This is a genomic window from Ensifer sp. NPDC090286 (genome assembly GCF_044769565.1).
Classification (GTDB): Bacteria; Pseudomonadota; Alphaproteobacteria; order Rhizobiales; family Rhizobiaceae; genus Ensifer.
Window position 1 is genome coordinate 222,096 of the sequence record NZ_JBIVYF010000001.1, and the last position, 112,326, is coordinate 334,421.

General features: G+C 61.8%; 106 protein-coding genes and 7 tRNA genes (2 of these 113 running past the window's edge). 79 read left to right on the forward strand and 34 right to left on the reverse strand.

Annotated features, from left to right (window positions below):
• The 3 genes from ACIQUG_RS01065 to ACIQUG_RS01075 form a co-directional block, all read left to right on the forward strand.
• Positions 1–404 carry the final stretch of an exonuclease SbcCD subunit D gene (locus tag ACIQUG_RS01065; RefSeq protein ID WP_402316550.1) on the forward strand. Its footprint begins 877 nt before the window's first position, so only the last 404 of its 1,281 coding nucleotides appear in the window; its start codon lies beyond the left edge, outside the window; the stop codon is at positions 402–404.
• On the forward strand, positions 404–3,859 hold the full coding sequence (locus tag ACIQUG_RS01070; RefSeq protein ID WP_402316553.1) for an AAA family ATPase: 3,456 nt from the start codon (positions 404–406) through the stop codon (positions 3,857–3,859). The genes ACIQUG_RS01065 and ACIQUG_RS01070 overlap by 1 nt, the downstream gene beginning before the upstream one ends.
• A gap of 86 nt (positions 3,860–3,945) precedes the next feature.
• Positions 3,946–4,344 carry a cupin domain-containing protein gene (locus ACIQUG_RS01075; RefSeq protein WP_402316556.1) on the forward strand — a complete coding sequence of 133 codons (399 nt, stop codon included), beginning with the start codon at positions 3,946–3,948 and terminating at the stop codon, positions 4,342–4,344.
• A gap of 226 nt (positions 4,345–4,570) precedes the next feature.
• Here the strand turns inward: ACIQUG_RS01075 and ACIQUG_RS01080 are convergent.
• Positions 4,571–4,646: transfer RNA gene (locus tag ACIQUG_RS01080), tRNA-Val, on the reverse strand.
• Positions 4,647–5,105: 459 nt separating this feature from the next.
• On the opposite strand from ACIQUG_RS01080, the gene ACIQUG_RS01085 reads away from it, so the two are divergent.
• The 27 genes from ACIQUG_RS01085 to ACIQUG_RS01215 all read left to right on the forward strand — a co-directional run bounded on the left by ACIQUG_RS01085 (position 5,106) and on the right by ACIQUG_RS01215 (position 30,795).
• Positions 5,106–5,182, forward strand: a tRNA-Asp gene (locus tag ACIQUG_RS01085).
• Between the two features lie 75 nt (positions 5,183–5,257).
• Positions 5,258–5,334: transfer RNA gene (locus ACIQUG_RS01090), tRNA-Asp, on the forward strand.
• Between the two features lie 298 nt (positions 5,335–5,632).
• The gene (locus tag ACIQUG_RS01095; protein ID WP_034803593.1) at positions 5,633–5,998 is read left to right on the forward strand and encodes an NADH-quinone oxidoreductase subunit A; all 366 of its coding nucleotides are present in this window, start codon (positions 5,633–5,635) and stop codon (positions 5,996–5,998) included.
• On the forward strand, positions 5,989–6,567 hold the full coding sequence (locus ACIQUG_RS01100; protein ID WP_034803591.1) for an NADH-quinone oxidoreductase subunit B family protein: 579 nt from the start codon (positions 5,989–5,991) through the stop codon (positions 6,565–6,567). The genes ACIQUG_RS01095 and ACIQUG_RS01100 overlap by 10 nt, the downstream gene beginning before the upstream one ends.
• An 18-nt stretch (positions 6,568–6,585) precedes the next feature.
• Complete coding sequence (locus ACIQUG_RS01105) at positions 6,586–7,191, forward strand: NADH-quinone oxidoreductase subunit C (protein WP_043626158.1); 606 nt, start codon at positions 6,586–6,588, stop codon at positions 7,189–7,191.
• A gap of 57 nt (positions 7,192–7,248) precedes the next feature.
• The gene (locus tag ACIQUG_RS01110) at positions 7,249–8,439 is read left to right on the forward strand and encodes an NADH-quinone oxidoreductase subunit D (RefSeq protein ID WP_043626155.1); all 1,191 of its coding nucleotides are present in this window, start codon (positions 7,249–7,251) and stop codon (positions 8,437–8,439) included.
• A complete protein-coding gene (locus ACIQUG_RS01115) occupies positions 8,439–8,696 on the forward strand; it encodes a hypothetical protein (protein ID WP_402316561.1) in 258 nt (85 codons plus the stop codon). The genes ACIQUG_RS01110 and ACIQUG_RS01115 overlap by 1 nt, the downstream gene beginning before the upstream one ends.
• A 16-nt stretch (positions 8,697–8,712) precedes the next feature.
• A complete protein-coding gene (locus tag ACIQUG_RS01120; protein ID WP_402316564.1) occupies positions 8,713–9,834 on the forward strand; it encodes an NADH-quinone oxidoreductase subunit E in 1,122 nt (373 codons plus the stop codon).
• 11 nt (positions 9,835–9,845) lie between these two features.
• Positions 9,846–11,150, forward strand: a complete 1,305-nt coding sequence (nuoF, locus tag ACIQUG_RS01125; RefSeq protein WP_402316567.1) for an NADH-quinone oxidoreductase subunit NuoF — start codon at positions 9,846–9,848, stop codon at positions 11,148–11,150.
• Between the two features lie 6 nt (positions 11,151–11,156).
• Positions 11,157–11,807, forward strand: a complete 651-nt coding sequence (locus tag ACIQUG_RS01130) for an NADH:ubiquinone oxidoreductase (protein WP_402316570.1) — start codon at positions 11,157–11,159, stop codon at positions 11,805–11,807.
• Positions 11,808–11,918: 111 nt separating this feature from the next.
• Positions 11,919–14,000, forward strand: coding sequence for an NADH-quinone oxidoreductase subunit NuoG (gene nuoG, locus ACIQUG_RS01135; protein WP_402316573.1), 2,082 nt, complete (start codon positions 11,919–11,921; stop codon positions 13,998–14,000).
• Between the two features lie 20 nt (positions 14,001–14,020).
• Entirely contained in the window at positions 14,021–15,064 is a 1,044-nt protein-coding gene (gene nuoH / locus ACIQUG_RS01140; protein WP_034803570.1) for an NADH-quinone oxidoreductase subunit NuoH, read from the forward strand.
• Between the two features lie 64 nt (positions 15,065–15,128).
• Positions 15,129–15,620, forward strand: coding sequence for an NADH-quinone oxidoreductase subunit NuoI (gene nuoI, locus ACIQUG_RS01145; RefSeq protein WP_025426590.1), 492 nt, complete (start codon positions 15,129–15,131; stop codon positions 15,618–15,620).
• Positions 15,621–15,758: 138 nt separating this feature from the next.
• Positions 15,759–16,373, forward strand: coding sequence for an NADH-quinone oxidoreductase subunit J (locus tag ACIQUG_RS01150; protein WP_043626138.1), 615 nt, complete (start codon positions 15,759–15,761; stop codon positions 16,371–16,373).
• A gap of 28 nt (positions 16,374–16,401) precedes the next feature.
• Positions 16,402–16,710 (forward strand): NADH-quinone oxidoreductase subunit NuoK, encoded by a 309-nt coding sequence (gene nuoK, locus ACIQUG_RS01155; protein WP_034803568.1) that lies wholly within the window; start codon positions 16,402–16,404, stop codon positions 16,708–16,710.
• 7 nt (positions 16,711–16,717) lie between these two features.
• On the forward strand, positions 16,718–18,712 hold the full coding sequence (gene nuoL / locus ACIQUG_RS01160; RefSeq protein WP_402316580.1) for an NADH-quinone oxidoreductase subunit L: 1,995 nt from the start codon (positions 16,718–16,720) through the stop codon (positions 18,710–18,712).
• Positions 18,712–20,223 (forward strand): NADH-quinone oxidoreductase subunit M, encoded by a 1,512-nt coding sequence (locus tag ACIQUG_RS01165; protein ID WP_192447270.1) that lies wholly within the window; start codon positions 18,712–18,714, stop codon positions 20,221–20,223. Before nuoL ends, ACIQUG_RS01165 begins: the two co-directional genes overlap by 1 nt.
• A 19-nt stretch (positions 20,224–20,242) precedes the next feature.
• Positions 20,243–21,685, forward strand: a complete 1,443-nt coding sequence (gene nuoN, locus ACIQUG_RS01170) for an NADH-quinone oxidoreductase subunit NuoN (protein WP_192447269.1) — start codon at positions 20,243–20,245, stop codon at positions 21,683–21,685.
• Complete coding sequence (locus ACIQUG_RS01175; RefSeq protein WP_043626163.1) at positions 21,685–22,449, forward strand: biotin--[acetyl-CoA-carboxylase] ligase; 765 nt, start codon at positions 21,685–21,687, stop codon at positions 22,447–22,449. Before nuoN ends, ACIQUG_RS01175 begins: the two co-directional genes overlap by 1 nt.
• A gap of 26 nt (positions 22,450–22,475) precedes the next feature.
• Positions 22,476–24,143, forward strand: a complete 1,668-nt coding sequence (locus tag ACIQUG_RS01180; RefSeq protein WP_402316584.1) for a ribonuclease J — start codon at positions 22,476–22,478, stop codon at positions 24,141–24,143.
• A 57-nt stretch (positions 24,144–24,200) separates the two neighbouring features.
• Positions 24,201–24,605, forward strand: a complete 405-nt coding sequence (gene mce / locus ACIQUG_RS01185; RefSeq protein WP_402316587.1) for a methylmalonyl-CoA epimerase — start codon at positions 24,201–24,203, stop codon at positions 24,603–24,605.
• Positions 24,606–24,735: 130 nt separating this feature from the next.
• Entirely contained in the window at positions 24,736–25,005 is a 270-nt protein-coding gene (locus ACIQUG_RS01190) for a DUF1467 family protein (RefSeq protein WP_043626126.1), read from the forward strand.
• A gap of 749 nt (positions 25,006–25,754) precedes the next feature.
• Positions 25,755–27,083: a proline--tRNA ligase gene (proS, locus tag ACIQUG_RS01195; RefSeq protein ID WP_043626125.1), complete on the forward strand. Its 1,329-nt coding sequence runs from the start codon at positions 25,755–25,757 to the stop codon at positions 27,081–27,083.
• A gap of 19 nt (positions 27,084–27,102) precedes the next feature.
• Positions 27,103–28,413: a lipoprotein-releasing ABC transporter permease subunit gene (locus tag ACIQUG_RS01200; protein WP_402316589.1), complete on the forward strand. Its 1,311-nt coding sequence runs from the start codon at positions 27,103–27,105 to the stop codon at positions 28,411–28,413.
• Between the two features lie 16 nt (positions 28,414–28,429).
• Positions 28,430–29,116: an ABC transporter ATP-binding protein gene (locus tag ACIQUG_RS01205; protein WP_043627193.1), complete on the forward strand. Its 687-nt coding sequence runs from the start codon at positions 28,430–28,432 to the stop codon at positions 29,114–29,116.
• A 79-nt stretch (positions 29,117–29,195) separates the two neighbouring features.
• Complete coding sequence (locus ACIQUG_RS01210; RefSeq protein WP_402316592.1) at positions 29,196–29,465, forward strand: hypothetical protein; 270 nt, start codon at positions 29,196–29,198, stop codon at positions 29,463–29,465.
• 19 nt (positions 29,466–29,484) lie between these two features.
• A complete protein-coding gene (locus ACIQUG_RS01215) occupies positions 29,485–30,795 on the forward strand; it encodes a lipoprotein-releasing ABC transporter permease subunit (protein ID WP_402316595.1) in 1,311 nt (436 codons plus the stop codon).
• Positions 30,796–30,963: 168 nt separating this feature from the next.
• Here ACIQUG_RS01215 and ACIQUG_RS01220 read toward each other — a convergent pair whose 3' ends face one another.
• Together ACIQUG_RS01220 and ACIQUG_RS01225 are read right to left on the reverse strand one after the other, a co-directional pair.
• Positions 30,964–31,431 carry a DUF5680 domain-containing protein gene (locus tag ACIQUG_RS01220; protein ID WP_402316598.1) on the reverse strand — a complete coding sequence of 156 codons (468 nt, stop codon included), beginning with the start codon at positions 31,429–31,431 and terminating at the stop codon, positions 30,964–30,966.
• An 80-nt stretch (positions 31,432–31,511) separates the two neighbouring features.
• Positions 31,512–32,087 carry a hypothetical protein gene (locus tag ACIQUG_RS01225; protein WP_402316601.1) on the reverse strand — a complete coding sequence of 192 codons (576 nt, stop codon included), beginning with the start codon at positions 32,085–32,087 and terminating at the stop codon, positions 31,512–31,514.
• Between the two features lie 418 nt (positions 32,088–32,505).
• On the opposite strand from ACIQUG_RS01225, the gene dnaE reads away from it, so the two are divergent.
• Complete coding sequence (gene dnaE / locus ACIQUG_RS01230; protein WP_402316604.1) at positions 32,506–36,003, forward strand: DNA polymerase III subunit alpha; 3,498 nt, start codon at positions 32,506–32,508, stop codon at positions 36,001–36,003.
• 111 nt (positions 36,004–36,114) lie between these two features.
• Here dnaE and ACIQUG_RS01235 read toward each other — a convergent pair whose 3' ends face one another.
• The 4 genes from ACIQUG_RS01235 to ACIQUG_RS01250 all read right to left on the reverse strand — a co-directional run bounded on the left by ACIQUG_RS01235 (position 36,115) and on the right by ACIQUG_RS01250 (position 39,853).
• Complete coding sequence (locus ACIQUG_RS01235; protein ID WP_402316606.1) at positions 36,115–37,344, reverse strand: L,D-transpeptidase family protein; 1,230 nt, start codon at positions 37,342–37,344, stop codon at positions 36,115–36,117.
• Positions 37,345–37,479: 135 nt separating this feature from the next.
• Entirely contained in the window at positions 37,480–38,772 is a 1,293-nt protein-coding gene (locus tag ACIQUG_RS01240) for a DNA polymerase IV (RefSeq protein ID WP_402316609.1), read from the reverse strand.
• Between the two features lie 167 nt (positions 38,773–38,939).
• The gene (locus tag ACIQUG_RS01245; RefSeq protein WP_402316612.1) at positions 38,940–39,581 is read right to left on the reverse strand and encodes a hypothetical protein; all 642 of its coding nucleotides are present in this window, start codon (positions 39,579–39,581) and stop codon (positions 38,940–38,942) included.
• Between the two features lie 2 nt (positions 39,582–39,583).
• Positions 39,584–39,853 carry a DUF3572 domain-containing protein gene (locus ACIQUG_RS01250; RefSeq protein WP_043614086.1) on the reverse strand — a complete coding sequence of 90 codons (270 nt, stop codon included), beginning with the start codon at positions 39,851–39,853 and terminating at the stop codon, positions 39,584–39,586.
• Between the two features lie 156 nt (positions 39,854–40,009).
• Between ACIQUG_RS01250 and ACIQUG_RS01255 the strand changes: the two genes are divergently transcribed.
• Positions 40,010–40,381 carry a response regulator gene (locus tag ACIQUG_RS01255; RefSeq protein ID WP_003537642.1) on the forward strand — a complete coding sequence of 124 codons (372 nt, stop codon included), beginning with the start codon at positions 40,010–40,012 and terminating at the stop codon, positions 40,379–40,381.
• A 17-nt stretch (positions 40,382–40,398) separates the two neighbouring features.
• Positions 40,399–41,766 (forward strand): PleD family two-component system response regulator, encoded by a 1,368-nt coding sequence (locus ACIQUG_RS01260; protein WP_402316623.1) that lies wholly within the window; start codon positions 40,399–40,401, stop codon positions 41,764–41,766.
• 577 nt (positions 41,767–42,343) lie between these two features.
• Here ACIQUG_RS01260 and rpmG read toward each other — a convergent pair.
• The 10 genes from rpmG to ACIQUG_RS01310 all read right to left on the reverse strand — a co-directional run bounded on the left by rpmG (position 42,344) and on the right by ACIQUG_RS01310 (position 54,251).
• On the reverse strand, positions 42,344–42,511 hold the full coding sequence (rpmG, locus tag ACIQUG_RS01265; RefSeq protein ID WP_034795357.1) for a 50S ribosomal protein L33: 168 nt from the start codon (positions 42,509–42,511) through the stop codon (positions 42,344–42,346).
• Positions 42,512–42,604: 93 nt separating this feature from the next.
• On the reverse strand, positions 42,605–43,789 hold the full coding sequence (locus tag ACIQUG_RS01270; RefSeq protein ID WP_043614093.1) for an MFS transporter: 1,185 nt from the start codon (positions 43,787–43,789) through the stop codon (positions 42,605–42,607).
• Positions 43,790–43,802: 13 nt separating this feature from the next.
• Positions 43,803–44,507, reverse strand: a complete 705-nt coding sequence (locus tag ACIQUG_RS01275; RefSeq protein WP_402316628.1) for an NUDIX domain-containing protein — start codon at positions 44,505–44,507, stop codon at positions 43,803–43,805.
• Positions 44,504–44,959 carry a DUF983 domain-containing protein gene (locus ACIQUG_RS01280; protein WP_034795645.1) on the reverse strand — a complete coding sequence of 152 codons (456 nt, stop codon included), beginning with the start codon at positions 44,957–44,959 and terminating at the stop codon, positions 44,504–44,506. The genes ACIQUG_RS01275 and ACIQUG_RS01280 overlap by 4 nt, the downstream gene beginning before the upstream one ends.
• Before the next feature lie 27 nt (positions 44,960–44,986).
• Positions 44,987–47,359: a ribonuclease R gene (gene rnr / locus ACIQUG_RS01285; RefSeq protein WP_402316632.1), complete on the reverse strand. Its 2,373-nt coding sequence runs from the start codon at positions 47,357–47,359 to the stop codon at positions 44,987–44,989.
• Between the two features lie 2 nt (positions 47,360–47,361).
• Positions 47,362–50,028 (reverse strand): type I DNA topoisomerase, encoded by a 2,667-nt coding sequence (gene topA / locus ACIQUG_RS01290; RefSeq protein WP_402316635.1) that lies wholly within the window; start codon positions 50,026–50,028, stop codon positions 47,362–47,364.
• A 208-nt stretch (positions 50,029–50,236) separates the two neighbouring features.
• On the reverse strand, positions 50,237–51,379 hold the full coding sequence (gene dprA / locus ACIQUG_RS01295; RefSeq protein WP_402316638.1) for a DNA-processing protein DprA: 1,143 nt from the start codon (positions 51,377–51,379) through the stop codon (positions 50,237–50,239).
• A complete protein-coding gene (gene plsY / locus ACIQUG_RS01300) occupies positions 51,379–51,990 on the reverse strand; it encodes a glycerol-3-phosphate 1-O-acyltransferase PlsY (RefSeq protein WP_043614105.1) in 612 nt (203 codons plus the stop codon). The genes dprA and plsY overlap by 1 nt, the downstream gene beginning before the upstream one ends.
• A gap of 30 nt (positions 51,991–52,020) precedes the next feature.
• Positions 52,021–53,313: a dihydroorotase gene (locus ACIQUG_RS01305; RefSeq protein WP_043614106.1), complete on the reverse strand. Its 1,293-nt coding sequence runs from the start codon at positions 53,311–53,313 to the stop codon at positions 52,021–52,023.
• Positions 53,310–54,251, reverse strand: coding sequence for an aspartate carbamoyltransferase catalytic subunit (locus tag ACIQUG_RS01310; RefSeq protein ID WP_043614107.1), 942 nt, complete (start codon positions 54,249–54,251; stop codon positions 53,310–53,312). Before ACIQUG_RS01310 ends, ACIQUG_RS01305 begins: the two co-directional genes overlap by 4 nt.
• Before the next feature lie 157 nt (positions 54,252–54,408).
• On the opposite strand from ACIQUG_RS01310, the gene ACIQUG_RS01315 reads away from it, so the two are divergent.
• Positions 54,409–56,061 (forward strand): acyl-CoA dehydrogenase family protein, encoded by a 1,653-nt coding sequence (locus ACIQUG_RS01315; protein ID WP_402316644.1) that lies wholly within the window; start codon positions 54,409–54,411, stop codon positions 56,059–56,061.
• A gap of 23 nt (positions 56,062–56,084) precedes the next feature.
• On the opposite strand, the gene ACIQUG_RS01320 is transcribed toward ACIQUG_RS01315, so the two are convergent.
• Positions 56,085–57,020: an AEC family transporter gene (locus ACIQUG_RS01320; RefSeq protein ID WP_402316647.1), complete on the reverse strand. Its 936-nt coding sequence runs from the start codon at positions 57,018–57,020 to the stop codon at positions 56,085–56,087.
• A gap of 231 nt (positions 57,021–57,251) precedes the next feature.
• Here ACIQUG_RS01320 and ACIQUG_RS01325 point away from each other — a divergent pair, with 231 nt between their 5' ends.
• Positions 57,252–57,392: a hypothetical protein gene (locus tag ACIQUG_RS01325; RefSeq protein WP_089045732.1), complete on the forward strand. Its 141-nt coding sequence runs from the start codon at positions 57,252–57,254 to the stop codon at positions 57,390–57,392.
• Positions 57,389–57,730, forward strand: a complete 342-nt coding sequence (locus ACIQUG_RS01330; RefSeq protein WP_043614112.1) for a DUF6105 family protein — start codon at positions 57,389–57,391, stop codon at positions 57,728–57,730. The genes ACIQUG_RS01325 and ACIQUG_RS01330 overlap by 4 nt, the downstream gene beginning before the upstream one ends.
• Here ACIQUG_RS01330 and ruvX read toward each other — a convergent pair.
• On the reverse strand, positions 57,676–58,161 hold the full coding sequence (ruvX, locus tag ACIQUG_RS01335) for a Holliday junction resolvase RuvX (RefSeq protein ID WP_402316651.1): 486 nt from the start codon (positions 58,159–58,161) through the stop codon (positions 57,676–57,678). The genes ACIQUG_RS01330 and ruvX overlap by 55 nt on opposite strands.
• Before the next feature lie 81 nt (positions 58,162–58,242).
• Between ruvX and ACIQUG_RS01340 the strand changes: the two genes are divergently transcribed.
• From ACIQUG_RS01340 to ACIQUG_RS01360, 5 genes are all read left to right on the forward strand, one after another.
• Positions 58,243–58,947 (forward strand): metal-dependent hydrolase, encoded by a 705-nt coding sequence (locus ACIQUG_RS01340; protein ID WP_043614116.1) that lies wholly within the window; start codon positions 58,243–58,245, stop codon positions 58,945–58,947.
• A 109-nt stretch (positions 58,948–59,056) separates the two neighbouring features.
• Positions 59,057–59,344: an Asp-tRNA(Asn)/Glu-tRNA(Gln) amidotransferase subunit GatC gene (gene gatC, locus ACIQUG_RS01345; RefSeq protein ID WP_043614118.1), complete on the forward strand. Its 288-nt coding sequence runs from the start codon at positions 59,057–59,059 to the stop codon at positions 59,342–59,344.
• A gap of 50 nt (positions 59,345–59,394) precedes the next feature.
• On the forward strand, positions 59,395–60,876 hold the full coding sequence (gatA, locus tag ACIQUG_RS01350; protein WP_402316655.1) for an Asp-tRNA(Asn)/Glu-tRNA(Gln) amidotransferase subunit GatA: 1,482 nt from the start codon (positions 59,395–59,397) through the stop codon (positions 60,874–60,876).
• A 100-nt stretch (positions 60,877–60,976) separates the two neighbouring features.
• Positions 60,977–61,468 (forward strand): GNAT family N-acetyltransferase, encoded by a 492-nt coding sequence (locus ACIQUG_RS01355; RefSeq protein ID WP_402316658.1) that lies wholly within the window; start codon positions 60,977–60,979, stop codon positions 61,466–61,468.
• A 132-nt stretch (positions 61,469–61,600) separates the two neighbouring features.
• Positions 61,601–63,052, forward strand: a complete 1,452-nt coding sequence (locus ACIQUG_RS01360; RefSeq protein ID WP_402316661.1) for a diguanylate cyclase — start codon at positions 61,601–61,603, stop codon at positions 63,050–63,052.
• Positions 63,053–63,129: 77 nt separating this feature from the next.
• Here ACIQUG_RS01360 and ACIQUG_RS01365 read toward each other — a convergent pair whose 3' ends face one another.
• Together ACIQUG_RS01365 and ACIQUG_RS01370 are read right to left on the reverse strand one after the other, a co-directional pair.
• Positions 63,130–63,384, reverse strand: coding sequence for a YjhX family toxin (locus tag ACIQUG_RS01365; RefSeq protein WP_043614127.1), 255 nt, complete (start codon positions 63,382–63,384; stop codon positions 63,130–63,132).
• A 205-nt stretch (positions 63,385–63,589) separates the two neighbouring features.
• Positions 63,590–63,868, reverse strand: a complete 279-nt coding sequence (locus tag ACIQUG_RS01370) for a DUF1294 domain-containing protein (protein ID WP_402316664.1) — start codon at positions 63,866–63,868, stop codon at positions 63,590–63,592.
• 160 nt (positions 63,869–64,028) lie between these two features.
• On the opposite strand from ACIQUG_RS01370, the gene gatB reads away from it, so the two are divergent.
• From gatB to ACIQUG_RS01395, 5 genes are all read left to right on the forward strand, one after another.
• Complete coding sequence (gatB, locus tag ACIQUG_RS01375; protein ID WP_043614196.1) at positions 64,029–65,531, forward strand: Asp-tRNA(Asn)/Glu-tRNA(Gln) amidotransferase subunit GatB; 1,503 nt, start codon at positions 64,029–64,031, stop codon at positions 65,529–65,531.
• 3 nt (positions 65,532–65,534) lie between these two features.
• Entirely contained in the window at positions 65,535–66,029 is a 495-nt protein-coding gene (locus tag ACIQUG_RS01380) for a GNAT family N-acetyltransferase (protein WP_402316667.1), read from the forward strand.
• 125 nt (positions 66,030–66,154) lie between these two features.
• On the forward strand, positions 66,155–66,622 hold the full coding sequence (locus tag ACIQUG_RS01385; RefSeq protein WP_402316670.1) for a GNAT family N-acetyltransferase: 468 nt from the start codon (positions 66,155–66,157) through the stop codon (positions 66,620–66,622).
• 108 nt (positions 66,623–66,730) lie between these two features.
• Entirely contained in the window at positions 66,731–67,126 is a 396-nt protein-coding gene (locus tag ACIQUG_RS01390) for an NADH:ubiquinone oxidoreductase subunit NDUFA12 (RefSeq protein ID WP_043614139.1), read from the forward strand.
• 121 nt (positions 67,127–67,247) lie between these two features.
• Positions 67,248–67,700, forward strand: a complete 453-nt coding sequence (locus tag ACIQUG_RS01395; protein ID WP_043614142.1) for a DUF2155 domain-containing protein — start codon at positions 67,248–67,250, stop codon at positions 67,698–67,700.
• 39 nt (positions 67,701–67,739) lie between these two features.
• Here the strand turns inward: ACIQUG_RS01395 and aat are convergent, their stop codons facing one another.
• The 5 genes from aat to ACIQUG_RS01420 all read right to left on the reverse strand — a co-directional run bounded on the left by aat (position 67,740) and on the right by ACIQUG_RS01420 (position 71,546).
• Positions 67,740–68,354, reverse strand: a complete 615-nt coding sequence (aat, locus tag ACIQUG_RS01400; RefSeq protein ID WP_043614144.1) for a leucyl/phenylalanyl-tRNA--protein transferase — start codon at positions 68,352–68,354, stop codon at positions 67,740–67,742.
• Between the two features lie 10 nt (positions 68,355–68,364).
• A complete protein-coding gene (gene accC / locus ACIQUG_RS01405; protein ID WP_043614147.1) occupies positions 68,365–69,708 on the reverse strand; it encodes an acetyl-CoA carboxylase biotin carboxylase subunit in 1,344 nt (447 codons plus the stop codon).
• 12 nt (positions 69,709–69,720) lie between these two features.
• A complete protein-coding gene (gene accB, locus ACIQUG_RS01410) occupies positions 69,721–70,200 on the reverse strand; it encodes an acetyl-CoA carboxylase biotin carboxyl carrier protein (RefSeq protein WP_043614150.1) in 480 nt (159 codons plus the stop codon).
• 25 nt (positions 70,201–70,225) lie between these two features.
• The gene (gene aroQ / locus ACIQUG_RS01415; RefSeq protein WP_402316675.1) at positions 70,226–70,672 is read right to left on the reverse strand and encodes a type II 3-dehydroquinate dehydratase; all 447 of its coding nucleotides are present in this window, start codon (positions 70,670–70,672) and stop codon (positions 70,226–70,228) included.
• Positions 70,673–70,778: 106 nt separating this feature from the next.
• Positions 70,779–71,546, reverse strand: coding sequence for a DsbA family protein (locus ACIQUG_RS01420; protein ID WP_402316677.1), 768 nt, complete (start codon positions 71,544–71,546; stop codon positions 70,779–70,781).
• Positions 71,547–71,779: 233 nt separating this feature from the next.
• Here ACIQUG_RS01420 and ACIQUG_RS01425 point away from each other — a divergent pair, with 233 nt between their 5' ends.
• Positions 71,780–72,937, forward strand: coding sequence for a pyridoxal phosphate-dependent aminotransferase (locus ACIQUG_RS01425; protein ID WP_402316680.1), 1,158 nt, complete (start codon positions 71,780–71,782; stop codon positions 72,935–72,937).
• Between the two features lie 112 nt (positions 72,938–73,049).
• Here ACIQUG_RS01425 and ACIQUG_RS01430 read toward each other — a convergent pair whose 3' ends face one another.
• Positions 73,050–75,848, reverse strand: coding sequence for a ribonuclease E/G (locus tag ACIQUG_RS01430; protein WP_402316683.1), 2,799 nt, complete (start codon positions 75,846–75,848; stop codon positions 73,050–73,052).
• A gap of 748 nt (positions 75,849–76,596) precedes the next feature.
• Between ACIQUG_RS01430 and ACIQUG_RS01435 the strand changes: the two genes are divergently transcribed.
• The 3 genes from ACIQUG_RS01435 (at position 76,597) to prfB (ending at position 81,862) form a co-directional block, all read left to right on the forward strand.
• On the forward strand, positions 76,597–77,841 hold the full coding sequence (locus ACIQUG_RS01435) for an N-acetylmuramoyl-L-alanine amidase (RefSeq protein ID WP_402316685.1): 1,245 nt from the start codon (positions 76,597–76,599) through the stop codon (positions 77,839–77,841).
• A 338-nt stretch (positions 77,842–78,179) separates the two neighbouring features.
• Positions 78,180–80,633, forward strand: coding sequence for a penicillin-binding protein 1A (locus ACIQUG_RS01440; protein ID WP_043614161.1), 2,454 nt, complete (start codon positions 78,180–78,182; stop codon positions 80,631–80,633).
• A gap of 97 nt (positions 80,634–80,730) precedes the next feature.
• Positions 80,731–81,862, forward strand: a protein-coding gene (prfB, locus tag ACIQUG_RS01445) for a peptide chain release factor 2 (RefSeq protein ID WP_156134014.1) whose coding sequence is annotated in 2 segments (ribosomal slippage) — positions 80,731–80,799 and positions 80,801–81,862 — 1,131 coding nt in all. Because the reading frame shifts where the segments join, the coding sequence is not laid out codon by codon here.
• A 68-nt stretch (positions 81,863–81,930) separates the two neighbouring features.
• Here prfB and ACIQUG_RS01450 read toward each other — a convergent pair.
• On the reverse strand, positions 81,931–82,419 hold the full coding sequence (locus tag ACIQUG_RS01450; protein ID WP_043614167.1) for a hypothetical protein: 489 nt from the start codon (positions 82,417–82,419) through the stop codon (positions 81,931–81,933).
• A 102-nt stretch (positions 82,420–82,521) separates the two neighbouring features.
• Positions 82,522–83,295 carry an NAD kinase gene (locus ACIQUG_RS01455; RefSeq protein ID WP_402316688.1) on the reverse strand — a complete coding sequence of 258 codons (774 nt, stop codon included), beginning with the start codon at positions 83,293–83,295 and terminating at the stop codon, positions 82,522–82,524.
• Between the two features lie 157 nt (positions 83,296–83,452).
• Here ACIQUG_RS01455 and ACIQUG_RS01460 point away from each other — a divergent pair.
• Positions 83,453–83,528, forward strand: a tRNA-Thr gene (locus ACIQUG_RS01460).
• Positions 83,529–83,636: 108 nt separating this feature from the next.
• On the opposite strand, the gene ACIQUG_RS01465 is transcribed toward ACIQUG_RS01460, so the two are convergent.
• Complete coding sequence (locus tag ACIQUG_RS01465; RefSeq protein WP_402316690.1) at positions 83,637–83,885, reverse strand: hypothetical protein; 249 nt, start codon at positions 83,883–83,885, stop codon at positions 83,637–83,639.
• Positions 83,886–84,141: 256 nt separating this feature from the next.
• Between ACIQUG_RS01465 and ACIQUG_RS01470 the strand changes: the two genes are divergently transcribed.
• Complete coding sequence (locus ACIQUG_RS01470; RefSeq protein ID WP_402316693.1) at positions 84,142–84,462, forward strand: hypothetical protein; 321 nt, start codon at positions 84,142–84,144, stop codon at positions 84,460–84,462.
• 40 nt (positions 84,463–84,502) lie between these two features.
• Positions 84,503–84,664 (forward strand): VOC family protein, encoded by a 162-nt coding sequence (locus ACIQUG_RS01475; protein WP_402316696.1) that lies wholly within the window; start codon positions 84,503–84,505, stop codon positions 84,662–84,664.
• A 24-nt stretch (positions 84,665–84,688) separates the two neighbouring features.
• On the opposite strand, the gene ACIQUG_RS01480 is transcribed toward ACIQUG_RS01475, so the two are convergent.
• Positions 84,689–85,630: a LysR family transcriptional regulator gene (locus tag ACIQUG_RS01480; protein ID WP_192447229.1), complete on the reverse strand. Its 942-nt coding sequence runs from the start codon at positions 85,628–85,630 to the stop codon at positions 84,689–84,691.
• Between the two features lie 137 nt (positions 85,631–85,767).
• Here ACIQUG_RS01480 and ACIQUG_RS01485 point away from each other — a divergent pair, with 137 nt between their 5' ends.
• Both ACIQUG_RS01485 and ACIQUG_RS01490 read left to right on the forward strand, forming a co-directional pair.
• Entirely contained in the window at positions 85,768–86,388 is a 621-nt protein-coding gene (locus tag ACIQUG_RS01485) for an FMN-dependent NADH-azoreductase (RefSeq protein WP_205239094.1), read from the forward strand.
• Between the two features lie 131 nt (positions 86,389–86,519).
• On the forward strand, positions 86,520–86,810 hold the full coding sequence (locus ACIQUG_RS01490; protein WP_402316700.1) for a hypothetical protein: 291 nt from the start codon (positions 86,520–86,522) through the stop codon (positions 86,808–86,810).
• A 183-nt stretch (positions 86,811–86,993) separates the two neighbouring features.
• Here the strand turns inward: ACIQUG_RS01490 and ACIQUG_RS01495 are convergent, their stop codons facing one another.
• Positions 86,994–87,869 carry an RNA methyltransferase gene (locus tag ACIQUG_RS01495; RefSeq protein WP_043614183.1) on the reverse strand — a complete coding sequence of 292 codons (876 nt, stop codon included), beginning with the start codon at positions 87,867–87,869 and terminating at the stop codon, positions 86,994–86,996.
• Positions 87,870–88,086: 217 nt separating this feature from the next.
• On the opposite strand from ACIQUG_RS01495, the gene ACIQUG_RS01500 reads away from it, so the two are divergent.
• The 3 genes from ACIQUG_RS01500 (at position 88,087) to tuf (ACIQUG_RS01510) (ending at position 89,721) form a co-directional block, all read left to right on the forward strand.
• Positions 88,087–88,171: transfer RNA gene (locus tag ACIQUG_RS01500), tRNA-Tyr, on the forward strand.
• A 23-nt stretch (positions 88,172–88,194) separates the two neighbouring features.
• Positions 88,195–88,268, forward strand: a tRNA-Gly gene (locus ACIQUG_RS01505).
• 277 nt (positions 88,269–88,545) lie between these two features.
• On the forward strand, positions 88,546–89,721 hold the full coding sequence (tuf, locus tag ACIQUG_RS01510; protein ID WP_034795467.1) for an elongation factor Tu: 1,176 nt from the start codon (positions 88,546–88,548) through the stop codon (positions 89,719–89,721).
• 125 nt (positions 89,722–89,846) lie between these two features.
• On the opposite strand, the gene ACIQUG_RS01515 is transcribed toward tuf (ACIQUG_RS01510), so the two are convergent.
• Positions 89,847–90,383 (reverse strand): GrpB family protein, encoded by a 537-nt coding sequence (locus ACIQUG_RS01515; RefSeq protein ID WP_402316703.1) that lies wholly within the window; start codon positions 90,381–90,383, stop codon positions 89,847–89,849.
• 254 nt (positions 90,384–90,637) lie between these two features.
• Here ACIQUG_RS01515 and ACIQUG_RS01520 point away from each other — a divergent pair.
• From ACIQUG_RS01520 to rpoC, 9 genes are all read left to right on the forward strand, one after another.
• A tRNA-Trp gene (locus ACIQUG_RS01520) sits at positions 90,638–90,713 on the forward strand.
• A gap of 197 nt (positions 90,714–90,910) precedes the next feature.
• Positions 90,911–91,111, forward strand: coding sequence for a preprotein translocase subunit SecE (secE, locus tag ACIQUG_RS01525; RefSeq protein WP_034795473.1), 201 nt, complete (start codon positions 90,911–90,913; stop codon positions 91,109–91,111).
• Positions 91,112–91,127: 16 nt separating this feature from the next.
• Positions 91,128–91,658: a transcription termination/antitermination protein NusG gene (nusG, locus tag ACIQUG_RS01530; protein ID WP_034795476.1), complete on the forward strand. Its 531-nt coding sequence runs from the start codon at positions 91,128–91,130 to the stop codon at positions 91,656–91,658.
• 208 nt (positions 91,659–91,866) lie between these two features.
• Entirely contained in the window at positions 91,867–92,298 is a 432-nt protein-coding gene (gene rplK, locus ACIQUG_RS01535) for a 50S ribosomal protein L11 (protein ID WP_043626293.1), read from the forward strand.
• Between the two features lie 4 nt (positions 92,299–92,302).
• On the forward strand, positions 92,303–93,001 hold the full coding sequence (rplA, locus tag ACIQUG_RS01540) for a 50S ribosomal protein L1 (protein WP_043626296.1): 699 nt from the start codon (positions 92,303–92,305) through the stop codon (positions 92,999–93,001).
• A 329-nt stretch (positions 93,002–93,330) separates the two neighbouring features.
• Complete coding sequence (rplJ, locus tag ACIQUG_RS01545) at positions 93,331–93,849, forward strand: 50S ribosomal protein L10 (RefSeq protein WP_034795485.1); 519 nt, start codon at positions 93,331–93,333, stop codon at positions 93,847–93,849.
• Positions 93,850–93,907: 58 nt separating this feature from the next.
• On the forward strand, positions 93,908–94,285 hold the full coding sequence (gene rplL / locus ACIQUG_RS01550; RefSeq protein ID WP_034795489.1) for a 50S ribosomal protein L7/L12: 378 nt from the start codon (positions 93,908–93,910) through the stop codon (positions 94,283–94,285).
• Between the two features lie 267 nt (positions 94,286–94,552).
• Positions 94,553–98,692, forward strand: coding sequence for a DNA-directed RNA polymerase subunit beta (gene rpoB, locus ACIQUG_RS01555; protein WP_192447226.1), 4,140 nt, complete (start codon positions 94,553–94,555; stop codon positions 98,690–98,692).
• A 184-nt stretch (positions 98,693–98,876) separates the two neighbouring features.
• Positions 98,877–103,082 (forward strand): DNA-directed RNA polymerase subunit beta', encoded by a 4,206-nt coding sequence (rpoC, locus tag ACIQUG_RS01560; protein ID WP_043626302.1) that lies wholly within the window; start codon positions 98,877–98,879, stop codon positions 103,080–103,082.
• Between the two features lie 116 nt (positions 103,083–103,198).
• On the opposite strand, the gene ACIQUG_RS01565 is transcribed toward rpoC, so the two are convergent.
• Positions 103,199–103,495 (reverse strand): hypothetical protein, encoded by a 297-nt coding sequence (locus ACIQUG_RS01565; protein WP_034795498.1) that lies wholly within the window; start codon positions 103,493–103,495, stop codon positions 103,199–103,201.
• Between the two features lie 568 nt (positions 103,496–104,063).
• On the opposite strand from ACIQUG_RS01565, the gene rpsL reads away from it, so the two are divergent.
• The 12 genes from rpsL to rpsC form a co-directional block, all read left to right on the forward strand.
• Entirely contained in the window at positions 104,064–104,435 is a 372-nt protein-coding gene (gene rpsL / locus ACIQUG_RS01570; RefSeq protein WP_003507760.1) for a 30S ribosomal protein S12, read from the forward strand.
• Positions 104,436–104,512: 77 nt separating this feature from the next.
• Complete coding sequence (gene rpsG / locus ACIQUG_RS01575) at positions 104,513–104,983, forward strand: 30S ribosomal protein S7 (protein WP_043626305.1); 471 nt, start codon at positions 104,513–104,515, stop codon at positions 104,981–104,983.
• Between the two features lie 33 nt (positions 104,984–105,016).
• Complete coding sequence (gene fusA / locus ACIQUG_RS01580; protein WP_043626308.1) at positions 105,017–107,116, forward strand: elongation factor G; 2,100 nt, start codon at positions 105,017–105,019, stop codon at positions 107,114–107,116.
• 70 nt (positions 107,117–107,186) lie between these two features.
• The gene (gene tuf / locus ACIQUG_RS01585; protein WP_034795467.1) at positions 107,187–108,362 is read left to right on the forward strand and encodes an elongation factor Tu; all 1,176 of its coding nucleotides are present in this window, start codon (positions 107,187–107,189) and stop codon (positions 108,360–108,362) included.
• Positions 108,363–108,682: 320 nt separating this feature from the next.
• Entirely contained in the window at positions 108,683–108,991 is a 309-nt protein-coding gene (rpsJ, locus tag ACIQUG_RS01590) for a 30S ribosomal protein S10 (RefSeq protein WP_003507767.1), read from the forward strand.
• 139 nt (positions 108,992–109,130) lie between these two features.
• Positions 109,131–109,817 carry a 50S ribosomal protein L3 gene (rplC, locus tag ACIQUG_RS01595; RefSeq protein WP_034795518.1) on the forward strand — a complete coding sequence of 229 codons (687 nt, stop codon included), beginning with the start codon at positions 109,131–109,133 and terminating at the stop codon, positions 109,815–109,817.
• Positions 109,818–109,829: 12 nt separating this feature from the next.
• Positions 109,830–110,450 (forward strand): 50S ribosomal protein L4, encoded by a 621-nt coding sequence (rplD, locus tag ACIQUG_RS01600; RefSeq protein ID WP_034795521.1) that lies wholly within the window; start codon positions 109,830–109,832, stop codon positions 110,448–110,450.
• Positions 110,447–110,740 carry a 50S ribosomal protein L23 gene (locus tag ACIQUG_RS01605; protein ID WP_034795524.1) on the forward strand — a complete coding sequence of 98 codons (294 nt, stop codon included), beginning with the start codon at positions 110,447–110,449 and terminating at the stop codon, positions 110,738–110,740. Before rplD ends, ACIQUG_RS01605 begins: the two co-directional genes overlap by 4 nt.
• A gap of 43 nt (positions 110,741–110,783) precedes the next feature.
• Positions 110,784–111,620 (forward strand): 50S ribosomal protein L2, encoded by an 837-nt coding sequence (gene rplB, locus ACIQUG_RS01610; protein WP_043623402.1) that lies wholly within the window; start codon positions 110,784–110,786, stop codon positions 111,618–111,620.
• A 15-nt stretch (positions 111,621–111,635) separates the two neighbouring features.
• Positions 111,636–111,914 carry a 30S ribosomal protein S19 gene (gene rpsS, locus ACIQUG_RS01615; RefSeq protein ID WP_018239488.1) on the forward strand — a complete coding sequence of 93 codons (279 nt, stop codon included), beginning with the start codon at positions 111,636–111,638 and terminating at the stop codon, positions 111,912–111,914.
• 2 nt (positions 111,915–111,916) lie between these two features.
• Positions 111,917–112,306: a 50S ribosomal protein L22 gene (gene rplV / locus ACIQUG_RS01620; RefSeq protein ID WP_034795534.1), complete on the forward strand. Its 390-nt coding sequence runs from the start codon at positions 111,917–111,919 to the stop codon at positions 112,304–112,306.
• Positions 112,306–112,326: the start of a 30S ribosomal protein S3 gene (gene rpsC, locus ACIQUG_RS01625; RefSeq protein ID WP_034795537.1), read on the forward strand. Its footprint extends 714 nt past the window's final position; 21 of the gene's 735 nt are visible here — the first part of the coding sequence; the start codon lies at positions 112,306–112,308; the stop codon falls past the right edge of the window. The genes rplV and rpsC overlap by 1 nt, the downstream gene beginning before the upstream one ends.

Sequence of the window (112,326 nt, forward strand, 5' to 3'; positions counted from 1 at the left end):
TGGCGCTCGCCGGCGCGACGCCCTTGGCTTGGCGCCTTCGCCGCGACGCCGACCTGCTGCGGGCGGAGATCGACAACATCGCCGCCGGCATCGTCGGATGTTGGATCGAGAAGGTCGAGCTCACCTGTGGCAATGCCCGGACCGAAAAACCGGGCACCATGCTCGATCCCGTCGAAGAGTTGGCCGCACTCGTCGAAACGGACGTCCTGCCGGCGCACGGGTTTCGCCAGGACGTGCTGGCAGCCGTGGAAGATGTTTTGCAACAGCTTCCGCCCGAGCTTCGCCAATCGCTGGCGCCGGACGAAGAGGCGGTCGCGCGGCTGGCGTTTGAAGCCGGCGTGTCGGGAACCGCCGAGGTGCTCGCCCATCTGCATGGCGGCGGCGCCGGCGAGGGTGGCCACTGATGCGGCTCAGCGCGCTCGATCTCGTCCGCTACGGCAAATTCACCGATCGCCGCCTCGACTTCGGCGACAGCGTGCCCGGCACGCCCGACCTCCACATCGTCTACGGCCCGAACGAGGCTGGAAAGTCGACCCTGTTCTCAGGCTTCCTCGACCTGCTCTTCGGCATCGAGCATTCCAGCCCCTACGGCTTCCTGCACCCATACCAGACGATGCGCGTGGGCGGCACGATCGAAGCGGCTGGCCGCAGCGATCGCGTCTTCCGGATCAAGCGAAAGACGAACTCGCTGGTCGGCCTCGACGAGCAGCCCTTGCCCGACAACCTGTTTTCCGGAGCGCTCGGCGCGATCGATCGCGACACCTACCAGATGATGTTCTCGCTGGACGACGAGAGCATTGAGAAGGGCGGCGAAGCGATCCTGAAAAACGAGGGCGAACTCGGGTCGCTCTTGTTTTCCGCAAGCTCCGGCTTGCCGGACAGTGCCGCCATTCTTTCAGCCCTGCGAGTGAGGGCCGACGCCTTCTACCGGCCGCAGGCACGCAAGCATCAACTTGCGGAGCTGAAGGCCGAGCTGGACGCGCTCAGGACCGAACGCAATGCACTCGATATCAATGCGCGGGAGTATGCAGCCCTGCGCAAGACGCTGACGCAGGCACGCGAACGTCACGACGAGGCGAACACGCGTCGCACCGAGCTGAGACTGGCGCGCGCGCGCCATAAAGCCGAGATCGAGGCGCTGCCGTATTTCGGCCGGCTGCAGACGCTTCGTGCGGAGCTGGCGAGTGCTCCGCCGTTGCCTGTACCGCCCGCGGCTTGGGTGAGCGAGCTGCCGGTGCTCCAGCGTCAGGAGACGGAGATTGCGATCAGGCTGCAGCAGAACAGCAGTGAAACGCAGCATCGCCGCGATGCGCTGGAAGCGGTGCAGGTGGACAAGGCGGATCTTCTCCTGATCGAGCGCCTTGCAGCCCTTCAGGAGACCGCTCTCGATGCGCGCTATGTGACTGCGGCGCGGGATATGCCATCCAGGCAGGACGATCTGGCAAGGGCTGAGGCAGAAATACTTGGCTGCCTGCTGCGGCTTGGCGAGCCCGCTGACCGCGACCCCGCAGCTCTTCTGTTGCCAGCGGGTACGGTAGCCGACCTTCAGGATCTTGCCCGCCGGCACTCTGCGCTCGTCGAGCGCCTGGCCTCGGCTCGACAGGAACTGCAGATCACCGTCGAAGCAAGCCGGGATGCCGAGCACAAGCTGGCGACGCTCGAGGAGCAGGGGGCAGTGGACGTCTCCGCTCTTGCCGCGCAGGTGTCACACGCGCGACGCAGGGATTGTGTCGTGCGCAGGCAGGTGGCCGAGGCGTCGAAGGCTCGGCTGGCTGCGGAACTTGCTGACAAGCTCGTGCTGCTGAAGCCATTTGCCGGAAGCGTCGACGATCTGCACGCACTCGGTGTTCCGGCACCCGCGACACTGGATGGGTGGCGCAGGTTGATGGCGGCCCAGCAGGAGCGTCAAGAACGTCTCGCCGACCGCATGGCCGGCGAGCGGGAGCTGCTTGCAGGCGACGAGGCGCGGCTTGCCGGGATTTCTGCGACCGGCAGCGCCCTGGACGACGGTTCGGCCGCAGCATTGCGTCGCCGCCGTGACGAGGCTTGGCGCGCGCACACGGCCCGGCTTGTCGTTGAGACGGCAGCAGCCTTCGAACGCGTCATGGCCGAGGACGACGAAGCCACGGCGATGCGTCTCTCCGAGACGAGCAGGCTTGCCGACATGCGCGGCCTGGCGCTGTCGATTGCCGAACGACGGGTGCGAGTAGACGTCTTGCGTGAGCAGGAGAGGCAAGCTCGGACGGATGCGGCTATGCAGGCGGAGCTGTTGGCATCAGGTGTCGCTGACTGTGGCTTACCGCGCGGCATGAGCCTGCCGCAACTGGAGGCCTGGTTGGTGGTCCGCCATGGGGCACTCGAATTACGGGCACAATTGCGCTCCGCGCAAATGGAGATCGATCGCGCCCATGCCGAAGAGGGCGAGGCAATCGCTGGGCTACGCGATGAACTCCTGGCAATCGACATGACGGGACGCCTGCCGGAACGGCTCGACGGCCTTCTGCTGGTTGCCGAACAGGCGGTATCGCAGGCACAGGCGCTCGCCGGTAGCCTCGGTGCGGCCCGCGACATGGCAAAGCGCGCCAAAATGGTCCTTGAGGCCCGGCAATCGGCCCTTGCTCTTGCGGAGGGCGAGATGACCGACTGGCAGGAGCAATGGGCGGCGCTTCTCTCGAGGAACTGGCTGGGCGCGCGCGACGAACCGCTCGTGCCGGCTCAGGTCGGCCCTATGCTTGCGATCCTGCAGGAACTCGACAAGCTTACGCAGCGTCAGGCCGACCTCGAATATCGCATCGCCGGCATGCGCAAGGACCAGCTTGCCTTCCAGAGTGTCATTGCCGAGCTCGCCGGAGAGCCAAGCGTGGACGATACGCTCGTGACCTACATGGCGCTCAAGGCGCGCGCAGCGGAGGCGCAGCGGCTTTCCGATCGCAGAGCGACCTTTGTATTGGAGCTCGCCCGCCTTGAGGATGAACGGCGTGGTGTGAGGTCGGAGCAGGAATTTCATGTCGGGCGCACACGGCTTGTCCTTGAATTTTTCGATTGTGAGACGCTCGACGAGGCAGGTCAGTTTCTTGATGCCGCCCGAGAACAACAACGGCTACGCCAGCGCATCGTCGAATCGGAAGCGGATCTCGCGCAGCGCCTTGGCGTTGCCGAATGCGCTGAGGCCGAGGCGCTACTCTCCGAACTCGATGATGCGGCCGTGCGGCTGGAATTGGTGCGGCTCGACGGGGCGCTCGAAGAAGCCGACCGCGACGTCAGCGAATTGCACACGGACATGCGGGAGAAGGAAAAGGCGCTCTCCGCCGTAGAGGGTGGAGATACGGTCGCTGAGCTCGACCAAAAACGGCGGACGCTGCTGCTCGAGATCGAAAGCAAGGCGCTTGCCTACCTGCGGCTTCGGGCCGGCGTTATCGCGGCCGAGACTGCACTTCGACTTTTCCGCGAGAAGCATCGCAGCGCCATGATGCGCCGTGCGTCGGAAACCTTCAGCCGCATCAGCGGTGGCGAATATTCCGGCCTGTCGGCACAATCTGACAAGGGGCAGGAGTTTCTGATCGCCAACGCCGCTGGCGGCGGATCGAAGCTTGCAAAGGACCTTTCCAAGGGCACGCGCTTTCAGCTCTATCTGGCACTCAGGATCGCCGGCTATCACGAAATTGCCGCCGCCCGCGAATCGCTGCCCTTCATCGCCGACGACATCATGGAGACCTTTGACGACGGGCGCGCAGGCCGCGCCTTCGAGCAAATGGCCGAAATGGCGCGTGTCGGCCAGGTGATCTATCTGACGCACCACGAACATCTTTGCGAGATCGCCCGTGAGGCCTGTCCGACTGTGACAATTCACAGGTTATGATAGGTTCGCGGATGAGGTCGGGCCTGCTGGCCGTGGCGCATTTCTGCTGAGGACGAGCGCACATACGAAAATCGGAGGAACGAGAGATGGACATCATACCCGGTGGATCGAGACCTTCGATGCGCGCTCCGGCGGAATACTTCACCGGCACGGTGCGCCAGGACCCGGTAATCGAGGCCGCTGAACCGGCGCGCGTCCGCGCCATCAGCGTCACCTTCGAGCCCGGCGCGCGCACGGCCTGGCATACGCATCCGCTCGGCCAGACCCTGGTTGTCACCGCCGGCCGTGGCCTCGTGCAAAGCTGGGGTGGCCCGGTGCAGGAGATTCGCATGGGCGATGTCGTCTGGTTCCCGCCGGGCGAAAAGCACTGGCACGGTGCAGCGCCCGATACGGCGATGGTCCACCTTGCGATTCAGGAGGCGCTCGACGGCAAGGCTGTGGATTGGCTGGAGCATGTCAGCGACGAGCAGTATCGCGGCGGCTAGCGCCGCTGCGCCTACCGATACATTGGGATTTGGCGGTCTTGCTGCTTCAGGCGCGGGTGACGGCGGCGGGTATCGCGATCGGGGCCGTCGAATCCCTGATTCCCGGCCGCTGACGGCCGAGATCCAAAGCGAAAGCAACTCAGAACGAAAGGCAGATCGCAAACGTCACGCGATAACGTGAGCGACAAATACGGCGGGTTCGGTGATGTTTTTCTTTGGGAGAAAATGGTGGGCGATGAGAGACTCGAACTCCCGACATCCTCGGTGTAAACGAGGCGCTCTACCAACTGAGCTAATCGCCCTTCCGCGTTTGGACCGGATCAGTCCGCCGCGTCGGTGGCCGTGATCTAGGCGTAACCGAAAAAAACCGCAAGAGCATTTGTATCGTTTTTTTGATTTTTTTTGTTGGCGATTGCGCGACCCCCTGAAACTGCGGGCTTCGTGCTTGTGGACAAAATACGCGTATGGCGCCCCGGCAACGACGCGCGGGGGGAGGGAGGGAAGAAGGATCCGGAATCAGCCTCCCTGTACGCGCATGGACGAATGCATGATCGGGTAGGGGCGATGGGTCGGTGGCGGCAGGCGTCATTGGTCCGTTCTGATTTCGATCGTTTTATTGCCCTGTGGATCAATTTTCATTCCGTCACGGATTTGTCTTCAAACACGCTTGACACCCCAATCCGAACCGCTTAGTTAGCCGCTCATCGAACGGCGCTGCTGCTCGATGCGGGGCGGAAACGCCTCAACCAAGTCAAGATGATGCGGGTGTAGCTCAGTCGGTTAGAGTGCCGGCCTGTCACGCCGGAGGTCGCGGGTTCGAGCCCCGTCACTCGCGCCACTCTTGATCTGGAATTGCCTTAGGTTCTCATCGAGGGCCGATGGTGGTACTAATGATCGTTCGCGGTCATCATGCGCGGGTGTAGCTCAGTCGGTTAGAGTGCCGGCCTGTCACGCCGGAGGTCGCGGGTTCGAGCCCCGTCACTCGCGCCATTTCTTCTCTCCTCCTTATTGCAAATCGCGTCGGCCTTAGGGCCGGATTGTGCGCTGCGGCAATCTGTCTCGTCTCGCTTTGTTTTACCGTAAAGTTTGCGTCAGCCCGCAAATCCGCGCTTTGTCGGTATCACCCGTCTGATCCTGTGGTGCGAAGCGGTTTAAATGGCCCCTCAAGGCTTGCGCGACGGCGCGGGCTGCGCTAACCACTCCGGCGTTGCAACATATTTTTCGGCCTGCGAGATTTGTTGTTCTGGCGCTCTCCCATGCGCCCTCCCGCAGGCAGGGACGGATAACAATGACTGAACTTCTCGGTTCCTACGTTCCGATCGCGATTTTCATTGGAATCGCATTGGTGATCGGTGTGGCGCTTCTGATTGCTCCCTTCGCCGTCGCCTTCAAGGCTCCTGATTCGGAAAAGCTGTCGGCCTACGAGTGCGGCTTCAATGCGTTCGACGACGCCCGCATGAAGTTCGACATCCGCTTCTACCTCGTGTCGATCCTCTTCATCATCTTCGACCTTGAGGTCGCCTTCCTCTTCCCCTGGGCGGTATCGTTCCACGAGCTCGGCTGGTTCGGGTTCTGGTCGATGATGGTCTTCCTCGGTGTGCTGACGATCGGCTTTATCTATGAATGGAAGAAGGGAGCGCTGGAATGGAACTGACCTCCGGCACCACGCTCGTTGCGCCCAAGCCGAAAGGGATCATCGATCCCTCCACCGGCAAGCCGATTGGCAGCAATGACGCATTCTTCGGCGAGATCAACAATGAGCTCGCCGACAAGGGTTTTCTGGTCACCTCGACCGACGAGCTCATCAACTGGGCCCGTACCGGTTCGCTGATGTGGATGACCTTCGGTCTCGCCTGCTGCGCGGTCGAGATGATGCAGATGTCGATGCCGCGTTACGACGCAGAGCGCTTCGGTTTTGCGCCGCGCGCCTCGCCGCGCCAGTCCGACGTCATGATCGTCGCCGGCACGCTGACCAACAAGATGGCGCCCGCGCTCCGCAAGGTCTATGACCAGATGCCGGAGCCGCGTTACGTCATCTCGATGGGCTCGTGCGCCAATGGCGGCGGCTACTACCACTATTCCTATTCGGTTGTTCGCGGCTGCGACCGCGTCGTTCCCGTCGACATCTACGTGCCAGGCTGTCCTCCCACGGCAGAAGCGCTGCTTTACGGCGTGCTCCTGCTGCAGAAGAAGATCCGCCGGACCGGCACGATCGAGCGCTAAGGGCAGGGGGTCTTTGATATGAGTGAAGCCCTGAATGAGCTTGCGTCCTACCTGCGCGAAACGCGCGGCGCGCTGATCTCCGACGCATCGCTCGCCTATGGCGAGCTGACGCTGACGACGACATCAGCGAACCTGATTGCGCTGCTGACGTTCCTTCGTGACGATGTGCAGTGCGCATTCGTCAATTTCGTCGACGTCTGCGGCGTCGACTGGCCGCAGCGGCCGGACCGTTTCGACGTTGTCTATCATCTCTTGTCGCCGCGCCAGAACCTGCGCGTGCGCATCAAGGTCGCAACCGGCGAGAACGAGCCGGTTCCGTCGGCCACGCCGGTCTATCCCGGTGCCGACTGGTTCGAGCGCGAAGCCTACGACATGTACGGCATCCTGTTTACCGGCCACCCTGACCTGCGTCGCATCCTGACGGACTACGGTTTCGAAGGACACCCGCTGCGCAAGGACTTCCCGGTCACCGGTTTTGTCGAAGTGCGTTACGACGACGAAGCAAAGCGCGTCGTCTACGAACCCGTCGAACTGAAGCAGGAATTCCGCAACTTCGACTTCCTCTCTCCCTGGGAAGGCACGGACTACGTGCTGCCCGGCGACGAGAAGGCGAAAGCACGGTGAGACTAAATGGTCCGCGGTAGCCGGTGAACGGCTGCCGTCCGGCCTGGAGCAATCGGTATGACCGAACATAACGTCCGCAACTTCAACATCAACTTTGGCCCGCAGCATCCGGCGGCCCACGGCGTTCTTCGTCTGGTGCTCGAGCTTGATGGCGAAATCGTCGAGCGCGTCGATCCGCATATCGGCCTGCTGCATCGCGGCACCGAGAAGCTGATCGAGACCAAGACCTATCTGCAGGCCGTGCCCTATTTCGACCGCCTCGATTACGTGGCGCCGATGAACCAGGAGCACGCTTTCGCTCTGGCTGTTGAGAAGCTGACGGGCACGGAAGTTCCGATCCGTGGCCAGCTCATCCGCGTTCTCTATTCGGAAATCGGCCGTATCCTGTCGCATCTTCTGAACGTCACGACGCAGGCGATGGACGTCGGTGCGCTGACGCCTCCGCTCTGGGGCTTCGAAGAGCGCGAAAAGCTGATGGTGTTTTATGAGCGTGCCTGTGGCGCGCGCATGCACTCGGCCTATTTCCGTCCGGGCGGCGTCCACCAGGACCTGCCGCACGAACTCGTCGAAGACATCGGCAAGTGGATCGATCCGTTCCTGAAGACCGTCGACGATATCGACGAACTCTTGACCGGCAACCGCATCTTCAAGCAGCGCAACGTCGACATCGGCGTCGTCAAGCTCGACGATGCCTGGGCCTGGGGCTTCTCGGGCGTGATGGTACGTGGCTCGGGCGCTGCCTGGGACCTTCGCCGTTCGCAGCCCTACGAATGCTATTCGGACATGGAGTTCGATATCCCGATCGGCAAGAACGGCGACTGCTTCGACCGCTACCTGATCCGCATGATCGAAATGCGCCAGTCGGCGCGCATCATGCGCCAGTGCGTCGATCGCCTGCTCGGCGACGCCAAGGTCGGCCCGGTTTCGTCGCTCGACGGCAAGATCGTTCCGCCGAAGCGCGGCGAGATGAAGCGTTCGATGGAAGCGCTCATCCACCACTTCAAGCTCTACACCGAAGGCTACCACGTGCCGGCCGGCGACGTTTACGCCGCCGTCGAAGCGCCGAAGGGCGAATTCGGCGTCTATCTCGTCTCCGACGGCACTAACAAGCCCTATCGCTGCAAGATCCGCGCTCCGGGTTATGCGCATCTCCAGGCGATGGATTTCCTCTGTCGGGGACACCAGCTTGCCGACGTTTCGGCCGTGCTGGGCTCCCTCGATATCGTGTTCGGTGAGGTGGACCGCTGATGCGTCTCGCGCCCCTGGCCACGCTCGCTCTTCTCGCACTCGCATCGACCGCTTCCGCGCAGGAGCAGGTCGATAGCGGTGCGTCGTCGGGCGGCATGCGCGGGGGCTCGATGGCCGATCTCGTTGCCAAGGGCTACGAGATCAAGGCCGCGGTCGCCAATGGCACACGCTACATCGTATTTTTGCAGAAAGACCAGTCAGCCTATGCCTGCGAATTCGTCTCGGTGACGAAATCGCGGTGCGGTTCGATTAACTGATAAGGTGTCCACTAGAATGTCCGTTCGTCGACTAGCCGAAGACACCGTCCAGCCAGCGAGCTTTGCCTTCAGCAAGGAGAACGCCGCCTGGGCGAAGGAAACGATCAACAAATACCCCAAGGGTCGTGAGCAGTCTGCCGTCATCCCGTTGTTGATGCGCGCTCAGGACCAGGACGGTTGGGTTACGAAGGCTGCCATCGAGTCGATCGCGGACATGCTCGGCATGCCGTATATACGCGCGCTCGAAGTTGCGACCTTCTACACCCAGTTCCAGTTGAAGCCGGTCGGCACGCGTGCCCACGTTCAGGTTTGCGGCACGACGCCCTGCATGCTGCGTGGCGCCGAAGACCTGATCAAGGTCTGCAAGAGCAAGATTGCCCATGATCCCTTCACCCTGAACGAGAGCGGCACGCTCTCCTGGGAAGAAGTCGAATGTCAGGGCGCCTGCGTCAACGCGCCGATGGTCATGATCTTCAAGGACACCTTCGAAGACCTGACGCCCGAGCAACTCGAGCAGATCATCGACCGGTTTGAGGCAGGCAAGGGTGCTGAAGTTACCCCCGGTCCGCAGATCGATCGCATCTATTCCGCACCCGAGGGTGGCCCGACCACGCTGATGGCGGCAGGCTCCAAGGCTGCGCCCGGCGCTGCCAAGAAGGCAAGCGATGCTCCGGCCGTTTCGGTTCCGCCGTCGAACGCCGGCCGTGTCAAGACCGCAGCGAGCGAGACCAATGCTTCGCTGAAGACGCCGGCAACGGCAAAGGCGGAAGCCGCTGCCAACGCCAAGGTCGAAGGCGACACCGTCGACAAGTCGACCCCGGTGAAGGCCGCCGCCGTGTCCGGCAAGCCGTCGCTGGAGGACAAGAACCGTCCGGCCGGCATCGAGAAGCCGGCAGCTGTCGACGACCTCAAGCTGATCTCGGGCGTCGGTCCGAAGATCGAAGGTACGCTCAACGAACTGGGCATCTACACCTACGCGCAAGTTGCTTCGTGGAAGAAGGCGGAGCGCGAGTGGGTTGACGGATACCTGAATTTCAAGGGCCGCATCGAACGCGACGACTGGGTCAAGCAGGCCAAGGCGCTCGCCAAGGGCGGCGAAGCCGAATACATCAAGGTCTTCGGCAAGAAGCCGCGGTAAAGAGGTGAATTATGCTCAGAGATGAAGACCGCATCTTTACCAACATCTACGGCCTCAAGGACAAGTCCCTGAAGGGCGCCATGGCGCGCGGCCACTGGGACGGCACCAAGCAGCTGCTCGAAAAGGGCCGTGACTGGATCGTCAACGAAGTGAAGGCTTCCGGCCTTCGCGGTCGTGGCGGCGCCGGCTTCCCGACGGGCCTCAAGTGGTCCTTCATGCCGAAGGAAAGCGACGGCCGTCCGCATTACCTCGTCGTCAACGCCGACGAGTCCGAGCCCGGCACCTGCAAGGACCGTGACATCATGCGTCACGATCCGCACACGCTGATCGAAGGCTGTGTCATTGCTTCCTTCGCGATGGGTGCGCATGTCGCTTACATCTACGTGCGCGGCGAATTCGTCCGCGAGCGCGAGGCGCTGCAGGCGGCGATCGACGAGTGCTACGCCTACGGCCTGCTCGGAAAGAACAACAAGCTCGGCTACGACATCGACATCTATGTGCACCATGGTGCCGGCGCCTATATCTGTGGCGAAGAAACCGCGCTGCTCGAAAGCCTCGAAGGCAAGAAGGGCCAGCCGCGCCTGAAGCCGCCATTCCCGGCCAACATGGGCCTCTACGGCTGCCCGACGACCGTCAACAACGTCGAGTCGATCGCGGTCACCCCGACGATCCTGCGTCGCGGCGCCGGCTGGTACACGAGCTTCGGCCGTCCGAACAACCACGGCACCAAGCTCTATTCGGTCTCCGGTCACGTCAACCGTCCGTGCACGGTCGAAGATGCGATGTCGATCCCGTTCCATGAGCTGATCGAAAAGCACTGTGGCGGCATTCGCGGCGGCTGGGACAACCTGCTTGCCGTCATCCCCGGCGGTTCGTCCGTTCCTTGCGTGCCTGGCGCGCAGATGAAGGACGCGATCATGGATTTCGACGGTCTGCGCGAGGTCGGCTCCAGCCTTGGAACCGCCGCCGTCATCGTCATGGACAAGTCGACCGACATCATCAAGGCGATCTGGCGTCTCTCGGCCTTCTACAAGCACGAGAGCTGCGGCCAGTGCACGCCGTGCCGCGAAGGTACCGGCTGGATGATGCGCGTCATGGAACGCATGGTTCAGGGTCGCGCTCAGAAGCGCGAGATCGACATGCTGTTCGACGTCACCAAGCAGGTGGAAGGCCACACGATCTGCGCGCTCGGCGACGCAGCCGCATGGCCGATCCAGGGCCTGATCAAGCACTTCCGTCCGGAAATGGAAGCGCGCATCGACCAGTACACGCGCAATGCGTCATCGCACGGCGCGGTTCTGGAAGCGGCGGAGTAAGGCACGATGGCCGGCGCACGCGGGGAGGGACAGATGAAGGGACAGGCCGAGGCAGGCATTCCATTCGCACGTCCGCTCGGCGGCGATCCGGCCGACCCGTTCGGCATGGGCGAATGGATGAAGGGCCTTTCACAGGTGCCGCTGCATCCGCTGATGGTCCATCCGGCAGCCGCAGTTGCTGCTGCAACCGCTATCGGCTTCGGTCTAACGACCCAGATTGCAGGCGCCATGATAGGCGCGATGCAAGGGGCCGTCGAGGCAGCGCAGAAGCGGGTAGAGCCCGCAGCGTCTGACGCGACGCCTGCCGTCGTCGCAAAGACGACGCAGGCCGAAGCAAGGCCGGAACCGGTCGCCAGGCCGTCCGCGCCCGCCGAGCGCGCAGCGGCAAAGCCGGCGGCCGAGAAGGTTGCCGCTGAAAAGGTGGTCAAGGCGCGCGCGACGCGTGCCAAGGCGAAAGCCGCCGACGACCTCAAGCGGATCTCCGGCATCGGCCCGAAGCTCGAGCAGGTGCTGAACGCCAAGGGCATCAGCGGCTTTGCCGACATCGCCGGCTGGAGCGAGGCGGATGTCGCCCGCTTCGACGACGAACTCGGTTTCGGCGGGCGGATCAAGCGGGACGATTGGGTTGGACAGGCCAAGGCGCTGAAAAGCGCGTGAGACAATAGGGGCGGGGGACCGGAGACGGCCATCGCCCGCAAGCAGCAAGGCTGTGTTGGAATTGTCCGTCGCCGATGGGCCGACGGACGGAAGACAGGATTGAGTACGAAGATGGCAAAGCTGAAAGTCGACGGAAAAGAGATCGAGGTACCGGATCATTTCACGCTGCTTCAGGCGTGCGAAGAGGCCGGGGCTGAAGTTCCGCGCTTCTGTTTCCACGAGCGGCTTTCGGTCGCCGGCAACTGCCGCATGTGTCTGATCGAGGTGAAGGGAGGGCCGCCCAAGCCCGCTGCCTCCTGCGCCATGGGCGTGCGCGACCTCCGTCCGGGCCCGAACGGCGAAGCGCCGGAAGTCTTCACGACCACGCCGATGGTCAAGAAGGCGCGCGAAGGCGTGATGGAATTCCTGCTGATCAACCATCCGCTCGACTGCCCGATCTGTGACCAGGGCGGCGAATGCGATCTGCAGGACCAGGCCATGGCCTTCGGTATCGACAGCTCGCGCTACCAGGAAAACAAGCGCGCCGTCGAAGACAAGTATATCGGCCCGCTCGTCAAGACCGTGATGAACCGCTGCATTCACTGCACGCGCTGCGTCCGCTTCACGACCGAAGTTGCCGGCATTGCCGAGCTTGGCCTGATCGGCCGCGGCGAAGACGCCGAGATCACCACCTATCTTGAGCAGGCGATGACGTCGGAACTGCAGGGCAACGTCGTTGACCTCTGCCCGGTCGGTGCGCTGACCTCGAAGCCGTTTGCCTTCACGGCGCGTCCGTGGGAACTGAACAAGACCGAATCCATCGACGTGATGGATGCGCTCGGCTCGGCGATCCGCGTCGACACCCGCGGCCGCGAAGTCATGCGCATCATGCCGCGCGTCAACGAGGACATCAACGAAGAGTGGATCTCCGACAAGAGCCGCTTCATCTGGGATGGCCTGAAGACGCAGCGTCTCGATCGTCCGTACGTCAAGAAGGACGGCCGTCTGCAGCCGGCGACCTGGGGCGAAGCCTTCCAGGCGGTCAAGGCTGCCGTTGCCCAGACCTCCGGCGACAAGATCGGCGCCATTGCCGGCGACCTCGCTTCGGTCGAAGAAATGTACGCGCTGAAGCAGCTGATTGCAGCGCTCGGTTCCGAGAGCGTTGACTGCCGCCAGGATGGTGCCGCACTCGACCCGTCCCTCGGCCGCGCCAGCTACCTCTTCAACCCGACGATCGCTGGCATCGAAAGCGCTGACGCGCTTCTGGTTATCGGCTCGAACCCGCGCTTCGAGGCGTCTGTTCTCAACGCCCGCATTCGCAAGCGTTACCGCATGGGCAACTTCCCGATCGCCGTGATCGGCGAGCCGGGTGAGCTGCGCTATGAATATGAATATCTCGGCGCCGGCACCGAAACGCTGGCCGAGCTCGTCTCGGGCAAGGGCAAGTTTGCCGCGACCTTGAAGAAGGCACAGCGCCCGATGATCCTCATCGGCCAGGGTGCTGTTGCAGGGGAGGGCGGTGCTGCCGTTCTTTCCGCTGCCGCCAAGCTCGCGAGCGCCGTCGGTGCGGTCACCGCCGAGTGGAACGGCTTTGCCGTTCTTCACACGGCCGCCTCCCGCGTCGGTGGTCTCGACCTCGGCTTCGTTCCGGGCGCGAACGGCAAGACGGCGGCCGAGATGGTCACCGCCTCCGACGTTCTCTTCCTGCTCGGCGCCGACGAAATCGATCTTGCGGAACGCAAGTCCGGCTTCACGGTCTATATCGGCTCGCACGGCGACAACGGCGCACATGCAGCCGACGTCATCCTGCCGGGCGCGACCTACACCGAAAAGTCCGGTACCTGGGTTAACACCGAAGGCCGCGTTCAGGTCGGCAACCGTGCCGGCTTCGCACCGGGCGACGCCCGCGAGGATTGGGCGATCATCCGCGCGCTTTCCGACGTGCTCGGCAAGAAGCTGCCCTTTGATTCGCTTGGCGAATTGCGCTCGAAGCTCTATGCGGCCCACCCGCATTTCGCCGATATCGACGCGATCGCGAGCGGCAACGGCGACGAAATTGCCGCACTTGGTCAAAAAGCCGGTGAGATGGGCAAATCCGTGTTTGCGTCTCCGGTCAAAGACTTCTATTTGACGAACCCGATAGCGCGCGCATCCGCCGTCATGGCCGAATGCTCGGCTTTGGCACGCAACAATTTCAAAGCTGCGGCGGAATGAGCGCGAGGGAATAGAGTATCATGGACGCTTTCGTTTCGACCTATGTCTGGCCCGCGATCATCATGGTCGCCCAGTCGCTGCTGCTCCTGGTCGCGCTGCTGCTTTTCATCGCCTACATCCTGCTCGCCGACCGTAAGATCTGGGCTGCAGTTCAGCTCCGTCGTGGTCCGAATGTGGTAGGCCCGTGGGGACTTTTCCAGTCCTTCGCCGACCTTTTGAAGTTCGTCTTCAAGGAGCCGGTGATTCCCGCCGGCGCCAACAAGGCGATCTTCCTGCTCGCCCCGCTCGTCTCCGTGACGCTGGCGCTTGCCGCCTGGGCGGTGATCCCGCTCAACGCCGGCTGGGTGATCGCGAACATCAACGTCGGTATCCTCTTCGTGTTCGCCATATCTTCGCTTGAAGTTTATGGCATCATCATGGGCGGTTGGGCGTCGAACTCCAAATATCCCTTCCTCGGCGCGCTTCGCTCCGCGGCACAGATGGTTTCCTATGAAGTCTCGATCGGCTTCGTCATCGTTACCGTTCTGCTCTGCGTCGGCTCGCTGAACCTGACGGACATCGTCAACGCGCAGTCGAGCGGCATTGGTACGAACCTCGGCCTGCCGGCGTCGTTCCTCGATTGGCATTGGCTGGCGCTGTTCCCGATGTTCATCGTCTTCTTCATTTCGGCGCTCGCCGAAACGAACCGCCCGCCCTTCGACCTTCCGGAAGCGGAATCCGAACTCGTCGCCGGCTTCATGGTCGAGTACGGCTCCACGCCTTACATGATGTTCATGCTCGGCGAATACGCCGCCATCTGCCTGATGTGCGCGCTGACGACGATCCTGTTCCTCGGCGGCTGGCTCCCCCCGGTCGACGTCTGGTTCCTCAACTGGGTTCCCGGCATCATCTGGTTCGTGCTGAAGGCATCCTTCGTGTTCTTCATGTTCGCGATGGTGAAGGCTTTCGTGCCGCGCTACCGCTACGACCAGCTGATGCGTCTTGGCTGGAAGGTCTTCCTGCCGATCTCTCTCGCAATGGTCGTGATCACTGCGTTCGTTCTCAAGCTGACGGGAGCCGCATGACGATGGCTCACGTTTGGCAGCATACCGCCGGCTGCTCCCAGGCCGGCAACTCTGGAGGTAAATGATGGCCGGTCTTTCGCAAGCCGTCAGCTCGCTGTTCCTGAAGGAATTCGTCGGCGCGTTCTTTCTGTCGATGCGCTATTTCTTCAAGCCGAAGGCGACGTTGAACTACCCCTTCGAAAAGGGGCCGGTCAGCCCGCGCTTCCGCGGCGAGCATGCGCTGCGCCGTTATCCGAACGGTGAAGAACGCTGCATCGCCTGCAAGCTGTGCGAGGCGATCTGTCCTGCACAGGCCATCACCATCGAAGCCGGCCCGCGCCGCAACGACGGCACCCGTCGTACGGTTCGCTACGACATCGACATGGTGAAGTGCATCTATTGCGGTTTCTGCCAGGAAGCCTGTCCGGTCGATGCCATCGTCGAGGGCCCGAACTTCGAGTTCGCCACCGAGACGCGCGAAGAGCTGTACTACGACAAGGACAAGCTCCTCGCCAACGGCGACCGTTGGGAACGGGAAATCGCACGCAACATCGCAATGGACTCGCCCTATCGCTGAGGCCAGAGCGTAGTGCCGCCCCGGGGAGGGCGGTGCATGTGACATAGGTTTGGGCAACGGCCGGACGCGTGTCCGGCTTTGCCTGTGGAGTGGGGCCAGAAGCGCCTCACACCGTGCAAGACGAAGAAGGCACCGATCATGGGTCTGCAGGTTCTTTTTTTCTATCTCTTTGCCTTCATCGCGGTGGCGTCGGCATTCATGGTCATTGCGGCCAGGAACCCGGTTTATTCGGTTCTGTTCCTGATCCTGACCTTCTTTAACTCGGCAGGTCTGTTCCTGCTGACCGGCGCCGAATTCCTCGCGATGATCCTGCTGGTCGTTTATGTCGGCGCGGTCGCGGTGCTGTTCCTGTTCGTGGTCATGATGCTCGACATCGACTTCGCGGAACTGCGGGCCGGTGTGCTCGAATACGCACCAGTCGGCGCGCTGATCGGTCTGATCCTTGCAGCCGAGCTCATCATCGTGGTTGGCGGTGCGACGTTCTCGCCGGAGATCGCCAAGTCGATTTCGATGCCGATCCCGGCGGTCGCCGACCGCACGAACACGGCAGCGCTCGGCGACGTGCTCTATACCCACTACGTCTACTTCTTCCAGATCGCCGGCCTGGTCCTGCTCGTCGCCATGATCGGCGCGATCGTGTTGACCCTGCGCCACCGCGACAACGTCAAGCGCCAGAACATCCCGCAGCAGGTTGCCCGCACGCCCGAGACCGCCGTCGAAGTGGTCTCGGTCAAGCCCGGCCAGGGCATATAAGTCGGACGCGAGATCGAGGAACAAAAAAATGGAAATCGGAATTTCCCACTATCTCACCGTCAGCGCCATCCTGTTCACGCTGGGCGTCTTCGGCATCTTCCTGAACCGGAAGAACGTCATCGTCATCCTGATGTCGGTCGAACTCATTCTTCTTGCGGTCAATATCAACATGGTCGCCTTCTCGGCGTTCCTGAACGATATCACTGGCCAGGTCTTTGCCCTGTTCATCCTGACCGTCGCGGCTGCGGAAGCGGCCATCGGACTTGCAATTCTCGTCGTCTTCTACCGCAACCGCGGCTCGATCGCTGTTGAAGACGTCAACATGATGAAGGGCTGATAGGGCTATGGATACCATCATCAAGGCTATCGTCTTCCTGCCTTTGATCGGCTTTCTGATCGCCGGCCTCTTCGGTAATTCGATCGGCGCCAAGGCATCGGAGTTTGTCACCAGCGGTCTGATGATCATCGCCGCTGCACTCTCCTGGTACGTCTTCTTCGACGTGGCCATGGGCCACCAGGAAATGATCAAGGTTTCGGTGCTGCGCTGGATCCAGTCCGGCAGCTTCGATGTCGAATGGTCGTTCCGCGTCGATACGCTGACATCGGTCATGTTCGTGGTCGTCAACACGGTGTCGACGCTCGTGCATGTCTATTCGATCGGCTACATGCACCATGATCCGCATCGTCCGCGCTTCTTTGCCTATCTGTCGCTCTTCACCTTCGCGATGCTCATGCTCATCACGTCGGACAACCTGCTGCAGATGTTCTTCGGCTGGGAAGGCGTGGGCCTGGCATCCTACCTGCTCATCGGTTTCTGGTACAAGAAGCCTTCGGCCAACGCTGCGGCGATGAAGGCCTTCATCGTCAACCGCGTCGGCGACTTCGGCTTCTCGCTTGGTATCTTCCTCGTCTTCGTGCTGTTCGGTTCGATCAGCTTCGAGACGATCTTCGCTGCTGCCAAGACCTATCTGCCGGCTGAAGGTGCAGCAGCAGGGGAGGCGGTCGTCACCCTGTTCGGCATGCATCTCGACAAGGCTGACGCCGTTACTGCCGCGTGCCTGCTGCTCTTCATGGGTGCCATGGGCAAGTCGGCGCAGTTCCTGCTGCACACCTGGCTTCCGGACGCCATGGAAGGCCCGACCCCGGTTTCGGCTCTTATCCATGCCGCAACCATGGTTACCGCCGGCGTGTTCCTCGTTGCCCGCATGTCGCCGCTGTTCGAACTGTCGCCGGATGCGTTGACCGTCGTCACCATCATCGGTGCGATCACCGCCTTCTTCGCGGCGACCGTCGGCCTCGTCCAGAACGACATCAAGCGCGTCATCGCCTATTCCACCTGCTCGCAGCTCGGCTACATGTTCGTGGCGCTCGGCGTCGGCGCCTATGGCGCGGCCATCTTCCACCTGTTCACGCACGCCTTCTTCAAGGCTCTCCTGTTCTTGGGTGCCGGTTCGGTCATCCACGCCGTCGATGGCGAGCAGGACATGCGTTACATGGGTGGCCTCAGGAAGCACATTCCGGTTACCTACTGGATGATGTTCATCGGCACCATCGCACTGACCGGCGTCGGCATCCCCGGCACGATCATCGGTACCGCGGGCTTCTTCTCGAAGGACGCGATCATCGAATCCGCCTATGCCGCGCATAGCTCGGTTTCCGGCTTTGCCTTCGCGCTGCTGGTCGTCGCTGCGCTCTTCACCAGCTTCTACTCCTGGCGTCTGGCCTTCATGACGTTCCACGGCAAGCCGCGCGCTTCCTCGGATGTCATGCATCACGTCCACGAATCGCCGCAGGTCATGCTGGTGCCGCTCTACATTCTCGGTGTTGGTGCGCTCGTCGCCGGCTTCCTCTTCCACGACTACTTCTTCGGCCATCACTATGCCGAGTTCTGGAAGGGCGCGCTGTTCACATCGGCCGAGAACGAAATCCTCGAGACCTACCACGATGTTCCGAAGTGGGTTAAGTGGAGCCCGTTCTGCGCCATGGCGCTCGGCCTCTTCACCGCCTGGTACATGTATATCCGCCGGCCGGAACTGCCGAAGTATCTGGCAGAACAGCATCGCGGCCTTTACCAGTTCCTCTTGAACAAGTGGTACTTCGACGAGCTCTACGACTTCCTGTTCGTGCGCTCGGCCAAGTGGCTCGGCACCTTCCTGTGGAAGGAAGGCGACGGTCGCGTGATCGATGGCTACGGCCCGAACGGCATTGCTGCTCGCGTGCTCAACGTCACTGACCGCGTTGTCCGCCTGCAGACTGGTTACCTCTATCACTACGCGTTCGCGATGCTCATCGGCATTGCCGCGCTTGTTACTTGGATGATGTTCAGGAGTTCCTTCTGATGACCGATTGGCCCGTACTTTCCGCGGTCACCTTCATGCCGCTCGTCGGCGTTCTGCTTCTCTTGCTTGTCAGGGAAGACAGCGCCTACGGCCGCCGGAATATCCTGAACGTATCGCTGCTGACGACGATCTTCACCTTCGCAGTTTCGGTCTACATCTGGTACCAGTTCGATGCCTCGAACCCCGGCTTCCAGATGATCGAAAAGCATGAGTGGCTCGGGACCGGCATTTCCTACCATCTGGGTATCGATGGCATCTCGATGCTGTTCGTCGTGCTCTCGGCCTTCCTCATGCCGTTCTGCGTGCTCGCAAGCTGGCTGTCGATCGAGAAACGGCTCAAGGAATACATGATCGCGTTCCTGGTCCTGGAAACGTTCATGATCGGCGTCTTCGTGTCGCTCGATATCGTGCTGTTCTACGTGTTCTTCGAAGCCGGCCTGATCCCGATGTTCCTCATCATCGGCGTCTGGGGCGGCAAGGACCGCGTTTACGCCAGCTACAAGTTTTTCCTCTATACGCTGCTCGGCTCGGTGCTGATGCTGCTTGCGATCATGGCGATGTACTGGCAGGCCGGTACGACCGACATCACGCAGTTGCTCGCCTATAACTTCCCGCGCCAGATGCAGACCTGGCTTTGGCTCGCCTTCTTCGCATCCTTTGCGGTGAAGATGCCGATGTGGCCGGTCCACACCTGGCTTCCCGACGCGCACGTTCAGGCGCCGACCGCAGGCTCGGTCATCCTGGCCGGCGTGCTCCTGAAGCTCGGTGGTTACGGCTTCCTGCGCTTCTCGCTGCCGATGTTCCCGTTGGCATCCGACTACTTCCAGCCGTTCGTCTTCACGCTCTCGGTCGTCGCCATCATCTACACCTCACTGGTGGCGCTGATGCAGACCGACATCAAGAAGCTGATCGCCTATTCGTCGGTGGCACACATGGGCTACGTGACAATGGGTATCTTTGCTGCCAACGTTCAGGGCGTTCAGGGTGCGATCTTCCAGATGCTGTCGCACGGCATCGTCTCGGGCGCGCTCTTCCTTTGCGTCGGCGTTGTCTACGATCGTCTGCACACCCGCGAAATCTCCGCCTATGGCGGTCTCGTCAACAACATGCCGAAATATGCCGTCGCCTTCATGGTGTTCACCATGGCGAACGTCGGCCTGCCGGGCACGTCCAGCTTCGTGGGTGAAGTGCTGACCCTGGTTGGCGCCTTCCGTGCCAATACCTGGGTTGCGCTCTTTGCCACCTCCGGCGTGATCCTGTCGGCGGCTTACGCGCTCTGGCTCTATCGCCGGGTCGTGTTCGGTGCCTTGGAAAAGGAAAGCCTGAAGGCGTTGCTCGACCTGTCGCCGCGCGAGAAGGCCATCCTTTATCCGCTGGTGATCCTGACGATCTTCTTCGGCGTCTACCCGGCACCGATCTTCGATGCGACCGCGGCCTCCGTGGATCTGCTCGTCAACAACTACTCCGCAGCCCTGCAGGCAGCGCAAAACGTTGCGCTTTCGGTGCAATGACCACAGGACGTGATTGGACATGACTGCTGAAACCCTCCTTGCAAGCCTGCAACTCTCGATCCCCGAGCTGATCCTCGCGGTCGGCGCGATGGCGTTGCTGATGATTGGCGTGTTTTCCGGCGAGAAGTCGGCGTCGACGGTCACCGGTCTTGCGGTTGCCGTTCTGATCATCGCCGGCCTCTGGCTCGTTCTGAAGACCGGTGAAGGCGAAGCCTATGGCGGCGCCTTCCTGTCGGATCCCTTCGCCAAGTTCATGAAGGTTCTTGCCCTGATCGGCTCCATCACCGCCCTGGTGATGACGGTCGGCCATGCGCGCTCTGCCCAGATCGACCGTTTCGAGTTTCCGGTGCTCCTGGTGCTGGCAACGCTCGGCATGCTCCTGATGATCTCGGCCAACGACCTGATGTCGCTCTACCTGTCGTTGGAGCTGCAGTCGCTGGCCCTTTATGTCGTCGCGGCCATCAACCGCGATAGCGTGCGTTCGACGGAAGCCGGCCTGAAGTACTTCGTCCTTGGTGCGCTTTCTTCGGGCATGCTGCTCTACGGCATGTCGCTGATCTACGGCTTCACCGGCCACACCGGCTTTACCCAGATCGCGGCTGCGCTGACGGCTGAAGGCCGCTCGCTTGGCCTGATCTTCGGTCTCGTCTTCGTGCTCGCCGGCCTTGCCTTCAAGATCTCGGCCGTGCCGTTCCACATGTGGACGCCGGACGTTTACGAAGGCGCGCCGACGCCGGTCACCGCATTCTTCGCGGCCGCACCGAAGGTCGCCGCCATGGCGATCCTCGTTCGCATCGTCATCAACGCCTTCGAGCCCGTCGTTGCCGACTGGCAGCAGATCATTGTCTTCATCTCGATCGCTTCGATGCTGCTCGGCGCCTTTGCGGCGATCGGTCAGAAGAACATCAAGCGCCTGATGGCCTATTCCTCGATCGGCCACATGGGCTACGCGCTGGTTGGCCTTGCCGCCGGCTCCATGGCCGGTGTTCGCGGCGTGCTGCTCTACATGCTCATCTACATGGTCATGACGCTCGGCACCTTCGCCTGCATCCTAGCGATGCGCCGCAAGGAAGGCGAAAACGTCGAGAACGTCGACGACCTCGCCGGTCTGTCGCAGACCAACCCCTTCATGGCGACCGTGCTGACGGTCCTGATGTTCTCGCTCGCCGGCATCCCGCCGATGGCAGGCTTCTTCGGGAAGTACTTCGTCTTCATGGCCGCCATCGAAGCTCAGCTCTATGCACTCGCCATCATCGGCGTTCTCGCATCGGTTGTCGGCGCCTACTACTACCTGCGCGTCATCAAGGTGATGTGGTTCGACGATGCCAAGGGCGAGTTCGCCCGTACCGCCGGCGAACTGCGGCTGGTCTTCGGTCTCTCGGGCCTGTTCGTTCTCGGATACGTCCTGATCGGCGGCCCGCTCGGAAACGCCGCTGAAGTCGCGGCGCGGACCTTCTTTTGATCGCCTTTGAAAGCGGCGGCCGGATCTCGCTCGACGATTTCCGGCACGTCGCTCTCGATGCGGTCGGGTCGACCAACAGCGAATGCCTGGCGCGTGCGCGCCAGGGTGACCCGGGCAATCTCTGGGTCACGGCCATCAGGCAGACCGGCGGGCGCGGACGTCGCGGCCGGGCATGGTTCTCCGAACCGGGCAATCTCTACGCTTCGCTTCTCCTCATCGAGCCGGCTCCGGTCGAGCAGCTGCATTCGCTGCCGCTTGCCGTTGCCGTCGCCGTTCACAGGGCAATCCGCCAGGTAATGCCGCCGGGTTCGGCGCCTGTCGAGATCAAGTGGCCGAACGACATCCTGATCGACGGCAAGAAGACCTGCGGTATCCTGCTTGAAGGCGAAAGCCTCCCGGATGGGCGCCGGGCGCTGGTCATTGGTTGCGGCATCAATATCGCTGTCCAGCCGGACGAAGGGCTCTATCCCGTGACGTCCCTGGCCAACGAAGGTGCGTCGGTTTCGCCCGACGAACTGTTTGCGCGCCTGTTCCTGACGATGGCGGAGACGCTGCAGGTTTGGGATCGGGGCGTCGGTATCGCCGCGACGATCGAACAATGGCGGGCGGCAGCTCGCGGCATTGGTGAAACGATAACCGTGAACCTGCCGGACCGGTCGCTTTCAGGGCGCTTTGCCGGTATTGATGAGGCCGGACGGCTGGTGCTCGACACCGGCAACGGCATGACGCAGGCGATTGCCGCCGGCGACGTATTTTTCGGATAAATTTGGAAACAGGGGCGCATCACGATATGGCGCAAGAAGAAGAACTGGTGTTCTTGCCGCTCGGCGGCGTCGGTGAAATCGGCATGAACCTCGGCCTTTATGGCTACGGGCGGCCGGGAAGCCGCCAGTGGATCATGGTCGATTGCGGTGTGACGTTTCCGGGGCCCGATCTTCCGGGCGTCGACCTCGTTCTCCCCGATATCGGCTTCCTTGCCGAGGAACGTCGCAATCTCAAGGGCATCATCATCACGCATGCCCACGAAGACCACTATGGTGGCCTGAACGACCTGTGGCCGGGGCTGAACGTTCCGGTCTACGCCTCGCCGTTCACGGCGGGCATGCTGGAAGCCAAGCGCGATTTCGAGAAGAGCCGGGGCGAAATCCCCGTCACCATCTTCAAGCAGGGTGACCGTATCAATGTCGGCCCCTTCGAGATCGAGGCCGTCGGCGTCAACCATTCGATCCCTGAGCCGATGTCGCTGATCATCCGCACGCCGGCGGGCACCGTGGTTCATACCGGCGACTGGAAGATCGATCTGCACCCGTCGCTTGGACCGCTGACCGACGAGGCACGTTTCCGCCAGATCGGCGATGAAGGTGTGCTTGCGCTCGTCTGCGATTCCACCAACGCGATGCGCGACGGCGTTTCGCCGTCGGAGCAGGAGGTTTCCGAAAGCCTGACGAAGATCATTGCCAGCGCCGAGGGCCGGGTGGCGATCACGACGTTCTCCTCAAATGTCGGGCGCATCCGCTCGATCGCTGAAGCGGCCGAAGAGGCGGGCAGGGATGTGCTCCTGCTCGGCAGTTCGATGAAGCGGGTTGTCGCCGTCGCTAAGGACCTTGGGCTGATGGAAGGCATCAAGCCCTTCCTCGCCGAAGACGAGTTCGGCTACGTGCCGCGCGATAAGGTCGTGGTGATCCTCACCGGCAGCCAGGGCGAGCCGCGGGCAGCCCTTGCCAAGATCGCCCGCGACGAGATGCGCAATGTCGCCTTCTCGGCTGGCGACACGGTCGTGTTTTCCTCACGCACGATCCCGGGCAACGAGAAGGCGATCAACGACATCAAGAACGGCCTCGTCGAACAGGGCATCCACATCATCACCGACAGCGAAGCGTTGGTACACGTGTCCGGCCACCCGCGTCGCACCGAGCTGCAGCAGATGTACCAGTGGCTGCGGCCGCAGATCCTTGTGCCTGTTCATGGCGAGGCGGCGCATCTGACGGCGCATGGCGAGCTGGGTCGCCAGTCCGGCATCGCCAGCGTTCCGCGTCTTCGGAACGGCGAAATGCTGCGTCTTGCGCCAGGTCCCGCTGAAGTGATCGACGAAGCGCCCCACGGCCGCATTTACAAGGATGGCAGCCTCATCGGCGACTTCGAGGAGATGGGCATCGGCGAACGCCGGAAGCTCTCTTTCGCCGGCCATGTCGCCGTCAACGTCGTTCTCGACAGCCGCTACGATTTTCTGGGCGACCCGGATATCGTCGCGATCGGCTTGCCGGAGTTCGACGACGAAGGTGAGGACATGGAGGACACGCTCTATGACGCCATTCTCGGCGCCGTCGAGAGCATCCCGCGGGCCAAGCGCAAGGATCTGGCGATGCTGCAGGAGGCGGTCCGTCGCGCCGTGCGCAGCACCGCCAACCAGATCTGGGGCAAGAAGCCGATCGTCACGGTGTTTGTCACCAAAGTCTGATTGGCCCGTCGCGCGCAACCTTGTAAGCGAAGCCGGACGTCAAAGCGGGAGATCGCCATGCTTGGAAGAGTGAACCACATAGCCATCGCCGTGCCGGACCTTCACGCCGCCGCCGAAAGCTATCGCTCGACGCTCGGCGCCTCCGTCACCGAGCCGCAGGCTTTGCCAGAACACGGCGTCACCGTCGTGTTCGTCACGCTTGCCAACACCAAGGTCGAACTGCTTGAGCCGATCGGCGAGGGCTCGCCGATCGCTGCTTTCCTGGCGAAGAATCCGTCGGGCGGGATGCATCACATCTGCTACGAGGTGGAGAACATCCTGTCGGCGCGCGACGCGTTGCGCGCCGGCGGAGCGCGGGTGCTGGGGGATGGAGAGCCGAAGATCGGCGCGCACGGCAAGCCGGTGCTCTTCCTGCATCCCAAGGATTTTCAGGGCACGCTGATCGAGCTCGAAGAGGTGTGACAGTTGATCGCGCGATGACGGTTTGTGCGATCGGGCCGGCGGCGCTATAAGGCGGACGGAATGTCGCGGAAGTCGCGGCGAATACGGGGTTGCCCACCGTCTTGCCGATCGCCTTCATCGGGAGCTTGAAATGCCGCTTTTTTCGACCTTTGCCATCTACTTCATCATCTGGTGGATTACGCTCTTCGCCGTGCTGCCCTTGGGCGTGCGCACCCAGGCGGAAGAAAACAGCGTCGTTCCGGGCAGTGTCGAGAGCGCGCCGGCGAAGTTCAACGCCAAGCGGGTCGTGCTTCTGACGACCATAATTGCGGCCGTCATTCAACTTGCCTGGTATATCCTGTCCGTCAGGCTGGGCTACGGCATCGATTCCATTCCGCGTTTCTACCCAAAATTCTATTGATAAGTTCATCGCTGCCGCCACCCGAGGGCGATCGTTCTCGTTGCGACAAATTCTCTGCAATCTGATGGGCACATCCATGCCTTGACGGCGCCTTCGCGCATGCCTGCGGAGAAGACCCCGGCAATTGTAGGATTGACCGCCGTGAAATTGACATAGTTCAATTTTGTAAGGTGCTTCGCAGGGATGTCGCTTGCTGAAAAGCAAAAAAAAACAAGGCTAAAAGCCTTGTTTTTCAAGTTTCGCGTGATCTTTAATCCGTTTCCGGCGGCAGCGACGAAGCGCGCCTAAGATCTTATCCTCCCAAGACTTGACCGCGAAAGTCGGCAAGAATTTAGTCTTCATGCCTGTTTTGTGAGCCGAAACTAGCCCAAACATTGGGCTCTGTCATCCTGTTTTTTTGCATTTTTGCTACAGTCGGGTAAAATATTCCCGTTGACAATTACTGTCGTAATCTTGTTACTAGCGTGCTCTTTTGACGCAGGATCGGCGTCGCATTCCCCCTGAAAATCCGTGGATGCTATCTCTGTCCGTGACAACGGAGAGCAGGGTTTTCTTCCGCCTGCGAAGCAGCTATGAACGCAAGGCTCGTAAAGGTTCCTGCCGGCTGCGCCGGTGATGGAAAATGGAGAGTCCGACCCGAGAAGCAGCGGTCGCCTTTATCAATCAAAAGGTGAAGCCGGCATCTCGCTCAACGTCATTTCGCCCGAATCCGCCGATAGTGCGACGTTCATCAAGTTCTGGAACCCGTCATGCGCCTGTCCCGCTTTTTCATGCCCATCCTCAAGGAAAATCCTAAGGAAGCGGAAATCGTTTCCCACCGCCTCATGCTCCGCACGGGCATGGTTCGGCAGCAATCCTCGGGCATCTATACCTGGCTGCCACTCGGCAAGCGGGTTCTCGACAAGGTCAATGCGGTCATCCGCGAAGAGCAGAACCGCTCCGGCGCGATCGAGCTTCTGATGCCGACCCTCCAGTCTGCCGAGCTGTGGCAGGAGAGCGGGCGCTACGACGCCTATGGCAAGGAGATGCTGCGCATCAAGGACCGCCAGGACCGGCCGATGCTTTACGGTCCGACGAACGAGGAAATGATCACGGACGTCTTCCGTTCCTACGTGAAGTCCTACCGCGATCTGCCGCTCAACCTCTACCATATCCAGCTGAAGTTCCGTGACGAGATCCGTCCGCGCTTCGGCACCATGCGCTCGCGCGAATTCCTGATGAAGGATGCCTATTCCTTCGATCTCGATCGGGAAGGGGCCGAGCACGCCTATAACCGCATGTTCGCCGCTTACCTGCGCACCTTCGCGCGCATGGGCCTTCGCGCCATTCCGATGCGTGCCGATACCGGCCCGATCGGCGGCAACCTCAGCCACGAATTCATCATTCTCGCCGACACCGGCGAATCCGAGGTGTTCTGCCATAAGGACTTCCTCGGCTTCGACATTCCGGGCGAAGACACGAATTTCGATGACGTCGCCGGCCTGAAGACGATCTTCGACAAGTGGACCTCGCGTTATGCGGCCACGTCGGAAATGCACGACGAGGCGGCCTTCAACGCTGTGGCCGAAGGCGACCGCTTGTCGGCCCGCGGCATCGAAGTCGGTCACATCTTCTATTTCGGCACCAAGTACTCCGAAGCCATGGGCGCCAAGGTGCTCGGCCCCGACGGTAAGGAGCATGCCGTGCACATGGGCTCCTACGGCATCGGCCCGACCCGTCTGGTGCCGGCGATCATCGAAGCTTCGCATGACGACAACGGCATCATCTGGCCGAAGTCGATCGCGCCGTTCGATGCCGTGATCATCAACATGAAAGCGGGCGACGCCGCTTGCGACGGCGCCTGCGAGACGCTCTACTCGAAACTCGGAAATGCCGGATTCGACGTGCTTCTCGACGACCGCGACGACCGCGCCGGTGCCAAGTTCGCAACGGCAGATCTGATCGGCGTGCCGGTTCAGGTGATCGTCGGACCGCGCTCGATCGCCAATGGTGAAATCGAGCTCAAGGATCGCAAGACCGGCGAGCGCGAGACGCTGACCGTCGAGGCTGCGATCAACAAGCTGATCGCAACGAAGTGATGAGGCAAGGGAAGGCAGGATGACCGCCGTGGTGCAAGATCAGGTGCAGGCCGCAACGCAGCCTGAAAAGTCCTCCAGCCGACCCTTTTCCGCCTTCGAGCGCATGGTGGCGTGGCGCTACCTGCGCTCCAGGCGCAAGGAAGCCTTCATCTCCGTCATCGCCGGCTTCTCCTTCATCGGCATTATGCTCGGCGTTGCGACGTTGATCATCGTCATGGCCGTGATGAACGGTTTCCGCACCGAGCTCATCTCCCGCATTCTCGGCATCAACGGCCACATGATTGTCCAGCCGATCGATGGCCCGCTCGACAACTACGCTGACCTCGCGACGAAGTTTTCGGGCGTCAAGGGCGTCACCATGGCGATCCCGATGGTCGAGGGGCAGGTTCTGGCGCAAGGTGTGGGCGACAGCTCGACCGGCGCACTCGTGCGTGGCATCCGCGCCGACGACCTGAGCAAGATGAAGTCGGTTTCCGACCATATCCAGTCCGGTGATCTCGTCGGCTTTGCTTCCGGGACAGGCGTCGCGATCGGTTCGCGCATGGCCGAACAGCTCGGCATTCAGGTCGGCGGAACGATCACGCTGACCTCGCCCAATGGCGACGTGACGCCGCTCGGCATGAACCCGCGCGTTAAGGCCTACACCGTCTCGGCGATCTACGAAATCGGCATGTCGGAGTATGACGCGACGATCCTCTTCATGCCGCTCGAGGAAGCGCAGCTGTTCTTCAACGCCGAAGGACTGGTCCAGTCGATCGAGATCTTCGTCGAACATCCTGATGTCGTCGATGAGCTGCGCCAGCCGATCGAGGATGCAGCCGGGCGGCAGATCTTCATCACCGACTGGCGCGACCGCAACAAGACCTTCTTCTCCGCGCTCCAGGTGGAACGCAACGTGATGTTCATGATCCTGACGCTGATCGTGCTGGTCGCGGCGCTCAACATCATCTCCGGCCTGATCATGCTGGTGAAGGACAAGGGCAGCGATATCGCGATCCTGAGAACAATGGGAGCGACGTCGGGCTCGGTGATGCGCATCTTCTTCATGACGGGTGCTGCAATCGGTGTTGCGGGAACGGTCGCGGGCGTGGCGCTCGGTGTCATCGTCTGCCTCAACATCGAATCCATCCGGCAGTTCTTTTCCTGGATTTCGGGAACGACGCTCTTCAGCCCCGAGCTTTATTTCCTCAGCCAGCTTCCGGCCGACATGAACGCGGACGAGACCGCACTCGTCATCGTCATGGCACTGACCCTTTCCTTCCTCGCCACGATCTTTCCGGCCTGGCGCGCCTCGCGCCTCGATCCGGTGCAGGCCCTGCGTTACGAATGACAAGGACGACACTTGAATGAATGCGCGTGTGGCACTGCAACTCTCCGGCGTCGAACGGCACTACGGGGAAGGCGAGACCTTTCTGTCCATCCTCAAGGGCGCGGATTTCACCCTGAGAAGCGGCGAGACCGTCGCGCTGGTCGCGCCTTCGGGAACCGGCAAGTCGACGCTGCTGCATGTCGCGGGCCTGTTGGAACGCCCCGATGCCGGCGAGGTTCTGGTCAACGGGGTATCCTGCGGCGGGCTTAACGACGACCGGCGCACGGCGATCCGTCGCAACGAGATCGGTTTCGTCTACCAGTTCCACCATCTGCTCCCTGAGTTCACGGCACTTGAAAACATCATGATGCCGCAGCTGATCGGGGGATTGCCAAAGAAGGAAGCCGCGGAACGGGCGAAGGCTCTGCTCGATTATATGCGCATCGGCCACCGCGCCGAACATCGTCCGGCGGAACTGTCGGGCGGCGAACAACAGCGCGTCGCAATCGCGCGTGCCGTCGCCAACGCGCCGCTCGTTCTGCTTGCCGATGAGCCGACGGGCAATCTCGACCCTGAGACTGCCGGCTACGTCTTCGAGGCGCTGGAAGCGCTCGCCCGCCAGTCAGGGCTCGCGGCCTTGATCGCCACGCACAATCATGAACTCGCCGGGCTGATGGATCGCCGCGTGACGATCGAGGACGGCAAGGTCGTCGAGATGGCCTGATGGTTTGGCGGCGTGTACGCCGCCTTTCGGGCCTGCCGCCAGTCACTTGCGGGAAGCCGCTGTTCCGTTGAAATGCCACGTGCGCTTTCCCGCTTGGCTGTTCCTCAGCCAGTCCGCTGCCAGCATGGTGCAGGCGGAAGAGGTGAAACCGTCCCTGATCCCGCTGCACATGGCGGGTCTCGACGTCATCGCCGCGCAATCTAGGTCGGCGATACCTCTTGCGAGCGGGCGCTGTGCCGGTGCTCGTGTCGTTGGTTCGCGTTCGATTGCCAATGGCGAGGTCGAAATAGAGGACCACGAGCCGCTGACCGTCGAGGCTGCGATCAACCACCTGATCGCGGTGAAGTGATGAGGCAAGGGAAGGCAGGATGACCGCTGTGGTGCAAGATCAGGTGCAGGCAGCAACGCAGCCTGAAAAGTCCTCCAGCCGACCCTTTTCCGCCTTCGAGCGCATGGTGGCGTGGCGCTATCTGCGCTCCAGGCGCAAGGAAGCCTTCATCTCCGTCATCGCCGGCTTTTCCTTCATCGGCATCATGCTCGGCGTTGCGACGCTGATCATCGTCATGGCCGTGATGAACGGCTTCCGCACGGAGCTCATCTCCCGCATCCTCGGCATCAACGGCCACATGATCGTCCAGCCGATCGACGGTCCGCTCGACAACTACGCTGACCTCGCGACGAAGTTTTCCGGCGTCAAGGGCGTCACCATGGCGATCCCGATGGTCGAGGGCCAGGTTCTGGCGCAGGGGGGTGGCGACAGCTCGACCGGCGCCCTCGTACGCGGCATCCGCGCCGACGACCTGAGCAAGATGAAGTCGGTTTCCGGCCATATCCAGTCCGGCGATCTCGTCGGCTTTGCCGCCGGCACAGGTGTCGCGATCGGTTCGCGCATGGCCGAGCAGCTCGGCATTCAGGTCGGCGGAACGATCACGCTGACCTCGCCCAATGGCGACGTGACGCCGCTCGGCATGAACCCGCGCGTCAAGGCTTATACCGTCTCGGCGATCTACGAGATCGGCATGTCGGAGTATGACGCGACGATCATCTTCATGCCGCTCGAGGAAGCGCAGCTGTTCTTCAACGCCGAGGGACTGGTCCAGTCGATCGAGATCTTCGTCGAGCGTCCTGAAGCCATCGACGAGCTGCGCCAGCCGATCGAGGATGCGGCCGGCCGGCAGATCTTCATCACCGACTGGCGCGACCGCAACAGGACCTTCCTCTCGACGCTTGAGGTCCAGAGCAACGTGATGTTCATGATCCTGTCGTTGATCGTTCTGGTCGCGGCGCTCAACATCATCTCCGGCCTGATCATGTTAGTGAAGGACAAGGGTAGCGACATCGCGATCCTGAGAACAATGGGCGCGACGTCGGGCTCGGTGATGCGCATCTTCTTCATGACGGGTGCTGCAATCGGTGTCACCGGAACGGTCGCGGGCGTGGCGCTCGGCGTCATCGTCTGCCTCAACATCGAATCCATCCGGCAGTTCTTTTCCTGGATTTCCGGGACGACGATATTCAGCCCGGAACTCTATTTCTTGAACCAGCTTCCGGCCGACATGAACGCCCATGAGACCGCGCTTGTCATCGTCATGGCGCTGACCCTTTCCTTCCTCGCCACGATCTTTCCGGCCTGGCGCGCCTCGCGCCTCGATCCGGTGCAGGCCCTGCGTTACGATTGACCCGACCCCACGACCGACAACGGTATTTCTTGAATAAACGCGCGCGTGCGACGAGCGACCGCCGCCGTCACAAGCGCTTCCACCGCACAGGGCGCCGAAAGCGCGCCGCGATCTTTCCGCGTCGCAGACCGTTGCTCGCTCCTGCGCCGCATGCTGTAGGGTCTTGCCCTATGGCCTGATCAGGCCGCCGCGATAGTCGAGCTCATAGGCTTCCTCGCCATCGACGAAGATGACCTCGTGCCCGGAAAAATGTGCGATGTCGCCGCGGCTGTTGTCGATATAGTAGCCATGGGCGTGCCGGAACTCCGTGCCGCCGAGGAAATGCCGCTTGTCGCGGTACATCGCCTGAAGTGCCGCCTTGATGATGACACCTGCCTTTTCGCCGTTGATGAGGTCAGGACGGATGATCCGGCCGAAGTAGTTCATCGCCCACTGCGGCTGATCATCCTGCCAGACGGTCTCCTGGCCTGCGAAATCGGTCCCGCCGAAATAGCTGTCGACGTAGCGCCAGCGACCCCGTTCGTAGCCGATATCGCGAGAACCCGGGCGTGACGACGAGCGCCGCCCGCCGCCGCCGACATAGGTGTTTGATTTCGCTTCGACGATGAATTCTTTGAGTGGTTCGAGCGCGGCCATGATTGTTCCTCATACGTTCGCGCAAAAGGATGCAGCGGTCCGTCGAGGTTGTAAAGAACAAATAGGGAACATTCACCCAATTATTGTAGGCCGCAAGCCTTCTGCCCGCGATCGTCGGTCCAGTCCTTGAGGAGGACGAGCTCGCCCTTGGCTTCGACTGGCTTGTCGTTGGATTTGCCCTTGCCAGTCAGCACATTGAGGTCGCATTGCGCGGTGTTGTCGGGATCGAGCGTATCGTAGGACGAGTAGGTGTAGCCCGCCACGACGAAGTCGAAGTTGCGATAGGCGACCGTCAGCTTCTGTTCCCAGCGGTCACGCCCGATGGCATCGTTGTGACTGGTGATGAGCAGCGAGCCGCTCGGCAGCGCTTCGATCGAGGGCGCTTGGCCGACGAGTTCGAACTGACCCCAGACCTTGTTCGCAATGGCCGATTTCAATGCCAGCGCGCCGTTGTCGCCGGTGAGGTAGAGAAGGACGCCGTTGTCCTCGTCGTTGCCTTCGGCCGGTCGCACGATCAGCGCGAGATCGGAAGAACCGTCCTTGTCCCAGTCGCCGGTCGCCGCAGAGACGATACGGGTGGGGTCGATTGCGTCGGCCGCCGAGGCAACGGCAGGAAGTAGCAGTAGCAGCGAGGGGAGAATCAGGCGTGCAAGCATGTCGGAGCGCTCCGCGTGGTTGTTCCCCTTGATATGCGGGCGCGGCACTTTCCTCAAGCGGCTTGCCCGCCGGTTAACCTGCATTCACGCGCCGTATTAACCATCGTGAACAGAACGCCTGTGCATTGCTTGACGCGTGAACAAAAATGGAACAAAGTAAAAACATAACGGAAAAGGAGCCATGTTATGACTGATTTTGTTCGTGACCTCGCCGCCTTCGCGTCGATGAGCCTGTTCATCGCAAGCATCTCTTTCATCGCGCTCGGCCTCTGAAGGCGGGCGTCGATATTTTCTCTCAAGCACCTCCGCAAAGCGCCTCATCCCCGTTGAATAAGGGGGACGACATGCCAGGGGAATCTGGACATGGCGGGTGATAAACGGGATATCCTTCCAAGTGGACAGGAATCAGGGTGCGACAATGGCAGACGACAGCAAGGCAGCATCGAGTGAGGCGCTCGGCACGGATCCGCAATTCGTGCATCTGCGCGTCCACTCTGCCTTCTCCTTGCTCGAAGGCGCCCTGCCGCTGAAGAAGGTCATCGGCAAGGCGGTTGCCGATAACCAGCCGGCGATCGGGATCGCCGACACCAACAATCTTTTCGCAGCGCTCGAATTTTCGCAGAAGGCAGCCGGTGACGGGCTGCAGCCGATCACCGGCTGCCAGCTGTCGATCGACATGGAAGACGAGACCGAGGGGGATCGACGCGGCCATGGGCACCAGCTTGCCAAGCTGCCGTCGATCGTGCTGATCGCGGCGACCGATGACGGCTATACCCGCCTCGTCGATCTCGTCAGCCGCGCCTATCTCAGCGGCGAGGGCAGCCAGGCGACGCGCATCACCCGCTCCTGGCTTGCCGAGTGCGGCACCGAAGGCCTGATTGCGCTGACCGGCGCATCCGGCGGACCGGTGGATGTCGCCATGAAGACGAGCTCGACGGCGCTCGCCGAAGCGCGCCTCGAAGCCCTGCATGATCTCTTCGGCGATCGGCTCTATATCGAGGTGCAGCGCCACGGTGGCTACGACCGGCGGCACGAAAGCCGGATGATCGAACTGGCCTACAAGTTCGACATTCCGCTTGTCGCCACCAACGAAGCCTTCTTCCCGTCGCCCTCCGACTACGAGGCGCATGACGCCCTCATGGCGGTCGCGCACAATGCCATGGTTTCGGACGACAGCCGCTTCCGATTGACGCCGGACCATTATCTCAAGAGCCGCAAGGAAATGGCGGCGCTGTTTGCCGATCTGCCCGAGGCGCTGGAAAACACGCTCGAGATCGCCCGGCGCTGCTCCTTCATGCTGAAGACCCGTGGGCCGATCCTGCCGCGCTTTACCGGCGCGACGGCGGATCCGGAGGAGGCCGAGCGGGCCGAGTCGGACGAGTTGCGTCGCCAGGCGGAGGAGGGCCTCGAAGATCGTCTCGCGAGGCTCGGCATGGCGCCCGGCTACACCGAAGAGGAATACCGCGAGCGCCTGGCCTTCGAACTCAGCGTCATCGAGCGCATGAAGTTTCCCGGTTACTTCCTGATCGTTGCCGACTTCATCAAATGGGCCAAGCAGCACGACATCCCTGTCGGGCCGGGCCGCGGTTCGGGTGCCGGCTCGCTCGTCGCCTATGCGCTGACGATCACCGACGTCGATCCGATGCGCTTCTCGCTGCTGTTCGAACGCTTCCTCAATCCCGAGCGCGTCTCGATGCCCGACTTCGACATCGACTTCTGCCAGGACCGGCGCGAAGAGGTGATCCGCTACGTGCAGCGCAAGTATGGCCGCGAGCAGGTGGCGCAGATCATCACCTTCGGTTCGCTGCAGGCACGCGCCGCCTTGCGCGACGTCGGCCGCGTGCTGGAAATGCCCTATGGCCAGGTCGACAAGATCTGCAAGCTGGTGCCCAACAACCCGGCCAACCCGACGCCGCTTTCCAAGGCGATCGAGGAAGAGCCGCGTCTGCAGGAAGAGGCCGAGAAGGAGCCGGTGGTCGCCCGCCTGCTCGATATCGCCCAGAAGATCGAGGGCCTCTACCGCCACGCCTCGACCCACGCCGCCGGCATCGTGATCGGCGACCGGCCGCTGTCGCAACTGGTTCCGATGTATCGCGATCCGCGTTCCGACATGCCGGTCACCCAGTTCAACATGAAGTGGGTCGAGCAGGCGGGTCTCGTCAAGTTCGACTTCCTCGGCCTGAAGACGCTGACCGTCCTGAAGGTCGCCGTCGATTTCGTGAAGCAGCGCGGCATCGAGGTCGATCTGGCGAGCATCCCGCTCGACGATCCGAAGACCTACGAGATGCTGTCGCGCGGCGAAACGGTCGGCGTGTTCCAGGTGGAAAGTGCCGGCATGCGCAAGGCGCTGATCGGCATGCGGCCCGACTGCATCGAAGACATCATCGCGCTGGTGGCGCTCTATCGCCCGGGCCCGATGGAGAACATCCCGGTCTATAACGCCCGCAAGCATGGTGAGGAGGAGGTCGAGTCGATCCATCCGAAGATCGACCACCTGCTCAAGGAAACCCAGGGCGTTATCGTTTACCAGGAGCAGGTGATGCAGATCGCCCAGGTGCTCTCTGGCTACTCGCTCGGCGAGGCCGACCTTCTGCGCCGCGCCATGGGTAAGAAGATCAAGGAGGAAATGGACAAGCAGCGCGCCCGTTTCGTCGACGGCGCCGTCAAGAACGAGGTGTCGAAGCCGCAGGCCGACCTCATTTTCGACCTGCTCGCCAAGTTCGCCAACTACGGCTTCAACAAGTCGCACGCGGCAGCCTACGCGATCGTGTCCTATCAGACCGCCTATATGAAGGCGCACTATCCGGTGGAGTTCCTGGCGGCGTCGATGACGCTGGACATGTCCAACACCGAAAAGGTCAACGACTTCCGCCAGGATGCCAAGCGTCTGGGCATCGAGGTGATCGCCCCGTCGGTGCAGACCTCGTTCCGGCATTTTCAGACGGGCGAGAGCCGCATCTACTACTCGCTTGCAGCGATCAAGGGCGTCGGCGAATCGGCCGTCGAGCACATCGTCGAGGTTCGCGGCGACAAGGCCTTTGCAAGCCTCGAAGACTTCTGCCTGCGGATCGACCCCAAGCTTCTCAACCGCCGCGTCTTTGAAAGCCTGATTGCCGCCGGCGCCTTCGATTGCTTCGGCTATGACCGGGCGGAGCTGGTCGGCGGGCTCGATCGCATTCTCGGATTTGCCCAGCGTGCCCAGGAAAACAAGACCAGCGGGCAGAGCGACATGTTCGGCGCAGGTGCTGCCACCGGGCCGGAGCGCATTGCGCTTCCGACCTACACGCCGTGGCTCGCCTCGGAAAAGCTGCACCGTGAGTTCCAGGTGCTTGGCTTCTATCTCTCAGCCCATCCGCTCGACACCTACAATGCGCTGCTCGCCAAGATGCGCGTACAAAACTTCGGTGATTTCGCAGGCTCGGTGAAGAAGGGGGCGACGGCCGGAAGGCTCGCCGGAACCGTGACCTCGAAGCAGGAGCGCAAGACACGCACCGGCAACAAGATGGGCATCATTGCCTTCTCGGATTCCTCCGGCCAGTTCGAAGCGGTTCTGTTCTCCGAGATGCTGCACCAGTATCGAGACCTGCTCGAGCCCGGCAAATCGTTGGTCATGACGGTGGCTGCCGAAGAGCGGCCGGAAGGCATCGGCCTGCGCATCCAGACGCTGCGCTCGCTCGAAGAAGAATCGCTGCAACTGCAGAAGGCGCTGCGCGTCTATGTGCGCGATTCCGGCCCGTTGAAATCGATCGCTTCGCACCTCAACACCAGGGGCGATGGTCTCGTCTCCTTCGTCGTCATCAAGGACAATGGCCAGCGCGAGATCGAAGTGGAGCTGAGCGAGAAGTTCCGGATTTCACCGGAGATCGCTGCAGCACTGCGCTCGGCGCCGGGCGTCATCGACGTCGAACTGGTGTAATCCGATAGGGCGCACCCGCTCGATCTCAGCGGAGCGGCGTCTGACCAGGTTTGGAACCTCGCGACCGGCGGCCGGACGCTGCTCGGGTGTCGTCTGCCGGTCTGGGGCGGATCAGTCGCCGGGACGTGTCCGGGTGATCGTGATGAAATCGGTGCCCTGACCGGTCTCCAGTCCGCTTTCCATATCGGCGATCGACAGCGATGAGCCTTCGGCGAGCAACGCTTCCACGCGCTTGCGCACATCGTCGGAGATCGTCATGCGCGCGAGCGTGCGCTGGATGCCATTATAGGCGAAGGGATCGGCCTCCATGGAGATGCCGAGGCGCTTCTTCGTCGAGGCGGGCAGGTGGTTCTCAAGCGAGACGCCGAACCATTTGCCTTCGGCACCTTGCTCCTCATTGTGGCGGAACTGGAGGAAATGGGTTCCGAGTGCCTCTTCCGGCTTGTCGATCGTAAGCCCTGCCTCAAAGAGCGGCTTGAAGCCTTGCCGCACGAGGATCTTGCCGTTCTGCGGCGGCGTACGGCCGGCCTTGCGCAGAAGCCTGTCGGTCAGTTCCGGCGTCAGCTTGCCGTCGCCGTCGAGGCCCTCGCTTGCCTGGAAGGCGCGCAGGGCCGCAATCGTCGCCGGCCCGGCATGGCCGTCGATCGCACCGGGTGCGTAGCCGAGGAAATCGAGGGACGACTGAACCTCGCGCATGGTGTCGCGTGCGTCGCTGCGGGTGATCAGGATCCGGATCGGCTCCTCGGTGGATCGCGCCGAATGGGCGCCGCCGGGCGGCTCCCGCATTGCCACTTCCACCGGCGTGTCGCCGGCCTGGCTGATCGCCGGTCTCAGTGGCACGTCGGAAAGCGGTGGCTGGAGGTCGATCGGAGCCGGGCGGAAGAGCAGGGCGCTCTTGACCTCCAGGGGCGTTATCTGCCGGTCGGAGATCAGCACGTGCACGCCGCGCTCGGTCATCTTGTAGAGCGAGGCGGCAAATTGGCTCGGCAACCGCACGCAGCCATGAGAGGCTGGATAGTCCGGCACATGGTTGGAGCCGTGCAGCGCAATGCCCGACCAAGTGAGCCGCTGCATGAAGGGCATCGGCGCGTTCGAATAGATGTTCGACTTGTGATGGCGCCGCTTTTCGAGGATCGAAAAGATTCCCGATGGCGTTGTGTGACCCGCCTTGCCGGTCGAGACCGGCGACGTCGCAATGACAGCGTCGCCGTCATAGACGACGAGCGATTGCTGGTCCTTCGAGACGATGATCTGCAGCGGCCCGCGACTGCCTGCAAAACCGGTGGCCGGCGACAAGAGCAGTGCGACGACGCTGGCGGTGAGAGCGAAACGCGATACCATACACTCAACCCAACACGTGACTTGGCGAACAAGCCTAGTCGCCAATCTTTAAGGAATTCATCCTGACGTGTGTGGGGTCGATCAAGGTTGCGTGATCGCTCTGCGAGGCGTGGCTGCTCGAGCGCGCCTGCGGCTCTACGGATCGCGTTTTCTGGTGCCGAACGTGTAGCCGGTTTCAACGCTCGCCTTGCCGAACTTGTCGCGCAGCCTGTTCATCGCGTCCTCGGCCGCAGCGCGTCTGGTGGCCGCGGGATCGACAAGATCCGGCGGATCGGCGAGATCGGGGGCGGAGAGATCGCTGACGCCGATGCCGATCAGCCGATACTTCGTTCCGTCCGCCTCTTTCTCGAGAAGCTGCAGGCCGATGCGGAAGATGCGGTCGGCCAGGCGGGTAGGGCTGTCCAGGCGCCTGTTGCGGGTGCGGATCTTGAAGTCGGCGGTTTTGAGCTTGAGAACGACCGTCTGGCCGGCGAGTTCGGACTTTCGCAGCCGGTGGGCCACCTGTTCGCTAAGGCGCCGCAGATGCGTGACAAGGTCGTCGTAGCGCGCGATATCGTCGTTGAACGTCGTCTCTGCGGATACGCTCTTGGCTTCGCCGTCGATTTCGACCGCTCTTTCGTCGAGCCCGCGCGACAGGCGGAAGAGCCGTTGCCCCATGGTGCCGTAGCGGCGCATGAGGTCGCCTTCCTCCATGGTCTGCAATTGCCCGATCGTGCGCACGCCGTCACGCTCCAGCGTCGCGGCAAAGGCCTTGCCGACGCCCCAGATCAGGGTCACCGGTTTTTCCCGCAGGAAGTCCAGCGCTTCGGCCTGGCCGATGACGGAAAAGCCGCGCGGCTTTTGCAGGTCGGAGGCCACCTTGGCGAGGAACTTGCAATAGGAGAGGCCGACCGAGACGGTGATGCCGATCTCCAACTCGATCCGGCGGGCAAGACGCGCAAGCGTGCGCGCCGGCGGATCGTGATGCAGCCGCTCCGTGCCGCTGAGTTCGAGGAAGGCCTCGTCGATCGACAGTGGCTGCACCAGCGGTGTCAGCTCCTGCATCAGCGTGCGCACCTCGCGGCCGACACGGGCGTATTTCTCCATATTGGGCTTGATGACGATGGCCTGCGGACAGGCTTCCAGCGCCTTGAACATCGGCATCGCCGAGCGCACGCCGTGAATGCGGGCGACGTAGCAGGCGGTAGAGACCACGCCGCGCTTGCCGCCACCGATGATCACAGGCTTGTCGGCGAGCTCCGGGTTGTCGCGCTTCTCGATCGAGGCATAGAAGGCGTCACAATCGATGTGCGCCAGCGTCAGGTCATAGAGCTCGGCATGCCGCAGAATGCGCGGGCTGCCGCAGGCTAGGCAGCGCCGCACCGACGCCGCCTGTTCCTTGAGGCAGTCGCGGCAGAAGCCTGGAGAGTGAGCAGCGCTGTCGGGCATATCGGGAACAAATATTGAACATTGCGACCTTAAGCTCTACTCTAGCGAGTCTCAAGGAGGCGCGATTGGAAATCACAATGCAATTGTCGCCGTTGAAAAGGATCGTCGGGCGCGTCTCGCGCAGCGCCGGCGTAGCTGAATTTGCGCCGACGGGCTGCCGGTCCGGGCTAGCGGCGGAAATGCGCGCGAATGGCGGCGGCTGCCTCCGGCCAATCGGCGACAGCACGAATGTCTGCGTCGAGCTTCGGCGCGAGCGCCTTGAATTCCGAGTCGGCCATCAGGTTGATCGGCAGGCAGGACGGCGCGTGATCCTTCACCGATCGCAAATTGCGAAGCATGTCGTCGATGAAGACCAGCGGGACGGTTCGACCGCCGTGAAGTTTTTGGACGATCGGGCCCTTGGGCTCTTCGGACGCAAGCAGCGGATAGGGAAGGCCGAGCTGATCGAGAAGCGCGCGGCGGACCGCGGCGTGTTGCGGCGGCATCGCGGTCAGAAAGACGATATCGGCTTCCTCCGACAATGCGGCGAGCGTCTCGACGGCGCTGGCGGCGGGCGTCTGCCAACGATCCTGCGAGCCGTAGAAGGCGTCGAGCAGGATTTTGACCTCCGGCTCCGCCACCGGCTGCTCGTCGGCATGCGTGATGATGTTGCCGGTCAGGCGGAACGACCGGGGCAGCAGCACATGGCCGCAGCTCCCGAGGAACGCTTTGAACGGATTGATGAATTCAAGCACGACATCGTCGATGTCACTGACGATCAGCGGGCGGTTGCCAAGCGTGATGCTGCGAACTGTCGGTGCGTTTGCCACCCTCAATCCTCGAAGCCTGCGTGGCCGGAAAGGACCGTATGGGCGCGCACAACGTCTTCGGGCGCCGTACCGGTCGCTGTACAGAATGCCATCAGGGTCGGCTCATGGTCCATCAGAAAGGCGACGAGCCCGCCCATGAAACCGGGTTCGGCGATAGCGTTGCGCAGCGCCGTCGGGTCCGTGCCGGTCAGCGCCAGGAAACGGGACAGGAGTTCCGGCTCGCCGGCAAGCCAGGCGAGAATGTCTACTGCAATTTCGTCGGCGCTCTTCAATGGTTTGTCCCCGTATGGTTTTTACGTGCGGAGTTACCTATTTTTCAACCAAATAGGCCTATCTCTGACGTTGAGGAAATGGGTCGAGTCGTCGGCTCCGCACGTTAATTGTCCTGAGGAGACTTGCAAGGTGACGATGGACAGCAAGGGATCGACATGCCCAAACAGGTGATGATTGTTGAGGACAACGAGCTGAACATGAAGCTCTTCCGCGACCTGATCGAGGCCTCCGGCTATGCGACGATCCAGACTCGCAACGGCATGGAAGCGCTCGAGCTTGCGCGCAAGCATCGGCCCGATCTTATCCTGATGGACATCCAGCTGCCGGAGGTTTCCGGGCTGGAAGTGACGAAGTGGCTGAAGGAAGACGACGAACTGCACGTCATCCCGGTCATCGCGGTTACCGCCTTTGCCATGAAGGGCGACGAGGAACGGATCCGCCAAGGCGGCTGCGAAGCCTATGTCTCCAAGCCGATCTCGGTACCAAAGTTCATTGAGACGATCAAAACCTACCTGGGCGATGCCTGAGCGGCGGGAAAATTGATATGACTGCGCGTATTCTTGTTGTCGATGATGTTCCGGCCAATGTGAAGCTGCTCGAGGCCCGGCTGGTTGCCGAGTACTTCGACGTGCTGACGGCCAGTGACGGTTATGCCGCCCTGGCGCTCTGCGAAAAGACGCCCATCGATCTGGTGCTGCTCGATATCATGATGCCCGGCCTCGATGGTTTCGAAGTCTGCGAGCGGCTGAAGGCCAACCCGAAGACGGCGCATATCCCGGTGGTCATGGTCACCGCGCTCGACCAGCCTTCGGACCGGGTGCGTGGCCTGAAGGCCGGGGCCGATGATTTTCTGACGAAGCCCGTCAACGATCTGCAACTGATGTCGCGGGTGAAGAGCCTGGTGCGGCTGAAGAACGTCAGCGACGAGCTGCGTCTGCGGGCGCAGACGGCGCAGACGATCGGGCTTGAGGATATCGGCCGGGCGGACCGGCCAGACGAGCCCGGCAACGTCCTGCTCGTCGATGGCCGCGGCTCATCGCAGGAGCGGCTGCAGCGTGCGCTGAAGCCGATTGCCGAGGTCTCGGTCATCTCCGATCCGCAGGCCGCACTGTTCGAGGCGGCGGAGAACAATTTCGACCTCGTCATCGTCAATGCGAATTTCGACGACTACGATCCGCTGCGGCTCTGCTCGCAGTTGCGCTCGCTGGAGCGTACCCGTTTCATCCCGATCCTGCTGATCGCCGAGCAGGGCAGCGACGAACTGGTCGTGCGTGCGCTCGATCTCGGCGTGACGGATTACCTGATGCGGCCGGTCGATCCCAACGAGCTGATCGCCCGCTCTATGACCCAGATCCGGCGCAAGCACTGCAATGACAGGCTGCGGTCTAGCGTGCAGCAGACCATCGAGCTTGCCGTCACCGACGGCCTCACCGGGCTGCACAACCGGCGCTATTTCGACACGCACCTGAAGCTGCTGATGGATCGTGCCGCCGCGCGCGGGCGGCCGCTGTCCATCTGCATGACTGACATCGACCGCTTCAAGCAGGTCAACGATACCTATGGTCATGATGTCGGCGACGAAGTGCTGCGGGAATTCGCCAATCGCATCCGCACGACGGTGCGGGGAGCCGATCTTGCCTGCCGGTTCGGCGGGGAAGAGTTCATCGTGGTGATGCCGGACACCTCCGCCGAAATGGCAGCCGGTGTCGCGGAACGTCTGCGAACGATCATCGAAAGCCTGCCATTTGCGATCCCGCAGGCGGATGGTCCCTTGAAGGTCACCGCATCCATGGGGATTGCGACGCTCCGGCCCGGCAACGACACGGCCGAAGCGCTGCTGAAGCGCGCCGACACGGCGCTCTATCAGGCCAAGCACGAAGGCCGTAACCGGGTGGTGGCAGCCGCCGCCTGAGCCGCGGCCAACGCGTCTCGGGCCCCGGCGCCCTTCAAGGAATTTCTTGGGCCGCCTCTTGCGGCCTGCATTCAAAGTTGTATTCTCGCGTCACCTCTTGCTACCGGGGAGTTTGGGTAGCAGCAGGGATCATGCAGTGTGCCTGTCCAGGTCTGATACAGAATTAACCATGCGCCGAGCGGCACCGCTCCGCGCATTAAGAATTCGTTGATTTTTTTTTATTTTCAGGTGATGCTCATGAAAGAGGGGGCATCGGCCTTCTGCGATATTCGTTACCCCATGATGCTCAGGTCCGCCGCATCTCCTGGGTCGTGGGGTCGGTCGGTTGGCTTTTGGCGTCCGCGGAATCCTCGTGCCGCAGTCAGAGGCCAGCCGACCCCCTTTCCGACACGCCGTCCCGCCTTCGGGGCGGCGTTTTGATTCTGGGACAAGAGCCGGGGAGGGCGAGCCGTTTGCTGGGGCCGGCGTGAACGCGTTGCGCTCGGCAAATTTACGAGATGCCCAAGGCGCTGGCCCAAAAAGGAAAAGGCGCCAGACCTTGCGGTCGGCGCCCTTCAATTCCCGAAAACCGGCGATCTTACTTGATCTTGGTTTCCTTGAATTCGACGTGCTTCTTGACGACCGGGTCGTACTTGGTCTTCGTCATCTTTTCCGTCATCGTACGGCTGTTCTTGGTCGTGACGTAGAAGAAACCCGTGTCGGCTGTCGAAAGCAGCTTGATCTTGATGGTGGTGGCTTTTGCCATGGTCGTCCTGCCTTTGTAACAATGAAAGCCGTGGACAACCGGTTGCGGGCCACGGGCAAGGTTGGCGCGAAACTACAAATCGCGGCCGAAAAGTCAAGACCGTTTTGGTTTCAAAACGATCCTGACCACCGAAAGCGCGACATAGAGACCGAAAAAGCCGGCGATCGCCCAGGCAAAACCGTTGTTGCCGGTGGCGTCCATCGCCGCGCCGATCGCCTGCGGTCCAGCGACGGTACCGACGGCATAGGAAAACACGAAGGCCGCGTTGGCGGCCGCGAGATCCGCGCCCTGAAGCCGCGAGCCCAGGTGGCTAAGGCCGACCGTGTAGAGGCCGGAGACGCAGCCGCCCCAGAACAACAGCACGATTGCCATCAGGAACCAGCTCTCGACCAAGAGCGGCAGGAACAGCGCGCCGATGAGGCCGATCAGTGTCATCGCCGAGAGCAGTGTGCGGCGGTCTTTGACCCTGTCGGAAAGCATGCCGACCGGGATCTGGAAGATGAAGTTGCCGACGCCCATGACCGTCAGCAGCAGCGCCGCCTGCGATTCGCTGAAACCGGACCGTGTTCCAAAGATGAGGAACAGCGAAAGGCCGCCTGATTCGACCGCGCCGAAGATGAAGACGGCGGCCGTTGCCGTGGGCACGAGGAAGACATAGCGCAGGAAATGCCGCTCCGGCTTCTCGTCGATGACAGGGCTTTCGTCGCGCGCAAGAAAGATCGGCACGGACGCCAACAGGATGACGCCGGCGCCGACGAGGAAGGGCAGGAGGCCTTCGCTGCCGAGGATCGAGAAGAGAAGCGGTCCGGTCAGGAACCCGAGCGACAGGAATGTGCCGTAGATCCCGAGCACGAAGCCGCGCTTGCGCGGCGGCGCCGTCGCGTTGATCCAGAACTCGGAGAGAATGAAGAGGACGGTGATCGCTCCGTGGAAGACGATCCGGAGCGGGAACCAGAGCCAGAAATTGGTGATGTAATAAAAGCCGAGCGCGCTGGTGGCCGCGATCAGTACGGCCCAGAGCATCGTCGGCGCTACGCCATGTCGGTGAGCGAACTTCGTCGTGAACGGGGCAGCCACCATCGATGCCAGGCCCGCCATGGCCGAGTTCAGGCCGATGAGGGTCGAGGAAATCCCGCGCTTCTCCATGATGATGGAAAGCAGCGGTAGGCCGAGGCCAATGGCGATGCCGACCGCGCTGATTGCGGCGACGGCCGCGATCAGCGACCGCCAGTGAATTTCCTCAACCGGTGCAGCCGTACCGGGCGATGGCTGTGACATCTGACGCGGATCCTTAGAGCAACGTGCGCACGAAGCGCCCATGGCGCGAGGTGTAGAGCGGAACCGGTCGTTCGCAGGGCAGCGAAGGATCGGCGTCCAGTCCGTTCCTGAGGTCCGCGAGGATGACCGCGGTGATGTCAGGTATCCGTAGCGACGGCGTAGCGTTCACATCGATCCACTGCAAATCCTGAAGCTCCCGACTGTCCAGGAACCGCGTGGGATCGATTTCGGCCTCGTCGGCGAACACGGCGAAGAAGCGCGTATCGAACCGCCTCGTGTTGCCTGGAGGGGTGATGGCCCGAGCCATATAGCGCAACTTTGCAAGATCGGGAAGAAAGGGAACGGTAGCTTCCGCGGACGGAAGCGGCGCGCCTATGGCGATGCCGGCTTCCTCGTAGAGTTCCCGCAAGGCGGCAAGCGCGAGGGCGCGTGCCCGAGCATCGGACAGCCCGCGCGCGCCGGCTACCTTCAGCGTTCGCAGGACGGAGGGATGGAGATCGGAACCGAAGCCAATTCGGTGATCGCCAGTATCGCGACGTCCGCCGGGGAACACGTAGAGATCCGGCATGAAGGCGTGGGCACTATGGCGCCGCCCCATCAGCACGTGCACGCGGCCGCCAACGCGATCGAGCAGCATGATCGAAGCGGCATCCCGGGGCCGCAGGGTCGCGGGACGCGGAGGCTTGGGCTCGCTGCCCGTCTCCCGCGCCGGCGTCATGCCCGTTCGTCCCTCGGCGGCAGTACGTCCTCGGGGGCATCCTCGTGTCCGCCGAAGCCATGCATCTTCAGCGCCCATTGCAGGCCGATGACGGCGCCCTTTACAGGCTGCAGCAGCGCCAGCGAACTGATGACGGTGATCGGCGCCCAGATGGCGAGATGCTGCCAGCTGTTGAGCGGCAAAATGAGGTCGGTCGCCATATAGCCGGCAAGCACGAGGTGGCCGACGATGGTCACGACGATATAGGGCGGGAAGTCGTCGGCGCGGTGGTGGTCCATGCGCTCGCCGCAGGCCGCGCACGTCTCAACCGACTTGAGGTAGCTGCGAAACAGCTTGCCGCTGCCACACGCCGGACAGCGGCCGAGAAAGCCGCGCTTCATCGAAAGACCAACGGAGCGCTCGTCGCTTTTGGACCCGCCCAGATGAAGTGTTTCGCCTGATGCTGCTTTCATGTGCATTCCTCTGTCCTATCGGGGACCCTATCGCCGGCCGCGCGGCGGCCGTGTTCCCGGCTTCTTCCGGGCGCCGGTGCGATCCCTGCGACCGGACTTGTGGAAGGAGCGCGTTGCCGTCGGCATCTTGCGTCCTTCGCTCTGCATCTCGAAGCGAAGCGCACCGGCAAGCGGCACGGCCTCGACGAGCTTGACGCGTACGGGATCGCCGAGGCGATAGCCGAGCCCGGTCTTCTCGCCGGACAGCGCCTGATGTGCCTCATCATAGATGAAGTAGTCGCGTCCGAGTGTTGATATCGGAACGAAGCCGTCGGCGCCATAGGCGGGCAGGGTGACAAAGAGTCCCGCCTTGGTGACACCGGAGACGCGGCCATCGAATTCTTCGCCGACGCGACCGTTGAGATGGTGCGCGATCAGCCGATCGACCGTGTCGCGCTCGGCCGCCATGGCGCGGCGCTCGAAGGTCGAGATCTCGGCGGCGATGTCGTCGAGTACGGCTTCCTCCTGCGGCGTCAGCCCGCCTTCGCCCAGACCGAGCGAGGCAACCAGCGCCCGGTGCACGATGAGGTCGGCATAACGTCGGATCGGCGAGGTGAAGTGCGCGTACTTCAAAAGGTTGAGGCCGAAGTGCCCGATGTTCTCCGGGCTGTAGATCGCCTGGCTCTGCGAGCGCAGCACCATCTCGTTGACCATCGTCTCGAAGGGCTTGCCTTCGGCCTTGGCGAGAATGCCGTTGAAGTGGTTCGAACGCATGTTGCCGCCCTTGACGAGCGAGATGTCGAGCGTCGCGAGGAATTCGCGCAGGCTTTCCTGCTTGGCAAGCGACGGCTGGTCGTGCACGCGGTAGATGAGTGCCTGCCGCTTCTGCTCCAGCGTCTCGGCGGCAGCGACGTTTGCCTGGATCATCATCTCCTCGATCAGCTTGTGCGCGTCGAGGCGTTCGGGAACGTGGACACGATCGACCGTGCCGTCGGGCTTCAGGATGATCTTGCGCTCGGGCATGTTGAGCTCGAGCGGCTGACGCCGGTCGCGCCCGCGGGTGAGGATGCGATAGCCTTCCCAGAGCGGCTTCAGGATCGTCTCGAGGATCGGTCCGGTCTTGTCATCCGGATTGCCGTCGATCGCCGTCTGCGCCTGCTGGTAGGAGAGTTTTGCCGCACTCTTCATCATGATGCGATGGAAGGTATGGCCGGCCTTGCGGCCCTCCTTGGAGAAGCGCATGCGCACGGCAAGCGCCGGGCGGTCGACGCCTTCCTTGAGCGAGCAGAGATCGTTGGAGATGCGTTCCGGCAGCATCGGCACGACCCGATCGGGGAAGTAGACCGAGTTGCCGCGCTTCAGCGCTTCCAGGTCGAGCGCGGACTTCGGGCGCACGTAGTAGGAGACGTCGGCAATCGCCACGGTGACGATGACGCCGCCGGGATTGTCTTCGGACGGATCCGGCTCCGCATACACGGCGTCGTCATGGTCCTTGGCGTCGGCCGGGTCGATGGTGATCAGCGGCAGCGAGCGCCAGTCCTCGCGGTGCGCCATTGTGGCTGGACCGGCGGCGTTCGCCTCCTCGATCACCCGCTCCGGGAAGACGTGGGGGATGCCATGGGCGTGGATGGCGATCATCGAGATCGCCTTTTCCGAGGCAACCGAACCGATGACGGTCTGCACCTGCGCGCGCGGCAGGCCGTAGCGGCCGAGCCGCGACAGCTGCACCTCGACCAGGTCACCGTCCTGAGCGTTGCCGGTGAACTCCGGATCAACCAGGATTTCCTCGCCGCGCTTTTCGATCGGCATCAGCCGTCCGCCGCCGCCAGGCGTCGAGCGGAAGACACCGAGCACGGCATCCTTGCGCTTGTCCAGCACCTTGATGATGCGCGCCGTATAGGCCGGGCCGCCCCGTTCCTTGGCCGGGAAGATCTTGGCGAGCACCCGGTCGCCGAGACCGCCGACCGGAGCCTTGCCCTTACCCTTGGCGACGGCCGACTGCTTGATCAGCACCGCAGGCGCGACGCCGTCGTCGTCTAGCCATTCGGCCGGACGGCCGATCAGCTCGCCGTCGACATCGCGGATGGTGATGTCGAGCACGGTCACGGGGGGCAGGGCGCCCGGACGCACCAGCGACTTGCGCTTCTTTTCGACCAGACCTTCGACTTCCAGCGACTTCAGCAGGGCTTTCAGTTCGACGCGGGTCTCGCCCTTCAGCCCGAAGGCCTTGGCAATCTCGCGCTTGGAGGCGCGGTCCGGGTTTTCGGCGATGAAGCGCATCAGCACGTCACGCGGCGGGACCGCGCCGTGGATAATCGGTTCGCTTGGCTGGGCCGATCCGCCCTTTGCCGCGCGAGCTGGCTTCTTGCCCTGGCTTCTCTTGCCGGACTGTTCGGTCGGGTCGCGCGGTATTCTGGTCAAGATCAGTCCTTCTTGGCCTTGGCGGCCGTCTTTGTTTTGCTCTTGGCGGGCGCCTTGGCCTTAGCCTTGGTCGCCTTGGCGCCGTCCTCGGACTTCGCCGCTGCCTTGGTCGTCTTGGCCTTGGTTGCCTTGCCCTTGGTCGTTCCGCCCTTGGCGGCACGCTCCGAGATCAGCACAAGTGCCTCCTCGACCGTCACCGACTGCGGATCCTTGCCCTTCGGCAGGGTGGCGTTGACCTTGCCCCAGTTGACATAGGGGCCGTAGCGGCCGTCGCGAACGGTGATCGGACCACCGTCGGGATGGTCACCAAGTTCCTTGAGCGATGCGGCGGCGGTACGGCCACGGCCGGCACCGGCCTTCGACTGCTTGTCGGCGAGAACCGAGACGGCGCGATTGAGGCCGATCGAGAAGACGTCCTCGATCGATTCAAGGTTGGCGTAGGTGCCGTCGTGCAGCACGAACGGTCCGTAGCGGCCAAGGCCGGTCGAGATCATCTTGCCGCTTTCCGGATGGGCACCGATATCGCGCGGCAGCGACAGCAGAGCGACCGCCTTTTCGTGGTCGATCGTCGACGGCGTCCAGCCCTTCGGCAGGCTTGAGCGCTTGGCTTCCTTGCCGTCACCACGCTGGACATAGGGGCCGAACCGGCCGCTCCGGAGCGTGATTTCCTCGCCGGTATGCGGGTCTTTGCCGAGCGCCTGCGGCTCGTTCGAAACCGCGGCCTCCTCGCCGTTGCTTTCGGAGGAAAGCTGGCGGGTGAAGTTGCACTCCGGATAGTTCGAGCAGCCGACGAAGGCGCCGTACTTGCCGAGCTTCAGCGACAGCTTGCCGGTGCCGCAGACCTGGCAGATGCGCGGATCGCCGCCGTCCTCGCGCTTCGGGAAGACCAGCGGCGCCAGTTCCTCGTTCAGCGCATCGAGCACGTTGGTGACGCGCAATTCCTTGGTTTCCTCGATCTGGGCGAAGAAGTCCTTCCAGAAGTCGCGTAGTACGTCTTTCCAGTTGACCTCGCCGGCCGAGACCTGGTCGAGCTTTTCTTCGAGCGATGCCGTGAAGTCGTAGCCGACGTAACGGGTGAAGAAGCTTTCGAGGAACGCCGTCACCAGCCGGCCCTTGGCCTGGGGGATGAGCTTGCGCTTGTCGTTGGTGATGTAGTCGCGGTCGAGCAGGGTGGTGACCGTCGCGGCATAGGTGGACGGACGGCCGATGCCGAGCTCTTCCATCTTCTTGATCAGGCTTGCTTCGGAATAGCGCGGCGGCGGCTCGGTGAAGTGCTGCGAGGCGTTGATCTTCTGCTTGGCGAGGTTCTCCCGCGCATTGATCTCCGGCAGGCGGCCGTCGTCTTCGCTGTCGTCCGTCTGCTCGCCGTCTTCCTTGGCATCCGTATAGGCGGCGATGAAGCCGTCGAAGCGGATGACGGAACCCGTGGCGCGCAGGCCGGCCTTCTGGCCACCGTTGTCGGCGGTGATTTCAGCCGTCGTGCGCTCGATCTCGGCCGATGCCATCTGGCTGGCGATGCCGCGCTTCCAGACGAGGTCGTAGAGCCTGAGCATGTCACCATCGAGGAAACGGCGGACCTCATCCGGCGTGCGGTTGAAATCGGTCGGGCGGATGGCTTCGTGCGCTTCCTGGGCGTTCTTCGCCTTGGTGGAGTAGAAGCGCGGCTTTTCCGGCAGGTAGCGTTCGCCGAACTGGCTGGCGATCGCCTTGCGCGACGCTTCCACCGCTTCCGGCGCCATCTGTACACCGTCGGTACGCATATAGGTGATCAGACCGACGGTCTCGCCGCCGATGTCGACGCCTTCGTAGAGCTTCTGCGCGACCTGCATGGTGCGTGAGGCCGAGAAGCCGAGCTTGGAGGAGGCGGCCTGCTGCAGCGTCGAGGTGGTGAACGGCGGCGACGGATTGCGCTTGACCGGCTTTGCTTCGATGCTGTCGACCACGTAAGCCGCGCCATCGAGCAGGGTCTTCAGGCGGTTGGCTTCCTCGCCGTTGCCGACGGCCCTTGGGGCAAGACGCTTGCCGTCGGCCGAAACAAGGCGAGCCTCGAACTCGTCGCCGCGTGGCGTCTTCAAGAGCGCCGAGATGTTCCAGTATTCTTCGGAGATGAAGCGCTCGATCTCGGATTCGCGGTCGCAGACGAGGCGCAGCGTTACCGACTGCACGCGGCCGGCCGAGCGGGCGCCCGGCAGCTTGCGCCAGAGCACCGGCGACAGGTTGAAGCCGACGAGGTAGTCGAGCGCGCGGCGCGCCAGATAGGCGTCGACCAGCGAAATGTCGATGTCACGCGGATGGGCGATTGCCTCGAGAACCGCCTTCTTGGTGATAGCGTTGAAGGCGACGCGCTTGACCGGCTTGTCGCCGAGCACCTTCTTTTTCTTCAGAAGATCGAGCACGTGCCAGGAAATCGCTTCACCCTCGCGATCCGGGTCGGTTGCCAGAATAAGGCCGTCGGAGGATTTCACCGCGTCGGCGATGTCCTTCATCCGTTTCGCCGAGGCAGCGTCGACTTCCCAGGACATGTCGAAGTCTTCGTCCGGGCGCACCGAACCGTCCTTAGCCGGCAGGTCGCGCACATGGCCGAACGAAGCCAGCACCTTGTAGCCGGGCCCGAGGTACTTGTTGATCGTCTTTGCCTTGGAAGGCGACTCCACCACTACAACATTCATCGTCATTTTCTGAGACAACCGGTCCTGGTTCGGGCGTCAGCGCCGTTTGCGCCGTGCTTCGCCTTGTATTGACGCCCCGAAATGGACAGGGATTCGTGCGGGGTCAAGAGGGCTCACCCAAAATAACGATGAGAGCAGACTATGCAACTCATGCAGGATTGGGTCGTTTCCGCCCTTGGAAAAGGTTGGTGCGCCGTCCGGCCAGTCCTCATTCCGTTGCTGCCACGGACACCAAACCGCCGGGATGGCGATGGAGGCGGCCGGCAAGATCGAGCTCCAGCAACAGCAGATAGACCTGCGTCGGTGAAAGCCCTGTGTGGCGGACGATGTCGTCGATTTCGACCGGCGTCGGACCGAGTGCGGTGCTGACCGCGGCGCGGTCGCTGTCGCTCGCATTGGCGGGAACGCCGGTTTGGCCATCCGGTTCCCGCGCGCCCGGCAGGGGCAGCTCCAGCTGGCTGAGCGGCGCCAACGCCTCGATCACGTCTTCCGGCCCGGTTGTGACGATCGCACCCTGTTTGAGGAGATCGTTGGTGCCGTGACAGCGCGGATCGAGCGGCGAACCGGGGACCGCGAAGACGAGCCGGCCAAAATCGGCTGCGTATCGCGCGGTGATGAGCGAGCCCGAGCGGTGGGCCGCCTCGACGATCGCAACGCCGAGGCTGATGCCGGCGATCAGCCGGTTGCGGCGCGGAAAGTCGCGAGCCCGGGGCTCCCAGCCAAACGGCATCTCGCTGATCGCAAGGCCTCGGCCGCTCGTTATGTCTTCGAGCAGGCCGATGTTTTCAGGCGGGTAGGGCTTGTCGAGCCCGCCGGCGAGCGCGGCGATGGTGCCGGTGTCGAGGCTGGCGCGATGGGCGGCCGTGTCGATGCCGCGCGCAAGGCCCGAGGTCACGACATAACGGGCGCGACCGGCGTCGCGCGCGATCATCGCCGCAAACTTCGCGCCGCTGACCGAAGCGTTGCGTGAACCGACGATGCCAAGCGACGGGCGGGCAGCCGCGCTGAGATCGCCTTTCATCGCAAGGAGAGGAGGAGCGCCGTCGATCTGCCGGAGCGCCGAGGGATAGGCCGCTTCGCCGATGCCGACGAAGATGGCGCCGTGGCGTCGTGACGCCTCCAGCTCCCGTTCGGCTTCGGCGATGGATGCCACGCGATAGCTGTGTTTGGTGCCGCCGCGCCGCGACAGTTCCGGCAGGGCATCGAGTGCGTTTTCGGCGGTGCCGAAATGGTTGATCAGGTCGCGGAAGGCGATGGGGCCGACATTGTCGCTACGGATCAGACGGAGCCAGGATATTTTCTGTCGTTCGGTCAGCGCCACTCCGGTTCGTCCTGCGCTGGCCTCAGACATTATCCCTTGTCTCCGATCTTGCTTTCCGTGCCGGCAAGCAGCCGCTGAATGTTGGCGCGGTGCTTTACCCAGGTGATGACCGTCATGGCGGCAAAGAGCAGGGCGACTTTCTCGTTGCCTACCGCGTAAAGTAGAACCGGGATGATAGCCGTTGCAACCAGGGCGGACAATGAGGAGTAGCGGCTGATTTTCGCCATGCCAAGCCAGATGACCGCAAAGGCGAGCACCATCAGAGGGGCAAGGCCGAGCAGCACGCCGATATAGGTCGCGACGCCCTTGCCGCCCTTGAAGCCAAGCCACACAGGGTAGAGATGGCCGATGAAGGCGGCAAAGCCGGCGGCAATTCCGGCCTCTATGCCCCAGTAGGATGCGATGAAGGCTGCGGCCGAGCCTTTCAGGGCATCGAGCAACAGCGTCGCGGCAGCAAGCTTCTTGTTGCCGGTTCGCAGCACATTGGTCGCGCCGATATTGCCGGAGCCGATCTTGCGCACGTCGCCGAGCCCAGCCATGCGCGTCAGGATCAATCCGAACGGGATCGAGCCGAGCAGATAGCCAAAGGCAAGGCTTAGAAGCGTAGAGGGCAGCCCAAGCTGCCAGGACAATAGTTCCACCGGTTCCCCTCCCGCGCGATCGCTTTCGGCTTAGGCCGAATGCACCAGCTTGCCGGCAACATAGGTTTGCACGACCCGCCCGGTAAAGCGCGCATTTTCAAACGGCGTGTTCTTGGAGCGAGAAACGATCGCCTCTTCGTAGAGCACCCAGGGCTCGTCGAGATCGAGGACGGTGATGTCCGCCTTGGCGCCGGGTTTCAGCGTACCGGCATCGAGACCGAAGATCGCCGCCGGACGCGTCGACATCGCGTCGATCAGGCGCATCAGCGGTACCTGGCCGCTGTGGTGCAGGCGAAGCGCGGCCGCGGCCAGCGTTTCCAGGCCGATCGCGCCATCGGCGGCATCGGCAAAGGGCAGACGCTTGGTATCGACGTCCTGCGGGTCGTGCGAGGAAACGATGATATCGATCGTGCCGTCGGCGAGCGCCTCGGCCATGCCGACCCGGTCGTCTTCGCTGCGCAACGGCGGCGAAAGCTTGAAGAAGGTCCGGTATTCGCCGATGTCGTTCTCATTGAGCGCGAGATTGTTGATCGACACGCCGCAGGTGACGTTGGCGCCACGCTCGCGTGCGGTACGGATTGCGGCTGCTGATTCCGGAACCGAGATCTGGGCGGCGTGATAGGCGGCACGCGTCAGCCCGGCGATGCGCAGGTCGCGCTCGAGCGGAATGATCTCCGCTTCGCGCGGGATGCCGGAAAGGCCGAGCCAGCTGGCAAGCAGGCCTTCGTGCATGACGCCGTTGGCGCCGAGATATTTGTCGCGTGTTTCGAGGGCGATGACGGCGCCGAATTCGCGCGCATAGGTCATGGCGCGGCGCAGGACCAGCGTGTCGTGGATCGAGCGGCGGCCATTGGTGAAGCAGACGGCACCCGCTTCGCGCAGCAGCCCGAACTCGGTCATTTCTTCGCCGGCGAGGCCCTTGGTCAGCGCTGCGGCTGGGTGCACGTTGACGAGCGCCTTGTCGCGCGCCGTCTTCTTCACATATTCGACGAGCGCGATGTCGTCGATGACAGGATCGGTCTCCGGCATCGCGATGAAGGTGGTGACCCCGCCGGCAGCGGCCGCACGCGACGCGGACTCGAAGGTCTCGCGGTGCTCGCTGCCCGGTTCGCCGACGAAAACGCGGGCGTCGACGAGGCCCGGGACGGCGGTGAGCCCGGCGCAGTCCTTGACGAAGGCGCCGTCGGGGGCGCCCTGGTTCTGGGCATCGGCACCGGCGGCAAGGATATGCCCGTCGTCGCCGACGATGATGGTGCCGACTTCATCGAGATTACGCGAGGGATCGACGATGCGAAGGTTTTTCAGAACGAGTGGTCTGGTCATGTGCGCGGCCCCTGATTCTGCGAGAGAAGCAGCGTTTCCATCACTGCCATGCGCACGGCAACGCCCATCTCTACCTGCTGTTCGATCACGCTCTGCGGCCCGTCGGCGATTTCCGAGGCGATCTCGACGCCGCGGTTCATCGGCCCGGGATGCATGACAAGCGCATCCTCCTTGGCCGCCTTCAGCTTTTCCGCATCGAGCCCGTAGTAGTGGAAGTATTCGCGCACGGACGGCACGAAGGACCCGGCCATGCGCTCGCGCTGCAGACGCAGCATCATGACGACATCCGCATCCTTCAGGCCCTCGGCCATCGAATGGTAGACCTCGACGCCCATGTCGGCGATGCCGGAGGGAAGCAGCGTCGCCGGTGCGACGACGCGGACGCGCGCGCCCATCTGGTTCAGGAGCAGAATGTTGGAGCGCGCCACGCGCGAGTGCAACACGTCGCCGCAGATGGCGACGATGATGCGCGAGAGCTTGCCCTTGGCACGGCGGATCGTCAGCGCGTCGAGCAGCGCCTGCGTCGGGTGCTCGTGCTGGCCGTCGCCGGCGTTGACGACGGAGCAGGAGACTTTCTGCGCGAGAAGGGCGGCGGCACCCGCCGACGAATGGCGCACGACCAGCACATCGGGGTGCATGGCGTTCAGCGTCATCGCCGTGTCGATCAGCGTTTCGCCCTTCTTTACCGAGGAGTTGCCGACCGACATGTTCATCACGTCGGCGCCAAGGCGTTTGCCGGCAAGCTCGAAGGAAGACTGCGTGCGTGTCGAGGCCTCGAAGAAGAGGTTGATCTGCGTCAGACCCCGAAGCGTCGACGTCTTCTTTTCTCTTTGACGGGAGATTTGGACGGCTTCATCGGCGCGATCGAGCAGATAGGTGATATCCTGCTCCGTAAGCCCCTTGATGCCGAGCAGGTGGCGATGCGGGAAAGTGATCATGGGCCGCCCTTGCGCTCTGGAAATGTGGTCGCTCTATAAGACCTGGTCCCCGGCACGGCAAGGCTTGCGCGGTTCCGTCCGCAGAAAACTTGCAACGGCGATCCTATCTTTTCCGCGCCCCGTTCCGTGGTCGAGAAACTTGCGCTAGAACCGGCCCATGAATCAGATGAACCGGACTGAACAGAAACTCGCCGAGCTGAACCAGCCCAAGCCCTGGTCCGGCGTCAACGCCTATCGTTCCGATCCGCTCGTGGTCGACATCACCTCGGGCATGAGCAAGACGCTGCGCGACGAGTTCGATGTGCTCGGCCGCTACGTCACCTCGCCGGAGGCGCAGGAACTGGCGCGCATGGCGAACGAAGGTCCGCCGAAGCTGAAGACCCACGGGCCGCGCGGCGAGCGTCTCGATGTCGTCGAGTTCCACCCGGCCTGGCATGCGCTGATGCGCCGCTCGATGTCCTCGGGCCTGCACGCGTCCGCCTGGGAAAATTTGGCCGACGAGCGCAACCAGTCGCATAAAGTCCGTGCGATCCGCTTCTATCTGACGGCGCAGCTCGAATGCGGCCATCTTTGCCCGCTGACGATGACCAGCGCGTCGCTGGCTGCGATCACCGCCTCGCCGGCGGTGCAGAAGGAGTGGGCGCCGAAGATCCTGTCGCGCAAATACGATTCCACCAACCGTCCGTGGATGCAGAAGTCTGCCGTCACCGTCGGCATGGGCATGACCGAGAAGCAGGGTGGCACCGACGTGCGCGCCAACACCTCGACCGCCGAACGGGTGGGCGAGGGGATCTATCGGCTGAATGGCCACAAGTGGTTCATGTCGGCGCCGATGAGCGACGCTTTCGTCATGCTGGCGCAGACCCGCGAAGGCCTTGCCTGCTTCCTGGTGCCGCGGCTCCTGGAAGACGGCAGCGCCAACGGCCTACGGTTCCAGCGGCTGAAGGACAAACTCGGCAACCGCTCCAATGCATCTTCCGAGGTCGAGTTCTCCGACACGTTCGGCTTCATCCTCGGCGCGCCGGATGCCGGCCTCCGCACGATCCTCGACATGGTAACGCTGACGCGGCTCGACTGTGCGCTCGCCTCCGCCGGCATGATGCGCGCTTCGCTTGCCGAAGCCGTGCATCATACGCGCGGCCGCAAGGTTTTCGGCAAGCCGCTCGCCAGCCAGCCGATGATGACGCGCGTGCTCGCCGACATGGCGCTCGACGTTGCCGCGGCAAGCGCCCTTTCGTTCCGCCTGGCCGAAGCCTTCGACAGGGCCCGCAGCAGCGCGGAAGACGCGGCCTACGCGCGGATCATGACGCCGGTTGCGAAATACTGGGCCTGCAAGATCGCGCCGGCACTGATCTATGAGGCGATGGAGTGCCTGGGCGGCAACGGCTATGTGGAAGAGCGTTCACTGGCGCGCCACTACCGCGAAGCGCCAGTGAACGCCATCTGGGAAGGCTCCGGCAACGTCATGGCGCTGGATGTGCTGCGGGTTCTCGCCAAGGGCAAGGACCTGTTCGAACAGCTCTTCGTCGTGCTGGCGCGCGATCTCGGCCCGTCCGGCCGCAAGACCATCGACGTGCTGCGCGCGGCCATGTCGCTCTGCGAACGCGACGAAGGTGCAGCCCGCATGCTGGTCGAACAACTGGCGCTCGCTGCCGCTGCTGCCGAGCTCTATCGTCTCGGTGCCGGTCGCATTGCCGATGCGTTCCTGGAATCACGCCTGGCCGCCGGCTGGCGCTCGACCTACGGCATGCTCGATTCGCGCTTCGATTCCGCCTACATCCTCGACCTTCTCTATCCCCCTGCGGCGTAAGCCGTCGGCCCCCCGTGACGTCGTCAGTTGCTTGCGACGTAGGCGGTGAGAAGAAGGACGAGCGGGATCGTGAAGAACGAAACCACGGTCTGAACGGTGGCAACGGCCGCATAGAGCTCGGCGTCGCCACCCATCTGTTTGGCGAGCAAATAGCCGTTCATCGCCGTCGGTACCGCCGCGCCAAGGGCGATGATGAGAAGCGTGTCGCCACGAATGCCGAGCAGATAGCTGGCGCTCACCATGAAGACCGGCATGACGATCAGCTTGAGGAAGACGGCAAGCAGCGCGACGGCGCTTGGTTTGAGCGCGTCCGACGCGCGTAACCCGGCGCCGACCATCACAAGCCCGAGACTGAGCGACGCGCTCGCCAGCATCTCGATGGTGGCCATCAGCGGGCTGTAGATCTTCAGTCCGATCAGATTGACGAAAATTCCAAGCACAGAAGAAACGATGATCGGGTTCGTCGCGATCCGCATGAAGAAGCGGCGAAAATCGCGGCTGCCGCCCGTGAACCACACGAGCACGGCAATATTGTAGAGATTGGTCGGGATGATCAGGAGCGTCATCAAGAGCGCGGTCAGTGTCAGGCCGAGTTGCCCGTAGAGTTTGTGGGCGATCGCAAGCGCCATGAAGCCGTTCCACCGTGTCGCCGTCTGGAACGTCGAGGTGAAGGACGCTGCTGAAACCTTGCGGTTTCTAAGCATGGGCCAAAGCAAGAGCACGAAAAGCGACATCAGGCTGACGCTGCCGATCGTGGCGATGGCCGTTGCGTCCGCCTGCAATCCGGTGAAGTTGGCCTCAGCCAGGGTCGAGAACAGGAGGGCGGGGAACAGGATGAAGTAGCCGAACTGTTCGAGCCCGAGCCAAAGGTTCTGGTCGACAAGCGTCGAGCGCTTGAGCCAGGCGCCGAGCAGGACCAGCAGGAAGACGGGGAGGATGCTTTCGAAGACGATAGTCATGGGGAAGGCCTGCGTGCGAGAGGCCTATCGCTACCGCAAATTTCCGCAAACCGGAATGTCTTGCCGCACGGGAAATGCGGGGAGGGCCTTATCCAGGCCCGATTGCGGATGCGCCCCTGTGAAAATTAACCTTAACAAATGGTTTACGTTGCGCAGGCCCCCGCAAGGGCGGAGATTGATCCGGCATTTTAATGGATTCCGGAGTGGAGCGGTTCGGTGAGAACTGGTCTTATGATCATCATGATGATGTTTTTTGCCGGACTGGCGCTAGATATCGCAGTTCCCGCGATGGTTCTTGTGGCCGTCGTGTTGGCAGACCGCGCGATTTACCCCGTCGTCTTTCGGCAGATCTCGGAAAGGGGAGCCGCATGAAGTGGTTTCTGATCCTTTGGGGCGGACCGGTCCTTCTGCTGACGGGCTGGTACAGTCTCTCGTACTACGACATGAGCTTCGGCTTTTTCATGCTGACGCGCCAAACCCATGATCTGGTTTTCCAGATCTACGGCAACGTCCTCGGCATTCCGCCGGAATCGATCCCGCCGCTCGTCGCGCGCGCGATCGTCGTCGATAGCCTCATCGTTTTTGCCATTATCGGCTTTCGCAAGCGCCGCCAGATCGCGGCCTGGTATCGCCGCCGCTTCGGCGCCGCGGCCCCTCAGTCCGAGAGGCCGTCTCTCGCCAGCGACGCCAGCCTGTCGAGCGCGCCCTGAAGAATGAAGGATGCGGCAGCCGAATCGATGCGTTCGGCCCGCTTGCGTCGCGACACATCCATCTCGATCAGCACCCGCTCGGCAGCGACCGTCGACAGCCTCTCATCCCAGAAGATGAAGGGCAGGGGCGTCTTCTGCTCCATGTTGCGCACGAAGGCGCGGGTCGCCTGACAGCGCGGCCCTTCGGTGCCGTCCATGTTGACCGGCAGGCCGATGACGAAGGCCGCGATCTTTTCTTTGTTCCCTGCCGAGAGCAGCGCCTCCGCGTCCACGCCGAACTTGACCCGGCGGATCACCTCGCGCGGGGTCGCAAAGCGACGGCCGAGATCGGAGACCGAGAGGCCGATCGTTTTCGTGCCGAGGTCGAGACCCGCGATCGCTTGGTTCGGCTGTAGCTGGGTTGCGAGTTCTTCGATGGTGAGAATTGCCATGGGATTGTCGATTCGATCTTTGCGCGGAGAGTTGTCTGATCCATATGCTGTTGCGACAGACAAATCATCAGGGAGATCGTCATGAAGATCAAATGGCTAGGCCATGCCGCCTTTCACATCGAAACGGCAAAGTCCAAAATTCTGATCGACCCCTTCTTCACCGGCAATCCGGCGTTCCGCGACGAGGAGCGCCGGGACGCGACCGCCGGGCTCACCCACATTCTCCTGACCCATGGTCACGGCGACCATGTCGGCGACACCATTGCGATCGCCAAGGAGACGGGCGCAACGGTTGTTGCCAATGCCGATCTTGCCGCCTGGCTCGGCCGGCATGGCGTCAAGGCGCTGGAAATGGGCAATACCGGCGGCACGATCCAACTCGGCAGTTTCTCGACGACTTTTGTCAACGCGCTGCATTCGTCGGCGCAGCTGACCGAGGACGGCGTCTCGCACTCGCTCGGCAATGCCAACGGCCTGGTGCTGCATTTCGAGGACGAGCCGACGCTCTATCACATGGGCGACACGGACATTTTTTCCGACATGGCGCTGATCAACGAGCTGCATCAGCCGGAGATCGGCATCGTGCCGATCGGTGATCGTTTCACCATGGGCGGGGCGGTTGCGGCACTCGCCTGCCAGCGCTTCTTCTCGTTCTCGACGGCGATCCCCTGCCATTACGGCTCGTTCCCGATCATCGACCAGACGCCGGAAACCTTCGTTGCCGGCATGGAAAGTGCATCGACGAAGGTGGCGACGCCACAGGTCGGCGGCGTCGTCGCCGTGTGATGTTGCGCCGGGCCTTTTGACGAGAGGCCCGGTCCTCCGGCAATTCCCCCGTTGCGTGGCTCGCCCTGCGCCATTATAGCGGGGGAAGTTCCAGTTACCGGAGACGATCATGTCCGTAGACCTTGCCACCGTGAAGCGCGTCGCGCGCCTTGCCCGTATCGCCGTCAGCGAAGAAGAAGCCGAACGGATGATGGGCGAGCTCAATGGCATCCTCGGTTTCGTCGAGCAGCTCTCCGAAGTGAATGTCGAAGGCGTCGAGCCGATGACCTCGGTCACGCCGATGGATATGAAGAAGCGGACGGACACCGTGACGGACGGCAACAAGGCCGACGACATCGTTGCCAATGCGCCGAATTCCGATCGCAATTTCTTCCTCGTTCCGAAGGTGGTCGAGTAATCTCCCGCCAGCCGCCCCGACGTTTCTGATTGCGAAAGCCAGATTTTACCATGACCGACCTTACCAGCCTGACGATTGCCGAAGCCCGCGCGAAACTCGCCGCCAAGGACATCACCGCCGTCGAACTGACCGACGCCTATCTCGGCGCGATCGATGCCGCCAATGAGGCGATCAACGCCTACATCGCCGTCACGCCCGAAAAGGCGCGCGAGATGGCCAAGGCCTCGGATGCGCGTATCGCCGCCGGCAAGGCCGGTGCGCTTGAAGGCATCCCGCTCGGCATCAAGGACCTCTTCGCTACCGAAGGCGTGCACACCCAGGCCTGCAGCCACATCCTCGACGGATTTGCGCCGCGCTACGAATCGACCGTCACCCAGAACCTGTGGAACGACGGCGCCGTCATGCTCGGCAAGCTGAACATGGACGAATTCGCCATGGGCTCGTCGAACGAAACCTCCTACTACGGCGCGGTCAAGAACCCGTGGCGTGCCAAGGGTTCGAACCTCGATCTCGTACCGGGCGGCTCCTCGGGCGGCTCTGCAGCGGCCGTCGCCGCGCATCTCTGCGCTGGTGCGACCGCTACCGATACGGGCGGCTCGATCCGCCAGCCTGCCGCCTTCACCGGCACCGTCGGCATCAAGCCGACCTATGGCCGCTGCTCGCGCTGGGGCACCGTCGCCTTCGCCTCGTCGCTCGACCAGGCAGGCCCGATCGCCCGTGACGTGCGCGATGCCGCAATCCTCCTGAAGTCGATGGCAAGCGTCGACGCGAAGGACACGACCTCGGTCGATCTGCCGGTGCCGGATTACGAAGCCGCGATCGGCCAGTCGATCAAGGGCATGAAGATCGGCATTCCGCGCGAATACCGCGTCGACGGCATGCCGGAAGAGATCGAAGCGCTCTGGCAGCAGGGCATCGCCTGGCTGAAGGAAGCCGGTGCCGAGATCGTCGACATCACTCTGCCGCATACGAAATACGCGCTGCCGGCCTACTACATCGTCGCTCCGGCCGAAGCCTCTTCGAACCTTGCCCGCTACGACGGCGTCCGCTACGGCCTGCGCGTCGACGGCAAGGACATCGTCGACATGTACGAAAAGACGCGTGCTGCCGGCTTCGGCCACGAAGTCAAGCGCCGCATTATGATCGGCACCTACGTGCTTTCGGCCGGCTACTACGATGCCTACTATCTGCAGGCGCAGAAGGTGCGCACGCTGATCAAGCGCGATTTCGAACTGGCGTTCCACGCTGGCGTCGACGCCATCCTGACGCCGGCAACGCCGTCGTCCGCCTTCGGTATTGCCGACGAGGATCTCGCATCCGATCCGGTGAAGATGTACCTCAACGACATCTTCACGGTGACGGTCAACATGGCCGGCCTCCCGGGCATCGCCGTTCCCGGTGGTCTCGACCACAAGGGCCTGCCGCTTGGCCTGCAGCTGATCGGCAAGCCGTTCGAGGAAGAGACGCTGTTCAAGACGGCGCATGTGATCGAACAGGCGGCCGGTCGCTTCACTCCCACCAAGTGGTGGTAATCTCTTGAAGGGGCGGCACCGACGGTGCCGCCCTTTCCACTTCTGCCGCCTACTTCTGCTGCATTGATCGACACTCTTGTCGCGGAAGGAGACCCGCGTCGTGCCCGTCATCCGCCATGCCCGCGCCGGCGACGTTGAACGACTGGCCGAAATCGGCCTTAGGGCCTGGCAATCGGCAATCGCAGGCCTTGCCGATGGCGAAAAAATGCGGCGCGTGGCCGAGACCGCATTTCTCCGTTTTCTGTCCGATCACTGGCTTTCCGTTTTGCTCGTCGAAGGCGAAGGCGCCATCTGCGGCTGGGTGGCGTGCGAGAACTTCGACAATGCGATCTCCGATCTGTGGATCGAGCCGCAACTCCAGGGCAGGGGCTTCGGCGGGCTGCTACTTGGCGAGATCGAGCGCCGCATTGCTGCGGACGGCTTCGACGCCGTCACCACCAAGACACACGCGCGCAACGACCGCGCCGTGCGCTTCTTCCGCAATCACGGCTATGGCGTGAGCTGGCTGTCGACCGCCTATGCGCCACAACTCGACAGCGACGTCGCCTTCATCGGCCTGAGCAAATCCCTGGAGCAGACCCCGGGTCCCTGACACCCTGCCGCCCCATGCATGGCAGCCACGCGCAAAGCGGGCTGGCCTATTCACACCGCATTCATTAGGCCCATGAAATATTATGGGGTATGACGTGGTGGTGGGGCACCGCAAGGGGGGCGCTTGTTGCAGATGCTGGATAAAACGGTTCCGCAACCGTTGGTTCTGAGACCTTTCCACCATTCGTTTTGGCTTGCCGGCCTGGGCGTGATCGTCTTCACCGCCTGCGTGCTCGGCATCTTGAGCCGCCCTGTCGGCATGCTGGCCTCGATCTGGCCGGCAAATGCGATCCTGCTCGGCCTGCTGATCAGAAGACCGTCGCTTGCCAGCCCGGCTGGATGGTCGACGGCGGCACTGGCCTACGTACTTGCGGACCTGGTGACCGGTGCGGATCTCTCTGAAGCCGCGGCGCTGAATACGGCGAACATGGTCGGCGTCGTCATCGGTTTCCTGCTCTATCGCCGCTTTTCGCCGGAGCACCGGCATCTGCGCCGGGCGCGCTCGGTGCTTTACATGTTCGTGGCATCCTCCCTGGCGGCGATGGGCGCCTCGCTCGTCGGAGCGGTTGCTGTTCACCTGTCGTTCGGCAAACCCGTCACGGAAGCATTCGTCGCCTGGCTCACCACCGAGCTGGTCAATTATGTGGTTCTGCTCCCGGTCTTCCTGGCAGCGCCGCTTCCTGAAGACGGCTTGCGATCCCGTGGCGCGCGAGTGGCGGCGTCGGCGGCCCCGGCTTCAGCAACGGTCTGGCCGTTCGTCTCCCTGGTTCTGTCCTGCGCTGCGGCGCTCTTCGTCGGTGGGCCGGGCGCTTTCGCCTTTCCGGTGCCGGCGCTTTTGTGGTGCGCGCTCAGCTATGGTCTGTTTCCAGTGACGATCCTGACGGCGATCGTCTGTGTGCTGACGCAGATTGCCGTTGCCTCCGGCGCCCTGCATCTCGGCGTCAGCGGCGTTGCCGAGGAGACGCTCACCTCCACCCGGCTGGGAACGACCCTGCTTGCGCTTTGCCCGCTGGCGGTCGCCAGCGTCGATGCGGCACGGCGGGCGCTGATCGGCCGTCTGTCCCATGCGGTCGACTATGATTTCCTGACGCAATGTCTGGCGCGTGCGACCTTCATGTCGCGTGCCGCCGCGCTGATCGCAGCACCGGTCGCCCGAAAAGGCGGAACGGTGGTGATGATGCTCGACATCGACCGCTTCAAGGCGATCAATGACACCTATGGTCATGCCGTCGGCGATCAGGTGCTGATTTCCGTCGCCGGCGTCGTTCGCGCGGCATTGCGCGGTGACGATCTCGTCGGACGGCTTGGGGGCGAAGAGTTCGCCGTTGTGCTGGTTCGGCAATCCCCGACCGATGCGCTCAAGGTTGCCGAGCGGCTGCTCGAGGCCGTGCGGGCGCTTCATATCGATCTGGAGCAGGGCGGAAGCATCGCCGTCACCATCAGCATCGGCGCCGCCGAAGTCCTGACCCAAGACGCCGGTCTCGACGGTCTGCTCTTGGCGGCCGACCGTGCGCTCTACCAGGCGAAGGCCAAGGGCCGCGATCGCGTACAATGCGTGGTTCCGTCAGGTGCTGACGTTACGTGAAGAGCTTCCGTAAAGTCATGTGCGCATCTGACGATACCGGGCATGCTCGCATGCCCGGTATCGTTCGTGTTGCGTGATTAGCGGTTGTTGAGTTCGGAGCGTACGAGCTGCAGCCCGCGTTCCGTGATGCGGTAGGGTTGTCCGCCTGACGATGAGATCGCCTTCTTCCGCTTCAATTTGCGGAAGAGTTCGAGGTCGAAGCCGGGATAGACCCAGCCGTCACGGGTGAAGCACCGGATTTCGGTGATCGCCTTTTCTTCGCGGATGATTTCGATGCGACCGCCCTGGGCCAAATGATGAAGAATGCGCTGCTCTGCGCGCGAGATGTCCATTGTCTGAATGTTCCGGAATAGCGTTCGGAAGAACGCAGGAAAACGTTCCGCAAATCTCTGGAAAAGCGGGGTGACGTTTTCGGCCCGTGCGCGCAATCAAGGGATTACGCGGACGGGCTTTACCGGGACTCAGGCGAAGACAGGAACATCAAAACTCCAAAATAACGGTTGTTTCCTAAAAGACCGCCGGCCGCCCGTCAAGACATCATTGCAACGCCAGGGTGCCGATGGCCGCCAGCGCCACTTGGAAAACGATGATCAGCGCAAGGCGCGTGCGAAAGGGTTCCTTGCGTGTCTTGTGCCGGAAGAGATGGCGCGCCGTCATCGCTCCCGGGCTGCCACCGAAAAAGGCGACCGTCAGCAGCGTCCGCTCGCTGATCCGCCGTTTGCCGGACCGCGCCGCTCGCTTGTCGTACCAGAACAGCCCGAAGGCAGCCAAGTTGACGAGAATTGCGAACGCGAGCAAGGCAAAGGTGATGGACATGGCCGAAGTCTTGCCGATAGGCGCTAAACGGTGGTTAAGAGACGCCCGCTGTTTGCATGAGATTGCAGATGGCGCGTCTGATCCAGCCGAACAACTTGCACCGGCGGACCAATTGTTCTACCGAGAAACCAAGAATTCAGGCTTCAAAGAAGAGCATGATATGAGCATTGTCGACGTCCGCACTCCCGATCCGAAACGCTTCATCCCTGGCGCCACTGGCGACTGGGAAGTCATCATCGGCATGGAAGTCCATGCCCAGGTGCTTTCCAATTCGAAGCTGTTTTCGGGCGCTTCGACGGAGTTCGGCAATGCGCCGAATGCGAACGTCTCGCTGGTCGATGCCGCCATGCCCGGCATGCTGCCTGTGATCAACGAGGAATGCGTGAAGCAGGCGGTGCGCACCGGTCTCGGTCTCAAGGCCGCGATCAACAATCGCTCGATCTTCGACCGCAAGAACTATTTCTATCCGGACCTGCCGCAGGGCTATCAGATCTCGCAGTTCAAGGATCCTATCGTCGGCGAAGGCAAGATCATCATTTCGGTCGGCCCGGACCGCCAGGGCCAGTTCGAGGATGTCGAGATCGGCATCGAGCGTCTGCATCTCGAACAGGATGCTGGCAAGTCCATGCACGACCAGCATCCGTCGATGTCCTATGTCGATCTCAACCGCTCCGGCGTCGCGCTGATGGAGATCGTCTCCAAGCCGGACATGCGCTCGTCGGATGAGGCGAAGGCCTATATGACGAAGCTGCGCTCGATCGTGCGCTACCTCGGCACGTGCGACGGCAACATGGACGAAGGCTCGATGCGCGCCGACGTCAACGTGTCCGTTCGTCGTCCGGGCGAGGGCTTCGGCACGCGCTGCGAAATCAAGAACGTCAACTCGATCCGCTTCATCGGCCAGGCAATCGAATACGAGGCACGCCGCCAGATCGGAATTCTCGAGGACGGTGGCAGCATCGACCAGGAAACCCGCCTGTTCGACCCGAACAAGGGCGAGACCCGCTCGATGCGCTCCAAGGAAGATGCGCACGACTACCGCTATTTCCCGGATCCGGACCTGCTGCCGCTCGAATTCGACGATGCATTCGTCGCGGCGCTGAAGGCCGACCTGCCGGAGTTGCCCGACGACAAGAAGGAGCGCTTCGTGCGCGACCTCGGCCTCTCGGTCTATGACGCCTCGGTGCTCGTCTCCGAAAAGTCGATCGCCGACTATTTCGAGGCGGTTGCCGAAGGCCGCGACGGCAAGATTGCCGCCAACTGGGTCATCAACGACCTGCTCGGTGCCTTGAACAAAGCCGGCAAAGCCATTGAAGAGACTCCGGTTTCCCCGGCACAGCTCGGCGGCATCATCGACCTCATCAAGGCCGAGACCATCTCCGGCAAGATCGCCAAGGACCTGTTCGAGATCGTCTGGAACGAGGGTGGCGATCCGGCTGAGATCGTCGAAGCGCGCGGCATGAAGCAGGTGACCGACACCGGCGCCATCGAGAAGGCCGTCGACGAGATCATCGCCGCCAACCCGGATCAGGTCGCCAAGGTGCAGGCCAAGCCCTCGCTTGCCGGCTGGTTCGTCGGCCAGGTGATGAAGGCAACCGGCGGCAAGGCCAATCCGCAGGCCGTACAGGCGCTGGTCAAGGCCAAGCTCGGCATCGAGGAATAAGCGATGTTCTTCGTGCGCACGGCAAGCGAGCGCGACCTGGAGAAGGTTCGCGCTCTGCTCCTCGACACGTGGCACGCGACCTATGACACTTTCTACGGTGTCGAGAAGGTCAACGAACTGAACGAGCGCTGGCATTCGCTGCCGGCGCTCAAAGCCCGGCTCGCGCGCAAGAACGCCGAGTTCCTCGTTGCCGACGACGGAAGGCAGCTTGGTGGCATGGGCTATGCGGCGATGTCCGACACGCAGGCCAAGACGGTGGTGCTGCACCAGCTTTACGTCCTTCCGAAGTTCCAGCGCCAGGGCGTCGGCCGCGATATCTTCGCCGAGCTCGAGACCTGCTTTCCGGACGCCGAGCGCATGCGCGTCGAGGTCGAGCCGCAGAACCTGCATGCACTCACCTTCTATCGGGCGCATGGCTTTGCCGATGTGGGCGAGACCCCGGGCGACGACCCGTCCGGCCTGCCGGCCATCGTTCTAGAAAAGCCGCTTCTCGGCTAGGCGATCCGCCCGGTTGCCTGAAGTTTCGCATGCCTGTGGATAAGCTTGAGAGAAACGGCGCTGTCATCGCGCCGTTACCTCGGGGTGTTTGATCCGCAGCCGATGAACGATGTGAGCGGAGAACCATGGACGCGACCGAACTCATGATCCGCAAGGCTGAGCGCAAGGACCTCGAAGCGATCGTCGCGCTCTTCGCCAATGATCCCCTCGGCGGCCACGGCGACACGACCGACGCTGAGGCCTTCGCAGACTACGCCGCCGCCTACGACCGGATTGAAGCCTCGACGCTGCAGACGCTGTTCGTCGCGGTTCTCGAAGGGCAGGTCGTCGGCACCTTTCAAACCGCGCTGCACACGTCGCTGTCCGGGCGGGGAAGCTCCAGCCTGATCGTCGAAGCCGTCCAGACGCGCGCCGACATGCGCGGCCGTGGGATCGGCGAACGGATGATGGGCCATGCAATTGCCGAGGCGCGGGAGAAGGGGGCCAGGAAGGTGAGGCTCACGTCCAACGCCGTGCGCACCGATGCGCATCGCTTCTATGAGCGCCTAGGCTTTGCGCGCAGCCATTTCGGCTTTCAACTACCGTTGAAATGACCGCCTTTACCTCGGAATCACTGGACAAGCCCTGAGCGGCGGGGCATAAGCGGGAACATTGTTTTGGTATCTGGCCGCCTTCCCAACGGCCGGTCAAGGACGGCATCCATGAAGCTCCTGCTGCAGATTTTCACCTGGTGGAACGAACAGACGATCGGAACGCGCTTTCACACCTGGCGCCACGGTCAACGGGTCGGTCAAGACGAACTCGGCAATGTCTACTACCAGGGCGGCAAGGACTCTGAAGGTCGCACCCGCCGCTGGGTGATCTACAACGGCTACGCCGAAGCTTCCGCCATTCCGGCCGGCTGGCACGGCTGGATGCACCACCGGACCGACGTTTCGCCGGCCGATGAAAAGTACACGCCACGCGAATGGCAGAAGGCGCACCGCGCCAATCCGACCGGCACGGCCAACGCCTACCGCCCGCAAGGCTCGATCGCTGCCACCGGCAAGCGCCCGCGCGTGACCGGCGACTACGACGCCTGGACGCCCGGCTCCTGAATAATCTGTTCTCAGTGACGACGACGGACCGCGGAATGGGTTCCTCGATCATGGCGCGGCCACAATTGATGGTTAGCGCCTGAAATCCATGACGAACAGGATACGCGGGAGACAGGCGACGATGGCAGGTTCTGATCTGCGCAAGGCAATCGGCCAAGGAGCACGGCGCTTGGGCTTGTCCCTGCTTGCCGCCTTGCCGCTGGTCGCATCTGCGGAAGCCGTTGACGCAGCCCGCCTTTCCAACGCCGTTGCCGTCTTCTCCGGCATCGACAAGATCACCGGCCGCATCACCACCTTCGACGTCTATATCGGCGAGACCGTGCAGTTCGGCGCCCTCCAGGTCACGCCGCGCGTCTGCTACAGCCGCGACGACACGGAAGCGCAGAAGATCACCACCTTCGTCGAGGTCGAGGAAATCACGCTCGACCGCAAGATCCGCCGCATCTTCACCGGCTGGATGTTTGCCGACAGCCCCGGTCTGAACGCCGTCGAGCATCCGGTCTATGACGTCTGGCTGCAGTCCTGCAAGGCGACCTCGGACCTGCCGCCGCCGGATACCGCGCAGAAGCGCTGAGCGGCGGGGCATATCCCCATTCTTTAAAATCTGGCTTGGTTAGAAGGCGAGGTCGGGCGACGACATCGCGTTCGCGAGCAACACTTCGTATTCCGCCTTCGGCACGTCGACGGCGCCGAACGACTTCAGGTGTTCGGTGGTGAACTGTGTATCGAGCAGTTCGAAGCCGCGCGCCTTCAGTCGCTCGACCAGATGCACGAGGCAGATCTTCGAGGCGTCTGTGCGTCTGGAAAACATGCTTTCGCCGAAGAAGGCCGAGCCGAGCGAAACCCCGTAAAGCCCCCCGACCAGTTGGTCGCCTTCCCAGGCTTCGACGCTGTGGGCATAGCCCATCGAGTGCAGTGTCGCGTAGAGCGTGCGGATCTTGTTGTTGATCCAGGTGGTTGGCCGGTCGGGAGCAGGGGCAGCACAGCCGTCCATGACCGCTTCGAAGGCGGTGTTGAAGCGGATGTCGAAAGGCTTTCGGCGGATGGTCTTGGCGAGGCTGCGAGAGGTGTGGAAGCCTGCGAGCGGGATCACCCCGCGAATTTCCGGCTCGACCCAGAAGAGCTCCGGATCATCGGCCGAATCGGCCATCGGGAAGAGGCCGATCGAATAGGCGCGCAGCAGCATGTCCGGCGTAATATCGGGCTGCTTGCTGCGCGTCCCTTTCAATGTCTGGTCCTTACTCGGACGTCGCGGCCAGATGCTTCTCCAGCCAGTGGATGTCGTAGTCGCCGTTGGCAATGTCCTGATTATTGATCAGGTCCTGGAACAGCGGAAGCGTCGTCTTGATGCCGTCGATGACAAATTCGTCAAGCACGCGGCGCAGGCGCATCATGCATTCGACGCGCGTACGGCCATGCACGATCAGCTTGCCGATCAGGCTGTCGTAGTAAGGCGGGATCCGGTAACCCTGATAGGCGCCTGAATCGACGCGCACGCCAAGACCGCCCGGCGCATGGAAATGCGTGATCGTGCCCGGGGAGGGAACGAAGGTGCGCGGGTCTTCGGCATTGATGCGGCACTCGATCGCGTGGCCGGAAAACACGATGTCTTCCTGCTGGACCGAGAGACCGCCGCCGGAGGCGACGCGGATCTGCTCATGCACGAGGTCGATGCCGGTGATCGCTTCGGTGATCGGATGCTCCACCTGGAGACGGGTGTTCATTTCGATGAAATAGAACTCGCCGTTCTCGTAGAGGAACTCGACCGTGCCGGCGCCGCGATACTTCAGCTTCTTCATCGCGTCGGCGCAGATCTGGCCGATCTTCATGCGCTGGTCGACGTTGAGGGCCGGGGAATTCGCCTCTTCCCAGACCTTCTGGTGACGGCGCTGAAGCGAGCAATCGCGTTCGCCGAGGTGCACCGCATTGCCGGCGCCGTCGCCGACGACCTGGATTTCGATGTGACGCGGCTTGGAGAGGTACTTCTCCATGTAGACGGCGTCGTTGCCGAAAGCCGCAAGCGCTTCGGTGCGGGCCGTCGCAACGGCTTCCTCGAGGTCCGCCTCGCTGCGGGCGACCTTCATGCCGCGGCCGCCGCCACCGGCGGTCGCCTTGATCAGGACCGGGAAACCGATCTTGCGGGCGACTTCGAGCGCGTTTTCCGGCTTCACTTCGCCGTCTGATCCCGGAACGACCGGGATGCCTAGTTCCTGCGCCGTCTGCTTGGCGGTGATCTTGTCACCCATGATGCGGATGTGTTCCGCCGTCGGGCCGATGAAGGTGATGTCGTGCGCTTCGAGGATTTCGGCGAACTTGGCGTTTTCCGACAGGAAGCCGTAGCCCGGATGCACTGCGTCGGCACCGGTGATTTCGCAGGCGGCGACGATCTGGTGAATGTTCAGATAGCTATCGCGCGAGGGCGGCGGGCCGATGCAGACGCTCTCGTCGGCGAGGCGCACATGCATGGCGTCGGCGTCGGCCGTGGAATGAACGGCGACCGTGGCGATGCCGAGTTCCTTGCAGGCACGAAGCACGCGAAGGGCGATTTCGCCGCGATTGGCAATGAGAATTTTCGAGATCATCGCCGCGCCGCCTTATTCGATTACGATCAGCGGTTCGCCATATTCGACGGGGGCTGCGTCCTGGACGAAGATTTCGGTGACCTTGCCCGAGCGCGGAGCCGGGATCTGGTTCATCGTCTTCATCGCTTCGATGATGAGGATCGTCTGGCCTTCCTTGACCGTGGCACCGACCTCAACGAAGGGGCGGGCTCCCGGTGCGGGGGACAGATAGGCAGTACCGACCATCGGCGCAGTCACGGCATTCTTCGACGCACGGGCGCTTTCGGCGGCTGGAGCTGCAACGGCGTTTGCCGGGGCGGCCGCTGCGGCGGGCATCTGGTAAGCCGGCATCTGCGGCATGGCCATCGGCATCGCAACCGGCGTGCCGTTGCGCGAAACGCGAATGCGCAGGTCGTCCTGCTCGACTTCGATCTCGGTCAGATCGGTGTCCTTGAGAATGTTGGCGAGATCGCGGATCAGCGCCTGGTCGATACCTGGTTTCTTGTCAGCCATGGAATATGAGCCTCTTGTGTTCTTTTTATTTCGACGGATTTGTCAGGTTCTTTAGCGCATGCAGCGCAAGAATGTAACTCTGGGCGCCGAAGCCGCAGATGACGCCCTTGACGGCGGGTGCGATCATCGACTTGTGGCGGAACTCCTCACGCGCATGGATGTTCGAGAGGTGCAGTTCGACGACCGGAATGCCGATGGCGCGGATGGCATCGTGAAGTGCGATCGACGTGTGGCCATAGGCAGCCGGGTTGATTGCCACGCCCACGGCGACGTTGCCGGCCTCGTGCAGCCAATCGACCAGCGTTCCCTCATGGTTCGACTGGCGGAAATCGACGTCGAAGCCGAGCGCCTTGCCTTCCGCCTTGCACATGGCCTCGATGTCGGCCAGCGTCTGGCCGCCATAAATACCCGGTTCGCGCTTGCCCAGCGCATTTAGGTTGGGGCCGTTCAGCACGAAAATGGTCGATGGCATAAGGGATTCCGGTCCGGTCATGGAGGGTTACCTATAGACTGATGGTCCCGCGAGGAAAAGCCCTTTGGGCCCCCGCGGGATTTGTCCACAGTCATGGGAAGGTTTGTCAGCAGGCGGTCTTGCCGCATTCGCGCATATTGGCGACCTTGCCTTCGATCTCCTCGGCGCCGACGGCTCCGAAGACCGCTTCGTTGCCGATGACGTAGGAAGGCGTTCCCGTGATGCCGAGGTCGTTGGCAAGGCTGTAGGCCTCGCGCACGGCCGCGTCATGCGGCTCCTTTTCCATCTTGGCGCGAAGGTCCTTTTCGGAAACGCCGAGCTTGGCGGCAACCGCAAGCGCCGTCTCCTCCGTGGCGCGGTCCTCGCCGCCGAGCAGCGCCCGGTGGAAGTCACCGTATTTTTCCGGAGCGACCAGGCGGAAGGCGGCGCTCACCTTGTGGGCGGCCAGCGAATCCGGGCCGAGGATCGGCAGCTCCTTCAGCACGAAGCGCACGTTCTTGTCCTTGGCGAGGATGTCGTCCATGTCGGAAAGCGCGCGTTTGCAGTAGCCGCAATTGTAGTCGTAGAACTCGACGACGGTGACGTCGCCCTTGGGGTTGCCGAGCACCATATCGTAGTCGGAATTGAAGATCGCCTTCTTGTTCTCGGTGATCGCGCCTTCCGCCGCTTCCTGCTGCTTGGCGCGCTGTTTCGTCGTCAGCGCCTCCTGGACCTCGAGCATGATCTCCGGATTGGCGATCAGGTATTCCTTGATGAAGGCGCCGATCTCTTCCTTCTGCTTCGCGTCGAGCGCGAAAGCGTTCTGGGGCAGGCTGACCCCGGCTACGAGCGCTACGAGCGTCCCGGCGGCAATCATCTTGGTGCTGAAGTTCATTTCTACCTCGTTGTCCTTGCGTATCCCGTGTGTCGTCCATCGCGTGTCGCCGGGGCAACCGGCTGTTCTGAATGACAACAGGATTCCTCGTATCCGCAATATGCCGGCAGCATAGGGTGGGTGCTGCGGAAACGAAACGGCAAAATCGGCGGAAATACGGCACTCGCGGACTTGTGAAGGTCATTTTCATCGGGCAAAGGGCTGGAGAACAGCCGCATATCGAGGATTTTCCGTTGGTAGATTTGTCAAAACGTAGTGCCGTCGAACCTTTCCATGCGATGGACGTACTTGCGGAGGCGACCCGTCGCCGCGATGCCGGCCACCCGGTGATCTCGATGGCGGTTGGGCAGCCAGCCCACCCAGCACCCAAGGCAGCGCTCGACGCTGCGCGCAAGGGGCTTGAGCATGGCAGGCTCGGCTATACAGACGCACTCGGCACCTTGTCGCTGCGCACCGCGATCGCCCGGCACTATGAAAAGCGCCACGGCATCGCGCTCGATCCGCAGCGGGTGGCGGTCACCACCGGCTCATCCGCCGGTTTCAATCTCGCCTTCCTGGCTCTCTTCGATCCCGGCGACTGTGTTGCCATTGCGCGGCCGGGCTACCCAGCCTACCGCAACATCCTCGCGGCCCTCGGCCTGACCGTCGTCGAGGTCGAGGCCAATGCCGAGACCGGCTTCACCCTGACGCCCGAAAGTCTTTCACGTGCCGCTGCGAAATTAGGCCGTCCTTTAAAGGGCGTGCTTTTGGCGAGCCCGGCCAATCCGACCGGCACCGTGACGGGCAGGGCCGGCCTCAAGGCGCTGGCTGACTATTGCCGAGCCGAATCGATTGCCTTCATCTCCGACGAGATCTATCACGGGCTGACCTTTGCCGGCGAAGAGGCCAGCGCGCTGGAGGTGACCGACGAGGTGATCGTCATCAACTCCTTCTCGAAATACTACTGCATGACCGGCTGGCGGATTGGCTGGATGGTGCTGCCGGCCGACAAGGTGCGCGGTTTCGAGCGCATCGCCCAGAGCCTCTACATCTCGCCGCCCGAGCTCTCGCAGATTGCGGCAGAAGCAGCACTCGACGTGCCTGAGGAACTCGACCGCTACAAGACCGCCTATGCCGCCAACCGGGACATGCTGATGAAGCGCTTGCCGGAGATCGGCTTCGCGATCGCCTCGCCGATGGACGGCGCCTTCTACGCCTACGTGGATGTCACGCGCTTTACCAATGACAGCATGGCCTTTGCCAAGCGGATGCTCGCCGAGATCAATGTCGCGGCGACCCCTGGATTCGACTTCGATCCGCTGGAAGGGCACCGCACGATGCGCTTCTCCTATGCTGGCGCCGAGGCCGACATGGTCGAGGCGATGGACAGGATCGGACGCTGGCTGGCGTGACCGCCTGAGCGAACGGGCAGGGGCAAAGTCCCTTCTGTCATCCGTCTAAAGGAAAAGGCCCGGATCGCTCCGGGCCTTTCATATTTTCAGAGCTTGGCGCTTGCAGCGCGGCTTAGAAGAAGCCGCGGCGCTGCCACCAGCCACCCTTTTTCGGCTTGGCCGGCTCTTCCTCTTCGGGCTTCGTCGCGCTCGACGTCACCACCGGTTCGGAAGCGATCTTCGAGAGGTCGCGGTTGGCGCGCACCGGCTTGGTCTCGGCAAGGTCGGCCGCAGCCTCTTCCACCGCTTCGACGGCCGGGTCGGCAACGGCGGGCTGGTCTTCGATCGCTGCCTGAGCAACTTCGTCGACGCTGACTGCCGGCTCTTCAGCCTTGACGGCCTTCTTGCGGGTGCGCTTCGGCTTGGCAGGCTTTGCGTCCGCCACCTCGACTTCTTCGGCAACCACAGCCGTTTCCTCGACGGCGACAGCCACTTCGACCTCGGCTGCAGCGGCCGGTGCCTCTACGGCTTCGGCTTCGTCTGCGCCATCGTCGCCGGCTTCGGCATCGGCATCGGCATCGAGCTGGCCTTCACCTTCGCCTTCCGGACGGTTGCGGCGGCCGCCACGCTTGCCGCGGCGGCGGCGCTTGCGCTTCTGATCGCCATCAGCGGCCGCGGCGTCTGCATCGACGCCCTCGTCCTCGCCTTCGTCCTCATCGGAACCGTCGTCAGCATCGCCTGCCGATTCGGAAACCTGGAGGGCGCTGCCTTCGGCCTGCTGGCCACCCTTGCCGCGACGGCGGCGACGGCGCTTGCGCTTGCGTCCATTCTGATCGTCGGACTGGGCAACAGCCTTCGGCTGTTCCTGGCGCTGTTCGCCGGCGACTTCTTCTGCTTCTTCCTCGTCGAGATCCTCTTCGATCACGACGTCGTCTTCTTCCTCTTCCGGCTCGAAGTGCAGAAGCTGCTCGATCTTCACCGGGTTTTCGACCGGCTCGCCGCGATCGATCGCGAAGTGCTGTGCGCCGACATGGGCGTCAGCCTCGATGATGATCGAGACGCCGAAGCGGGCTTCGTAGTCCATGATCGTGCCGCGCTTCTGGTTGAGCAGGTAGAGCGCGATATCCGGGATGGTGCGCACGGTGATGTCGTGCGTCGTGTTCTTGAGCAGATGTTCCTCGATGCCGCGCAGCACGTGCAGGGCGACGGAGGACTGCGAACGAACATGACCCGTGCCGTTGCAGTGCGGGCAGGTCTGCATCGTCGATTCGAGCACCGAGGCGCGAATGCGCTGGCGCGACATTTCGAGCAGGCCGAAATGCGAGATGCGGCCGACCTGGATGCGGGCGCGATCGTTCTTCAGGCAATCCTTCAGACGCTTCTCGACCGAGCGGTTGTTCCGCTTTTCTTCCATGTCGATGAAGTCGATGACGACGAGGCCGGCAAGGTCGCGCAGACGCAGCTGGCGTGCCACTTCTTCGGCAGCTTCCAGGTTGGTCTGGAGTGCGGTGTCTTCGATCGAGTGCTCGCGCGTCGAACGACCGGAGTTGACGTCGATCGAAACCAGAGCTTCCGTCTGGTTGATGATGATGTAGCCACCGGACTTCAGCGTTACCTGCGGCTGCAGCATGCGGTCGAGTTGCGCTTCGATGCCGGAGCGCGAGAAGATCGGATGCACGTCGCGGTAAGGCTGAACCACCTTGGCGTGGCTCGGCATCAGCATCTTCATGAAGCCCTTGGCTTCCTTGTAGCCTTCCTCGCCGGAAACGATGATCTCGCTGATGTCCTTGTTGTAGAGATCGCGGATCGAGCGCTTGATCAGGCTGCCTTCCTCATAGACGAGGCAGGGGGCTGTGGAGTTCAGCGTCAGCGTGCGGACGTTTTCCCACAGGCGCATCAGATATTCGAAGTCGCGCTTGATCTCGACCTTGGTGCGGTTGGCACCGGCGGTGCGCAGGATCACGCCCATGCCCTGCGGCACTTCGAGGCCGCGTGCGATTTCCTTCAGGCGCTTGCGGTCCTGCAGGTTGGTGATCTTGCGGGAGATGCCGCCGCCGCGTGCGGTGTTCGGCATCAGCACCGAGTAACGGCCGGCAAGCGACAGATAGGTCGTTAGTGCCGCGCCCTTGTTGCCGCGCTCTTCCTTGGCGACCTGAACGAGCAGGATCTGGCGGCGCTTGATGACTTCCTGGATACGGTACTGCTTGCGCGGCTTGCGAACCTGGCGGTCCGGAACCTCTTCCATGGCGTCTTCGGCGCCGACGGATTCGATGATTTCCTTTTCGCCGTCGTGGCTATCGTCGTCATCATCGTCGTCGTCATGGCGACGGCGGCTGTCGACATCTTCGGAAATGGCGTCGGTATCGACCATGGCAGCCATCTCGCCGCCATTGCTCTCGTCGCCATCGGCCGACGCAGCAGCGGCTTCTTCCGCAGCCTTGGCCTTGGTCTTGCGGGTGCGCTTCGGCTTCGCCTTCGGCTTTTCCGCCGGGGCTTCCTCTTCGACGACCGGTGCGGCGTCAGCGACGGCTGCGACCGGCTCGGCTTCAGCTTCCGTGACGATTTCGAGATCCACGGGAACGGAGAGTTCGCTTGCCGGGGCAGGGGCGGTCTCGACATGCTCGATGTCGTCGTCGCGCCGCGCTTCTTCGGCTTCGGCCTTCAAAAGCGCCTGACGGTCGGCGAGCGGGATCTGGTAGTAGTCGGGGTGGATTTCGGCGAAAGCCAGGAACCCGTGGCGGTTGCCGCCGTAATCGACGAAGGCGGCCTGGAGCGAGGGCTCCACCCGGGTGACCTTCGCCAAATAGATATTGCCGCGGATCTGCTTCTTGTGTTCCGACTCGAAGTCGAACTCTTCTATGCGGTTCCCGCGAACGACAACGACGCGCGTCTCTTCTGAATGAGACGCATCGATAAGCATTTTCTCTGCCATCTAAGCTGTGCTCCTCGGCGCGCCAGCGGAACGGGAGACAGACCTGCTTCCTTAGGAAGACTGCCAAACACGTCGGAAGGTGCGCCGGATATGAAAGTTCCTGTTTGGCGCAGGCGATGGTGCAGCAGCCAGACGACAGCCGGAACATGTGTGTCCCGGGGCCGCGCTACTTCTGACCGATACTGCTGAGTCAACATCAATGACCAAACAAGAATGCCAATGTCTAAGGTCTCATGAAGACCCGATGAATGCGCCCGCTTGCGGGCGTCGGTGAAAAATCACCATCAAGAACTCCGGCCACCGCCGGAAATTTGCGATCCAGTGTACGGGGAGGAAATGCAGCGACGGCGGATGAACATCTTGCGACCGCGGAAATGCGATAAGTTAACCGGTCAATCCGGTTCGACCGCACCCTGGCGCCAAGCTTTGGAGAAGCTCCGGCTGCCCGGTCGACTGTTCTATCCCGTCAACACTTTCTCCTTGTGACGCTTTTATGTTTTCTATGTCACATTGGCAAGGGAAAAGCCCGTGCCGCCACAATAATGATCGATTCGCTCGTCCACGTGGAGTAGGTCGATAAACGGTAAATCGATTGTCCCGGCTGACCGGGGAAGATGATCATTGTCAAGCATTGGTTAACCATAAGGGTTCATTGATCAACCTGTGCGTACAGCAGCCGTGCGTCGGCTGCTGTTTGGTTTTCTGAGAAAGTGGTGGAGAGCCCGAGGTGAGGCCTTTGGCGGTTTGTATGCGTGGTTCGCTGTTGTCTTTGATATCGCGCGCGGGCAGGCTTCTGCTCGGAGCATCGCTGCTAGCCGGCGGTCTTCTTTTGAACGTGCCGGCGGCAGGGGCCGTCGAGCCGGGTCCCTTGCTCGCCTTTGCGGCACGGATCGCAGGTGACGATGCACGCACGCGCGTCGTCGTCGAGTTCGATCGCAAACCGGAATTCTCCCTCCACTATGTCGCCGATCCCGTTCGTGTCGTGGTCGACCTGCCGGAAACGGCCTTCGGCCTGAAGGCAGACAGCCTTGAACCGCGCGGCCTGTTCGATGCGATCCGCTACGGCGGCATGGGCGCGGGCAGCTCCCGCATCGTTCTTTCGGCAAAAGGCCCGGTCGCGGTCACCCATGCAGAAGTCGTCGCGGAAGAGGGGGGCAAGGGCTACCGCCTCGTGCTCGATGCTGAGCGCGTCGATCAGGCGCGCTTCGATGCGCTTCTCGGTGAGCAGCAGTGGACCGGATCGGTTGCCGCCACCAAGACCGACAGGCCGGTTGCCGTCGCCCCGACGAAGGAAGGCGGGCCGTTCATCATCGCGATCGATGCGGGCCACGGCGGCATCGATACCGGCGCGCTCGCCGGCGAAACGAAGACGGAAGAGAAGCACGTTACGCTCGCCTTCGCCAAGGATCTCGTCGAAGCCTTGAACAAGGGCGCCGGGATCGAGGCTTTTCTCACCCGCGACAAGGACGTCTTCCTCTCGCTTCCCCAGCGCGTGCAGATCGCCCGCAACAAGGGCGCCCATCTCTTCATTTCGCTTCATGCGGACGCGCTGCGCCAGAAGGATATTCGCGGCGCGACGGTCTATACCATCTCCGACAAGGCCTCCGACCATCTGGCCGCAAGCCTTGCCGCGCGCGAAAACTTGTCCGACGAAATCGCCGGCGTGCCGCTTCAGAGCGAGCCGGCGGAAGTGGCCGACATCCTGATCGATCTGACGCGCCGCGAGACGCAGGCCTTCTCCGTCAACATGGCACGCGCCGTCGTTTCGTCCTTTGAGGGCCAGATCAATCTCATCAACAATCCGCACCGTTTCGCCGGCTTCCGCGTGCTGCAGGCGCCGGACGTGCCCTCGATCCTGCTTGAACTGGGCTTCCTGTCGAACAAGGAGGACGAAAAGCTCCTGCTCGACCCGGAATGGCGCAAAAAGGTTTCCGAGCGTCTTGCAGTCGCCGTGCAGCGCTACCGCGAGCAGGCTGTCGCTAGCGGCGGCTGACGTTTGAAGGCAGGTCCGGGAACGAAGTGATTTGTGTCGCCCCGGTAACAGCGCTATGCTTTTCAACGGGATGCGCACGGGATTATCGCATAACAGCCCTATTTTACGCACAATCCGGGACCTAACCGGAATTGCGCCCGGATTTGTTGAGAAACGAGTTGAAGCCCGGAGTTCCCCGCCATATGAGGAGCCGGGTTGGCGGGACGCTGCGACGCCAGACGATTTCGCGTGAAAGAGTTTGGTCGGGCCGCTGCCATAAAAGCCGGCAGGACAGAGCATGGACTGTCAGTCGGGCGGTTCGGCAATTGGACGATAATTAAGGTACCGGTATCTGACTGATGATCAGGCTGATTGGATATTTTTTCGGGATTGGCGCGTTTCTGCTGCTGGGTGTGGCCGGAGCCGTGGCGCTCTATCTTGGTGTCGTCACCAAGGACCTGCCGGACTATGAGGTGCTGGCGAAATATTCGCCGCCGGTGACCACGCGCTTCCACGCCGGCAACGGCGCGCTGATGGCGGAATATGCCCGCGAACGGCGCCTCTATCTGCCGATCCAGGCCATCCCGGATCGCGTCAAGGCAGCCTTTATCTCGGCGGAAGACAAGAACTTCTATCAGCATCCGGGCGTTGACATCACCGGTCTCGCGCGCGCCATTGCGGTAAACCTGCAGAACTTCGGCTCCGGCCGCCGTCCGGTCGGTGCCTCGACGATCACACAGCAGGTGGCCAAGAACTTCCTGCTTTCGTCCGACCAGACGATCGACCGCAAGGTCAAGGAAGCGATCCTCTCCTTCCGTATCGAGCAGGCCTACAGCAAGGACCGCATTCTCGAGCTCTATCTCAATGAGATCTTCTTCGGTCTGAACTCTTACGGCATCGCCGGCGCCGCCCTGACCTATTTCGATAAGTCGGTGACCGAGCTGACCATTGCCGAGACTGCCTATCTTGCAGCGCTTCCGAAAGGCCCGGCCAATTACCATCCGTTCCGCAAGACCGCAGCAGCGCTCGAGCGTCGCGACTGGGTGATCGACCGCATGGTCGAAAATGGCTACGTCACCAAGGCCGATGGCGAAGAGGCCAAGAAGCAGCCGCTCGGCGTCAATCCGCGCCGCGGCGGCGCCCATCTCTTTGCATCCGACTTCTTCGCAGAAGAAGTCCGTCGTCAGATCATCCAGAAGTACGGCGACAACGCGCTTTATGAAGGCGGCCTGTCGGTCCGCACGTCGCTTGACCCGCGTCTCCAGACCGCGGCACGCAAGGCCCTTCAGACCGGCCTGTTGACCTATGACGAGCGTCGCGGCTTCCACGGCCCAGTCAAGTCGATCGAGATCGGCGGCGACTGGGGCGAGCCGCTCGGTGCGGTCGTCGCCTTCAGCGACGTGCCCGAATGGAAGCTCGCTGTCGTACTTTCCGTCGATGGCCAGGGCGCCGAGATCGGCATCCAGCCGGAGAAGGAAGCTTCGGGCAAGATCGTCGCCGAGCGTGTCACCGGACACATCTCCGCCAAGAACATGCAATGGGCCTATCGCTCCGCTAGCGGCGACCGCAAGTCGGCGAAATCGCCTGAAGGCGTCTTCGGCGCCGGCGACGTGATCTATGTCGAGCCGCTCGCCGAAAAGGGTGAATATCGTCTGCGCCAGCCGCCGAAGGTGCAGGGTGGCCTCGTCGCCATGGACCCGCAGACCGGCCGCGTGCTGGCGATGGTCGGCGGCTTCTCCTATGGCCAGTCGGAATTCAACCGCGCGACCCAGGCGATGCGCCAGCCGGGCTCGTCGTTCAAGCCGTTCGTCTACGCAGCCGCACTCGACAACGGTTATACTCCGGCGTCGGTTATCCTCGATGCGCCGATCGAGATCGTCGCCGGCGGCCAGGTCTGGCGTCCGGAAAACTACGGCGGCGGCTCCGCCGGCCCGTCGACGCTGCGCCTCGGCATCGAGAAGTCGCGCAACCTGATGACCGTTCGCCTCGCCAACGACATGGGCATGAACCTCGTTGCCGAATACGCCGAGCGCTTCGGCATCTATGACAAGATGCCGCCGCTGCTCGCTATGTCGCTGGGTTCGGGCGAAACGACCGTCCTGCGCATGGTTTCGGCCTATTCGGTTCTCGCCAATGGCGGCAAGCAGATCAAGCCGTCGCTGATCGACCGTATCCAGGACCGCTACGGCAAGACGATCTTCCGCCACGAGGACCGCACCTGCGACAACTGCAACGCCGGCGATTGGCAGAACCAGGAAGAGCCTGTTCTGACCGACAACCGCGAGCAGGTGCTCGACCCGATGACCTCCTACCAGATCACGTCGATGATGGAGGGCGTGGTGCTGCGCGGTACGGCCGCGGGCAAGATCAAGCTCGACCGTCCGGTTGCCGGCAAGACCGGCACGACCAATGACGAAAAGGATGCCTGGTTCGTCGGCTATACGCCCGACATGGTCGCCGGCCTTTATCTCGGCTTCGACAACCCGGCCCCACTTGGCCGCGGCGCGACCGGCGGCAGCCTCGCCGTGCCGATCTTCAACGACTTCATGACCGAAGCGGTGAAGGGCACGCGCCCGAGCAAGTTCGTCGTGCCCGAGGGCATGAGCATGGTCGCCGTCAACCGCAAGACCGGCATGGCCGCTCAAGAGGGCGAGCCTGACACGATCATCGAGGCCTTCAAGCCCGGCACCGGTCCGGCCGACACCTTCTCGGTCATCGGCGGTCTCGACCAGTACGTGCCGCCGGAAGAGATCCTCAAGAATTCGCCACAGGCGAACCAGGCAGTGACCTCCGGTTCCAACGGCCTGTTCTAGTCCTTATACCCGTCACGCGATGCCCGCCGCCTTTACATCAGCGGCGGGCATCGCTATTTGACGCTCACTTTCCTATCGGTTCACAAGAAGCAGGATCATGCGCAGCGAAATCGAGAATATTGTCGACGAAATCAAGCAGGCCATAAGCCTGCTGAGGAGGCATCTTTGACTGGGATCAGGCGGTAAGACGACTGGACTGGTTGAACAACAAGGCGGAAGATCCGACCCTGTGGAACGATGCTGCGGAAGCGCAGAAGCTGATGCGCGAGCGCCAGCAACTCGACGACGGCATCAATGGCCTTCGTCGTTTCGAGCAGCAGCTCAACGACAACATCGAACTCATCGAACTCGGTGAGGAAGAGGGCGACGCGGCCATCATCGCCGATGCCGAACAGGCGCTGCGCGAACTTCAGGCCGAAGCCGCCAAGAAGCAGGTCGAGGCCATGCTCTCGGGCGAGGCCGACCAGAACGACACCTATCTCGAAGTGCATTCGGGTGCCGGCGGCACCGAGAGCCAGGACTGGGCCAACATGCTTCTGCGCATGTATACCCGCTGGTCCGAGCGCCAGGGATACAAGGTCGAGCTGATGGAAATCCAGGACGGCGAAGAAGCTGGCATCAAGTCTGCGACGTTGCTCGTCAAGGGCCACAATGCCTATGGCTGGCTGAAGACCGAATCGGGCGTACACCGCCTCGTTCGTATTTCGCCCTATGACAGCAATGCCCGCCGTCACACCTCGTTCTCCTCGATCTGGGTCTACCCGGTCGTCGACGATTCGATCCAGATCGACATCAACGAGAGCGACTGCCGCATCGACACCTACCGTTCGTCGGGCGCCGGCGGCCAGCACGTCAACACCACCGACTCGGCTGTGCGCATCACGCATATCCCGTCGGGAATCGTCGTGCAGTGCCAGCAGGAGCGCTCGCAGCACAAGAACCGGGCAAAGGCCTGGGACATGCTGCGCGCCCGTCTCTACGAGGCGGAGTTGAAGAAGCGGGAAGATGCCGCAAACGCCGAAGCCGCGTCGAAGACCGACATCGGCTGGGGCCACCAGATCCGCTCCTACGTCCTGCAGCCTTACCAGCTGGTCAAGGATCTGCGCACCGGCGTCGAAAGCACGGCACCGGGCGACGTTCTCGATGGTGAACTCAACGAGTTCATGGAAGCAGCCCTTGCACACCGCGTTGCCGGTGGCGCGGATGCCGTCGTGGATGATTTGAACTAAGGCTGACAGCGGTCTGCCGAACTGAAATTGAAGAGGGCCGGATGTTCGCATCCGGCCCCTTCTTTTGCTCAGTTGGAAGCGCGCTCGATCTTGATGTCGCCGAGATCGTCGATGAGCACGGTCCAGCTCTCAGGTTCTCTCACCGACGGGTCGGTCTTCAGATAGACGGTCGCAAACATGCCGGGCTGCGCGGTGACGCCGGTCGATGTCTCCGGACGGATGTCGGTGACATAGGCCTTGAGGGCGGAGAATTCTTCGAGTTCCGCCGACGAAATCACCACGGGGCCGGCCGAGGTCGCTTCCACCTGCTGCAGATGGACCTGGGCGGTTCCGTCCGCCTGGCGAAGCGCGATCAGCTTGTAGTAGCCGCGCCGGGCGTCGCCCGGCTTCTCGGCGGCGGCGTTCGGGTCGAGCGACGACAGCGGCTCTCCGCTTTCCTCCCAGTAGCCGGTGCTGGTTACGAAGGTCGCCTCAGGCGGAACGATGTTGGCATCCTGAGCCTTGGCGCCGGTGCTGCTAAAAAACAGGAACAGCGCGAGGAGGGCGGATCTGTGCATTGGGTCGTCGTCCTTAAGGCGGCTGCTCGGTTGCCGTTTTCTGCGGGCCGGCGGAGACCTGGCCGGCAGGATAATACCATAGGTCGCGCGGAGAACGTGCGCTCAGTTCGAAAATTGCTCGGCCAGGATGCGGTCTGACCAGGAATGATCGGGATCCGAAAGGATACGCGCCGTCATGTTTTCCGATTCGGCGATCTTCACCCTGACCACCGACTTTACCTCCTGATGGTCCGCCACCGCGTTCACCGGCCGCTTGTCGGCCTCGAGGATTTCGATCTCGACCGTGACATGGTTCGGCAGGAGCGCACCGCGCCAGCGGCGCGGGCGAAAGGCGCTGACCGGGGTCATCGCCAGAAGCGGGGCCTCGAGCGGCAGGATCGGTCCGTGGGCGGAGAGATTGTAGGCGGTGGAGCCGGCAGGGGTGGCGACCAGCAGCCCGTCGCAGGTCAACTCCTCCAGCCGTGTCTTGCCGTCGATCAGCACGCGAAGCTTTGCTGCCTGGTAGGACTGGCGGAAGAGGTAGACCTCGTTGATCGCAAGTGCCGTGAAGCTCTCGCCATAGACGTCGGTCGTCTGCATCTCCAGCGGATGAAAAGCGTTCTCGACCGCCTGGCAGATCCGGTCCGTCAGGTTATCGGTGCTGTAGCGGTTCATCAGGAAGCCGACCGAGCCACGGTTCATGCCATAGACCAGCTTGCCGCTGTTCATTGTCTGGTGCAGCGTCTGCAGCATGAAGCCGTCGCCGCCAAGCGCGACGATCACATCGGCCTTCGACGGATCATGGTCGCCATAGATCGCCTTGAGATCAGCCGCAGCCTTTTGTGCCTCTTCCGCGGACGAGGCGAGAAAGGCGAAGGAATTGAACGTTCGGGCCATGAAATTCTAGTCCGCTCGATATGTTATGCGCCGCCAGCGGCAATCTTTCTCTCTCGTTTCTGGCATGGCCCGGAACCGAACGCATCTGAAAAATTGGGAGAATTCGCAATTTTGCTTTACACCACATGAGATTATGGTAACTCCCACAAAAGCAAGTGCCCTTATAGCTCAGTTGGTAGAGCGGCTGATTTGTAATCAGTAGGTCGGGAGTTCGAGTCTCTCTGGGGGCACCACTTCATTTCTTCCTCATTGTTTTTTCCGATTTTTTGGCTGCTACCGTGCCGGAATTTGATTGTTCGGAGCGTTGCCGCAGATACGCGCGTCGACGCAAAGCGAGCCCGTCAGTCACGCATCGCAAAGATGGCCATGAACACAGGCGTGCCGATCACAACGCCGACAATCGAAAACAGCGGCCCATAGATCAGCGCGCTCAGCGGTATGCTGGCGGCGCATGCCGCTATGCCATCCACCAGGCAGTTGTACGGCCCGCCCTCGAATATGTCGTAGACCGGCAGGAACAGTCCGGCGACGATCAGGCTGACAAGGAATGCCAGGACGGCGGAGACGATCAGTCTTCCAAGAGTTCTCATACTCCTGAACTATAGGGAATCAGTGGCTTCGGCCACCGCCGATTGTTCCTCCCGTTTTTGATGAGCGGCAGACGAGCATTCCTCGGCTGGTTCTCTTGGAAAGGCCCTGATCATCGAACACGTTCTTTCAGCAGCGACCGAAGCCAGCTTCGCCAAACCCGCAGCGCGGGCGCCGATCGGATGGGCGTGCGTTCTGCTGTGCGGTTTCATCGTTTGGAGCCCTGCCAACGCGCAGGAGGGATCCGATTGGGCGGAGATGAGTTCCGGCGCGACGCAAGTTTCCGGCTTGGGGTCGGTCCGGTATTCCGTGGGATACAGCAACATCGGCTACGACCACTTTCGCTCGGAGGTCGTGGTTGAGTGGCGTGACGGCGCTAAGCGGACGCAGACGATCTACGAAGGCATCTATGACAAGCCGCCTGCAAAGGTCTGGGGTGTTCAAGGCCATCTTTGCGTTTCGATGCAAGCGTGCGCCCGGTATGAGGACACTTGCACGGTGCAGGTGATCGCCTACCGATACGACGCTGGCGCCAAATCCTTTGCCGAGCTTGAAAACGGCGAGCAGTGCAGCCAATGACATGCGGAGCCGACCCTGGTCGGCGGTCAACGTTTGATCGATGAGCGGCTCCACGCATCTTCACTTCGACACGGAAGATGTGGCGGCCGCAACCAGCCATGCACAGGCCCTCGGCGTCGAGATCGTGACGCCGGTGCAGTCCGAGCAATGGTTCACGACCCGCGATCCCGACGGCAATGTGCTGATGATCTGTCGGTGCTGATCGGAAAGCCGCACTGCTGCGGCATCAGATGTCGAAGGACGGCCCCATGCGCACCGGAACCTCGCGGCATTTCTGCAGGGCGTTGAGCAGGTTCTCGGCCAGATAGTCGATCAAGGCTCTTGTCGCCGGCAACATGCCCTGGCGGGACGGGAAGACGAGGTGCACGACGACGTCATTCGACGTCCATTCGGGCAGCACCGGCGCAAGCACGCCGGCGCGGAAGGCGCGCTCGCAGATATGGTCGGGTAAGAGCGCGACCCCCATGCCTTCGATCGCGGCGCGTTCGAGAATCAGGAAGTCGCTGCAGCCGATGATCGGGCGGTGGGTGATTTCCGTCGTGTTGCCGTCGATCGAAACCAGCCGCCAGACGTCGGTCGGGTGCTGTTCGTTCATCGACAGCGTCGCCTGTTGGCTGAGGTTCTCGATCGTGATCTCGCCCGAGCGGGCAAGGAAGGTGGGGCTGGCGGCAAGCCGCTCGCGCACCTCGCCAAACTTGCGGATGATCAGCTGGTTGTCCGTATCGAGCTGGCCGCGGGCGCGCAGCGCCACGTCGACCCGCTCCTCGATCAGGTCGATGCGACGGTTGGTGGCTGTAATCAGCAGCCGGACGCCGGGGTAGCGGCGGTGAAACGCTGGCAGGATATCGGCAAGCATCGGGGTGAAGCCGAGCGGGCAGGCGAGCCGCACCGTGCCCGAAGGTTCGGCGCGCACGGCGGCGATCTCAGCTTCGGCGGCAGCCACTCCGTCGAGAAGGCTCTGGCAATGCTCGTAGAACACCCGGCCGATGTCGGTGACACGCAGCTTGCGGGTCGAGCGCTCAAGCAGCCGCACACCGAGCTGCTCCTCCAGCCGGGCCACATGTTTGCTGAGCTTGGATTTGGGTATATTGAGGTCCCGCGCCGCAGCGCTGAAGCCGTTGTTTCGCACGACGGCGGCAAAAAGCCCGAGGTCGTTCAGATCCTGCATTGTCCTGTCTCCGAAGTGCGGATGATGGATATGATTGTTTCCGTCTGGAAACAGTATGTCAAATATCCGCTGGCTTATCGGGTCATTGTTTTCCCCTCATATGTGGATCACCGCAACGTAAACACAAAGGTGTTCCCATGAACGTTCTTCATATCGACTCCGGTATCCTTGGCGACCACTCGGTTTCCCGCCGTCTGACGGCCGCTCTTGCCGCCCAGGTCAAGGCTGACCGCCCGGATGCCCAGGTGACCTACCGCGATCTCGCTGGCAGCTCGCTGCCGCATCTGACCGGCGCCCAGATCATGGCTCCGGCCGACCTCGAAGGCGTCGACGCCGGTCTTGCTGCGGACGTCAAGCTCGGCCGCGACATGCTGGAAGAATTCCTGGCCGCCGACACCGTCATCATCGGCGCGCCGATGTACAACTTCGGCATTCCGAGCCAGCTGAAGGTCTGGATCGACCGCATCGCCGTCTCCGGCAAGACTTTCCGCTACACGGAGAACGGTCCGGAAGGCCTCGCCAAGGGCAAGAAGGTCATCGTCGCCTCCACCCGTGGCGGCCATTACTCCGCCGGCCCGGCGGCCGTCATGGATCACCAGGAATCCTACCTGAAGACGGTCTTCGGCTTCCTTGGCATTACCGATGTCGAGTTCGTTCGCGCCGAAGGCCTGAACCTCAGCGCCGACTCCAAGCAGTTTGCGATCGCCGAGGCTGAAAAGACCATCTCCGAAGGCAACGTGCTTCGCCTGGCGAGCTAAAAACCAAGTTCAGCGGATCACCGAGGTGATCCGGTGGGAGGGGCGTATGCCCCGCGTGCGGACGGTGCCGGTTGCGTAAGTAGCCGGCATTGTCCGTTTTCGAATATCGATATCTGCTTTATAATGCCCTCATGATGGACGGGCGGACGATCCTTTGGGGCATAACCGCTGCGGTGGTCTTCTTGTTCGCCGCCGAAGCCACGATGGCTGCGCCGCCGGATCACGGCTGCACTTGCCGCAATCGAGACGGTTCCAAATACGAACTTGGGCAGATCGCCTGCCTGCGCGTCGATGGCAACGCCTATCTCGCGCGCTGCGAGATGAACCTCAACGTCACCACCTGGAAGAAATTGCGTGAAGGCTGCCCGACGGCCGGCATGAGCACGCCCGGTCGCCCTGCGCTGCAATCCGTCGGTTTGTGACGGCGCGGCTTGCCGTCTTCTTTCCCGATCTTTCGAAACCGCACGGCATCAGGCTCCGCAATCCTACCGGTGCGGAGATATCCACAGGCACTATTTCGCGTTAAGGCCTCGGCTTTGGAGCCGTCGCGGATGATGTGGCCGCCGGCGCCGTAACGCTGAGGCGGCCAGGAGTGTCCGGCGATGTCAGCGCTTCAGATACTGGCGTGCCGCATACATGGCGATCGCCGCTGCGTTCGATACGTTCAGCGACTTGATCGCGCCAGGCATGTCGAGCCGGGCTAGGTCGTTGACGATCGAGCGGGTCTTCTGCCGGAGCCCCTTGCCCTCGGAGCCGAGAACGAGCGCGATCTTCTCGCCGCTGAACGTTCCTTCCAGCGGCTGCGGTCCTTCCGAATCAAGGCCGATCGTCTGGAAGCCCAGTCGATGCAGTTCCTCGATGGCATCACCAAGGTTGGTGATCTGGATATAGGGGATCATTTCCAGCGCGCCGGAGGCCGATTTGGCGAGCACGCCCGATTCGGTCGGGCTGTGGCGCATGGTGGTGATCAGTGCGCCGGCATCGAAAGCCACGGCGGAGCGCATGACGGCGCCGACATTGTGCGGATCGGTTACCTGGTCGAGCACGAGGATCAGCGGGCAGTCGCGCAGCGCCTCGAGCCGGCGATGCGGCAGCGGGCGCGTTTCGAGCATCACGCCCTGGTGGATCGCGTCGGGACCGAGAATCTTGTCGAGATCCTGTGGCGTCACGGTTTCGACCGGGAAGGGCAGGGCCGAAAGCTCCCCGAGTTCCAGCCTTGCGGCGGCGTTCTGGGTCACGCTGAGGCCAATGATCTGACGCGCCGGATTGTCCAGCGCGGCGCGAACCGTGTGCAGGCCGTAAAGCAGCACTTGCTCTGGGGCGAGCTGCGGCGCTTTCCAGTCGGCTGGGGCCTTGCGGCGCCTGTCCTCTTTCGGGGTTGGAATTTCGCCACGCTCACGCTTGGCGTCGCGGTGCGCGCGCCTCAGGTTTGCGTAATGGGTGTCCTTGGCGCTCTTGTCGCCGGTGCGATCTTTGCTCATTGGCGTCTTATAGAGGGCTTGCCTGTCCGGCGAAATGGTTTTCCGCGTTGGGGGTAATTTTGCGGCTGTGGAGAAAATCGGATTTTTTGCACCGAGCCGTGTTGACAGGACGAAACGAGGCAGTCATATACCCGGCCACAGATCGAGAGCGGCACCGACAAGTCGCTGGTTGTCTCACGATCTCAAATGCTTGGTCGAAAGATCCCGACAGAATAATGGAGGGATGCCCGAGTGGTTAAAGGGGACGGACTGTAAATCCGTTGGCTCAGCCTACGTTGGTTCAAATCCAACTCCCTCCACCATTCTGCTTCTGGATCGAAGGCCCGCGGGTATAGCTCAATGGTAGAGCAGCAGCCTTCCAAGCTGAATACGCGGGTTCGATTCCCGCTACCCGCTCCAATAGCGGTGTCCTCCTTCCTTTTAGATTAATGTAGCAAATAAACATTCGCTGCTAAGCGCTTGAATGTTCTGAGGCTGCAGCGATTCGCGTCACGATGATGCCGAATCTTGTACCGGCGTTGCGCGCTTCTTATATATCGCCAGGAAGAGGCCGTCGGCGGCCGGTCCGGGCGCGCGCAATTAAGTCTTGCGCAAATCCCCTGAAACCCTTAAACGGCTCCACAAACCGGCCCTGCCGGCTGATCATTATTCATACTTGACCACAGGAAACGTACCCATGGCAAAGAGCAAATTTGAGCGCAACAAGCCGCACGTTAACATTGGCACGATTGGCCACGTTGACCATGGCAAGACGTCGCTGACCGCAGCGATCACGAAGTACTTCGGCGAGTTCAAGGCGTACGACCAGATCGACGCCGCTCCGGAAGAAAAGGCCCGTGGTATCACGATTTCGACGGCCCACGTTGAGTATGAGACGCCGAACCGTCACTACGCGCACGTTGACTGCCCCGGCCACGCCGACTACGTCAAGAACATGATCACCGGTGCAGCGCAGATGGACGGCGCGATCCTGGTTTGCTCGGCTGCTGACGGCCCGATGCCGCAGACCCGCGAGCACATCCTGCTTGCTCGTCAGGTTGGCGTTCCGGCAATCGTCGTGTTCCTCAACAAGGTCGACCAGGTTGACGACGCCGAGCTTCTCGAGCTCGTCGAGCTGGAAGTTCGCGAACTTCTGTCGTCCTACGAATTCCCGGGCGACGACATTCCGATCATCAAGGGCTCGGCTCTTGCTGCTCTGGAAGATTCGGACAAGAAGATCGGCGAAGACGCGATCCGCGAGCTGATGGCTGCTGTTGACGCCTACATCCCGACGCCTGAGCGTCCGATCGACCAGCCGTTCCTGATGCCGATCGAAGACGTGTTCTCGATCTCGGGCCGTGGTACGGTTGTGACCGGTCGCGTCGAGCGCGGCATCGTCAAGGTTGGCGAAGAAGTCGAAATCGTCGGCATCCGCGACACGTCGAAGACGACGGTTACGGGCGTTGAAATGTTCCGCAAGCTGCTCGACCAGGGCCAGGCTGGCGACAACATCGGCGCGCTGATCCGTGGTGTTAACCGTGACGGCGTTGAGCGTGGCCAGATCCTGTGCAAGCCGGGTTCGGTCAAGCCGCACAAGAAGTTCATGGCCGAAGCCTACATCCTGACGAAGGAAGAAGGCGGCCGTCATACGCCGTTCTTCACCAACTACCGTCCGCAGTTCTACTTCCGCACGACGGACGTGACGGGCATCGTCACGCTGCCGGAAGGCACGGAAATGGTTATGCCGGGCGACAACGTCACGGTTGCCGTTGAGCTGATCGTTCCGATCGCGATGGAAGAAAAGCTGCGCTTCGCTATCCGCGAAGGCGGCCGTACCGTCGGCGCCGGCATCGTTGCCTCGATCGTCGAGTAACGATCGAAAGGCGATGCCGTAAACTGCCGACGGCAGCAAAAAAAGGTGCAAATGGCGCGCAAGCGCGATTTGCACACGGCGCCGGCATCGTTGCCTCGATCGTCGAGTAATCTGCTGATTAAATCTCAGTAGGAAGGCCCCGCCGGCGACGGCGGGGCCTTTTTCGTTGAGCAAGTCGCCAGTACTGCTTCGATGAAGGCGCGCTTGCCGTTGGTGTAGATATCCCAATCGCCCCCAGCCTTGCTCGCGAGCTGCCTTTTCAGCGTCTCGTAGCGGCGGGCGAGATCTGGGTTCTCCCGGAGCGCATCGCGAAAGAGCATGCGCTCCGCATGGGCGGCGTTGTCGTCTCCACAGAGATAGAGCCGCGTACCATAGGGGAGCGTTGCCGCCGTAAACGTCCGCAAGCCGTTTGCGTGCGGATCGCCGTGACAGGCGTAGCCGGCCTTGCTGAGGCGCGCGCTGAGCCCCGGCAGTGCCCCTGGGTCCGTGATCACCGCATCGATATCGATTTTCGGCTTCGCAGCCATTCCCGGTATCGCCGTACTGCCGATGTGATGGATCTCGCGGACGAAAGGCGAGAGCAGGGCGGTGATGAAACGCGCCTGCTCGTCAAAGAGCGACGGCCAGAGGGGATCATATTCGACCAGCGTGATGCGCGACATGCGAATCGATTCCGATGAGGGGCGCTGCTAGCAGCATAGCGAATGCCGGACTTGCCACGACCATTTCTGAGTGGCGCGGCAATGACTTGCCTTTCATTGTTGGGCGCTCCGACCGGTAGGGCAGGGGATAGATGCAATTGAATGAGGATTTTTTTGCTTCTTCGGTGAAAGGCGCTTGTCATCCTCCGGCAAACTGAATATGAAGCCGCTGACTTGAGGCGGCGACACGTTGTTGAACGCGCACGCAGCCGAATAGGGGTATAGCTCAGTTGGTAGAGCGGCGGTCTCCAAAACCGCAGGTCGGGGGTTCGAGCCCCTCTGCCCCTGCCATTCTCTCCAGGCTTGCATAAGCGCTGAGGGTCCGGCAGAGTAAGTTTAAGGATCGGTTAGCCGATCGACGAAATTCACAGAAAAGACTGATTGGCTCTTGTGGTTTTCAGAATCGGTCTTTATGTAGGGTCCAAACAGACACGCGGTGCGTGGGGCTGAATCATCGGCTTTACGCGCCGTAATGGCGTGAGCATTACATGGCATCCAAAACGAATCCGGTAACGTTTCTGCAGCAGGTTCGCTCTGAGACGTCGAAAGTGACCTGGCCCTCTCGGCGTGAGACGATGATCTCGACGCTGATGGTCTTTGTCATGGTCTTTTTTGCCGCTGCCTTCTTCTTTGCTGCGGACCAGTTGATGGGTTGGGCGATCGGCCTCATCCTCAACGTTGGCGCTTGATTGGGTGGAGGCTAGTATGGCTGCGCGCTGGTACATTGTTCACGCCTATTCGAACTTCGAAAAGAAGGTCGCTGAATCGATCGAGGAAAAGGCCAAGCAGAAGGGTCTCGAACATCTGTTCGAGAAGATTCTCGTGCCGACCGAGAAGGTTGTCGAAGTGCGTCGTGGCCGCAAGGTCGACGCCGAGCGCAAGTTCTTCCCGGGCTACGTTCTGGTTCGCGCCAATCTGACGGACGAGGCATTCCACCTCATCAAGAACACGCCGAAGGTAACCGGCTTCCTCGGTACCGACAGCAAGCCCGTTCCGATTCCGGACCATGAAGCCGAGCGCATCCTCGGTCAGGTCCAGGATGGTGTCGAGCGTCCGAAGCCTTCGGTCTCGTTCGAGATCGGCGAACAGGTTCGCGTTTCGGATGGTCCGTTCGCTTCGTTCAACGGCGTCGTTCAGGATGTCGACGAAGAGCGTTCGCGCCTCAAGGTCGAAGTTTCGATTTTTGGTCGCGCGACCCCGGTCGAGCTGGAATACGGTCAGGTCGAGAAGGTCTGATAAGGCCTTAAAAGGATAGGGTGGGTTTCGGCCCATTCTGGCGGAGAAATCCGCATGCGCGTGGAAGGATGCCGGCCTTAGCCGGGTCGGATGTTCCGCACCACGCAACCGCAGCCGCCGATCCCCGTGATCGGCACAAGTCGGGAAACCGGCGCAATTGATCCTCGGTGCGATCCGTCGCAAGGGGATTTCAGAAAGGCAGAGAGAAATGGCTAAGAAAGTTGCAGGCCAGCTCAAGCTGCAGGTGAAGGCTGGGTCGGCCAATCCGTCCCCGCCGATCGGTCCTGCGCTTGGTCAGCGTGGCATTAACATCATGGAATTCTGCAAGGCGTTCAATGCCGCCACGCAGGAAATGGAAAAGGGTATGCCGATCCCGGTCGTCATCACCTATTACCAGGACAAGTCCTTCACCTTCGTCATGAAGCAGCCGCCGGTCAGCTACTTCCTGAAGAAGGAAGCGAAGATCCAGTCCGGTTCGAAGACCCCCGGTAAGGGCGGTTCGGCCGGCAAGCTCACCAAGGCTCAGATCAAGTCGATCGCCGAAGCCAAGATGAAGGATCTCAATGCTGCCGATATCGAAGGCGCAATGGCCATGATCGAGGGCTCTGCCCGCGCTATGGGCCTGGAAGTGGTAGGCTAAGACCATGGCGAAGATTGCAAAGCGAGTACAGAAGTCCCGCGAGGGCGTTGACCCGACGAAGATCTACGGTCTCACCGAAGCCGTCTCGATGGTCAAGGAACGCGCAACTGCCAAGTTCGACGAAACCATCGAAGTTGCGATGAACCTCGGCGTTGACCCGCGCCACGCTGACCAGATGGTCCGCGGCGTTGTCAACCTGCCGAACGGTACCGGCCGCTCGGTTCGCGTCGCCGTTTTCGCACGTGGCGCCAAGGCTGATGAAGCCAAGGCTGCTGGTGCTGACGTCGTTGGCGCAGAAGAGCTCGTCGAAATCGTCCAGGGCGGCAAGATCGATTTCGATCGTTGCATCGCCACCCCGGACATGATGCCGCTCGTCGGCCGCCTCGGTAAGGTTCTCGGCCCGCGTGGCATGATGCCGAACCCGAAGGTCGGCACGGTTACGATGGATGTCGCTGGTGCCGTCAAGGCTTCCAAGGGCGGCGCCGTTGAATTCCGCGTCGAGAAGGCTGGTATCGTTCACGCTGGCATCGGCAAGGCGTCCTTCGACGCCAAGGCACTGGAAGAAAACATCCGTGCTTTTGCTGACGCTGTCGTCAAGGCGAAGCCGACCGGCGCCAAGGGCAACTACGTCAAGCGCGTCGCGATTTCGTCGACCATGGGCCCGGGTCTCAAGATCGACCCCGCCACGCTCAGCGTCGCCTAATGAATTTCGGGCTTCGGCCCGAGACTGAATTCCCGGCCTTTCGGGGCCGGGAATCCGGACGTCAAGTCCGGAACTCCTGTCCGAGATTGCGGGTGGTTATACCTTAATCACTTCGGCCTGCATGAGACGGGTAAGATCTGAATTTCACTATGGCGCCGGAGGCGTCGAAATTCGGTTCGAACCTCGCTTGCCTTGTGTCAGACCCGGCTCTTCCGGGAACGCCAAGGGACAGGATCCTTAAGCGTTATCAGGGATCGAGCAGATCTCGGGTGACAAAGGCAAACCCGATGGGGCTGCATTATTGCAACCCTGTCTACTGGAGACAGACAGTGGAAAGAGCGGAAAAACGCGAATTCGTCACGGAGCTGAACGAAGTCTTCAAGGCTTCCGGTTCGGTTGTCGTGGCCCACTATGCTGGTGTCACAGTTGCGCAGATGAACGACTTCCGTTCGAAGATGCGCGCTGCTGGCGGCACCGTCAAAGTCGCGAAAAACCGCCTGGCCAAGATCGCTCTTCAGGGCACCGAGTCGGAAGGGATGACCAATCTCTTCAAGGGTCAGACGCTGATCGCATACAGCGAAGACCCGATCACGGCTCCTAAGGTTGTCATGGATTTCGCCAAGACCAACGACAAGCTCGTTGTTCTCGGTGGCGCCATGGGCACGACCACGCTCAACGCCGAAGCAGTCAAGTCGCTTGCGACCCTGCCTTCGCTCGACGAGCTGCGCGCAAAGCTGCTGGGCCTTCTCAATGCCCCGGCAACCCGCGTCGCAACGGTTGTTCAGGCACCGGCAAGCCAGCTTGCTCGCGTGTTCTCGGCCTATGCCAAGAAGGACGAAGCCGCCTAAGGCGGATTTTCGCTGCTCTATTTAAAACCAGTTCGAACCGAACAAAAGGAAAAGTAAAATGGCTGATCTCGCAAAGATCGTTGAAGACCTCTCCTCGCTGACCGTTCTGGAAGCTGCTGAGCTTTCCAAGCTGCTCGAAGAGAAGTGGGGCGTTTCGGCTGCTGCTCCGGTAGCTGTCGCTGCTGCTGGCGGCGCTGCTGCTCCGGCTGCTGCTGAAGAAGAAAAGACCGAGTTTGACGTTATCCTCGTTGACGCTGGCGCCAACAAGATCAACGTCATCAAGGAAGTTCGCGGCATCACCGGCCTCGGCCTCAAGGAAGCCAAGGACCTGGTCGAAGGCGCTCCGAAGCCGGTTAAGGAAGCAGTTTCCAAGGCTGAAGCTGCTGACCTCAAGAAGAAGCTCGAAGACGCTGGCGCCAAGGTTGACGTCAAGTAATTCGGCTACATGCAAGGGGAGGTGGCCTTTTCAGGCCGCCTCTCTTTGACCGTTTTTAGAACATATTACCCAAAAGCCTGTCGAAAAACGGCTTTTGGGTAATGGGTTCTTCAAGAGGATGGTCTCGAACGGAAGGCAGCACAGCAATCCGCGCTGAGCGTTTTTCGTTGGTTGGACGAGATTGAACTACTCATTGATTGACGGGGTCGACTGGCCATCGGTTCCCGTCCGTTGCAGGCCCGGATGCAAGATTGACAAGGAGCGACGATGGCTCAGACCCTTTCGTTTAACGGTCGCAGGCGCGTACGCAAGTTTTTTGGTAAAATTCCAGAAGTCGCAGAAATGCCGAACCTCATCGAGGTTCAAAAGGCATCCTACGACCAGTTTCTGATGGTTGAAGAGCCCAAGGGCGGTCGCCCTGATGAAGGGCTTCAAGCCGTTTTCAAGTCGGTGTTCCCGATCAAGGATTTCTCGGGCGCATCGATGCTTGAATTCGTTTCGTACGAATTCGAGCCGCCGAAGTTCGACGTCGAAGAATGCCGTCAGCGCGATCTGACCTACGCAGCGCCGCTCAAGGTGACGCTGCGCCTCATCGTGTTCGATATCGACGAGGATACCGGCGCAAAGTCGATCAAGGACATCAAGGAACAGAACGTCTACATGGGCGACATGCCGCTCATGACCGACAACGGTACCTTCATCGTCAACGGCACCGAGCGCGTCATCGTTTCGCAGATGCACCGTTCGCCGGGCGTGTTCTTCGACCACGACAAGGGCAAGAGCCACTCGTCGGGCAAGCTGCTCTTTGCAGCCCGCGTCATTCCGTACCGCGGTTCCTGGCTCGACATCGAGTTCGACGCCAAGGACATCGTTCACGCCCGTATCGACCGCCGCCGCAAGATTCCGGTGACGTCGCTGCTGATGGCGCTCGGCATGGACGGCGAGGAAATCCTCGACACCTTCTACACGAAGTCGCTCTACCAGCGCGACGGCGAAGGTTGGCGCGTGCCTTTCCAGCCGGATGCGCTGAAGGGCCAGAAGACGCTCGCCGACATGATCGACGCCGACACCGGCGAAGTCGTTGTCGAATCCGGCAAGAAGCTGACCCCGCGTCTGCTTCGCCAGTTGCAGGAAAAGGGCCTGAAGGCGCTCAAGGCGACCAACGACGACCTCTACGGCAACTACCTTGCCGAAGACGTCGTCAACTTCAGCACCGGTGAAATCTACCTCGAAGCCGGCGACGAGATCGACGAGAAGACCCTTCCGGTCATCCTCTCGGCCGGTTTCGACGAGATCCCGGTTCTCGACATCGACCACATCAATGTCGGCGCCTACATCCGCAACACGCTGACCGTCGACAAGAACGAGAACCGTCAGGACGCTCTGTTCGACATCTACCGCGTCATGCGTCCGGGTGAACCGCCGACCATGGATTCCGCGGAAGCCATGTTCAACACGCTGTTCTTCGATGCCGAGCGTTACGACCTCTCGGCCGTCGGCCGCGTCAAGATGAACATGCGCCTCGACCTCGAAGTCGCCGACACCGTGCGCATCCTGCGCAAGGAAGACATCCTGGCCGTGGTCAAGATGCTCGTCGAGCTGCGTGACGGCAAGGGCGAGATCGACGACATCGACAACCTCGGCAACCGCCGTGTTCGTTCGGTCGGCGAGCTCATGGAGAACCAGTACCGTCTCGGTCTGCTCCGCATGGAGCGCGCGATCAAGGAACGTATGTCCTCGATCGAAATCGACACGGTCATGCCGCAGGACCTGATCAACGCGAAGCCGGCTGCTGCCGCCGTTCGCGAGTTCTTCGGCTCCTCGCAGCTGTCGCAGTTCATGGACCAGGTGAACCCGCTTTCGGAAATCACCCACAAGCGCCGTCTTTCGGCTCTTGGCCCGGGTGGTCTGACCCGCGAGCGCGCCGGCTTCGAAGTCCGCGACGTTCATCCGACCCACTACGGCCGTATTTGCCCGATCGAAACGCCGGAAGGCCCGAACATCGGTCTGATCAACTCGCTTGCAACCTTTGCCCGCGTCAACAAGTACGGCTTCATCGAAAGCCCGTACCGCAAGATCGTTGACGGCAAGGTGACGAACGACGTCGTCTATCTCTCCGCAATGGAAGAGGCGAAGTACCACGTTGCCCAGGCAAACTCGATTCTCGAGAACGACGGTTCGTTCGCTGAAGAGTTCGTTGTTTGCCGTCACGCCGGCGAAGTTATGCTGGCGCCGCGCGACAACATCAACCTGATGGACGTTTCGCCGAAGCAGCTCGTTTCGGTCGCAGCGGCGCTCATCCCGTTCCTTGAGAACGACGACGCCAACCGCGCACTGATGGGCTCGAACATGCAGCGTCAGGCCGTGCCGCTGCTGCGTGCCGAAGCACCGTTCGTAGGTACCGGCATGGAGCCGGTCGTTGCCCGCGACTCCGGCGCAGCAATTGCTGCCCGTCGTGGCGGTGTCGTCGACCAGGTTGACGCGACCCGTATCGTTATCCGCGCCACCGAAGACCTCGATCCGTCGAAGTCGGGCGTCGATATCTATCGTCTGCAGAAGTTCCAGCGTTCGAACCAGAACACCTGCGTCAACCAGCGCCCGCTGGTCACCGTCGGTGACATCCTGAACAAGGGCGACATCATCGCTGACGGTCCGTCGACCGACCTCGGTGACCTGGCTCTCGGCCGCAACGCGCTCGTCGCGTTCATGCCGTGGAACGGCTACAACTACGAAGACTCGATCCTGCTCTCCGAGCGGATCGTGCGCGACGACGTGTTCACCTCCATCCACATCGAAGAATTCGAAGTGATGGCGCGTGACACCAAGCTGGGTCCGGAAGAAATCACCCGCGACATTCCGAACGTTTCGGAAGAAGCGCTGCGCAACCTCGACGAAGCCGGTATCGTTTATATCGGTGCTGAGGTTCAGCCGGGTGACATCCTCGTCGGCAAGATCACGCCGAAGGGCGAAAGCCCGATGACGCCGGAAGAAAAGCTTCTGCGCGCCATCTTCGGTGAGAAGGCTTCCGACGTTCGCGATACCTCGATGCGCATGCCCCCGGGCACCTTCGGTACCGTCGTCGAAGTTCGCGTCTTCAACCGCCACGGCGTTGAGAAGGACGAGCGCGCGATGGCGATCGAGCGCGAGGAAATCGAACGCCTCGCCAAGGACCGTGACGACGAACAGGCGATCCTGGACCGCAACGTCTATGCCCGCCTCGTCGACATGCTGCGTGGCCACACGGCCGTTGCCGGCCCGAAGGGCTTCAAGAAGGGCACCGAGCTTTCGAACCTCGTCGTCAGCGAGTACCCCCGCTCGCAGTGGTGGATGTTCGCCGTCGAAGACGAAAAGGCTCAGGGCGAGATCGAAGCTCTGCGCGCCCAGTACGATGAATCCAAGTCGCGCCTTGAACAGCGCTTCATGGACAAGGTCGAGAAGGTCCAGCGCGGCGACGAAATGCCTCCGGGCGTCATGAAGATGGTCAAGGTCTTCGTCGCTGTGAAGCGCAAGATCCAGCCGGGCGACAAGATGGCCGGCCGTCACGGCAACAAGGGTGTCGTGTCGCGTATCGTGCCGATCGAAGACATGCCGTTCCTGGAAGACGGCACGCATGTCGACGTCGTTCTGAACCCGCTCGGCGTGCCTTCGCGCATGAACGTCGGCCAGATCCTCGAAACCCACCTGGGCTGGGCTTGCGCCGGCATGGGTCAGAAGATTGGCGCGATGCTCGACGCCTACAAGGCAGGTGCCGATATCCAGCCGCTGCGCGACACCATCGACAGCGTCATCGGGTCGGGCCCGAAGGGTGAGCCGATCAAGCAGTACGACGACGAGTCGATCGTGCGCCTGGCCGAGCAGACCCGTCGCGGCGTCTCGATCGCAACGCCGGTCTTCGACGGTGCTGTCGAAGCCGACGTCAACGAGATGCTGGAGCAGGCAGGTCTGAAGGTGACCGGCCAGTCGACGCTCTATGACGGCCGTACCGGCGATCAGTTCGACCGCCAGGTGACCGTGGGCTACATCTACATGCTGAAGCTCAACCACCTGGTCGACGACAAGATCCACGCCCGTTCGATCGGTCCGTACTCGCTCGTCACCCAGCAGCCGCTCGGTGGTAAGGCGCAGTTCGGCGGTCAGCGCTTCGGGGAAATGGAGGTCTGGGCGCTCGAAGCGTACGGCGCCGCCTACACCCTGCAGGAAATGCTGACGGTCAAGTCGGACGACGTTGCTGGTCGTACCAAGGTCTACGAAGCGATCGTCCGTGGCGACGACACCTTCGAAGCGGGCATTCCGGAGAGCTTCAACGTTCTTGTCAAGGAAATGCGCTCGCTGGGCCTTTCGGTCGAGCTCGAAAACTCGAAGGTCGACGAGGCTGGCGCGGCGCAACTGCCCGACGCAGCCGAGTAAAGAGACCCAAGGTGCGTGCCGCCAATGCGGCGCGCACCGTTTCCGCCGGGAGACGCTGACGTCTCCGGCAGGAACGAAGCCGCAGCCAATGCGGTTTTAGCTGTTTATGGGGCAGGGGCCGGCGCCCGGGATTTGTCGGCACCCTCGCCAAGCTCAGGGCGTAAAGCCCGTAAAGGAGACAGGCATGAACCAAGAGGTCATGAATCTTTTCAATCCGCAGGTGCCTGCACAGACCTTCGATTCCATCCGGATTTCGATCGCCTCGCCGGAGAAGATTCTTTCCTGGTCTTACGGTGAGATCAAGAAGCCGGAGACGATCAACTACCGCACGTTCAAGCCGGAACGCGACGGTCTGTTCTGCGCGCGCATCTTTGGACCGATCAAGGACTACGAGTGCCTGTGCGGCAAGTACAAGCGCATGAAGTACAAGGGCATCATCTGCGAAAAGTGCGGCGTCGAAGTGACGCTGTCGCGCGTTCGCCGTGAGCGCATGGGCCACATCGAGCTCGCCGCTCCCGTTGCCCACATCTGGTTCCTGAAGTCGCTGCCGAGCCGCATTTCGACGCTGCTCGACATGACGCTGAAGGATGTCGAGCGCGTTCTGTACTTCGAAAACTACATCGTCACCGAGCCGGGTCTGACGTCGCTGAAGGAAAACCAGCTCCTCAGCGAAGAAGACTACATGCTCGCCGTCGACGAATTCGGCGAAGACCAGTTCACCGCCATGATCGGCGCCGAAGCGATCTATGAAATGCTCGCTTCGATGAACCTGGAAAAGATCGCCGGCGACCTGCGCGCCGAGCTCGCTGAGACGACCTCGGATCTGAAGCAGAAGAAGCTGATGAAGCGGCTGAAGATCGTCGAGAACTTCATGGATTCCGGCAACCGCCCGGAATGGATGATCATGAAGGTCGTTCCGGTGATCCCGCCGGATCTGCGTCCGCTGGTTCCGCTCGACGGCGGCCGTTTCGCGACGTCGGATCTGAACGATCTCTATCGCCGCGTCATCAACCGTAACAACCGTCTGAAGCGCCTGATCGAACTGCGCGCTCCGGGCATCATCATCCGCAACGAAAAGCGCATGCTGCAGGAATCTGTCGATGCGCTGTTCGACAACGGCCGTCGTGGCCGCGTCATCACCGGCGCCAACAAGCGTCCGCTGAAGTCGCTGTCCGACATGCTCAAGGGCAAGCAGGGCCGCTTCCGTCAGAACCTGCTCGGCAAGCGCGTCGACTATTCCGGCCGTTCGGTCATCGTGACCGGTCCGGAACTGAAGCTGCACCAGTGCGGCCTGCCGAAGAAGATGGCGCTTGAGCTGTTCAAGCCGTTCATCTATGCGCGTCTTGACGCCAAGGGCTTCTCGTCCACCGTCAAGCAGGCCAAGAAGCTCGTCGAAAAGGAAAAGCCGGAAGTCTGGGATATCCTCGACGAGGTCATCCGCGAGCACCCGGTTCTCCTGAACCGTGCGCCGACGCTGCACCGCCTGGGCATCCAGGCCTTCGAACCGACCCTGGTCGAAGGCAAGGCGATCCAGCTGCACCCGCTCGTCTGCACGGCCTTCAACGCCGATTTCGACGGCGACCAGATGGCCGTTCACGTGCCGCTGTCGCTCGAAGCTCAGCTCGAAGCCCGCGTGCTGATGATGTCGACGAACAACATCCTGCACCCGGCAAACGGCGCACCGATCATCGTTCCGTCGCAGGACATGGTTCTCGGTCTCTACTACTTGTCGATCCTGAACCAGAACGAGCCGGGCGAAGGCATGGCGTTCTCGGACATGGGCGAGCTGCACCACGCGCTCGAAACCAAGGCCGTGACGCTGCACGCCAAGATCCGTGGCCGCTTCAAGACCGTCGACGCCGAGGGCAACCCGGTTTCGAAGATCTATGAAACCACGCCTGGCCGTATGATCATCGGCGAGCTGCTGCCGCGCAACGTCAACGTGCCGTTCGACACCTGCAACCAGGAAATGACCAAGAAGAACATCTCCAAGATGATCGACACGGTCTACCGCCATTGCGGCCAGAAGGACACGGTCATCTTCTGCGACCGCATCATGCAGCTCGGCTTCGCCCATGCTTGCCGCGCCGGCATTTCGTTCGGCAAGGACGACATGGTCATTCCGGACACCAAGGTGAAGATCGTCGGCGACACTGAAGCGCTCGTGAAGGAATACGAGCAGCAGTACAACGACGGCCTCATCACCCAGGGCGAAAAGTACAACAAGGTTGTCGACGCCTGGGGCAAAGCGACCGAAAAGGTCGCCGAAGAAATGATGGCCCGCATCAAGGCGGTCGAGTTCGACGACAATGGTCGCCAGAAGCCGATGAACTCGATCTACATGATGTCGCACTCGGGTGCTCGTGGTTCTCCGAACCAGATGCGCCAGCTGGGCGGCATGCGCGGCCTCATGGCCAAGCCGTCGGGTGAAATCATCGAGACGCCGATCATCTCGAACTTCAAGGAAGGCCTGACCGTTAACGAGTACTTCAACTCGACCCACGGTGCCCGTAAGGGTCTGGCAGACACCGCCTTGAAGACCGCGAACTCCGGTTACCTGACCCGTCGTCTCGTCGACGTCGCGCAGGATTGCATCGTCAACTCCGTCGATTGCGGCACCGACAAGGGCCTCACCATGACGGCGATCGTCGATGCCGGTCAGGTCGTGGCTTCGCTTGGCGCTCGTATTCTCGGCCGTACGGCTCTGGACGACATCGATCACCCGGTCACGGGCGCTCGCATCGTCGACGCCGGCCGGATGATCCTTGAACCGGATGTCATCGAGATCGAAAAGGCTGGCATTCAGTCGATCCGTATCCGCTCGGCGCTGACCTGCGAAATCCAGACGGGCGTTTGCGGCGTCTGCTACGGCCGCGACCTGGCTCGTGGTACGCCGGTCAACATGGGCGAAGCGGTTGGCGTTATCGCCGCACAGTCGATCGGTGAACCGGGCACCCAGCTCACCATGCGTACCTTTCACTTGGGTGGTACGGCGACCGTGGTCGACCAGTCGTTCCTGGAAGCGTCCTACGAAGGTACGGTTCAGATCAAGAACCGCAACATGCTGCGCAACTCTGACGGCGTTCTCGTCGCCATGGGTCGTAACATGGCCGTCCAGATCCTGGATGAACGTGGCGTCGAGCGCTCTTCGCAGCGCGTCGCCTACGGTTCGAAGATCCTCGTCGACGATGGCGACAAGGTGAAGCGCGGTCAGCGTCTCGCCGAATGGGACCCCTACACCCGTCCGATGATGACGGAAGTGGAAGGTACCGTTCACTTCGAAGACGTCGTCGACGGCATCTCGGTTCTGGAAGCGACCGACGAGTCCACCGGCATCACCAAGCGTCAGGTTATCGATTGGCGTTCGACGCCGCGCGGTACCGACCTGAAGCCGGCGATCGTCATCAAGGACAAGAACGGCGCAGTCATGAAGCTGTCGCGCGGTGGCGACGCCCGCTTCATGCTTTCGGTCGACGCCATTCTGTCGGTTGAGCCGGGCACGAAGGTTTCGCAGGGTGACGTGCTCGCACGTTCGCCGCTCGAAAGCGCCAAGACCAAGGACATCACCGGTGGTCTGCCGCGCGTTGCCGAACTGTTCGAAGCACGTCGTCCGAAGGACCATGCCATCATCGCTGAGATCGATGGTACGATCCGTTTCGGCCGCGACTACAAGAACAAGCGTCGCGTTCTGATCGAGCCTGCGGAAGACGGTGTCGAGCCGGTCGAATACCTGATCCCGAAGGGCAAGCCCTTCCATCTTCAGGATGGCGACTACATCGAAAAGGGCGACTACATCCTCGACGGCAACCCGGCGCCGCACGACATCCTGGCGATCAAGGGCGTGGAAGCACTTGCTTCCTACCTGGTCAACGAAATCCAGGAAGTTTACCGACTGCAGGGCGTTGTCATCAACGACAAGCACATCGAGGTGATCGTCCGTCAGATGCTGCAGAAGGTTGAAATCACCGACGCCGGTGACTCGACCTACATCGTCGGCGACAACGTCGACCGCATCGAGCTCGAAGACGTCAACGACGGCCTGATCGAACAGGGCAAGAAGCCGGCTTACGGCGATCCGGTCCTGCTCGGCATCACCAAGGCCTCGCTGCAGACGCCGTCGTTCATCTCGGCAGCGTCGTTCCAGGAGACCACGAAGGTCCTCACGGAAGCCGCAATCGCCGGCAAGACCGACGGCCTGCAGGGTCTGAAGGAAAACGTCATCGTCGGCCGTCTGATCCCGGCCGGTACCGGTGGCACGATGACCCAGATCCGTCGCATCGCAACCGCACGCGACGAAATGATCCTGGAAGAGCGTCGTCGTGGCACGGGTGCGGATGTCGCAACGCCGATGCTCGCCGATCTCGCCAACGAGAACGCGGCAGCCGAGTAATCGGGGAGGGCGGTCTCGCCCTCTTGATCCCCAAAAAAGAAGCCGCCGGGAGCAATCCCGGCGGCTTCTTCATGTGTGGTATCTCGTAGCAGGCGGCGGATTTCGCCTCTGGCCGGTCAGCTGAAGCGGATGATCGCGACTTCGCCTTCGAGCGCGCCCTGATAGGCGGAGGCGTGCGGCTCTTCGCTCGGAACGTCGGTCAATGTGCCGATCTGGTCCAGGTCGGCCTCCAGAAAACCTTCTTCGGCGAGCGCGTTCAGCGCTTCGCGCACCGCGGTGTCGTCGTCGGGCGCCTTCAGCATCACGTGAATGTCCACGCCGTCCTCGTCGCCGTCGGTCTCGTAGGCCTTGCCGATGATGATGAACACCATCGGCTCGTCCGGGGCATTGTCGTTGTCTGGGGTGACGGCCATTTTGTTTCCTTTCGAATGGGCTTGGTGCGACCTTAGCGTCCTTTTTGAATCAGCGCGATGGAAATGCAGTGCCGCGCGGACGCTTGCCGTGGAGAGTGAGTCGATCGTGGTGGAAAACCCCCACAAAGTGGTTGCCGATTCCTTAATCCCGTCAGACACTCCGGGCATAGAGGGGCAGATGAGGCGGGCGCCAGGCGCCAAACCATGTGCAAAAGCCTTGTTTTTCAGGCATGCCGGGCGAGCGCGTCCGGGAATATTTCTTAATTGCCCTTGACTGTTCGCCTTGAAATCAGTACACCCCGCCGCATCGGAGCCCATGTGAGGCTGGCTGGTTCGGAACGTCGCGTTCTGAAGTTCGCCTCAAACAAGGTTCGAAACGCACGCTGACGACTACAATGCTGCACGCACGACGCACACGATAGTGCGTCCTCTGCTTTATTTGGGGCCATCTGCGGAAAAGGCGGATCGGCCCTTGTTTTGCGCATTTCATGAGGCGTTCGAAACTGCCGGCGACGGCAACGATCCGCCCGCAAGGGTAATGTGACAAGATTTTGCAAGGGATGGGTATATGCCTACCGTAAACCAGCTGATCCGTAAGCCTCGTCAGGCACAGGTAAAGCGCAACAAGGTTCCTGCTCTGCAGGAAAACCCGCAGAAGCGTGGCGTTTGCACCCGCGTTTACACGACGACCCCGAAGAAGCCGAACTCGGCTCTGCGTAAGGTTGCCAAGATTCGCCTGACGAACGGCTTCGAAGTCATCGGCTACATTCCGGGTGAAGGCCACAACCTTCAGGAACACTCGGTCGTGATGATCCGTGGCGGCCGCGTTAAGGACCTTCCGGGCGTTCGTTATCACATCATCCGTGGTGTTCTCGATACCCAGGGCGTCAAGAACCGCAAGCAGCGCCGTTCGAAGTACGGTGCGAAGCGTCCGAAGTAATTCGGTTTTGAAAATCCCGGCGCTGCGCGAGGTCCTCCGCGTGGTAGAGCGCTAAATAGTTTGAAGAGACGAGAAGTATGTCCAGACGTCATAGAGCAGAAAAGCGTGAGATCAACCCGGATCCGAAGTTCGGTGATCTGGTTGTCACGAAGTTCATGAACGCGATCATGCTGCACGGCAAGAAGTCGGTCGCTGAAAGCATCGTTTACGGTGCGTTCGATGCGGTTCAGACCAAGCTGAAGCAGGAGCCGATCGCTGTATTCCATTCCGCGCTCGACAACATCGCGCCGCACGTCGAAGTGCGTTCGCGTCGCGTTGGTGGTGCAACCTACCAGGTTCCGGTCGACGTTCGTCCGGAGCGCCGTCAGGCTCTCGCCATCCGTTGGCTGATCACGGCTGCACGCAAGCGCAACGAAACGACCATGGTTGATCGCCTCTGCGGCGAACTCATGGACGCAGCGAACAACCGTGGTAGCGCCGTGAAGAAGCGCGAAGACACGCACAAGATGGCTGATGCCAACCGTGCGTTCTCGCACTATCGCTGGTAATTCTGGCGCGAACGTCTCAAGAGGCAGTCCACTATGGCACGCGAATACAAAATCGAAGATTACCGTAACTTCGGTATCATGGCGCACATCGACGCCGGCAAGACCACGACGACCGAGCGCATCCTTTACTACACCGGCAAGTCCCACAAGATCGGCGAAGTCCATGACGGCGCCGCTACCATGGACTGGATGGAGCAGGAGCAGGAACGCGGCATCACGATCACGTCTGCTGCGACGACCACCTTCTGGAAGGGTCGTGACGGCAAGGCTCGCCGCTTCAACATCATCGACACCCCCGGCCACGTTGACTTCACCATCGAAGTCGAGCGTTCGCTGCGCGTTCTCGACGGCGCTATCGCGCTTCTCGATGCCAACGCCGGTGTTGAGCCGCAGACGGAAACCGTCTGGCGTCAGGCGGAAAAGTACAACGTTCCGCGCATGATCTTCTGCAACAAGATGGACAAGACCGGCGCGGACTTCTACCGCTCGGTCGAGATGATCAAGACCCGTCTGGGCGCGATCGCCGTCGTCATGCAGTTGCCGATCGGCGCTGAAACCGAGTTCAAGGGTGTTATCGACCTGGTCGAGATGAACGCTCTCGTCTGGCGCGACGAATCGCTCGGCGCCCAGTGGGACGTCGTCGAGATCCCGGACGACATGAAGGACAAGGCTGAAGAATATCGCGAAAAGCTGATCGAGACTGTTGTCGAGATCGACGAAGCCGCGATGGAAGCCTACCTCGAAGGCAACATGCCCTCGAACGACAAGATCCGCGAACTCGTTCGCCGCGGCACCATCGACGTGAAGTTCCACCCGATGTTCTGCGGTACCGCGTTCAAGAACAAGGGCGTTCAGCCGCTTCTCGACGCGGTTGTCGACTACCTGCCGTCGCCGCTCGACATTCCGGCGATCAAGGGCATCGACGCCAAGACCGAAGCTGAAATCGAACGTCATGCTGACGACGCCGAGCCGCTTTCGATGCTCGCGTTCAAGATCATGAACGACCCCTTCGTCGGTTCGCTGACCTTCGCACGCATCTACTCGGGCAAGCTCGAAAAGGGCTCGTCTGTCATGAACACGGTCAAGGACAAGCGCGAGCGCGTCGGCCGCATGCTGCAGATGCACTCGAACAGCCGTGAAGACATCGAAGAAGCCTTTGCAGGCGACATCGTTGCTCTCGCCGGTCTCAAGGAAACCACCACGGGTGACACGCTCTGCGACCCGCTGAAGCCGGTTATCCTCGAGCGCATGGAATTCCCCGAGCCGGTCATCCAGATCGCGATCGAGCCGAAGTCCAAGGGCGACCAGGAAAAGATGGGCCTCGCCCTCAACCGCCTGGCAGCTGAAGACCCGTCGTTCCGCGTCAAGACCGACCAGGAATCCGGCCAGACGATCATCGCTGGCATGGGCGAACTTCACCTCGACATCATCGTCGACCGTATGCGTCGCGAGTTCAAGGTTGAAGCCAACGTCGGTGCTCCGCAGGTTGCCTACCGCGAAACCATCACGCGTCAGCACGAAGAAGACTACACGCACAAGAAGCAGTCCGGTGGTACCGGTCAGTTCGCGCGCGTCAAGCTCGTGTTCGAACCGAACCCGGATGGCGAAGATTTCGTCTTCGAATCCAAGATCGTCGGCGGTGCTGTTCCGAAGGAATACATCCCGGGCGTTCAGAAGGGTATCGAAAGCGTTCTGTCTTCGGGTCCGCTCGCTGGCTTCCCGATGCTCGGCGTCAAGGCGACGCTCATCGACGGTGCATTCCACGACGTCGACTCGTCGGTTCTCGCCTTCGAAATCGCATCGCGTGCTTGCTTCCGTGAAGCGGCCAAGAAGGCTGGTGCACAGCTTCTCGAGCCGATGATGAAGGTCGAAGTCGTAACGCCGGAAGACTACGTCGGCGACGTTATCGGCGACCTGAACTCCCGCCGTGGCCAGATCCAGGGCCAGGAATCGCGTGGCGTTGCCGTTGTGATCAACGCAAACGTTCCGCTGGCGAACATGTTCAAGTACGTCGACAACCTGCGCTCCATGTCTCAGGGCCGCGCGCAGTACACGATGACCTTCGATCACTACGCGCCGGTTCCGTCGAACGTCGCGCAGGAAATCCAGGCGAAGTATTCCGGTCAGAAGTGACCGGAATACCCAGACGCTGACAGAAGTTAAAAGTTTTCCCCGGTAGGGGATAGAAAACGGAGAGCCGGAAATGGCAAAGAGCAAATTTGAGCGCAACAAGCCGCACGTTAACATTGGCACGATTGGCCACGTTGACCATGGCAAGACGTCGCTGACCGCAGCGATCACGAAGTACTTCGGCGAGTTCAAGGCGTACGACCAGATCGACGCCGCTCCGGAAGAAAAGGCCCGTGGTATCACGATTTCGACGGCCCACGTTGAGTATGAGACGCCGAACCGTCACTACGCGCACGTTGACTGCCCCGGCCACGCCGACTACGTCAAGAACATGATCACCGGTGCAGCGCAGATGGACGGCGCGATCCTGGTTTGCTCGGCTGCTGACGGCCCGATGCCGCAGACCCGCGAGCACATCCTGCTCGCCCGTCAGGTTGGCGTTCCGGCAATCGTCGTGTTCCTCAACAAGGTCGACCAGGTTGACGACGCCGAGCTTCTCGAGCTCGTCGAGCTGGAAGTTCGCGAACTTCTGTCGTCCTACGAATTCCCGGGCGACGACATTCCGATCATCAAGGGCTCGGCTCTTGCTGCTCTGGAAGATTCGGACAAGAAGATCGGCGAAGACGCGATCCGCGAGCTTATGGCTGCTGTTGACGCCTACATCCCGACGCCTGAGCGTCCGATCGACCAGCCGTTCCTGATGCCGATCGAAGACGTGTTCTCGATCTCGGGCCGTGGTACGGTTGTGACCGGTCGCGTTGAGCGCGGCATCGTCAAGGTTGGCGAAGAAGTCGAAATCGTCGGCATCCGCGACACGTCGAAGACGACGGTTACGGGCGTTGAAATGTTCCGCAAGCTGCTCGACCAGGGCCAGGCTGGCGACAACATCGGCGCGCTGATCCGTGGTGTTAACCGTGACGGCGTTGAGCGTGGCCAGATTCTGTGCAAGCCGGGTTCGGTCAAGCCGCACAAGAAGTTCATGGCAGAAGCCTACATCCTGACGAAGGAAGAAGGCGGCCGTCATACGCCGTTCTTCACCAACTACCGTCCGCAGTTCTACTTCCGCACGACGGACGTAACGGGCATCGTTACGCTTCCGGAAGGCACGGAAATGGTTATGCCGGGCGACAACGTCACGGTTGCCGTCGAGCTGATCGTTCCGATCGCGATGGAAGAAAAGCTGCGCTTCGCTATCCGCGAAGGCGGCCGTACCGTCGGCGCCGGCATCGTTGCCTCGATCGTCGAGTAATCGACGAGACTGAGGGCGGGAAGACACAAGGCGCATGTGCTATGCGCCTTGGACATACCCGCCCCGAAAGATTTAGTTGGTCGCACGGCTTGCCGAAGACGACGAAATAGTGCAAATGGCGCCCACGCGTGATTTGCACGGTGCTTCGACGTTGTGCGCTCACAGAAAGACAGGCCGGCCACGGCCGCTCAAATAGGAAGGGGCAGGGGAAACCCTGTCCCTCCGATCTTTGAAAAGTTAGCGGACTGGCCGAAATTAAACGAAGTTCACTGCGTGTTTTTCCACGGAAACCGCAAGTAACCTGAACAAGGATAAGTCGTATGAACGGCCAGAACATCCGCATCCGCCTCAAGGCGTTTGATCACCGGATCCTCGACGCCTCGACGCGTGAAATCGTGTCGACTGCAAAGCGTACCGGTGCAAGCGTGCGCGGTCCCGTACCGCTGCCGACGCGCATTGAAAAGTTTACGGTCAACCGCTCGCCGCACGTCGACAAGAAGAGCCGTGAACAGTTCGAAATGCGCACCCACAAGCGCCTTCTCGACATCGTAGACCCGACCCCGCAGACCGTTGACGCGCTGATGAAGCTCGACCTGGCTGCCGGCGTCGACGTGGAAATCAAGCTTTAATAAACAAGGAAGGTACGTGGACCCCGGTCCAACGGCTTCCAAAAACGGGCGACCTCAAGATCGGATGATCTCAAGGAAACCTTAAACCAGAGATGTGAAGGGGCTTGCTCCGTCACTAACTCTCAAGAGGAATGAACCAATGCGTTCAGGTGTGATTGCACAGAAAGTGGGAATGACCCGCGTCTATAACGACGCCGGTGAGCATATCCCGGTTACAGTTTTGAAGCTGGAAAGCTGCCAGGTGGTAGCCCAGCGTACGGAAGAAAAGAACGGCTACGTTGCTGTCCAGCTCGGTGCTGGCCGCTCCAAGGTCAAGAACACGCCGAAGGCGATGCGCGGCCACTTTGCTGCTGCCAACGTCGAGCCGAAGGCGAAGCTCGTCGAGTTCCGCGTTTCCGCGGACAACCTGATCGACATCGGTGCAGAACTGACGGCGAACCATTTCGTTGCCGGTCAGCTCGTCGACGTCACCGGTACCACGATCGGTAAGGGCTTTGCCGGCGCCATCAAGCGCCACAACTTCGGCGGTCTGCGTGCAACGCACGGCGTTTCCGTATCGCACCGTTCGCATGGTTCTACCGGTTCCAACCAGGATCCGGGCCGCGTTTGGAAGGGCAAGCGCATGGCTGGTCACATGGGCCAGACGCGCGTCACCACCCAGAACCTGGAAGTCGTATCGACCGATGAAGACCGCGGTCTGATCCTGGTCAAGGGCGCTGTCCCCGGCTCCAAGGGTGCCTGGATCGTCGTTCGTGACGCCATCAAGTCGGGCACCCCGGAAGGCGCTCCGCGTCCGGCCGCTGTGCGCGCCGAAGCATCGAAGTAAGGGAGCCGAGTAATGGATCTCAACGTCAAAACCCTCGAGGGCAAGGACGCAGGAAAGGTTTCCCTTTCGGACGCCATTTTCGGCCTCGAACCCCGTGAAGACATCATTGCCCGCGTCGTTCGCTGGCAGCTCGCAAAGAAGCAGCAGGGCACGCACAAGGCCAAGGGCCGCGCGGAAGTTTCGCGCACCGGCGCCAAGATGTACAAGCAGAAGGGTACGGGCCGCGCCCGCCACCACTCCGCTCGTGCTCCGCAGTTCCGCGGCGGTGGTAAGGCTCATGGCCCGGTTGTCCGCAGCCACGCACACGACCTTCCGAAGAAGGTTCGTGCTCTCGGCCTGCGCCATGCGCTCTCGGCCAAGCTGAAGGCTGAAGAGATCATCGTCATCGACGATCTCGTTGCCAAGGAAGCCAAGACCAAGGCACTCGCCGGGGTGTTCGCCTCGCTCGGCCTCACCAACGCTCTCATCATCGGCGGCGCCGAGATCGAGAACAACTTCAAGCTCGCAGCCCAGAACATCCCGAATGTGGACGTTCTGCCGGTTCAGGGCATCAACGTTTACGACATTCTGCGCCGTGGCAAGCTCGTGCTTTCCAAGGCTGCCGTGGAAGCTCTGGAGGAGCGGTTCAAATGACGGATCTTCGCCACTACGACGTGATCGTGTCCCCCTCGATCACTGAAAAGTCGACGCTGGTTTCCGAACAGAACCAGGTCGTCTTCAACGTCGCCAAGGACGCTTCGAAGCCTGAGATCAAGGCTGCTGTCGAAGCTCTGTTCGGCGTCAAGGTTACGGCCGTGAACACGCTGGTCCGCAAGGGCAAGACGAAGCGTTTCCGCGGCTTTGCCGGGAAGCAGAAGGACGTGAAGAAGGCGGTCATCACGCTCGCCGACGGTCAGTCCATCGACGTCTCCACCGGTCTCTAACGGATAGGCCCATTAGGGTAAAAACCCAAAAGGGAACAAGAAAATGGCATTGAAAAATTTCAATCCGACGACCCCGAGCCAGCGTCAGCTGGTCATCGTTGACCGGTCCGGCCTCTACAAGGGCAAGCCGGTCAAGGCGCTGACCGAAGGCCTGTCCTCCAAGGGCGGTCGCAACAACCTCGGTCGCATCACCGTTCGCTTCCAGGGCGGCGGTCACAAGCGCACCTATCGTCTGGTAGACTTCAAGCGTCGCAAGTTCGACGTTGAAGGCACCGTCGAGCGTCTGGAATACGACCCGAACCGCACCGCGTTCATCGCGCTCGTCAACTACGCCGACGGCGAAAAGGCCTACATCCTCGCTCCGCAGCGCCTCGCTGCCGGCGACAAGGTCATCGCTTCGGAGAAGGCCGTTGACGTGAAGCCCGGCAACACGATGCCGCTGCAGTACATCCCGGTCGGCTCCATCATCCACAACGTGGAAATGAAGCCGGGCAAGGGCGGCCAGATGGCCCGCTCCGCCGGTACCTACGCACAGCTCGTTGGCCGCGACCAGGGCATGGCGATCCTTCGCCTGAACTCTGGCGAACAGCGCCTGGTGCATGGTTCCTGCCTCGCATCGATCGGCGCCGTGTCGAACCCCGACCACGGCAACATCAATGACGGTAAGGCTGGTCGTTCGCGTTGGCGTGGCAAGAAGCCGCACGTTCGCGGCGTCGTCATGAACCCGGTTGACCACCCGCACGGCGGTGGTGAAGGCCGTACCTCGGGTGGTCGTCACCCGGTTACCCCGTGGGGCAAGCCCACGAAGGGTAAGCGTACGCGCTCGAACAAGTCGACCGACAAGTTCATCATGCGCTCGCGCCACCAGAAGAAGAAGTAAGAGAGGAAGTCTCGAATGACTCGTTCAGTATGGAAAGGTCCGTTCGTTGACGGTTATCTTCTCAAGAAGGCTGAGAAGGTCCGCGAAGGCGGTCGCAACGAAGTGATCAAGATCTGGAGCCGCCGCTCCACGATCCTTCCGCAGTTTGTCGGTCTCACCTTCGGCGTCTACAACGGCAGCAAGCACGTTCCGGTCAGCGTCAACGAAGACATGGTCGGCCACAAGTTTGGTGAATTCTCTCCGACCCGGACCTACTACGGTCACGGTGCGGACAAGAAGGCAAAGAGGAAGTAACAATGGGCAAGGCAAAAGCCGAACGCCGGCTGAAGGATAATGAGGCGCAGGCAGTTGCGCGCACGATCCGCGTCAGCCCCCAGAAGCTCAACCTGGTTGCCGCGATGATCCGCGGCAAGAAGGTCGATCGCGCTCTGGCCGAACTGGAATTCTCCCGCAAGCGCATTGCAGAGACGGTCAAGAAGACCCTTGAATCTGCCATTGCAAACGCAGAGAACAACCACGATCTCGACGTCGATTCGCTCGTCGTTGCAGAAGCTTACGTTGGCAAGTCGATTGTCATGAAGCGCTTCCACGCTCGTGGTCGCGGCCGTGCATCGCGTGTCGAAAAGCCGTTCTCGCACTTGACGATCGTCGTCCGTGAAGTGGAAGCCAAAGGGGAGGCCGCATAATGGGTCAGAAGATTAATCCA

Excerpts from the sequence above, each read along its gene's own strand:
- ACIQUG_RS01070 (WP_402316553.1), top strand. The coding sequence starts at position 404 with ATGCGGCTCAGCGCGCTCGATCTCGTCCGCTACGGCAAATTCACCGAT.
- ACIQUG_RS01075 (WP_402316556.1), top strand. The coding sequence starts at position 3,946 with ATGGACATCATACCCGGTGGATCGAGACCTTCGATGCGCGCTCCGGCG.
- ACIQUG_RS01095 (WP_034803593.1), top strand. The coding sequence starts at position 5,633 with ATGACTGAACTTCTCGGTTCCTACGTTCCGATCGCGATTTTCATTGGA.
- ACIQUG_RS01100 (WP_034803591.1), top strand. The coding sequence starts at position 5,989 with ATGGAACTGACCTCCGGCACCACGCTCGTTGCGCCCAAGCCGAAAGGG.
- ACIQUG_RS01105 (WP_043626158.1), top strand. The coding sequence starts at position 6,586 with ATGAGTGAAGCCCTGAATGAGCTTGCGTCCTACCTGCGCGAAACGCGC.
- ACIQUG_RS01110 (WP_043626155.1), top strand. The coding sequence starts at position 7,249 with ATGACCGAACATAACGTCCGCAACTTCAACATCAACTTTGGCCCGCAG.
- ACIQUG_RS01115 (WP_402316561.1), top strand. The coding sequence starts at position 8,439 with ATGCGTCTCGCGCCCCTGGCCACGCTCGCTCTTCTCGCACTCGCATCG.
- ACIQUG_RS01120 (WP_402316564.1), top strand. The coding sequence starts at position 8,713 with ATGTCCGTTCGTCGACTAGCCGAAGACACCGTCCAGCCAGCGAGCTTT.
- nuoF (WP_402316567.1), top strand. The coding sequence starts at position 9,846 with ATGCTCAGAGATGAAGACCGCATCTTTACCAACATCTACGGCCTCAAG.
- ACIQUG_RS01130 (WP_402316570.1), top strand. The coding sequence starts at position 11,157 with ATGGCCGGCGCACGCGGGGAGGGACAGATGAAGGGACAGGCCGAGGCA.
- nuoG (WP_402316573.1), top strand. The coding sequence starts at position 11,919 with ATGGCAAAGCTGAAAGTCGACGGAAAAGAGATCGAGGTACCGGATCAT.
- nuoH (WP_034803570.1), top strand. The coding sequence starts at position 14,021 with ATGGACGCTTTCGTTTCGACCTATGTCTGGCCCGCGATCATCATGGTC.
- nuoI (WP_025426590.1), top strand. The coding sequence starts at position 15,129 with ATGGCCGGTCTTTCGCAAGCCGTCAGCTCGCTGTTCCTGAAGGAATTC.
- ACIQUG_RS01150 (WP_043626138.1), top strand. The coding sequence starts at position 15,759 with ATGGGTCTGCAGGTTCTTTTTTTCTATCTCTTTGCCTTCATCGCGGTG.
- nuoK (WP_034803568.1), top strand. The coding sequence starts at position 16,402 with ATGGAAATCGGAATTTCCCACTATCTCACCGTCAGCGCCATCCTGTTC.
- nuoL (WP_402316580.1), top strand. The coding sequence starts at position 16,718 with ATGGATACCATCATCAAGGCTATCGTCTTCCTGCCTTTGATCGGCTTT.
- ACIQUG_RS01165 (WP_192447270.1), top strand. The coding sequence starts at position 18,712 with ATGACCGATTGGCCCGTACTTTCCGCGGTCACCTTCATGCCGCTCGTC.
- nuoN (WP_192447269.1), top strand. The coding sequence starts at position 20,243 with ATGACTGCTGAAACCCTCCTTGCAAGCCTGCAACTCTCGATCCCCGAG.
- ACIQUG_RS01180 (WP_402316584.1), top strand. The coding sequence starts at position 22,476 with ATGGCGCAAGAAGAAGAACTGGTGTTCTTGCCGCTCGGCGGCGTCGGT.
- mce (WP_402316587.1), top strand. The coding sequence starts at position 24,201 with ATGCTTGGAAGAGTGAACCACATAGCCATCGCCGTGCCGGACCTTCAC.
- ACIQUG_RS01190 (WP_043626126.1), top strand. The coding sequence starts at position 24,736 with ATGCCGCTTTTTTCGACCTTTGCCATCTACTTCATCATCTGGTGGATT.
- proS (WP_043626125.1), top strand. The coding sequence starts at position 25,755 with ATGCGCCTGTCCCGCTTTTTCATGCCCATCCTCAAGGAAAATCCTAAG.
- ACIQUG_RS01200 (WP_402316589.1), top strand. The coding sequence starts at position 27,103 with ATGACCGCCGTGGTGCAAGATCAGGTGCAGGCCGCAACGCAGCCTGAA.
- ACIQUG_RS01205 (WP_043627193.1), top strand. The coding sequence starts at position 28,430 with ATGAATGCGCGTGTGGCACTGCAACTCTCCGGCGTCGAACGGCACTAC.
- ACIQUG_RS01215 (WP_402316595.1), top strand. The coding sequence starts at position 29,485 with ATGACCGCTGTGGTGCAAGATCAGGTGCAGGCAGCAACGCAGCCTGAA.
- ACIQUG_RS01220 (WP_402316598.1), bottom strand. The coding sequence starts at position 31,431 with ATGGCCGCGCTCGAACCACTCAAAGAATTCATCGTCGAAGCGAAATCA.
- ACIQUG_RS01225 (WP_402316601.1), bottom strand. The coding sequence starts at position 32,087 with ATGCTTGCACGCCTGATTCTCCCCTCGCTGCTACTGCTACTTCCTGCC.
- dnaE (WP_402316604.1), top strand. The coding sequence starts at position 32,506 with ATGGCAGACGACAGCAAGGCAGCATCGAGTGAGGCGCTCGGCACGGAT.
- ACIQUG_RS01235 (WP_402316606.1), bottom strand. The coding sequence starts at position 37,344 with ATGGTATCGCGTTTCGCTCTCACCGCCAGCGTCGTCGCACTGCTCTTG.
- ACIQUG_RS01240 (WP_402316609.1), bottom strand. The coding sequence starts at position 38,772 with ATGCCCGACAGCGCTGCTCACTCTCCAGGCTTCTGCCGCGACTGCCTC.
- ACIQUG_RS01255 (WP_003537642.1), top strand. The coding sequence starts at position 40,010 with ATGCCCAAACAGGTGATGATTGTTGAGGACAACGAGCTGAACATGAAG.
- ACIQUG_RS01260 (WP_402316623.1), top strand. The coding sequence starts at position 40,399 with ATGACTGCGCGTATTCTTGTTGTCGATGATGTTCCGGCCAATGTGAAG.
- rpmG (WP_034795357.1), bottom strand. The coding sequence starts at position 42,511 with ATGGCAAAAGCCACCACCATCAAGATCAAGCTGCTTTCGACAGCCGAC.
- ACIQUG_RS01270 (WP_043614093.1), bottom strand. The coding sequence starts at position 43,789 with ATGTCACAGCCATCGCCCGGTACGGCTGCACCGGTTGAGGAAATTCAC.
- ACIQUG_RS01275 (WP_402316628.1), bottom strand. The coding sequence starts at position 44,507 with ATGACGCCGGCGCGGGAGACGGGCAGCGAGCCCAAGCCTCCGCGTCCC.
- ACIQUG_RS01280 (WP_034795645.1), bottom strand. The coding sequence starts at position 44,959 with ATGAAAGCAGCATCAGGCGAAACACTTCATCTGGGCGGGTCCAAAAGC.
- topA (WP_402316635.1), bottom strand. The coding sequence starts at position 50,028 with ATGAATGTTGTAGTGGTGGAGTCGCCTTCCAAGGCAAAGACGATCAAC.
- dprA (WP_402316638.1), bottom strand. The coding sequence starts at position 51,379 with ATGTCTGAGGCCAGCGCAGGACGAACCGGAGTGGCGCTGACCGAACGA.
- ACIQUG_RS01305 (WP_043614106.1), bottom strand. The coding sequence starts at position 53,313 with ATGACCAGACCACTCGTTCTGAAAAACCTTCGCATCGTCGATCCCTCG.
- ACIQUG_RS01310 (WP_043614107.1), bottom strand. The coding sequence starts at position 54,251 with ATGATCACTTTCCCGCATCGCCACCTGCTCGGCATCAAGGGGCTTACG.
- ACIQUG_RS01315 (WP_402316644.1), top strand. The coding sequence starts at position 54,409 with ATGAATCAGATGAACCGGACTGAACAGAAACTCGCCGAGCTGAACCAG.
- ACIQUG_RS01320 (WP_402316647.1), bottom strand. The coding sequence starts at position 57,020 with ATGACTATCGTCTTCGAAAGCATCCTCCCCGTCTTCCTGCTGGTCCTG.
- ACIQUG_RS01325 (WP_089045732.1), top strand. The coding sequence starts at position 57,252 with ATGATCATCATGATGATGTTTTTTGCCGGACTGGCGCTAGATATCGCA.
- ACIQUG_RS01330 (WP_043614112.1), top strand. The coding sequence starts at position 57,389 with ATGAAGTGGTTTCTGATCCTTTGGGGCGGACCGGTCCTTCTGCTGACG.
- ruvX (WP_402316651.1), bottom strand. The coding sequence starts at position 58,161 with ATGGCAATTCTCACCATCGAAGAACTCGCAACCCAGCTACAGCCGAAC.
- ACIQUG_RS01340 (WP_043614116.1), top strand. The coding sequence starts at position 58,243 with ATGAAGATCAAATGGCTAGGCCATGCCGCCTTTCACATCGAAACGGCA.
- gatC (WP_043614118.1), top strand. The coding sequence starts at position 59,057 with ATGTCCGTAGACCTTGCCACCGTGAAGCGCGTCGCGCGCCTTGCCCGT.
- gatA (WP_402316655.1), top strand. The coding sequence starts at position 59,395 with ATGACCGACCTTACCAGCCTGACGATTGCCGAAGCCCGCGCGAAACTC.
- ACIQUG_RS01360 (WP_402316661.1), top strand. The coding sequence starts at position 61,601 with ATGCTGGATAAAACGGTTCCGCAACCGTTGGTTCTGAGACCTTTCCAC.
- ACIQUG_RS01365 (WP_043614127.1), bottom strand. The coding sequence starts at position 63,384 with ATGGACATCTCGCGCGCAGAGCAGCGCATTCTTCATCATTTGGCCCAG.
- ACIQUG_RS01370 (WP_402316664.1), bottom strand. The coding sequence starts at position 63,868 with ATGTCCATCACCTTTGCCTTGCTCGCGTTCGCAATTCTCGTCAACTTG.
- gatB (WP_043614196.1), top strand. The coding sequence starts at position 64,029 with ATGAGCATTGTCGACGTCCGCACTCCCGATCCGAAACGCTTCATCCCT.
- ACIQUG_RS01380 (WP_402316667.1), top strand. The coding sequence starts at position 65,535 with ATGTTCTTCGTGCGCACGGCAAGCGAGCGCGACCTGGAGAAGGTTCGC.
- ACIQUG_RS01385 (WP_402316670.1), top strand. The coding sequence starts at position 66,155 with ATGGACGCGACCGAACTCATGATCCGCAAGGCTGAGCGCAAGGACCTC.
- ACIQUG_RS01390 (WP_043614139.1), top strand. The coding sequence starts at position 66,731 with ATGAAGCTCCTGCTGCAGATTTTCACCTGGTGGAACGAACAGACGATC.
- ACIQUG_RS01395 (WP_043614142.1), top strand. The coding sequence starts at position 67,248 with ATGGCAGGTTCTGATCTGCGCAAGGCAATCGGCCAAGGAGCACGGCGC.
- accC (WP_043614147.1), bottom strand. The coding sequence starts at position 69,708 with ATGATCTCGAAAATTCTCATTGCCAATCGCGGCGAAATCGCCCTTCGC.
- accB (WP_043614150.1), bottom strand. The coding sequence starts at position 70,200 with ATGGCTGACAAGAAACCAGGTATCGACCAGGCGCTGATCCGCGATCTC.
- aroQ (WP_402316675.1), bottom strand. The coding sequence starts at position 70,672 with ATGCCATCGACCATTTTCGTGCTGAACGGCCCCAACCTAAATGCGCTG.
- ACIQUG_RS01420 (WP_402316677.1), bottom strand. The coding sequence starts at position 71,546 with ATGAACTTCAGCACCAAGATGATTGCCGCCGGGACGCTCGTAGCGCTC.
- ACIQUG_RS01430 (WP_402316683.1), bottom strand. The coding sequence starts at position 75,848 with ATGGCAGAGAAAATGCTTATCGATGCGTCTCATTCAGAAGAGACGCGC.
- ACIQUG_RS01435 (WP_402316685.1), top strand. The coding sequence starts at position 76,597 with ATGCGTGGTTCGCTGTTGTCTTTGATATCGCGCGCGGGCAGGCTTCTG.
- ACIQUG_RS01440 (WP_043614161.1), top strand. The coding sequence starts at position 78,180 with ATGATCAGGCTGATTGGATATTTTTTCGGGATTGGCGCGTTTCTGCTG.
- ACIQUG_RS01450 (WP_043614167.1), bottom strand. The coding sequence starts at position 82,419 with ATGCACAGATCCGCCCTCCTCGCGCTGTTCCTGTTTTTTAGCAGCACC.
- ACIQUG_RS01455 (WP_402316688.1), bottom strand. The coding sequence starts at position 83,295 with ATGGCCCGAACGTTCAATTCCTTCGCCTTTCTCGCCTCGTCCGCGGAA.
- ACIQUG_RS01465 (WP_402316690.1), bottom strand. The coding sequence starts at position 83,885 with ATGAGAACTCTTGGAAGACTGATCGTCTCCGCCGTCCTGGCATTCCTT.
- ACIQUG_RS01470 (WP_402316693.1), top strand. The coding sequence starts at position 84,142 with ATGAGTTCCGGCGCGACGCAAGTTTCCGGCTTGGGGTCGGTCCGGTAT.
- ACIQUG_RS01475 (WP_402316696.1), top strand. The coding sequence starts at position 84,503 with ATGAGCGGCTCCACGCATCTTCACTTCGACACGGAAGATGTGGCGGCC.
- ACIQUG_RS01480 (WP_192447229.1), bottom strand. The coding sequence starts at position 85,630 with ATGCAGGATCTGAACGACCTCGGGCTTTTTGCCGCCGTCGTGCGAAAC.
- ACIQUG_RS01485 (WP_205239094.1), top strand. The coding sequence starts at position 85,768 with ATGAACGTTCTTCATATCGACTCCGGTATCCTTGGCGACCACTCGGTT.
- ACIQUG_RS01490 (WP_402316700.1), top strand. The coding sequence starts at position 86,520 with ATGATGGACGGGCGGACGATCCTTTGGGGCATAACCGCTGCGGTGGTC.
- ACIQUG_RS01495 (WP_043614183.1), bottom strand. The coding sequence starts at position 87,869 with ATGAGCAAAGATCGCACCGGCGACAAGAGCGCCAAGGACACCCATTAC.
- tuf (WP_034795467.1), top strand. The coding sequence starts at position 88,546 with ATGGCAAAGAGCAAATTTGAGCGCAACAAGCCGCACGTTAACATTGGC.
- ACIQUG_RS01515 (WP_402316703.1), bottom strand. The coding sequence starts at position 90,383 with ATGTCGCGCATCACGCTGGTCGAATATGATCCCCTCTGGCCGTCGCTC.
- secE (WP_034795473.1), top strand. The coding sequence starts at position 90,911 with ATGGCATCCAAAACGAATCCGGTAACGTTTCTGCAGCAGGTTCGCTCT.
- nusG (WP_034795476.1), top strand. The coding sequence starts at position 91,128 with ATGGCTGCGCGCTGGTACATTGTTCACGCCTATTCGAACTTCGAAAAG.
- rplK (WP_043626293.1), top strand. The coding sequence starts at position 91,867 with ATGGCTAAGAAAGTTGCAGGCCAGCTCAAGCTGCAGGTGAAGGCTGGG.
- rplA (WP_043626296.1), top strand. The coding sequence starts at position 92,303 with ATGGCGAAGATTGCAAAGCGAGTACAGAAGTCCCGCGAGGGCGTTGAC.
- rplL (WP_034795489.1), top strand. The coding sequence starts at position 93,908 with ATGGCTGATCTCGCAAAGATCGTTGAAGACCTCTCCTCGCTGACCGTT.
- rpoB (WP_192447226.1), top strand. The coding sequence starts at position 94,553 with ATGGCTCAGACCCTTTCGTTTAACGGTCGCAGGCGCGTACGCAAGTTT.
- rpoC (WP_043626302.1), top strand. The coding sequence starts at position 98,877 with ATGAACCAAGAGGTCATGAATCTTTTCAATCCGCAGGTGCCTGCACAG.
- ACIQUG_RS01565 (WP_034795498.1), bottom strand. The coding sequence starts at position 103,495 with ATGGCCGTCACCCCAGACAACGACAATGCCCCGGACGAGCCGATGGTG.
- rpsL (WP_003507760.1), top strand. The coding sequence starts at position 104,064 with ATGCCTACCGTAAACCAGCTGATCCGTAAGCCTCGTCAGGCACAGGTA.
- rpsG (WP_043626305.1), top strand. The coding sequence starts at position 104,513 with ATGTCCAGACGTCATAGAGCAGAAAAGCGTGAGATCAACCCGGATCCG.
- fusA (WP_043626308.1), top strand. The coding sequence starts at position 105,017 with ATGGCACGCGAATACAAAATCGAAGATTACCGTAACTTCGGTATCATG.
- tuf (WP_034795467.1), top strand. The coding sequence starts at position 107,187 with ATGGCAAAGAGCAAATTTGAGCGCAACAAGCCGCACGTTAACATTGGC.
- rpsJ (WP_003507767.1), top strand. The coding sequence starts at position 108,683 with ATGAACGGCCAGAACATCCGCATCCGCCTCAAGGCGTTTGATCACCGG.
- rplC (WP_034795518.1), top strand. The coding sequence starts at position 109,131 with ATGCGTTCAGGTGTGATTGCACAGAAAGTGGGAATGACCCGCGTCTAT.
- rplD (WP_034795521.1), top strand. The coding sequence starts at position 109,830 with ATGGATCTCAACGTCAAAACCCTCGAGGGCAAGGACGCAGGAAAGGTT.
- ACIQUG_RS01605 (WP_034795524.1), top strand. The coding sequence starts at position 110,447 with ATGACGGATCTTCGCCACTACGACGTGATCGTGTCCCCCTCGATCACT.
- rplB (WP_043623402.1), top strand. The coding sequence starts at position 110,784 with ATGGCATTGAAAAATTTCAATCCGACGACCCCGAGCCAGCGTCAGCTG.
- rpsS (WP_018239488.1), top strand. The coding sequence starts at position 111,636 with ATGACTCGTTCAGTATGGAAAGGTCCGTTCGTTGACGGTTATCTTCTC.
- rplV (WP_034795534.1), top strand. The coding sequence starts at position 111,917 with ATGGGCAAGGCAAAAGCCGAACGCCGGCTGAAGGATAATGAGGCGCAG.